Here is a 103,184-nt window from a genome sequence, read left to right as displayed (position 1 = left end):
ACCCTCCACCACACCCCCATCGGCGTCCTGCGCAGCACCCACCGCCCCGTCTACGACACCCTCATGGCCGACCAACTCGACACCGCCGTCGACCAGTACGGCAAGGGGGACCTGCGCACCCTCCTGGCCGGCCACGACACCTGGACCGCCACCGGCCGGTAGCGCCGGGACCGGACGGGGACCGCGACGGCACCGGCAGGGGGACGGCCGCGGGGCGGGCAGGGGGACGGCCGCGCGGCGGGCAGGGGGACGGGGAGGGGGACGGGCCGCGGGCGGGGAGTGGGCACCGTGGCCGGGCACCGGAACAGCCCGGAACAGGCTCCCGATCGGCACCGCAACAGGCTTCCGATCGGCACCGGAACAGGACCGCAACCACATCCGAACCGAACCCGAAGCGCGCCCCCGCACAGTGCACCCATGACGCCGACGACGACCTCCTCCCCGCCCTCTCCCCGAACCCCCCACCCCCTCCCGGCGAAGGCCGGTACCCGCCAGTGGCTCGGCCTCGCCGTACTCCTCCTTCCCGTCGCCCTGATGACCGCCGATCTGGGCGTCCTGTGGCTGGCCACCCCGTACCTCACCGCCGACCTGCACCCCTCCAGCAGCCAACTGCTCTGGACCACCGACATGTACGGGTTCATGACCGCCGGGTTCCTGGTCATCATGGGCACGCTGGGCGACCGCATCGGACGCCGCAGGCTGCTCCTCGCCGGCTCCGTCGGGGTCATCGCCGCCTCGCTGCTCGCCGCCCACGCTCCCGACCCGCAGACCCTCATCGCGGCGCGGGCCCTCCTGGGTGTGGCCGGAGCCGCGGTGCTCCCGTCCACGCTCGCCCTGATCACCCACATGTTCACCGACGCACGGCAGCGGGCCACCGCCATCGCCATGTGGGTCACCGCCCTCTCCGTCGGCATCGCGATCGGCCCCGTCGTCGGCGGTGTCCTGCTGGACTCCTTCTGGTGGGGCTCGGTGTTCCTCCTCGGAGTCCCGGTCATGGTCCCCGTCGTCCTCCTGGCACCCCTGCTGCTCCCTGAGTACCGCGACCAGTCCGCCGGCCGCATCGACCTGCCCAGCGCCGCACTGTTCCTCCTCGCGATCCTCCCCGTCGTGTACGGCATCAAGAAGTTCGCCGAGTTCGGACCGCAGGCGGCGCACCTGGCGGCCATCGCGGTCGGCGCGGTCTTCGCGCTCCTGTTCGTCCGCCGCCAGAACCGGCTGACCGCCCCGCTCCTCGACCTGCGCCTGTTCACCCACCGCGCTTTCACCGGCGCCCTGTTGACCCTGCTGCTCGGCATGATGGCCCTGAACGGCATCGAGTACCTGGTCCCCCAGCACCTCCTGGCCATCGGTGGTCTGACCCCGCTCGCGGCGGGTCTGTGGCTGCTGCCGGGCGCGGCCGGACTCGTCCTCGGCTCCCAGCTCACCCCGGTGCTCGCCCGCCGCGCCCGCCCCGCGCACGTGATCCTCGGGGGCCTGGCCGCCACGCTGCCCGGGTTCTGGCTGGCCACGCAGCCTGGCGTGGTGGCGGTCTCCCTGGGCCTCGCGCTCGTCATGTTCGGCATCGCCCCGATCAGTGTGCTCGGCACCGCGCTCGCCGTGGGCTCGGCCCCGGCGGAGAAGGCCGGTTCGGCCGCGGCGACCGGCCAGACCGCCTACGACCTCGGGCTGGCCCTCGGCATCGCCGGTACCGGCAGCGTCGCGGTGGCCGTCTACCGCGACGGGGTCACCGCCGCCGCCGCCCCGCCCGGCCTGCCCGCCGACGCCCTCGCCGCGGCCCGCGACACCATCGGCGGCGCGACGGACGCGGCCGGCCAACTCCCCACCGCCCTCGGCTCCGACCTACTGACCGTCGCCCGGGACTCCTTCACCACCGGCTTCCACACGGCGTCCCTGGTCAGCGCCGCCCTGGTCCTCCTGACGGCGGTCGCGGTGACCGCCCTCCTCCGGCACATCCCGCCGCTCGGCGGCAGCACGGAACCCTGACCGGCCCCACGAGGATCCGGGCACCCCCACCCGGCGACACCCCGGCATGACGGCCTCTCACCGAGCGCCGCCGAGCCGGGGCGCCGGCGCGTTCCTCGACCCTCTGCGCGAGCCGGTCCGGGTGCCGGGCTCCGCCCGGGTCCGGCGCCACATGGGGCGGGCGGGGGGAGGCCGCAGCGCGTGACGCACGTCGGGCCGCAGCGCCGACCCGCCGGCAGCCGTCCGGCGGGTCGGTGAACCGTCTCAGGCGGGGAGGTCGGCCCGCCGGGGTTCGCGCCACATCGTCCACAGGGTGGGGCCGCCGCCGGGCAGGTGGACCTCCTCGCGGACCGTGAAGCCGAAGTGTTCGTAGAAGGGGAGGTTCGACGGCTTCGAGGATTCCAGGTAGGCCGGCAGGCCCGACGCGTCGGCCCGGGCGAGGCCCGAGCGCAGGAGGGCGGCTCCGTGGCCCTTGCCCTGGGCGGCCGGGTCGGCGCCGATGAGCGACAGGGACCAGTGCGCCTCCCCGGGGGTGTGCCGGGCGGCCGTTTCGACGGCCGCCCCGAACAGCTCGGCCCGGTCGCCGAGGATGTCCCGGAGCTCCCGGATGGTGTCCGCGTCGGGTACGGCCTTGGCCTGGGCCTCCGGCGCCACCCAGAACGCGGCCGCCGAGTCGGTGCGCTCGCACACGCCGTGATGGACGTACTGCCGGGTGAAGAGGGTGGCGAAGTAGCGGCCCAGCGCGGTCTCCCGCGCGGCGTCGTCGGGGAAGAACCAGCGCATCATCGGGTCGTCGTCGAAGGCCCGGGTCAGGGTGCGGCTGATCAGGGCCGTGTCGTCGAGCGTTGCCGTTTTCGGCACGTTTGGTATCGGCATAAGGGTCATTCTGCACCCGATGATCTTGAAGGGTGGGACGGGGGCCCGATGCGGAACCCCGGCCGCGAACCCCCGCACCGGCCGTCGGACGAGGACAAGGACGAGGGCGAGCGACAGGCCCACGACGAGGCGGGCGGCTCCGGCGACCGTGGCGGCGCCGAGCCGGTTCCACCAGCCGCGCGGGACGGCGTACGTGGCGAGGGGTTCGACGGTGAACTCGGCGCCGAGGAAGATCGACGCGCCGCAGAACCCGGCCATGACGGCGGCGACCGGGGTGACCACGGTGGCGGGGTGGACATCGGGGGATCCTCGGCGGCGGGCTCGTCGTGCTGGACGCCCCCTATGAGCCGCCGCGAGGAACGGATGTGACAGCCGCCCGGAACTACTTCTCCCGCGAGAGTTCCGCGAGCAGCACCGCGGCGAACTCCCCGGGGTGTTCGGTGCAGCCGACGTGGCCGCCCGGGAACTCCGCGAAGGCCGCCCCGGTCAGCTCCACCAGCCGGCGGGCCGGCCCGTACAGGGCCGGCATCGCGCGGGAATCCCGTCCGGCCGCGAGCACCAGCCGGTCCGAGGAGGCGCGTAGCGCCGCCACGTCCGGCACGCTCGATGTGAACGGGCACAGGACGTGCTCCAGGAACACGGGCAGGTTCGCGTACATCCGCGGCGCCATCTCCTGCACCTCGGGCGGCAGTTCGGCGGCCTCCGCCCGGTCCGGGACCTCGCCGAGTCCCGCCCCGAGGTGGGCCATCGCCGCCGCCGCACCCCGGACCCGGAACACTTCGCGCACCTCGTGGAACAGGGCCCGGTGCGGCGCGGGATCCTCCAGTACCTCCACCAGCGGCGGCTCGTGCGCCACCACCCGGCGCACCCGCTCCGGATGACGGGCCAGCAGATCCAGCGCGGCGACGGCTCCCGCACTGCACCCGAGGACGTACGCCGGCTCGTGCGGGGAGTGCAGTTCGAGCAGCCGGTGCGCGTCGTCCGCCCAGTCCGCCACCCGATGGTCGGTGGCGGGCTCGTCGAGCGGGCTGCGGGACTGGCCGCGCGGATCGAATGACACCACCGTGTACCCACCGGCGGCGAGGTCCCCGGCCATCCCCGCGTACAGCCCGGCGTCCGCCCCGCCGCCGGGGATCAGCAGCAGCACCGGCCCGCTGCCCCGGCGTTCGTGGTACAGGGTGGCGCCGGGCACGGCGAGGGTGTCGGTCGTGGGGGGCGTGTTCATCGGTCGGTGCTCCCGTCGGGCCGCGGCGGCCAGTTGTTCAGCAGGACGTGCAGGGCGTCGAGCGAGCGGGCCCAGGAGTCCCGCACCTCGCGGGAGTGCCCGAAGCCACCGCTGAGTTCCAGGTGGACGTAGCCGTGGAAGGTGCTGCGCAGCAGGCGCCCCGCATCGGTCAGGTCCGGTTCGGTCAGTCCGTAGCCGCGCAGCATGCCGTAGGTCAGCTCGACGCTGCGGGCGAAGCCCTTCGAGCCCGCCACCTCGTCGGGGTCGAACCGCAACTGCGTCGCCGCGTAGCGGCCGGGGTGTTCCAGGGCGTACGTGCGGTAGGCGTTGGCGAAGCCGACCAGCGCGTCCTTGCCCGAACGGCCCGCGACGGCGGCGGCGATGAGGTCCGTCATCTCCTCGGAGGCCAGCAGGGCGACCCGGACCCGCAGGTCCCGCAGGCTGCGGACGTGCGCGTACAGGCTGGCGTCCTTGACGCCGAACCGCCGGGCGAGCGCGGACAGGGTGACCTTGTCGAGCCCTTCCTCGTCCGCCATGCCGGCGGCCGCCAGGGTCAGCACACCGGGGCTCAGTCCCGCTCGCACCATACGGCGCCTCCTCAGTTCAAACTTGTGCTCCTAGGGAGAAACCTAGGGGTATTAGGGAGCGTGGGCAACGTCATTTCCCGCCGGACGCCGCCGCCGTTGCCGTGACAGCCGTTGCCGTGACCGATGCCGCCGTGACCGATGCCGCCACCCCGTCGTACGCCGTCTCCCCGTCGTACGCCGTCACCGCCGCGTCGGCGGCGGCGAACACCTCCCGGGCGCGCTCCGGCCGGAGCGCCTGCGGAACCCCCGAGAACTCCGTGCCGTGCAGCAGGCGCACCTGCGCCCCCTCCACCCCGCAGAACTCCGACACCCCCACCCGGAGCTGGACTTCGAGGGCGGCGCCGAGCCCGGAGCTCTCGTACTCGGCGGCCGGGCCCCCGGCCAGCCCGAGCCACAGCATCCGCTTCCCCCGGAGCCTCGGTGTGCTCCGCCCGTACGCGAAGCCGTAGTTCCACACCCGGTCGATCCAGCCCTTCACCACGGCCGGCGGAGCGAACCACCACACCGGGAAGACCACCACCACCTCGTCGGCCTCCTCGACGCGCCGCATGTGGGCGTGCACCTCGGGCGAGTACCGCTTCTCCCGGTCCTGCCAGTCCGGTTCGTCGATCGGCGTCAGGCGCGGGTCGAAGCCCTCCGCGTACAGGTCCAGGAGGTCCACCGTGTTGCCCTCCGCCCGCCGCCGGAGCCGGATGCGCTCCGCCACCTGCGCCGTGAGGGAATCGCTGCGGGGATGGGCGAGGACGAGCAGGGTCCGGGTCACGGCGAACCTCCAGGGAGGGCAGAGGGGAGCGGGCGGGGGGCACGGGAGACGGAGCGGGGGAGGGGTACGGGACGCGGCGTCAGATGCCCAGCCCAGAGCCCCCGCTGACGTCGATGTTCTGGCCGGTCACCCAGCGGGCGTCGTCCGTGGCGAGGAAGGCGACCACATCGGCGACGTCGTCCGGCTGACCGACCCGGTCGAAGACGGAGAAGCCCGCCGCGTGCGCCTTCGCGGCCGGATCGGCCATCCACGGGTGGATGTCGGTCTCGATCGTCCCCGGCGACACCGCGTTGACCGTGATCCCCCGCGGGCCCAGCGTCCGGGCCAGCGTCAGCGTGAGCACCTCCACCGCGCCCTTGCTGGCGGCGTACGAGGTCATTCCGGGGAAGGCCACCTTCGTGACGCCCGACGACACGTTGATGACGCGCCCGCCGTCCCGCAGCCGCTCCAAGCCCTTCTGGATGATGAAGAACGGCGCCTTCGCGTTGACCGCGAAGACCCTGTCGTAGTCGGCCTCCGTCACCTCGTGGATCAGCCCCGGGCCGGCGATGCCCGCGTTGTTCACCAGGATGTCCACCCCGTCCGCGTGCTCGTCGAAGGCCGCCCACAGGGCGTCCGCGTCGCCGGGCAGCCCCAGCTCGGCCCGGATCGCGAACGCCTGCCCGCCCGCCGCCTCGATCGTGCGCACCGTCTCCTTCGCGGCGGCCTCGTTCCCCGCGTAGTGGACGGCGACCCGTGCGCCCCGCGCCGCCAGTGCCAGCGCGATGCTCCGGCCGATGCCCCGGCTCGAACCGGTGACCAGGGCCGTCCTGCCGTCGAGCTTGCCCATGACGCTCTCCTTCTCGTTCGTGTTCTCCTCGCCGGCGCCCTCGTGGCTCCGACAGGAAGAAGACTGCGAGCGGGCGGCTCGGATCCGGTTCGGAACCCGTTACGGCCCTGTTCGGGGCCGGGTTACGGTGATCACATGCGATTCGGGGTACTGGGACAGCTGGGTGTCTGGACGGCCGACGGAACGCCCGTGAGGGTGCCCGAGCTGAAGGTGCGGACCCTGCTCGTCTCCCTCCTCGTCGACGCCGGGCGGCCCGTCGCCGTCCACCGCCTGATCGACGACCTGTGGGGCGAGGAACTCCCCGGCAACCCGACCCGGGCGCTCCAGGCGAAGGTGTCGCAACTGCGCCGGGCCCTCGACGAAGCCGAACCGGGCGCGCGCTCCCTGATCGAGTCCCAGGCGCCCGGCTACGTCCTGCACACCGGGGACACCACCCTCGACACCGCCGCCTTCACCGCCCTCGCCGCCCGCGCCCGCGCCACCGCCGAACCCTCCGTCCGCGCCGCGCTGTTCGCCGACGCCCTCGCCGTCTGGCGCGGTCCCGCGTTCGCCGGTTTCGAGGCGGAGCCCTTCACCCGGGCCGCCGCCGACCGCCTGGAGGAGGAACGGCTCCTCGTGCGCGAGGAACGGGCCGAGACCCGCCTCGCCCTCGGCGAACACGCCGAGATCGTCGGGGAACTCGCCGAGCTCGTCGCCCGTCACCCCCTGCGCGAACGGCTGCGCGCCGCACACCTGCGGGCCCTGTACGGAGCGGGCCGGCAGAGCGAGGCACTCGCCGGGTACGAGGACCTGCGGGCCCGGCTCGCGGACGAACTCGGCCTCGACCCCGGCCCCGCGCTGACCGAGCTCCGCCAAGCCATCCTGACCCGGGACCCCGACCTCATGGCCCGCCCGCCGAGGGCCGCCGCCACGGCGCGAACCCCGGCCGGGCCCTTCGCGGTGCCCGCCCCGCGATCCGACGCCGCGTTTCCCACCCACCCCGGCCCCGATCACACCGCCGGCCACGACCCCGCCCGCACCAACCTGCCCGCCGCGCTCACCCCGCTCCTCGGCCGTGACCGGGCCGTGGCGGCCGTGCGCGAACTCGTCGCCACCCGCCGCCTGGTCACCCTCACCGGCCCCGGCGGAGTGGGCAAGACCCGCCTCGCCGTCGAGTCCGCCACCGGCCTGGAGACGGGCTTCCGCGACGGGGTCTGGCTGGTCGAACTCGCGGCCTCCGCCCGCACGCCCCGTGCCGGGGACCCGCCCACCACCGAGGTCGCCGAGGCCGTCGCCACCGCCCTCGGCATCCGCGACGACGCCGTCTGGGGCATACCCGGCCCCGACCAGCGGCGACTCACCCCCGACCGGCGCCTCGCGGCCACCCTGCGCGACCGCGAACTGCTCCTCGTCCTCGACAACTGCGAACACCTCGCCGACGAGGTCGCCGCCCTCACCGAACTGCTCCTGCGCACCGCCCCCGGCCTGCGCGTCCTGACGACCAGCCAGGAACCCCTCGCCCTCGCCGGCGAAACCCTGTGGACCGTACCCACCCTCGAACTCCCTTCGGCCGTCGAGCTGTTCACGACCCGCGCCACCGCCGGAGCGCCCGGCCTCGTCCTCGACACCGAAGACCGGGAAACCGTCGAAGCCATCTGCCGCCGCCTCGACGGCATCCCGCTCGCCCTGGAACTCGCCGCGACCAGGGTCCGCGCCCTGGGCACCCGGGGCGTCCTCGAACGCCTCGACGACCGGTTCCGTCTGCTCAGCTCCGGCCGGCGCGGCGCACCCGCCCGCCAACAGACCCTGCGCGCCGTCATCGACTGGAGCTGGGACCTGCTCGGCGACCCCGAACGGGCCGTACTGCGCCGCCTGTCCGTGCATGCCGAAGGCTGCACGCTCCGGGCCGCCGAGGAGGTGTGCGCGGGTGACGGGACCGGAGCCGCCGACAGCATCGAAGCCGCGGACGTCCTCGACCTGCTGGCCCGCCTCGTCGACCGCTCCCTGCTCACCCTCGCCCACACCCCGGCCGGCCCCCGCTACCGACTGCTCGAATCGGTCGCCGCCTACTGCGCCGAACGCCTCGACGAGGCCGCCGAGACCCGGGCCGCCCGCGCCCGCCATCTCACCCACCACCTCGCCCTGGCCGAAAGCGCCGCCCCCCGGCTGCGCACCGCCGACCAGCAGGCCTGGCTGGAGCGCCTCGACACCGAGGCCGCCAACCTGCGGGCCGCCCTCGCCCACGCCGTCACCACGGTCCCGTCCGCGACGACGGTCCCGTCCGCGACGACGGTCCCGTCCGCGACGACGACCGCGTCCGCGACCGCAAGCGCCCCCGCCGCCCTCGCCCCCGCCCCCACCGCCCCCACCGGGCCCACCGCACCCGCCGACGCCGCCCTGCGCCTGGTCGTCGCCCTGTCCTGGTACTGGGTCCTGCGCGGCCGACTCGGCGAAGGTCGCCGCGCCCTGGAAGCCGCCCTCGCCGCCACCCCGACCGGAGCCGCCCCCGCGCTGCGCGCCCACGTCGAGGTGCTGCGCACCGGATTCGCCGTCATGGCGGGGGAGGGGGCCGACCGGGCGGACCGCGTCCACGAAGCCCTCCGCGCCCACGAGGACCGTGCCACGGCCCACGACCTCGCCCGGAGCCGCTGGTTCCTCGCCCACGCCCTGTGCGTCACCGGCGACTTCACCCTGGGCCGGGAGCTCACCGCCCTGGCCTTGGAGGGGTTCACCGCCGCCCACGACGACTGGGGCACGGCCGCCGCGCTCGCCGACCGCTCCACCCAACGGCTGATGCGCGGCGACCTCGCCGGCGCCCGCCGCGACGGCACCCGCAGCGCCGCCCTGTTCACCGCGACCGGGGACGCGGCGGCCCTGCTCGGGACGGTCTACCCCCTCGCCACCCTCGCCGAGATCCACGGCGATTACCCCGAGGCAGCCCGCCTGCGCCGGGAGGCCCTGGAAACCGCCGAGCGCCTCGGCCTGACCACCCAGGCCGCCGACCTGCTCTCCGGCCTCGGCCGTGGCGCCCTGCTGACCGGCGACCTCGACGCCGCGCACGACCTGCACGAACGCTCCCGCCGGCTGGCCGCCGAACAGGGCTTCCAGGCCGGGGAGATCAACGCAGTCCTCGGCCTGGGCCTCGGCGCCCGCCGCGCCGGCGACCTCCCGGCCGCCGAGGCCCACATGCGGCGCGTCCTGGACTGGCACCGATCCGTCGGCCTCGACGGGGCCAACGCGCTGGTCCTGGCCGAGCTGGGCCACTGCGCCGCACTCCGCGGCGACACCGCCGGCGCCCTCGCCCTCCAGGAGGAGGGCCTCGCCACGGCCGGTACCACCGGCGACCCCCGCGCCGTGGCCCTGGCCCTCGAAGGCCTCGCCGCGGCCCTGGCCCCGGCGGGCCGGAACGCCGCCGCCGCCGCGCTCCTGGGTTCGGCCGACGCCGCCCGCCGCCGGGCCGGGGCCCCGCTCCCGCCGGCGGAACGCGTCGACGTGGACCGCGTCACGGCCGGGGCCCGCACCGCCCTCGGTCCGACCGCCTTCGACCGCGCGTTCCTCCACGGCGCCGGCCACCCCCCGGAATCGGCCTACGACGACCTCGCCGGGTACGGGGGAGCGGTCGATTCCTGACCGTCGGCCGAATGGGTGAGCGGTGCGTTCCCGCCACGCCGGCGAGCGGTCCCGGCCCGCCGCCAACCTGCCCGTTTTACCGGCCGACGGCTGGGGAGTAATGAGCGCGGGAGCCGGACGCGACGACAGCGCGAGGCCCCGACGAACGGAAGGCACGGCATGGCTCAGGGGACTGTGAAGTGGTTCAACGCGGAGAAGGGGTTCGGGTTCATCGCCCCGGACGACGGCACCGCCGATGTCTTCGTGCACTTCTCCGCGATCGATTCGACGGGCTACCGCTCGCTGGACGAGAACCAGCGGGTCGACTTCACCACCTCGCAGGGCCCCAAGGGTCCGCAGGCCGAACAGGTCCGCCCGATCTGACCGGAGCACGTCGGGTCCGCCGGGCGGCGGACCCGACGGCCGACGGGCGGGCGGGACCGGCGGCCCGAGGTGTCCGGAGCTCCCGGGGCGGACCTGACGGATCGGCCCGGAGGCCGGAATATCCCCGGCGGGCACGGAGGTTGGAGGCGTCGACCACCACCGATCGTCCGTACCGGAGCAGACATGACCACCGACGTCGCCCGCTCGTTCCTGTTCGTCCTGGGCAGTTCCCGCCCCGACGGCAACACCGAGATCCTCGCCCGTACGGCCGCCGCGCAACTCCCGGCCGATGTCCCGCAGCAGTGGGTGGACCTTTCCCGGCTCCCGCTCCCCGACTTCCAGGACGGCCGCCACGAGGGCGACACCTGGACGGTCGGTGAGAACGAGCAGACCCTGCGGCGGGCCACCCTGGAGGCCACGGACATAGTCCTCGCCTCACCCCTGTACTGGTACACCCTCTCCGCCCACACCAAGCGGTACCTCGACTACTGGTCCGGCTGGCTGGCCGTCCCGGAGCTGGACTTCAAGCGGCGCATGGCGGGCCGCACCCTGTGGGGCGTCACGGCCATGGCCGACCACGACGAGGCCGTCACCGACGGCCTGACCGCCACCCTCACCAACACGGCCGCCTACCTGCGGATGCGCTTCGGCGGCGTCCTCCTCGGCAACGGATCGCGGCCCGGTCAGGTCCGGGACGACGAGCGGGCGATGATCCGGGCCAAGACCTTCTTCGAGGGCGAGGCCCCCCTCGCGCACTTCCCCCACGAACAGCCGTAACAGCCGGCCGTGACAGCCGGCCGAGCGCGCCGCCGTCCGCGGGGTCGGGACGCCCCCGCGGCGGCGCACGTGCCGAGCACCGTCGGCGCCGAAGGCGTCGAACGCCCCCACCCGCGGCCGACCGGGCCCTCCCCCTCACGGAGCCGGCGCGGTTGGATGGATGCATGTCGATACCGACCGGCCCCCAGTGGGTGAAACTCGCACTCGACCTGAACACCTTCGACGCCCGCCGCTTCGGCGCCTACGTGGCGCGGGCCCGCACCCAGGGCATCCGGCTGACCACGCTCGACGAACTGGGGGACACCCCCGCCCACCGCAGGACGCTGTACGAACTGAACAGGACCTGCTCCGCCGACATCCCGGAACGGGGCGAGTTCCACACGTTCGACGAGTACCTCGGACGCCGCTTCGACACCCCCTCCTACGACCCGCGCGGCATCGTCATCGCCCTGGACGGAGACACCTGGGCGGGGATGGCCGCCACGTCCCACCACGACGGCCACCTCTTCAACGAGATGACCGGCGTCCTGGCCGCCTACCGGGGCCGCGGCCTGTCCATCGCCATGAAGACGATCGGCACACGGTTCGCCGATCTCCACGGGGTCCGCCGGATCCGCACCGTCCACCACCCGGCCAACACGAACGCCATCGCGATGAACCGGAAGATGGGCTTCGTCGACGCCGACTGGCCCCACCCCTGACCTTCCCCACCCACGCGGGCCCGGCAGGGGCGTCAGTACACCAGCCGGTACGTCGAGTCCTTCGGGACGGGGTGCGGTGCCTCGTCGGTGTAGAGGATGCGGAGCGTCGTGAACCGGTCCAGGTCGGGGTGGTCGGGCCAGCGCTCCGGGTTCGCGAGGGTCACCGTCACCGGGTACGGGCGGAACCGGCCCGCCGCGCAGTAGGGGCGGCAGTCGTTGACCATGTCCGTGCCGGTGGCCGTCGCGGTGTGCGATCCCCAGGTCTTCCAGTGCAGATCGACGAGCCGGTTGTTCCCGTCGCCGCAGGCCAGCAGGTACTCCTCGGGCCGCACCTGTGCCTGGTCGAAGCAGTCGACGACCACGACGGGGTCGGGGGCCGGGGCGATCTGCGCGGAGGCCGGTACGGCTCCCGCGACGAGAGCCGCCGCGGCGCACGCGACCATGGCCGTCCGCAACCCGTACCGTGCCCCGTGGCGCGCCCGGAACCCGACTGTGCGGGCGGGCCTGCGACCGTCCACCGAAGCGTCCACGACACCCTCCTCGCCCTGCGACCGATCACACCCAGCCTCTCCCAGATGTGTCGCACCCGCATCAGCTGACGCCGTCGTCACGTTCCGTCGATCACCCGTCGCTCGGGGGACCGGCGGAACCGCATGCGTGTCGCCCACCGGCCCCCCGCCCGCGCGACCCGGTGCGTACGGGAGCGGCCCCGCCGTCGGCCCGGGGCCGCCGTCAGGTCCGGCGGTAGGTCCGGCGGGCGGACAGGTGCGCGCGGACGGTGTCGCCCCGCCACAGCTTCGTCCCGCCCTCGTCCCACTGGTCGGGAGCGGGCCACCGGCCCCGACTGATGTCGGACCGGACGGTGTCGGGCTGCAGGTTGGCCGCGGCGGCGATCTCGACCACGGTGTAGAGGCGGTCGGGATCGAGCGGGGCGGTCTCCCGGATGTGGTGTTCGCTGAAGAAGGCGGCCACGGCGGCCGGGTCGAACTCCTTGTTCCGACCGCGCTTGCCGGTGCTCTCCGGCCAGCGCGCGTGTCTTCCCCACCGGGGGTTCTCCGAGATGTAGCGGGCGCTCATCCCGTAGTGCGCGGCTATCTCGGTGTAGGTGACGCCGATGCGGCCCCTCGGAGGGACGGGAGCGCTGTTCTCTGCCATGCGGCCGGCTTCCTTTGTTCGACTTCTGCTGGACGGCGGAGGTGGGCCGGCCGCAACGTCGTGGTCCGGTCCGCATGCGGGTCCCGTCACCCGCTTCCTGCCGCGAGGCGGCATTCAATCGTATGCAACCATGGCCGGACAAAAAGGAGTTGGACTCACAACATCCCCTTCGTGGGGAGGTGGGGGGCGTGGTGGGTCTGCTGTTGGAGCTCCTCCTCGGATCGCTGCTGACGCGGGGACACGTGCGCAGGCAGGTCGAGGAACGGAGTCGGCGGTTCGCGCAGGGGTCGGAGGTCGGCTTCGTCGCCTGCGTGCTCGGGGAGCGCCCCTACTGCCGGGACACGGCCTTGGTTTTCCTGTGGGTCGCACCCACCACGCTGCACCTCACACCGACGGAGTTCCCGGAGATCCGTCGCAGCCCCGTCCCGACCGACCGGATGGAACTGGTCGGGATCCGCGCCAGGGAGCGCGGCGACCCCCGGCTGGTGCAGTACGGCTGGAAGGTGGCCGAGGTCCGGGACGCCGGGGCCGCCGTCCTCATCGGATGCGATCTGGCCGCCATGGAACTGTTGGCCGCCGTGATCGGCGGGCCGGGCCCCACCTGAGGAAGGTCCCACCGCCGGCCAACCGGCCCACCCCGCGGCCGGACAACGGGCCACGGGGTTGCCCGTTCAGCTGCCCGGTGCCGGGTCCTGCGCGTTGCGACGGAGCGCGTCGCGCAGCCGGGCGGCCTGCGTCACCAGGCGCGACCTGCCGCCCCGGGCCGCGACCTCGGCCAACCCGGCCGGCTCCGGCGCGACCACACCGGCCTGCTCCGCACATTCGGCGGCCGTCGCCAGCAGGTCACCGGCACCGCGCGGATCGGCCGCCCCCGTGAGCAGCGCGGGCAGGGCGGCCTCCAGTACGGCCCAGGTCGTCGCGTGGGCGCCCGTCGCGGCGGCGATGCCCACCGAGTCGGCGAGCCGGTTCGGCTTGACCGTGCCCAGGCCGATCAGTTCGGCCAGGTCACCGCCGAGGCGGACGGGATCCAGCTCGCCCGAGGCCGCGAGGGTGAGGAGGGCGTCCACGGCCCTCAACCGGTCCTCGGGATGCCGGGCCCCGAGCCCCGTGGCCACCGCCAGGTGCAGGGCCGGTCCCGCCGGCCCACCCGCCCCGGCGAGCAGCGGCAGCGAGGCCCCGCCGTCACGCGCCTCGTGGACGGAACCGGCCGTGACGGCGGGCAGCCACCAGGCGGCCAGGACCTCCCGGTCCTGGGGCAGGACCGCGATCAGGACGGCGTCGTCGCCGCCGTCCCAGCAGCGGTCGTCCGACCGGCGGGCGCCCGCCAGTTCGTGGAACCGGGGCGGGAACTCGCGCAGAACGGTCGTCCGTTCCCCGGTGTCCATGACCAGCCGCTCGGGGGTCCCCCCGCCGTACGCGTACCGCAGGCCCGGCGCGGTGCGACGGGCGACGGCCACCGGCTCCCCGCCGGCGCCCAGCCAGGAGGCCAGCCGGTCCCCCGCGGGCGTGCCCAGGGCGGCGGCCTCGGGGATCACGGCCGCATCCCGACGCACCCGCAGCAGGGCCTGCGCGAAGTCCGCCGGCGCGGGCTCGGCGCCCAGCCGGCCGTACTCGGCCAGCCTCGCGATCAGCACGCGGGCGTCCAGCGAGCCCGTCTCCACGGTGGGCGTGGCCAGCAGGAACGGCAGCGTCGCGGAGGTGATGCCCCGCGCCGCCTCGACCACCCGCGCGTGCACGACGGCGCGCAACGCGGTGTGGTGACAGTCGCTGCGCCACGACGCGAGCACCTCCCCCGGCTTGCCCGTCGGCCGCGCCTCCAGCACGGCGGCGGCGACGTGTTCCAGGCCGGGCAGTTCGTGGGCGTAGTAGCGGGCCTGGTCCGGATCGAGCCACCAGCGGCCCGCCAGGGCCGACCGCAGCGCCCCCGCGAGGGCCGGCCGGTCCCGGTGCGCGTGCCGCACCAGCCCGTCCAGGGCGCGCTCGAACTCCTCCACGCCGGCGGTACGGGAGTTGATGACGGCAGCGACGAGTTCCACGGTCTCGGCAACCGTCTCCGGGGTCGGGGCGAGCGGCGCCGGCGCCGCCGGCGGCGGCAGGACCTCCTCGTACGGGCCGGTTTCCCCGGCGGGAGCGGCGCCGCTCCCGAACACCTCGACCGCCCGGGCCCGGTGGGCCGGACTCAGCGACCGGGCCCGGTCGGCGAGCTCGGAACGCAGGCCGGGATCGTCGGTCAGGTGGGCGGCGACCAGCTTCAACGCCCGCTCCTGGATGTCGGTGTCCGCGTGCCCGAAGGCCTCGGCGAGCTCCGGCAGCACCTCGGGCGCCGCCGCCGCGTCGCGGGCGAGTTCCTTGCCGACCAGCACGAGCTGCGCACGGACCAGCTTCTTCTCGGGGCGGAACAGGACGGCCGCCGACAGCTCGGCGAGCATGCGCGGGGTCAGCCCACCCGCCGCGGCGACCCGGCCGAGGACCTGAAGGGCGTATCCGGCGACGGCGGACGGGGCGTCGGAGGCCAGCGCGATCCAGTCGGCGGCCCGCTCCCGTTCCTCCTCGACGGTCGGGGCGAGGGCCTCCAGGATCGCCTGGTAGGGCCTCAGCTGGGCGGGCTTGCCGCCGCGCAACAGCCGGGCGGCGCAACCGTCCAGCAGGACGCCCCGCTCCAGGCACCCCTCGTCGGCCAGGGTGGCCAGCGCCGTCGGCCACCGGTCGGGGTCGTCCGCGATCCAGCCCGGGGTGAGGGCCCGGATCGGCTCGGCGGTCTCGAACAGCCGCGGAACGAGCACGGTGACGTGCGGGTCCCGGCGCAGGGCGGCCACGAGCGGGGAACGGGACGCCCCCACGGCCGCCGCCCAACCCTCCACGCAGCCGTCGCTGGTGGGCATCGGGCAACCGGAGAGCCGGACCAGCTCACTGATCAGCGGGTAGTCCTGCTCGGCGGTCGCGGCCCGGGCGGCCAGCCGGTGCGCGAGGTCACCGAGCCACTTCGGATCCCGGCCGGACAGTACGTCGAGCAACACGGCGGTCAGCGGCTCCGGCCGCCACCGGCGCAGATCGGCGGCGCCGATCCAGGCGGCCGCGGCCGCGGCCCCCGTCACACAGCCGGCGCCCGCGACGACCAGGGCCGGACTCATCAGGTCCCGGTCCTGCCAACGCTCCCATCGCGAGGCCCGCAGCTCGCGCCGCAATTCCTTCAGCGCGACGAGCAACACCTTGCGCTCCGCGGGTTCCAGCGGCTTGAGGAGTCCCGGCAGGGCGGCGGCACGGCCGGCCCGTACGGCTTCGAGGACGTCGTCGGTGGCGTTCATCGCGCGGCTCCGGAGGTGACGGGGGAGGGGGCGGTCGAGTCGTCGGAGGTGGTGGAGGTGGCGGCCCGCAGGGCCATCCGGGTGGCCAGGGCGTGCTTGCAGGGGCCCCGACGACCCCGGTGGTCCGCCCACCACTGGCAGGTGCAGCTGAGCGCGCCGCCCGACTCGCGCACCTGGTAGAGACGTTCACCCGAGGCCACCACGGCGGTACCGGCACGCTCCAGGGTGACCGCGCCCGCCTCCAGCAGGGCCCGGGCGGCCACCAACCGCGGGTTGTGCCGCTCGGCACGCCGGGCGTCGTAGGGCAGTTCACGGTGGAAGTACGCGGCTTCGGCGATGTCGTAGCCGACCCGGCCTGCCGTCCCCAGACGCGTCAGGGCGGCCCGTACGCGGCCCACGGGCAACCCCGACTGCTCGGCGAGGTCGGCCGGATCGATCCGGGGCTCCCAGGCGAGCAGGACCGAGATCAGCTCCGCGTCCTCGGCCGCCGCGTCGGTGGCGAGCGCCTCCAACACGCCGCCCTCACCGGAGAACCCGCGGTCGGCCCCCGGCGACAGGGTGAGCGTCAGACGCATCCCCGGCAGCCCCACCTCCCAGGCGGAGGCGGTGGGCTCGGCGCCGGCCGGCGCGGGACCGTACACGCGCAGGCCCGTGGCGTGCCGCAGTACGCGCTGGAGGGCGGCGAGACGTTCGGGGCCGGGCAGGCAGACCGCGCCGGGCACCGGCCGGGTCGTGGGGCGCAGCGTACGGCCCGCGGGAACCACCCACAGGGCGCCGCCCGCGGCCCCGCCGCCGACCGAGGTGCGCGGCAGGGACCGGAGGAAGCGCGTCGTCTCGGCGGCGTTCAGTTCGGCGCGGAGGTCGAAGCCGGTGGTGACGGCCTGGGACTCGGCGAAGCCGCGCAGCCAGCGTTCCGGCAGCGGAACCTTCTTCTCGACGACCGGCCCGTCGAGGGTGGTCACCGCCATCTCGTCGGGGCCGACCCGCAGGTGCAGCGGGTCATCACCGCTCAGCCGCGACAGCGCCTCGCGCAGCGGGTTGTTGACGTCGACGTTGGTCGTTCCGTGTCCGGTGTCGGCGCCACGCAGACCGTCCGGCAGCACGTCCAAGCGGGCGTACACGCCGCAGCACCCGGAGAACGACTCGAACCGCAGCCGGTCGCCGTTGCCGGTGACGACCGGGTCGAGCGAGGCGCGCACGGTACGCATGTGGTAGCGGGCCGCCGCCACGTCCGCGACGGCGAGCAACGCCCGGGCGGCCGCCTGGGGCGCACTCAGGAACCCGGCGAAGAACCGGGGGTGGGCATCCGCCCCGGCGGGGGTGAGACCCCCCGCCGTCTCCAGGTTGAGCGCCCGACCCGCCTCGGCGGCGGTCAGCGAGGAGGGACGTGCGTAGGCGAAGGTATGTGCGGTCCGCGTCATGTTCGAGACGCTAGGCGGCCCCACTGACAACGCCCTCCGACGGCGGTGCGGGGGGAACGGCGGCCACGACGCGCACACCGCGCGGGATCGGCACCCCCGCAGCCGGCCGCCCCGCCCCGGCCGGCCGGATCAGCGGCCGGCGCGCAGGGACTCGATGGTGCGGGACAGGCTGGAGGCGGCGTGACCGGAGTCGACCTGGTCGTCGAACAGGCGCTGGAGCGGCGCGAGGAGGTCGGTGGACAGGCCCTGTGCCTCGGTCGTGGCCAGGATGTTGCGCAGACCCACCGCGTTGATCTCCAGGTTGGAGGTCGTCGTGTCGTACTCGCCCCGGTCGATCTCCTCCGCGAAGGCCGGCAGGGCCTCGGCGGCGGCCGTCAACCACCGCACCAGTTGCGAGGTCACCGCGGTCGCCTCGATCCCCTCCGTACCGGCGAGGGCCACGGCCTGGAAGAAGCCCGAGAACATCCCGTACATGCCGCTGAGCAGAGCGGTGTCGTACACGGAGGACAGGTCCGGCGCGGCGCCGACGAAGACGCCCTCGCCGATCAGGTCGAGCGCCGGCCGGTGCTCCCGGTAGGCCGCCTCGTCGCCGCTGTAGAGGACGAAGGACTCGGCGGTCCCGATGGTCTGGGGCACCGCGTACACGGCGCCGTCCACGTACGCGGCCCGCTGGTCCGCGACCCACGCGCCGAGGTCGCGGGCTGCCCCGGGAGTGCCGGTGGTCAGGTTCACCAGGGTACGCCCGGTGAGGGCCCCGGCGGCCGGACGCAGCAGCTCACCGACGGTGTCGTAGTCGAGGACGGTCACCACGACGAGTTCGGACGCCGCGACCGCCTCGGCCACGGTGGCCGCGCGGGTGGCGCCCCGCGAGACCGGGCCGTCGGTCCTGGCCGCCGACCGGTTCCAGACGGTGGTGGGATGCCCCTGGGCGAGGAAGGCGTCGGCCAGGGCCCGGCCGAGGTTGCCCAGGCCGATCACGGTGACGGGGGTCCGGGGGGTGGCGGTCCGCGCGGTCATGACGGTGTCTCCTTCGAAGACGACGGGTGTGCGTGTCCTGCTGAACGGGGCTCAGCCTGCGTCGCCGCGCTGCCGGTTCGCCGTACGTCGGCTGCCGGTCGGCCGGCGGTCCCGGCGGCGGGCAGCGGGGCCTTCGTCGCGAGGCAGACGGGAGTTTGACGACAGGCCCTAGGGTGATCTTCATGCGTGTGGGGGTATTGGGGCCGCTGACGGTCCGGGCTGCGGACGGCGAGCCGGTGAACGTGACCGGAGCGAAGGCACGCACCCTGCTGGTCCGGCTGCTCGTGGCGCCCGGACGGCCCGTCCCCGAGGACCGGCTGGTCGACTCCCTGTGGGGGCTGGGGGACGCCGCGCCGCCGCTCCACCCGTACGGCAGCCTCCAAGGCCAGGTCTCCCGGCTGCGGGCGGCCCTGGACCGGGCCGAACCGGGCGGCGCCGGCAGGGCACGGCTCGTCCACGGAGAGGGCGGCTACCGGCTGCGCCTGGAGCCCGGGGAACTTGACGCGGAACGCTTCACCGGGCTGCTGGCACGCGCCCGGTCCGGGGCGTCGACCGTCGAAGGGAGGGTCGAACTCCTGCGTGAGGCACTGGAGTTGTGGACCGGAGCGGCGTACGCGGGCCACACCGGCGACCCGGCGGTGCGGGCTGCGGCCGGCCGGCTGGAGGAGGAGCGGCTGGCCGCGCTGGAGGAAATGCTGGACCTGCGGGTGCACCTCGGCGAACAGCACGCGGTCCTCGGCGAGCTGAACGAACTGGTCGCCGCGCATCCGCTGCGCGAGCGCCTGCGCGCCGTACAGCTGCGGGCCCTCCACCGGGCCGGCCGGCAGGCCGACGCCCTGGCCGCCTACGAGGAGCTGCGCGGCCGGCTGGCCGGCGACCTGGGCCTGGACCCCGACCCCGCCCTGACCGCCCTGCGCCAGGCGATCCTGCGTCAGGACCCCGACGTGGAGGCCACCTTCGGACCGTCGACGGGCCGTGTGCCGGAGCCGTCCCGGGCGCCCGCACCGCAAGCGGTCGGCACGACGGGCACGCCGGTGGCGGGCGGGCGGCTGCCCGCCGCCGTCACCCGGATCGTGGGACGGGACGCCGATCTCGCCTCCGTGGAGGTGCTGTTGCAGCACTCAAGGGTGGTCACGGTGACCGGTCCCGGTGGCGTCGGAAAGACCCGGCTGGCCTTCGAGTGCGCGGACCGGACGGCCGACCGTTACGCGGACGGGGTCCGGCTCGCCGAACTCGCCCCGCTGCCCACCGGCTCGTCCGCCGAGGCCGTGGCGGGGACCCTCCTCGGGATGCTGGGGGTCCGTCAGCCGGACGTCCAGCCCCCCGTCCGGCCCCACGGACAGCCCCCCGTCCGGCCCCGCGCACAGCCCGGCGGCGCACCGCCCACCGCGCAGGACGGCGCGGTGCCCCGGCCCCGCGCCCACCCGGGCTCCGACCCCGACCCAGACCCCGGGGCCGGGCGGCCCGTGCCGAGCGCAGTGGACCTGCTGGTGGCCGCGCTCCGCGAGCGGCGTGTCCTGATCCTCCTCGACAACTGCGAGCACCTCGCCGGCTCGGTCGCCGACCTGCTGGCCGCGGTGCTGCCCGGGGTCCCGGGACTGTCGGTCCTGGCGACGGGGCAGGAGCCCCTCGGGTTGGCCGGGGAGGCGGTGTACCAGTTGGCCCCGTTGGCGTCGGCCGATGCCGTGGCCCTGTTCACCGCCCGTTCCGGACTCCCGCCCGCCCCGGCACCCGCGGCCGGCGGGAACCACCCGGGCACCGCGGGCACCGCGGGCACCACGGGCACCGCGGACGGCGACGCCGTCGCGGCCCTGTGCGCCCGCCTGGACGGCCTCCCCCTCGCCCTGGAGCTCGCCGCCGCCCGGGTCCGCTCCCTGGGTGTGCACGGCCTGCTCGCCGGGCTCGACGACCGGTTCGCCCTGCTCTCACGGGGCCTGCGCGGGGTCCCCGCACGCCAGCGGACCCTGCGCGCGGTGATCGACTGGAGCTGGGGGCTGCTCGACCCGGCCGAGGAGGCGGTGCTGCGACGGCTCTCCGTGCACGCGGGCGACGCCTCGACGGCCGCCGCCCGCGCCGTGTGCGCAGGTACGGACGTACCGGCCGCCCACGTCCCGGAGGTGCTGGCCCGCCTGGCGGACCGCTCCCTCCTGGTCCTCGTCGACCGCCCCGACGAAACGCGGTACCGGCTGCTGGAATCCGTCAAGTACTACGCCCTGGAACGACTCCGGGAGGCGGGCGAGGAACCGGACACCCTGGCCCGGCACGGCGTCCACCATCGGGAACTGGCCCTGCGCGCCGAGCCGTTGCTGCGCGGGCCGCGGCAACGGCAGTGGCTGACCCGGTTGGACGCGGCCGAGGCCGACTTCCGTCCGGCTGTCGAGGAGGCGCTCGCGCGCGGGGCGGTCGTCGAGGCCCTGGACGCCGCCCGCGCCCTGACCTGGTACTGGCTGCTGCGGGGCCGACCCGCCGTCGCGGGAAGACTCCTCGACGCGTGCCTCACCACCGCGCTGGCCCTCCCGCCCCGCCCCGGAGCGGAGTCGGAACGGGAAGCGGCCGTCGCCTGCGCGGTCGCCTGGCGGACCGGCCTCGCCCTGAGTGAGGGCGCCTCGCCCACCACCGGCCCGGAGGCCGTACGGGAAGCCGTCGGCGCGCTGGACCTGCCGGGGGTGACGGCACGGGACCCGCAGGCACGGGCCACCGCCCTGTGGTTCCTGGCCTCCGCACAGATGGGCGCGGGCGAGGTCACCGCCGGGGAGGAACTCACCGAACGGGCCCTCGCCGCCTCCGAGGAACTCGGCCACACCTGGGTGACGGCGGCCGCCCTGAGCGTCCGCGCCCGCCACGCCCTCGCGCACGGCGACCTCGAAGGGGTGCGCCGCGACGCCGAGCGCAGCGCCCGGCTCTTCTCCGCGCTGGGCGACCGCTGGGGTCAGTCGCAGACGGTGTTCCCGCGGGCGGCCCTCCACGAGATCGCCGGCGACCACCCGAGGGCCGCCCGGCTGCACGAGGAGGGGCTCGCCCTCGCGGAGGATCTCGGGCTGTGGACGGAGGCCGCCAAACGCCTTTGCGCGCTCGGCAGACTGGCCCTGCTGACCGGCGACCTCACCGCGGCCCGGGAGCTGCACGACCGTGCCTGGAAACTGGCCCGGGAGCAGAGCCACGGCGCGGGTGAGGCCGACGCCCGGATCGGACTCGGCATGCTCGCGCGGCGCACCGGGGACCTCCGCGGGGCGGAGGCCCACATGGACGCCGTCCTGGCCTGGTTCCGCGCCACCGGGTACGGGCCCGGCACGGCCCTGGCGCTCGCCGAACTCGGTTTCACGGCCGAGCAGAGGGGCGAACCGTCCCGTGCCCGCGCCCTGCACGCCGAGGGGCTGGCGGTGGCGAGCGAGCTGGGCGACGTACGGGCGCAGGCCCTGGCCCGGGAGGGGCTGGCCGGTGCGGCGGCGGCCGACGGGGCCGTGGAACGTGCCGCGGAGCTGCTCGGCGCCGCACACGCGGCCCGCCTCTCCGCGGGAGCCCCCCTGCCCGAAGCGGAACGCCGCGATGTCGACCGGGTGTGGGCGGCATGCGTGGCCGCGGCCGGCGCGGCGGCCTCCGAGGCGGCCTTCGCCCGCGGCAGGTCCCGGTACCCGGAGGACATCACCCCCTGAGCCGGCCCACCGGCCCGCGGCCCCGCCCCGGTCGGCGCACGGTGGACGGTCCTCCCCTTCCCGTCCTCCCGCCTTGTCCACCGACCGGTGGACAACAGGTTCAGTCCGCAGGAAGTCATGCCGGCACCACCCCGCCGCGCACGCGGCCTCCTCACCCGCCGCTGACCCGCACCGACGCCGCCCCCGCCCGGTGTCCGGCGCCGGGCGACGACACCGGCAGAAGTTTTTTCTCCGGAGCTGTCACACTCCCGGCGGCCCGTCCGTCAATGCGGTGTAGCCGACGCAGCGAGCAACGGCCCCAGCCACCGGAGACCGCCATGACGCGCACCCACACCGACAACGACACCCACACCGACAACGACACCAACGCCGGGACCGACGTCGACGGCAAGGCCACCACCCGCCCCCTCTCGCGGATGGCGAACCCGGCCGAGTTCGTTCCGGAGCTGAACGACATCAGCGCCGCCCTGTTCCGCGCCACGGGCAACCGTTCCGTCCCGCGCGCCACGATGAGCCTGGTCCACCTCCGGGCCGGGCAGATCGTCGGCAACACCTACCTGACCGTCCTGAACACCGGTTTCCTCCGCAAGGCCGGCGAGTCCGAGGAGCGCATCACGGCCGTCTCGTCCTGGCAGGACGCCCCGTACTTCACCCCGGCCGAGCGGGCCGCGCTCGCCCTGGTCGAGGCCGTCCTCCAGCCCGCCCCGCGCGGCCAGGAGCGCGTCGGCGACGAGCTGTACGCCGAGGCCGCGAAGCACTACGACGAGAAGGCCCTCGCCACCCTCACCATCGCGATCGGCCAGATCAACTTCTTCATCGCCCTGGCCCTGATCGGCAAGCCCGCCCCGGTCGCCTCCCTCGCGGACGAGCAGTGGGACTGACCCGATCCGACCGCAGCCTACCCGATCCGACCGGTCCCCGACCGATCTGCCCCTGACCCGGCCCGACCCGCCCGACCGGCCCGCCCGGCGGCGGGCCCGGGCCTGCGGGGCGGGCGGGTCGGGGCCGGTCGGGTCAGGTACTGCCCGCGCACGCCGGTACCCGCTCCGTCACCCCGCCACAGCTCCGGCCCCGCCCGGAACGACCGGGGCGGAGCGGATCGGGTCCGCCGCCCGGTCATCACCCCGCCTACCCCGATCGGTCGACCCGCGGTCCCTCGATCCGGGTCAGGGTGGTGGGCTGTCGATGGAAGGAGACCCGTCATGTTCGCTGCCCGAGCCGTCGCGGCGGTCCTGCTCATGGCAGGAGCGTTCCTGCCCGTGATCGTGGCCCCCACGACGCAGGCGGCCACCGATTCCACCCCGTGGGACCGGGTCGCCGCGTGCGAATCCGGCGGGAACTGGGCGACCGGCACCGGAAACGGCTTCAGCGGCGGACTCCAGTTCACCGCGTCCACCTGGACCGCCTTCGGCGGAACGCACTTCGCCGCCCGCGCGAACGAAGCCGACCGGGCCCAACAGATCGACGTCGCCGAGCGCGTCATGCAGGTCCAGGGCCCCGGTGCCTGGCCCCGATGCGGCAAGGAAGCCGGTCTGTGACCCGGCCGCGGCCCCGCCCCGGCCCGGCTCGACCCGGTTCCACCCGGCCGGCGTGCCGGGACCGGCCCGTGGCCACCCGTCAGGCCGTGATGAGGCCCGCCTCGTAGGCGAGGACGACGGCCTGGGCGCGACTGGTGAGGGCGAGTTTGGTCATGCACCGGTGGACGTGCGTCTTGATGGTCGCGGGGCTGAGCACGAGGCGGCCCGCGATGTCGCTGTTGGACAGGCCGGTGCCGACCAGCGTCAGTATCTCGACCTCGCGCGGCGTCAGCGCACCGAGATCGGGGCGCGGACGACTGCGCTCCGGGCCGGGGCCGCACGCCTTCATGAGCCCGGCCAGGGCCGCGGGGCTCAGCAACGTCTCACCGGCGTGGACGGTGTGGATGGCCGACAGGAGCCGTTGCGGCGGGGTGTTCTTGAGGAGGTAGCCGGCGGCCCCGGCCCGGAGCGCGTCGTACACGTACACGTCCAGGTCGAAGGTCGTCAGCATGATGACCCTCGGATGCGGAGCCGGTGATCGTTCGACGATGGCGCGCGTCGCCGCGATCCCACCGATGCCGGGCATGCGGACGTCCATCAGGACCACGTCGGGCCGCAGTTCGGCGGCCAGCGCCACGGCCTCCTCGCCGCTGTCCGCCTCGGCGACGACCTCGATGTCCGGTGCGGCCCGCAGCAGTGCGGCGAGTCCGGAGCGGACGAGGATCTGGTCGTCGACCACAAGGACCTCGGGCATGTGCTGCGTTCCCCCAGACGACGGCTCTCCTCGTCGCCGACCGGTCGCCGACCCGTCGCCGACCGTGGTCACACGTCCGGTACGGGCATGACGAGATCGACCTCGAATCCCCCTTGGGGGCGGGCACCGGCCGTGACGGTCCCGCCGTAGATGATTGCCCGCTCACGCATGCCGATCAAACCGTGGCCCGTCCCGTCCCGTCCCTCGGTCACCGGACGGGAGGGCCCGTCATCGGTGACGCGGACCCGGACCGTGCCCCGGCCGCGCGAGAAGGTGACGGTGGCGGTGGCCGTCGGCGCGTGTTTGAGCACGTTGGTCAGCGCCTCCTGCACGACCCGGTACACGCACATGTCCAGGCCGGCGGGCAGCGGGTCGGCGAGGGTGTCCCCGGTGATCCGGACCGGCACGCCCGCCGCCCGGACCCGGCCGGCGAGTTCCGCGAGACGGGCCATGCCGGGAGCCGCGCCGTCCGCGTCGGGCAGGGCGTCGGTACGGTCGTGCGCGGTGTGTTGGACGCCGTGCCGCAGCACGGCGAGCATCCGGCGCATCTCGTCACCGGCGTCCCGGGCGCTGTCCGTGATGACGCCGACGGCCTTGTGCGCGGTCGGCGGGTCCGTGGTGAAGACGTAGTCGGCCAGTCCCGCCTGGATCGATATGACGGACACGTGGTGGGCGATCACGTCGTGGAGTTCGCGGGCGATGCGCATGCACTCGTCGGAGACGGCCCTGCGCGTCCGCTCCTCCTGCTCGCGCCGCAACTGCTCGGTCAACGCGGCCAGTCGGCGCCCGCGTTCCCCGAGTCGGCGCGACACGTCCCCGGTGACCCAGGTGACGGCCGCCGTCGCCGTGACGAAGGCGGCGCTGAGCGCGCCGATGCCGGGCTCGGCCAGCCGCGTCCCCCACAGCAGGACCAGCCAGGTGACGACGGTGCACGGCACGGATACCTCGCGCGGACGGTGCGCGGCGACGGTGTAGTTCGCGAGGGCCAGACCGCACACCACCACCGGGTGGTAGTACGCCAGTGTCAGATACGTGAGGACGACCGCGGCGTTCGCGGCGAAGACGAGCAGGGGTGCGAGACGCCGGACGGCCAACGGCAGGTACACGGCCGCGACGAGGACGTAGGCCAGGGCGTCGGAGTCGCGCCAGTGGTTCGTCGGGTCGGGCCAGTTGTGGAGCATGGACGCCGAAATCGCCAGCGACCCGACCGCGTAGACCGCGTCGGCCACTTGGGGGAGCACGGCGCGTACGGCTCCCCACCGCCCTCCCCGAAATGCCATGCCCCGAGCGTAAACGGCCCGGTCCGGACACTCGTACACCCAGGGTGGTACATCCGCTACCCCATGAGGAGCAGTGGACGATCACCTCCTGGTGGGCCGCGCCCGCACCCCCCGCGGACCTATCTTTCAGCCACGTCAACGAAGCACGTGACAGCACAAACCGGGGGTTCGACATGCGTGCAGCCCGCATGGGTTTGAAGTACTACGTTTTCGGGGCCGCGACCGTCGTCGCGCTCCTGTCATCCGTGGCCTGCGAGGCTGAGGGCGGCGCGAACCACGCGGGGGGTGGCGCGTCCCGTACGCCGGGTGCGTCGGGGTCCGCGTCCGCTTCAGGATCCGCGTCCGCTCCCGGCGCCCCGGGCGCGTCCGCCTCCGGTACGAGCGCCTCTTCCGAGGACTCAGCCGGCACCGCCGCACCCGGTGCGTCCGCCGGGTCGAGCACGTCCGCCGCGCCCGGTACGCCGGCGAAGCCGACCGCGCCGGTGAAGCCGACGGCGTCGGTCAAGCCCGGAGCGTCGGGGAGCACGCCCCCACCCTGCACGGCCGCGAACGTCGCGATCACCGGGTCGTTCGAGCGGCAGGACTCCGAGCGGAACCTGTTCATGACGGCCGTCAACACCGGCGACCGGACCTGCACGTTGTACTTCTACCCGATCGTCCGCTTCGCCTCGGACTCCGAGGTGCAGCCGCCCCCGATGGAGTCCCCGGCACGGACGGCCGCCACGATCGGCCCGGGGGAGAAGGCGTACTCGGCCGTGCGCCTCTACCGGGAAGGCGGCTCGCGGACCGAGAACAGGACGGCGGTGAAGGTGTTCTTCCACGACCGCACCCCGAACGACGAGGTGGGCGGGTCGGTTTCCGTCAAGCTGCCCCAGGGCGGCTTCGTGAACATCGACGACAACCCCATGGTCACGTTCTGGAACCTCGACGCCGCCGCGGTCAAGAGCTACATGTTCAAGGTCCACTGACCGGCCCCGCCTCGACGCGAAGTGGGCCACCGCGGACCGGCGCGGCGGTGGACCGGCGCGCCGGGACCGGAGGCCTTGTGGCCCGTGGACCGGGAGCGGGTCTCAGGTGTGGAGGCGGCTGTTGGGACCGTCGTGGTCGCCCGCGGCCTCGTCGTTGAACCAGTAGTCGCCGGCGGCCAGGTAGCGGAACGAGTGGCTGCTCTTGCTGGGCAGGTCCACGGAGACGGCGCGCTTCCCGTCCTTGCGGGGCTGGAGGGTGTGGACGCCGGGCTGCCAGTCGTTGAAGTCGCCGACCACGCTGACCGGGCCGGGCGGGATGTCCGCGGGGAGAACGAAGGTGATCTTGGTGCGGTCCTTGCGCAGGGTGCGTTCCAGCACGACGGGCTCCAGACGGGGGGAGGCGGGGATACGCGCCCATCCTGCGGGGCGGACGCACGAGGTGCCCGCCGACGCCACCGCCCGCGCCCCAGCATCACCCGCCCACCACACCCCGTGCACCCGCCCGGGGTTCCCGACCGGGCCGGTACGCCCGCCGGCGCCCGGCGGTGGGACCGAGCAGCGGCTACGGAGCGGACGGCGCCGTGCTCGGCCAAGTCCTCCGGTAGCCCTCGCGCAGGGGTCCGCCGACCAGGTCGAGGACCACCGACGCCGCGCCGGCCAGGACAGCCGGGTCGCCCGCCCGGCACATGCGCAGGTGCCCCTCCAACAGGGCGGCCCCCCGGGAGGGGTCGGCCTCCAGGAGGCGCCGCGGCAGCCACTTGCCGCCTCCCGTCCACGCCCGATGGTGATCGCAGAGCAGGTCGGCCGCCGTCGTGAGGACGTGCCCGGCCACGGCCAGACCTTCCACGGGGTCGGCCGCGTCGAGGAGGTCGTCGAGCGAGTCCGTCAACCCGTACCGCTTCGACTCGACGGTCGGCGCGTCCAGTACGGGCGGCCCCGCGCGCAGGTCGTCCTCGGCCAGGGCGCGGGCCCGCGGCGCCTCGCCGTCCACGTCGACCAGGACGAGACCGGTGGCGTACATGTGCTGCATGGCGGCCCGCCGGTTGGCGACGTCCGCGGCGAAGAGTTCGCCGAGACCGGCCCGGGTGTGGACGAAGAGCTCCACGAGCCGCCCCTCGAAGCGGACGGTCTCCCGGTGGGTCGCGCCGCCGTCCCCGACGAGCACCGCGATGTCCAGGTCGCTGCTCGCGGTGGCCCGCCCGGCAGCCGTGGACCCGGCGAGGACCACCGAGAGGGCGTCGGGGAACCGGTCATGGACGAGACGACGGGCCTGTCGGACATGAGGGGCGTCAGGGACCTGAGGAGCAACCATGCCGTTCAGCGTGCCAGGAGCCGCACCCGACGGCGAACGACTTCCCGCGCGGCCCGCCGCGTCCCGTCCGGCGGGTGCGCGACCCCGCGGAGGCGCCGCCGAGGCCGAACCGGCGGGGGAGGAGGTGGGATCGACGTGCTCCCGCAGGGCAGACTGCCGGAACCCCGGTGGTCGTTGCCGGTGCGGGGCCCGTACGAAAGGAACACCTGAGATGACCTTGGCAGGCGAAATGATCCTGCTCGCCTTCGACGAGGAGGCGGGCGAGCTTCCGGTCCGGCAGTACCTGGCCCCGGCCGTGCGCGGTGCGATGTTGGCCGAACTGCTCGACGGTGGCGCCCTGACGGACGAGGCGGGCACGGCGAAAGCGGCGGGCGACGCTCCGCAGGACGCCGTGCTGAGGCAGGTGTGGCAGCGGATCGCCGCGGAGCCCGGTCGAAAGTGGCTGTACTGGGTCCGGAGGGACGGTCGAGAATCGATCCACAACGTGCTGAGGGGCTTGGAGAAGGACGGCCTGCTGGAACAACGCATGACGCGGGTCTTCGGCGTCTTCCCCCTGAACCGGGCCGACCTCACCGCGGACGGCCGCACCGCGGCCGGGGAGGTACGGGCGGCGGTGGCCGCAGCCGCTGCCGACCGACCGGCCGCCGCCGCGGGCGAAACCGGTGGCGCCGCCGGGGCCGACGGCCGGGCCGCGCTGCTGGCCGGACTCGCGCACGCGGGCGGCCACCTGTCCACCACCCTGTCGTCCGACCGGCGCCGCGCGCTCGGGGACCGCCTGACGGCCCTGTCCGAGAACGCCGCCCCGGTTTCCGCGGCGGTGTGCCGGGCCGCCCAGGACTTCCGGGCCGCCGCGGCCGCGTAGCCCACCACGGCGTCGCCGGCCACGACACGCACGAACCCCGGCACCCCCGGCCCGCACCGACCACGAGCGGTCCGCGCCGGGTGGTCCGATCGCCCCGGGCGCCGGCGCTTGCGCCGCTCAGGAGAACAGTTCGCCGAGCAACTCGGGGCCGATGGGGATGCGGGCGGGGCGGTACGCGGGAGGCCGCGCGTCCATCAGCGTGCGCACCAGGAAGTCCCAGGCGCGCGTGCGGACGTGGGCCAGGCAGTCGATGAACGTGTGCTCCGCCCCGGGCACCACCACCAGCTCGACGTCCTGGTCGGCGGCCATCAGCCGGTTCGCCAACCGCAGGGAGTGGGCGGGATGGACCTGGTCGTCCAGTTCCCCGTGCACGAGCAACAACCTGCCCGCCGGCCGGTCCGCCGGCCGGTCCGCGAGGCAGACGTTGGAGGCACGGGACCAGGCCTCGGGATCGTCCGCGCCGTCGTAGGTCTCCACGAACCCCGGGTTGAAGACGCGGGCGTCGTGCGAGCCGGAGAGCGCGACCCCCGCCCTGAACACCTCGGGGAATTCCAGTACCGCCCGCGCCGCCGCGAAACCGCCCCCGGAGTGGCCGAACGCGCCGACCCGGTCCAGGTCCATCCACGGCCGGCTCGCGGCCAACTGCCGCAGCGCCGCGACGTGGTCGGCCAGGCTGCCCGCGTCGGCCAGGCGACCGTACGAGGCGTCGTGGAAGGACTTGTCGCGCCCCGGGGTCCCCCGCCCGTCCAGCGCCACCACGACGAAGCCCAGCGCTGCGAGGGGCTCCGCGTCGAGCCCCATCCCGCCGGGGTCGAAGCACGGGGCGACCCGGTTGACCTGCGGACCGGGGTACACGTGGTCCACCACCGGGTGGCGTCGGGACGGGTCGAACCCCCGCGGCCGGTACAGCACCCCGTAGATGTCCGTCACACCGTCGGCCGCCTTGACGCGGAACCGTTCCGGAGGCGTCCAGCCGGTCGCCGTGAGCTTGCCGATGTCGGCGCGCTCCAGCTCGACCAGCACCCGCCCGGTCCAGTCGCGCACGCGGGACACCGGCGGGGTGTCGACCGTCGACGCGGAGTCGATGAAGTACTCCTGGTGGTCGGGCACGGTGACGACGTGGTCGAGGGCGTCGTCGGTGACCGTGGCGAACCCGGATCCGTCGAGGCCGACCCGGCACACCGTCCGCCGGTACGGGTCCTCCTCGACCAACCCGGCGGCGGTGAAGTACACCACCCGTTCCGCCTCGTCGACGCGCAGGATCCGCCGCACCCCCCACGATCCGGAGGTGACCCGCCCGAGCAGTGCGCCGGTGCGCAGGTCGTACCGGTACAGGTGGCCCCAGCCGTCCCGCTGCGAGTACCACAGCACCTCGTCGGCGAGCACCCGCACGATCGGCGGCTCGTACAGCCACTGGTTGGGGTCCACCCGGGTGTCGCCGGTTTCACCGAGCACCGCGGTGACTGCGCCGGTGACCGGGTCCAACCGGTACAGGGTGAGGGTGCGCAGGTCGCGGGGCCGGTCGAGGTAGTACACCGCCGTACCGTCCGGAGCCCACCACGCCCACTCGGTCGCGATCGGTGACACGTTCGGCATCAGCAGCGGTTCGGCCTGCGCGCGGACCACCGTGCCCGAGGCGACGTCCAGCACGACCAGCTCGGCCCGTGGCAGGTTCTCGTCCCCGGGGTGGGCGTACCGCTGCGTGTGCAGGACGGGCGCGCCGCCGTCGGCGGGCGCGGCCTCCACGAGGTGGGTGCGTCGGACGTCGCGCTCGTCGGTGCGGTGCGTCAGCACCTTGGTCGAGTCGGGCGACCAGGCCACCGCGGGCGGCAGGTGCGGCAGGCCGATCTTGCGCAGCAGGGTGCCGTTGCTCGTGGAGTCGGGACCGGCGCCGTACCGGTGGTCGGGCGCGCCGTCGGTGGTCAGCGCCCACTCGCGGCCGTCGGACAGGGAGCGTGCCCACAGGTCGTATCCCCGTCGGGACACCGCGGTCCTGCCGTCGGGTGACAGTACCTCCAGGGGATTGCCCGACGGGGTGAACTCGGCCCGCTCGCAGACCCAGCCGTCCAGGTGGCAGCGCCAGTACTCGCCGAACGCGGCGAACTCCACCGTGTTCGGCGTGAGTTCGATGCTCAGGAACGGCAGGGATCCGGGGTCGACCCGCTGACCGGACGCGGCGGTCAGCGCGGCGGCGAGCAGGGCGTGGTCGAAGGCCGGCTCCCTGGTGCCCGCCGCGGGATCGACCCGTACGAACCGCCGGCCGACGCCGTCGCTCACCGCGTACCAGAATCGGGTGCCGCCGTCGATCCACTGCGGCGTGACCTTGTCACCGACGACGAGCTCGCCGGGGCGGGCGGGCCGGCGAAGGAGCTGTTCGGCGGCCCGGTAGTCCTGAGTGGTGCTCATCTTCTTCGTCGTCCTCGGGAGTCGGTACGGGATACGGGATACGGGGCGCGGGCGCGGGGCTCCGTCAGTGGCTGCGGGCCGTGATGTCGCCGTAGGAGGTGGTGGCGTGGATGGTGAGGCCGGCGGTGGGGCCGTCGACGTTGCGGAGGCTGTTGTGGACGCGGCCGTGGAGGGTGCCGGCGTCGAGGGTGGCGGAAGTGCCGCGGGCGGTCCCGATGGTGATGTCGCCTTGCTCGGTGCGCAGGGTGACGGTGCCGTGGGTGGCCTCGGTGATGTGGAGGTCGCCCTGCCGGGTGTTGATGTCGGCGGGTCCGCCGAGGCGGCCGATGGTGACGTCGCCGGCCTGGAGGGTGAGCCGGGCGGCGTTGGTCTCGTCGAGCTTGACGCCGGCCCGCGCGGCTTCGAGGGTGACGTCGCCGAGGCGTCCGACGCCGCGGAACTCCGCGTCGGCGACGGTGGCCTCGACGCGGGAGCCGGCCGGGAGTTGGACGGTGACCTCGACGGCTCCGGGATTGCCGAGGACGCGGTTCCGGGCGGGGGCGGCGGCGATCCGCAGGACGCCGTCGCGGTAGTCGACGGTGGTCTGCTCGGCGGCCTTCGTGTCGCGTGCCTTGGCGGGGTCGGCGGGCAGCACCTCGACGGTGGTGTCGGGGCGGTCGGCGGCGATGAGTCGGACGCGTCCGGCGGGGATGTCGAGGACGGCTGCGACGGGGGCGGGGGTCTCGAACTTCTGCACGGTGATCTCCTGGGATTCGTTGTTTCCGATGAGGGAAACACTAAGTTGCGTTCATGAAATGAGCAACAAACTCGTTGCATCGACCCACTGTTTTGCCTGTTCAGAAGGGTAATTTCGTTGCAACATCTCACCGACTAACGCAACGAATCGAATCCCGATCGTTGCAATGGATCGGAGGTGAATGCATTTCTGGTGACCTCGTCGTCCCCTCCGGGGCGCAGGCTCCTCCGCCCACCTCGCACCGGGCCCCACCGTCCCGGTCGGACCGCGTGCGACGGTTCCACCGCTTCCGGGCGCCCTGCGCGGGTAGCCGACGGACGACAGCACACGGCAGTCGGAGGAGGAGTAGCAGTGATCACTCAGGACCAGCTCGCGGGCATGGCCGGATGCGCGGCGCACACGGACCAGGGGCAGCGCCTGGGACAGGTGGAACACGTCCTGGTGGACGACACCACCGGCAGGCCCGAATGGGCGAGGGTCGTCGACCGGGCTTCCGGGCTGGGCGGTGTGTTCGTCCCGCTGCGGAAGGCGGAGTGGAAGGACGGGTGCCTGGTGGTGCCCTATCCGGTGACGTTGATCGAGCAGGCTCCCTGCGCGGCACTCGACTGCGGCAGCGTGCTGTCCGTGTCGGAGGAGGAGCGGCTGTACGGACACTACGGGCTGCGCGCCGCACGCGACGAGGTCAACGCCGAGGGCGCAGCCGGGTGGGCGGTGATGGACCGGGCGCAGGTCATGCGCGAGGGCACCACCGGCCAGGAGCACGCCGTGTCCCGCCTGCGGCCGGTACGGCCGGGGCGATGAGTCGGTCGTCCGCCGCCCGGACGGGCGGGGCCGACGGCAGTGCGGCGACGGACCCCGGGGGCGCGGCGGCGTACGACGGGAGGCGCGGGCGGGCTCCCCGCGGGGAGCCCCGTGTCCCGACCCGGCGCCGGGGACTCACGGCGCCGGGTCGCGGCGGCGTCACCCTTCGGTGGCGGCCGGTTGATCCAGGGCGCGCTTGAGGTTGCGCAGGGTGGTGCGGATGTTCCGCCGCTGGAAGTCGGCGAAGGTGTGCCCCCGCGTGGCGATCCGGTCGAAGGCGTGGGCCACGAAGTCGGGCCACGAGCGGCGGTCGTCGGTCCACGTCTCGGTGACCCGGGTACCCTCCGGGACGGGCTCGAACCGGTACTCCCAAGTGGCGATGGGGCCGCGTACCCGCGGCTGCCGGACACCGATCGCGTGCACCCGGAACCGGAACAGACGGCCCTCCTCGACCGCCGTCACGGTGCACCGGGTGGTCCACCGGAAGGCGCCGCGCTTGTTGCGACCGTCGAACACCATGCCCACGCGCGCCTGTGCGGCGCCCCCGTGAACGGTCGCACCGAGGTTCTCGGGGCTCCAGTCGCCCATGCGGGCGGGGTCGGAGACCCTCCGGTAGACATCGGCGGGCTGGGCAAGGACGACGATGCTGTCGGACACCGTGAACGTACGAGGCATGGGACTCCCCTCTCGGCTGCCGACGCTACCCCCGGACGCCCCACCTGGCTACCCCGCGGTAACTTCGCTGGGGCGGGTCGGGCCGGCGCGCACGGGTCAGAGGTCCGCGGCGGCCTTCTCGGACGCGCTGCGCAGCACGCAGAACTCGTTGCCCTCGGGATCCGCGAGGACCGCCCAGCCCGAACCGTCGGGATCGCGGTGATCGCCGACGAGGGTGGCCCCGAGGCCCATCAACCGTTCCACCTCCAGGTCGCGGGAGGTCTCGGGGCGCAGGCACAGGTGGATCCGGTTCTTGACCGTCTTGGCCTCCGGCACCCGGTTGAAGTACAGCACCGGGCCCTGCGCCGGAGTCAGCTGGGTCTCCCGGGCGCCCGGTTCGTCCGTCGGATCCGGCGGACAGCCCGTCACACCGCTCCAGAACCGCGCCAGCCCGTAGGGGTCCGCACAGTCGATCGCCACGTTCTGAATCACTGAAAACATGCGCGCGAGTCTTGCCGATCCGGCACCGGACGCCAACGCCGTCCGTCAGATCCCGGCGGCGCCCTCCACGATGAGGAGCACGCCGATCACGGCCATCACCACCGCCGTCACCGCGGCGTTGTGGGTCTCCAACCACGTCCTCGCCCGCCCCAACGGGGCGAGGACCCGCTCGCCGAGGACGACGTGCGACAGCAGGGGGAGCGCGACGGTCGCGACGGCGATCGCGGTGAACACCGCGACGGCGGTGGCGGCGCGGGCGGTGCCCAGCTCGGCCGCGCCGATGGTCAACCCGGCAGCGACGGCCAGCAGCAGGGACTTGGGGTTGGCGGTCGAGAGCAGCAGGCCCAACCGCAGTCCCTTGGCCGGAGTCGCGGCGGTGAGGGCCCGCATCCACGCCGGGGTGTCCTTGCCCGCGCCGGAGCGCCACTGCCGGACGGCCAACAGGACGAGCGCCGCGCCGAGAACGGCCTTGGTCCAGGACGCCCAGGTGGGCGTCTGCTCCTGGCGTTCCACGACCGAGGCGAGGGCCGTGCTCGCGACCGTCACCGCGAGGATCCCCGCCGTCCAGCCGGTGAGGAAGGCGCCGGCCGCCGCCCGCGGCCGTGGCGCGAAGAGCAGCAGGATCGCGGGCAGGACGGGGAAGGGGGAAAGGGCGATGCCCAGCGCGAGCGGTGTCACCTCGGCGAGTACGACGCCCATGGGGCGACCACCTTCCTACCGGAACCGGCTGCGCAATCTACCGCTCGGGCCCAGCACCCGCGGGCCTCCCGCGCCGATGGGAAGGCGACGGGAAACAGGAAAGGCTCGCATGCATGATCGGGGAGGGCGGGGGCATTCGAAGCCTCGGAGGTAATAACCATGATTCCCCTGCTTCTTGTTCTTCTGCTCGCCCTGATCCTCTTCGGTGCCGGTTTCGCGGTGAAGATCCTCTGGTGGGTCGCCATCGCCGTTCTCGTGCTGTGGCTGGTCGGCTTCGTCGCCCGTCCCAAGGGCGGTAGCGGTCGGTGGTACCGCTGGTAGACACGCCGCTGTTCTGCGGCGATGCGCTGTGGGGCCCGCCCCGGTCGAGGGGGCGGGCCCCACGTGCATGTGCGGCTGCTCCCGCCGGCTCCGGCCGTCTCCGCCGGCGCCCGGTCGGCCTGTGGCCCCGGAAACTTCCATCGGATTCCCGGGTGTGAAGTGAATTCGCCGGGGCAGGCGACTTTTCGTGAGGTTGCCCGCCCCTCCCGAATTTCGGGGGACGGGCGCTGTTTCTCAGCTTATTGGAGGGGATTTCGTATGACCGAGAACGTATGGGGTTACCGCGAAACGTCCGGCCGCCTGAACGATGTCGACCTGACGGGCTACAAGGTGGAGGCCGCCGACGGTTCCATCGGCAAGGTCGACAAGCACTCGGACGAGGTCGGCTCCGCCTACATCGTGGTCGACACCGGCCCGTGGATCTTCGGCAAGGAAGTCCTCCTCCCGGCCGGCACGGTGACCCGCATCGATCCGGGCGAGGAGAAGATCTACGTCGACCGCACGAAGGAGCAGATCAAGAACGCTCCCGAGTTCGAGAAGGACAAGCACCTCGGCGACGCGGACTACCACCGGCAGGTCGGTGGCTACTACGGCGGCCCCCGCGGCATCTGAGCGCGTTCGCGCCGGACGCGGAGGGCGGCAGCAGCAGTCCCCGCAGGGCGGGGCGGCAACCACACGGTTGCCGCCCCGCCCTCCGCGTTTCCCGCCCCGCCGTCCCCGCCGTCCGCGCCGTTCGACGCTTCGACGCTCCCACGTTTCTCGCCCCGTCCACCGCGCTTCCTCCCGGCATCGTCGGGTAGGCGCGCGGCGTGGAAGAAGAAGCGGTGGAACCGGGCGAGAACCTGCTGGCGGGGTTGAGCGTCGACGCGAGCAGGCCGGAGCAACCCGTCCTCCTGGACGCCGGAGGGGCGCCCATCCGGACGTGGCAGGAGAACTACCCGTACGGGCGGAAGGTGCGGCGCGCCGACTACGAGCGGGACAAGCGGATCCTGCAGATCGAACTGCTGAAGCTGCAACGCTGGGTGCGGGAGACGGGCGCCCGCGTGCTGGTGCTCTGCGAGGGAAGGGACGCCGCGGGCAAGGGCGGCACCATCCAACGCTTCACCGAACGCCTCAACCCCCGCGGGGCCCGCATCGTCGCCCTGGACAAGCCGACCGAACGGGAAGCCGGCCAGTGGTACTTCCAACGCTACGTGGCGCACCTGCCGGGCCCGGGGGAGATCGTCTTCTTCGACCGGTCCTGGTACAACCGCGCAGGCGTCGAGAAGGTGATGGGGTTCTGCACACAGGACGAGTACGACCTCTTCCTACGACAGTGCCCGACCTTCGAAACGATGCTGGTCGACGACGGGATCCTGCTCGTCAAGTTCTGGTTCTCGGTCTCCAGGGCCGAACAGCGCACCCGGTTCGCGATCCGGCAGGTGGACCCCGTCCGGCAGTGGAAACTCTCACCCACCGACCTGGCCTCCCTGGACCTGTGGGACGCCTACACGCGGGCCAAGGTCGAGATGTTCCGGGCCACCGACACCGAGGCCGCCCCCTGGGCCGTGGTCAAGAGCAACGACAAACGGCGCGGACGGCTGGAGGCGATGCGCAGCCTGCTGTGGCGCGTCGACTACGACAACAAGGACATGGATGCCATCGGCCGGCCCGACCCGCTGATCGTCGGGGCCGCCGACACGCTCCTCGAACAGGGTGAGGAACCCACCACGCTGTCCCCCACGCCGCTGACCGGCCTGCCCACCGGACCGGGCCAGCACCCGGATCCCGACCGGCCCGAGCGGTCTACGAGGCCTGCGTCGGGGTGAACCTCGTGAGGATCAGCAGGGCGTCCACGAGCTCCTCCGCGGGAGCCCCGGTGGCCAGGCGGCGCAGTTGCTGGCCGAAGACCAGGGCGACGGTCACGCCCGCCAGACGTTCGGGGTCCGGCACACCGAGGTGCGTCAGGATCCGGGTGGCCAACAGGTCGTAGGCGGCGAAGCACTCCGCCGCGGCGGCACGCAACCGCTCGTCGCGACCTGCCTGGACGTACAGCTCGAAGGGCGCGATGTGGCGGCTGTCGAAGACGTTGCCGCCCGCGACCCGGGCCACCACCTCGGCCGCCTGCCCGATGTCGAAACGCTCGTCGGAACACTCGTCGGCGAGCGCCGTGAAGTGCCGGGTCTCCTCGGCCACGAAGTGCAGCAGGCTCTCGCGCAACAGCTCGTGCTGGGTGGCGAAGTGGTAGGTGACCGAACCGAGCGAGACCCCGGCCTCCTTGGCGATCCGCCGGTTGCTGACGGCGGAGACGCCGTCCTGCCCGATGATCCGCAGTACGGCGTCGATGATGCTCTGGCGGGTCTCGGAAGCATGGGGCATGTCGACATACTGCCCCATCGGCCATCGCGATCACCCTTGTGAGGAAGCCGAGTTGGGGTGCCGGGCGGTGTGGACAGCCGGCGGGACGATCCCTACTGTTCGTTCGAACGAACAGTTGAGGGCGGCCGTACGGGAGTCATCATGGACATATCCGGATCGAACGTTCTGCTCACCGGGGCCACCGGTGGCCTCGGCGCCGACATGGCGGTGCGGCTCGCGGCGCGAGGAGCCCGCCTGACGCTCACCGGGCGTCGGGAGGAGGTCCTCAAGACCACCGCCGACGCCTGCGGCGCCCGTACCGTGGTCGCCGACCTGGCCGTCCGGTCCGACGTCGTCCGGCTCGCCGAAACCTGCGCCGCGACCGACGTCCTCGTCGCGAACGCCGCCCTGCCCGCCAGCGGCGACCTCCTCGACTACACCGAGGAACAACTCGACCGCGCCCTCGACGTCAACCTCCGTGCGCCCGTACTGCTCTCGCGACTGCTCGCGGAGCACATGGTGGCCCGCGGGCGGGGCCACATCGTCCTGGTCGGTTCCATCTCCGGCAAGGCGGCGACCCGGTCGACCTCCCTCTACAACGCCACGAAGTTCGGGCTGCGCGGCTTCGCCCTCGCCCTGCGCCAGGAACTCAGGGGCACCGGGGTCGGGGTGTCCATCGTCCAGCCCGGCTTCGTCCGCGAGGCCGGCATGTTCGCGGACACGGGCGCCACCCCGCCGAGCGGGATCAGGACGGTGACGCCCCGACAGGTCACCGACGGCGTCGTACGAGCCGTCCGCCGCGACCGCTGCGAGATCAACGTGGCCCCACTGGAACTGCGCCTGCTCAGCGCCATCGCCGGGCAGTTCCCCGGATTCGCCGAGCGCGTCCAGGCCCGAACGGACATCGACGGCTCCGTGCACCGCATGGTCGAGGCCCAACGCTCGTACCGCTGACCCGTCTCCACCCCGCGCGGGGCGTGCGAGGCCGTCCGGACCCTGCTGACGGCCACCGAGGGGTAGGGCATCCCCTTCCGGTCCCGCCACGAGCGGCGACGAGGAACCCGGGCGGCGTGCCCCTGCCGCCGCCCGGCCACCCACCAGCCGGCCGCCGGCCACGCCGCCGCCTACCGGCGCGTCAGGCCGTGCCGGGTGGCCCAGCCGTCGATCGCCGCGGCCAGCTCCTCCGGGCGGTCCTCCGGCGAGTGGTGGCCGGCCACGCCGTGCCGGGACACCTCCAACCCCGCGATGTTCTCCTCGCACCACGCCACCGTCCCCGCGTCCGTCATGGCGCCCGGACCCGGCTCGAACGCGGCCAGCAGCTTGGGCACGTGGGGGCTGTTCGCCAGCCACGCGTCGTAGCGCTCGACGCGGGCGACGACGTCGGCGGGCTCGCCGTCCAACGGCATCATGCGCGCCCACGCCAGTACCGGACGACGACTGCGCGGGGTCGGGAAGGGACGGCGGTACACATCGAGGTCGACGGGATCGAGCGCGGTGGCGAGCGTGTCCGGGAGCCCCTCGACGAACAGCGAGTTCTCCAGGACCATCTCCTCGCCGACCCCGGGCGTCCGCAACAGGGTGAACAACTCCCGGCCCGCGGGCGGGAACTCGTCACCCACCAACGGTTTGACGATCGTCTCGGTGAAGGCGAGGCCGCGCACCGTGCCCGGCAGTCGGGCGGCCCGGTCGAAGGCGAGCGCACCGCCCCAGTCGTGCCCGACGAGGACGGCCTCGGTGAGGCCGAGGGCGTCGAACCAGGCATCGAGGTGGCGGGCGTGGTCGTCGAACGAGTGGGCGAGGTCGGGCTTGCCCGAGTCACCCATGCCGATGAGGTCGGGAGCCAACAGCCGACGGCCCGGCCGCGCCACTCCCGGCAGGACGTTGCGCCACAGGTGGGAGGAGGTGGGGTTGCCGTGGAGGAAGACGAACGGCAGCCCGTCGGGATCGCCGGACTCGCGGTGGTGGATGGTGGAACCGAGGACGCTGACGGTGGGCATCGCGGTGTCACTTCGCTCTCTGTACGGACGGTCGGGGGGCGGGGTTCAGGACGCGGTCCACGGCGATCTCGATGACGACCAGGTCCGGCGGTTCGGGCGGGGCCGCCCCGTAGCGGGCGGTGTAGCGGCGCACCGCCTCGGCCACGCGCACGGGGTCGTCGGTGACGGTGGCCCGGCCTTCGAGGGTGACCCAACGGAAGCCGTCCTCCCGACACAGCGACGCACGGGCCCCCGGACCACCCGCCGGCCCGCCCGCCGCCACGTTCCGGGCCTTGCGGGCACCCGCCCGGGTGGTCACCCGGACCAGACCTGCGGCCTCGTCGAAGGTGAAACGGACCGGGGTGAGGTGCGGGGTGCCGTCCGGGCGGAGGGTGGCGAGGCCGGCCGTACCGGGGTTGGCGAGGAACGCCCTTGTCGAGAAGGGGAGTTCGACGGTCGTGCGGCTCACTTCTTCCTCAGCCCTTCGTCCCGGACCAGCTTCGCGATGTTCGGCTTCACGGCCGTGGTGACGACACCCATCGCCATGCGGACGTACCGCCGCTCACCCAGCTCGCGCAGCATGGCGGCGGCAAGGTCGGAGCGAGCGGTGAAGACGCCGTCCGCGCTGCCCTCGGCCGTGCGGTAGTCCGTGACCACGGGGTGCTCGAAGAGGCCCGACGGCCGGACGAGGGTCCAGTCGAGTTCCGTCCCCCGGATCACGTCCTCCATGCGGCGCATGTCCGCGTGCAGCGTGCGGCCCAGGCGCCGGTTCACCAGCGGATCGAGCACGTGGTTGAAGAAGTGCGCGCCCGTGGGCCGCCAGTGCGGATCGGCGACGCTGGAACTGACGACGAGGAGCCGTTCGACGCGGTGGCGGACCATGGCCCCGGTGATCGCGGCGGCGCTCGCCGAATACGTGGTGATGGCCTGAGAGCTGAAGCGTGCGCCCAGCGCGGAGAGGACGGCGTCCGTCCCGCCGATCGCGGCGTCGACGGCCACCGGATCGGTGGCGTCGGCGACGGCCACGGAGAGCCCCGGGCGTTCGGTCAGGGAGCCCGGGCGGCGGGTCACGGCGACGACCTCGTGGCCGGCGGCGAGCGCCTGATCGGTGAGCCGGCGGCCGGTGGGCCCGTTGGCTCCGAAAACGGTGATGCGCATGGTGTCGGTTCGTCCTTCGTGAGGTGGTCGGAACGCCCTTGACTGTGCCCCTCACGAAACGCAGGCTCAACGCCGATGAATAATGCCGCGCCCGCCCCCGCCACCCCCGCCCGCCCCCGCACCCGGGGCCGCCCCCGCGGCAATCCGCCGACCCGCGAGTCCATCGTCCCGGTGGCCCGCGCGCTGTTCCTGGAGCACGGCTACCGAAGCACCACCCTGCGCGCCGTGGCCACGGCCGCCGGTGTGGATCCCGCCCTGATCGCCTACCACTTCGGCTCGAAGAAGGGCCTCTTCGCCGACGTGATGCAGTTTCAGTGCGCGACCGCGCTGACGGTGGACGACGTCCTCGACGGTGACCCGGCCACCCTCCCCGACCGACTGATCGACGCGGTCACGGACCTCTGGGAGGACGCCGACTTCCGGCGACTCACCGGGCAGGGGGACGAGGCCGCCGAAGCGATCCGCGAATACCTGGAACGCGAGCTACTGGCCCGCCTCGTTGAATTTCTCGGCGGCCGGGACGCGACCGCCCGCGCCACGGCCGTCGTCACGATCCTCGGCGGCCTCATCTACACCCGCTACGTCAACCCCCTCCCGACCCCCGCCGCCCTCACCCCCGCCGAGGCCCGCCGCGCCCTCACCCCGGCGCTGCGCGCGGCCCTGGCCCCCGGGCGGCGTACGACGGCATCCGGCGGAACGGCCCGGCGGGGCCCGGCGCCCGCCGGCGGGATCGCCGTCCGGCACCGATCCGGCCCCCGACCGGGCCGGCCGACCTAGCGCAAAGAGTCGAACACGGTCCGCAGGTGGTCCACGTACGCGCCGGCGTCGGCGTACGGCCGGTCCTGCGCACCGGACCGGTGTGCTTCCATGCGCCCGTCGGGGTGCAGGCGGATCGTGGTCGTCGCCGCGCGCGGCGGGGCGTCCGCGGCGTCCGGGGTCGCGCCGGGCAGGGCGGCCGCGTCGAGGACGGGAACGTCGCCCGGGAACACGGCCCGGGCCCGGGCCGCGGTGGCCGCCGGGGGGTGGCCCGTCCGGTTGGCGCTGCTGACGTACAGGACGGGGTGCGCGTCCAGAACGGACCGGAGGGGGCCCCAACGCGCCCCGAAGAGCAGCGTCCAGCCCTCGTGGCAGGCCGGGGCCAGCCAGGTCGGCGGCGCGTGGTCCGGGAGCAGCGGGACCAGCAACGTCACGCGTTCGTCGGTCAGTAGCGGACGGGCGGTACCGGCGGCCCGAGGGGACAGGTCCAGTGCGCGCAGGACGAGTTCGGTGGTCCGCGGGTGATGGGTCCACAGTGCGACCGGTTGCCCGTCGGGGCGCCCCTTGGCCCGGTTGACCGCGTACGGGGTGGTGGCGGCGACGACGTACGTCAGGGGCGCGGCGTTGGGCAGCACGACGGCCCCGCCCCGCGCGAGGTGGGCGCGCGCGGTGTCCGCGCCGTCGGCCGGGGGAGCGGTCACCGCGGGCTACGGGCCGGGGGGACGGCCAGAGCGGCGAGGTAGTCGGCGAAGGCGTCGTCGTCGACCACGGCGTGCCCCCTGTCGAAGGCCCGCGACTTCACCCACGTCGCCGCCGTACGCGCCTGGTCGGCGTCGAGGTGGTGTCCGAGCCGCTCCGCGACGGCACGGACCACACGGGCACTGGCCAGGTGCGTGAGGACCACCCGCGGCTCGATGCCGAGCAGTTCGCTCGGATCGTACGGCTCGAACAGGCGGGGATGGACGAACGGGGTGCCCGTGGAAATGGTGCCGACCCCGTCCCCGACGATCGGGGTGGTCACGCCGAGCGGCGCACCGGTCTCCGCGGCCACCATGCGGGCGATGTCCGGCAGCAGCGTCAGGTCGGGGGCGGTCCACCACGCGGCACGGTCGTCGCCGAGGAGGGCGCGGGTGCGGTCGGGCCGGTAGGCGAGCAGGAACAGCAGCTGCTCGGTGGCGACCATGCCGCTGCGTTCGGCGATGCCCAGCCAGGACGACGCGTGCACGCGGATCCCCGCGCGCAGCGCCTGGAGGGTGTTGGCCAGGGCGAGACCGAGGTCGTTGTGGAGGTGCGAGGCCAGGACCACGTCGTCACCCGCGCCGCGGCGCACGGCGGCGAACATGGCCGCTGCGTCCTCGGGCAACTGGTCGCCGACGGTGTCCGCCAGCACCACCACCCCGGCACCGGCCTCCGTCAGCCGCGCCGCGTGCTCGCCGGTCAGCCCGTGGTCGGCGCGGGACGCGTCGGCCAGGCACACGTCGACGGCCACGGTGTCGTCGGCGCCCAGGGCCTGCGCGACCAGCGCGGCGCCGCCGATCAAGGCCTGTTCGGCGCTGCCGTGGGTCATCACCCCCGCCATGGCCTCCGAGGCGGGCACGACCACCATGATCCGGGCGTGGGCGGTGCCCCGGACCGAGGCCAGGGCCTGCCGCACGTCGGCGGCGGTGCCCCGACACACCGCGGACACGCTCACGGCACCCTCGGCCTCCACCGCCACCCGACGGACCGCTTCGTACTCCTGCGGACACACGGCGGGGAAACCGGCGGCGAACACCACGTGCCGGGGTCCGTCCCCGCCGAAGATCCGGCCCTGGGCGCGGGCCAGACGCACCCGGAACTCCGGAGTCATCAGCGTCTTGGCCTGGGCCCCGTCGCGCGGGGATTCCTCCCACAGCACGACCCTCCCCGCCCGCGCGGACGCGCGCACCACATCGACCCCCACCGCCATACCCTCCGCTCACCCGCCCGGGACGGCCGAAGCCGGCCCGCCCCGAGAACGATCAACCGGGACGGGGCCCCTCCGCAGGCGGGGGGTAACGATTCACCCGTACGGGTTGCATCCCGCGACGGGCGCACGCGCGGGCGCGTGGGCGGGGCGTGCTGTGGGGTCGGTGCGGGGCGGCCCCGCATGCGTGGGCGGTGCCGCCGGAGCGAACGGTTCCCGAGGCGCGTCGGTCCCGGCGCGCATCGGTCCCGAGGCGCTACATCGGGTCCATGGTGCCGCTGCCCCTGCCGTTCACCTCTTCGCTCAACTGGCGGATGTGCAGGGCCTTCTCCGTCAGTCGTCGCTTCTCCGCCGGGTCTCCGGCGTGCTGGGCCGCCTGTTCGAGCTCCTCGGCCTTCTCGCGCATCTCCCGCGTCCGCTTGCTCGGCTGACTGTCGTTGTTCATGGCCAGTTCCTTCCCTCGGGGAGTGGGTGCGGACGCTTCCATCCAACCAGCGGAGCGGCATGCCGCCACCGCACGGACGCGGCGACCCACCGCGACTTCACCGTGCCGTACGCTGCCGGCCCGGCCCGGCCCGGACCGATGGGTGCGGTGCGGTGCGTTCCGCTCCGGTCACCGCCGCGCCTACCCCGCCGCGCCTACCCCACGAGGGGACCACCATGTGCGGAGGGCGGCCTGCCCGGGGACGCGGGCGGCCCGGCCCGCGTCGCCGGGCCAAGGGCCCTGACGAGGCGAGCCGTTGACGTCGGAGACCGGCCTCCTCGCCGCTCCGTTCGATGCCATGGGCTGCCCGAACGGCGATGCGATCCGCGCGGTGAGCAGCAGGGCCGATGGCAAGGCCGCCACGAGCTGCGGGGCATCGTCCTCGCCCGGTGCCCGGTGCCCGGTGCCCGGTGGGCCTGGACGGGGGATCGACGCCCTGACCAGGTCATCGGCCGAAAACGGCGCCGCGAACGCCCGCTCCCGGGAGCCCGTCGAACGCTCCCTGGAACTTCCGGTGCGTGTTGCGATGAGTTCGGGATCCGCCGCCGGTCTACCCTTCGGACCCATCGTGTGGGAGGAGCGGCAGATGACGGACATGACGACCCTCGACCTCGGCCCGCAGGCCCGGATCGTGGCGCGGCTCGTGGCGGGCGTACCCGAAGCCCGCCTCACCGCCCCGACGCCCTGTCCCGCGTACGCGGTCGGTGACCTGCTGGGTCATCTCGCGGGGCTCTGCGTCGCCTTCCGCGACGCCGCCCGCAAGGACTTCGGCCCCACCACGGACACCGACCCCGGGTCGGGCGTCCCCTCCCTGCCCGCAGGGTGGCGCGAGGAACTGCCCGAGGTCCTCGACGAGCTCGCCGAGGCCTGGCGGGAACCGGCCGCGCGGACCGGAATGACCCGCGCGGGCGGCGTGGACCTGCCGGGCGACATCGCGGCAGCGGTGGCCGCGGACGAACTCGTCCTGCACGGCTGGGACCTGGCCCGGGCCACCGGCCAGGAGTACGCGCCGGACGGGGCCGCGCTGTACGCCTCGTACGTGTTCCTGTCGGCCGCCGCGGAGGAGGGGGACCGCGGTGACGGGATCTTCGGCCCCGTCGTTCCCGTATCCGACGACGCCCCGCTGCTGGACCGGGCCCTCGGGCTGAGCGGGCGTGATCCGGGCTGGACACCGCCGACGTCCCCGTGACGCGGCCGACCGGCCGAGGACCTCAGAGGTGACGGACGACGAACGGCGGACGGGCCGGCGCCTGGAGCGAGCCATCCTGGAACTGCTGGAGCGCCGTGGCCCGACCTCCAGCATCTGCCCCTCCGACGCCGCGCGGGCGGCGTACGAGGGTGACGACGACGGCTGGCGCGCCCTCATGGAACCGGCCCGCCGCGCGGCCCGGCGCCTGGTCACCGCCGGCGAGGTGGAAATCACCCAGGGCGGCCACCCGGTCGACCCGGCGAAGGCCCGCGGCCCGATCCGCATCCGCATCCGCCGTCCCCACTGACCGTTGGGCGCCGGACCGATCGGTGACGCCACGGGTCGGGGCCGTCCCCTTCCCGGTCCCCTTCCGTTCGGCCTCAGGCCCCGCCGAGCCAGCTGGTGGCGTCGAGGCGGAACGCGGTTTCGGCCGGGACGACGGTCCGCAGGGCGGCCTCGATGTCCCGCACGCGCTCCGCGCCCAGCGCCCCGGCCCACTCGGCGCGGAGTTCGTCGAACACGGCGGCCGAGCGGCCGAGGGCGGCGCGACCGTGGGGGGTGAGGCGGACGAGTTTGCGGCGTGCGTCCCCGGGGTCGTCGGTGCGTTCCGCGTAGCCGAGGGCGAGCAACCGGTCGACGGTCTTCCCGGCGGCCTGTTTGGACACCCCGAGGCGCCGCCCGATGTCGCTCGCGGTCGCGCCGCGGTCGCCGATCGCCTGTAGGGCGAAACCGTACGCGGGGCGCAGACCGGGGTGCCCCTCCTCGGCGAGGCGGGCGTGCAGGCGGTCTATGAGGGTGCGGAAGCCACCGAGGAGGAGCAGGGGCAGCTCGAAGCCGGGGGTGTCGTCGAACTCCTCGAACGACGTGACCCCCTTGCCCGAATCGACAACCTGGTTTACGTTTCCTTCATCGACATCGTCAACCATGTTGTCGATCCTACCCGTCCGCACCCCTGCCCCGGAGCCGTCATGACCGCCGACCTGTCCACCCGTACCGACCCGTCCGCCCCTGCCGACCTGTCCACCCGTACCGCCGCCGCCGTCGCCCTGCTCCGCGAGTCCCCGCAGACCCTGGACGGATTCCTCAAGCTCAACGAGATCTTCGGGTCCACGACCCTCGACGCCCACTCACGCGAGACCGTGATCCTCACCGTCGCCTCGCGCAACCAGTGCCACATGTGCGTCGACATGCACGAGGCCCAACTCGCCGCCCTGGGCCCTGCTCCCGACCCCGAACGTCTCGAAGCGCTGCGCCGGTTCACCCTCCAGGTCCTCGCCTCCTCCGGCGCGGTGAGCGAGGAGGAGATGGCGGCCTTCCGGGCCCACGGCTACGACCGCCGCAACGCGCTGGAGGTCGTCCTCGGCATCGGGACGTACACCGTCTCGACCCTCGCCAACCGGCTCACCGGCGCCGCGTAGGAGGATCCGCGCCGGGCGTCACCGCGATGCCGCGGTCCTCCTGCTCCTGAGCCGGTGACCGCCGACGTCGACCGCCGCACCCGCCTCCGCGTCCCGCGCCGCGGCGGCCGGCGATCGGGTCGATGCCCGTCGCCCGTGAGAACCTGCCGTGCGCGGGAGCCGGTGGCCGGTGCCGCCTCAGGGGCAGGACTCGTCGGCCTTGACCACGGTGAAGGCGACCGGTTGTCCGGTCAGCGCGGTACCCGCGGCCGGGTTCTGGGTGCACACCTCCCAGTTGGACTCCTGGAGGACCATGCGGCCCTGGGACGAAGCGTCCTTGACGGTGATCGACGCGTTCGTCGGCAGCGCGGTGCGGGCGGCCTTCATGCCCTTGCCGACGAAGTCGGGCATGGTGTCGCCGGCCGGTTTCGGGGCGGGTGCGTCGGCGGCCGGACAGGTCTCCTCAAGCTTGACCGTGCCGAAGTCGATGGTGGTCGACGTGTCGACGTTCGCACCGGCGGCCGGGGTCTGGCTGCACACCTTCCAGTTGCGGTCGAGGGCCTGGAGCCGCTGTCGGCCGAGGCTGTCATGGGACTTCAGGAGGACGAAGCCGGCGGCCTGGGCCTCGTCCTGGGCCGTTTGGAGGCCCTTGCCGACGAAGTCGGGGAGCGTGGCGGTCCTGGCACCGCCGGTCGATGCCTCGGAAGGTGAGGTCCCGGCCGGTGAGGAGGCGGCGGGTGAGGAGGCGGGTGTGCCGGGCTTGCCGTCAGCGACCTGCGGGTTGCAGGCGGTGAGCGCGAGGAGACCGGTGGCCGCGAGCAGGGTGACGTGGTGTGTGCGCATCGCGCCATGATTGCGGCGGATGCCACGGTTCGTGGGGCGTGTCACCGTTCTGTGACGCAGGGACACAGCCGCGCGGTGAGCCGTCCGACGCGCCGGCCCACCGCCCCCACACCCTCGCCCCCCGCGCCCTCTACCCCCGCCCCGTACCCCCGCCCCCGCACTCGTGCCCCGGTGCGGCGCGCCCGTGCGCTCAGGTGTCGGCGCGCAGGGCGGCCAGCACGCGGTCCGGGGTCAGGGGCAGTTCGCGCAGCCGGCGCCCCGTCGCGTGGGCGAAGGCGTTGCCGATGGCGGCGGCCGTTCCGACGATGCCGATCTCGCCGATCCCCTTGCTGCCCATCGGGTTGAGGTGCTTGTCGTGTTCGTCGATCCAGTGCGCCTCGATGTCCGGCACGTCGGCGTGGGCGGGCACGTGGTAGGCGGCCAGGTCGCTCTCGACGAAGTCGCCGAACGCCGCGTCCACGGTGCTGTGTTCCGTGAGCGCCATCCCGATCCCCATGACCATCGCCCCCTTGAACTGTGAGCGCGCGGTCCGCGGGTTGAGGATGTGTCCGGCGGCGTAGACACCGAGCAGCCGTCGGACGCGTACCTCCCCGGTCACCGTGTCCACCCGCACCTCGGCGAAGTGCGCGCCGAAGGCGTGTCGGGCGTACGGGGACTTCTGCTTGGCCGATTGAGTGGTGTCGGCCGACGCGCACAGGCCCCCGGCCGGCAGCGGCCCCCGGTGGCGCTCCAGGCGTGCGGCCAGTGCGGTGCAGGCGTCGTGGACGGCCCATCCCCAGGAGCCCGTACCGGAGGAGCCGCCGGCGAGCGACGCGGCGGGCAGGCCCGTGTGTCCGATGGCGACGGAGACGCTGTCGACGGGAACCCGCAGGGCGTCGGCCGCCACCTGCGCGAGGACGGTACGGGCCCCGGTACCGATGTCCGTCGCGTTGATCTCGACGAGGTGGCCGCCGTCGGGCAGGGCGTGCGCGCGGGCGGTCGAAGGGGCGATCAGCACGGGGTAGGTGGCGGCGGCCACCCCGGTGCCGACGCGGTACGGTCCCTCGCGGAGCGGGGTGCGGCGGCCCGCCCAGCCGAACCGGTCGGCACCCTCGCGCAGGCACTCCACCAGGTGGCGGCTGCTGAACGGACGGCCGCTGTCGGGCTCGGTCCCGGGTTCGTTGCGCACCCGCAGCGCGATGGGGTCCATGCCGAGGGCGTCCGCCAGTTCGTCCATCGCCGATTCCAACGCGTACATGCCGGGGGCCTCCCCGGGCGCCCGCATCCACGACGGTGTCGGCACGTCCAGCGCGACGGCGCGGTGCGTGGTCCGCACGTCCGGCACGGCGTACATGACGCGGGCGGGCACGGCGGCCTGCTCGACGAACTCCCGGACGCGGGAGGTGTGCGTGGTGATCTCGTGGGTGAGGGCCGTGAGGGTCCCGTCGGCGTCGGCGCCCAACCGGATCCGGTGCAGCGTGGGCGCGCGGTGTCCCACCGTCGCGGGCAGGTGGGCGCGGGGGAGGGACAGTTTGACGGGCCGCTCGTAGTGGCGTGCGGCCATCGCGGCCAGGACCACGTGGGGGCGCGGGGTCCCCTTGGAGCCGAAGCCTCCGCCCACGTGCTCGGAGACGACGGTGACATCGTCCTCGGCGAGCCCGAACAGGGAGACCAGCGCGGCGCGGACGGCGCCCGCGCCCTGGCTGGAGTCGTGCACGGTCAGGTGGTGGCCTTCCGCGTCCCACACGGCGGTGGCGGCGTGCGGCTCCATGGGGTGGTTGTGCAGCGGCGCCACCGCGTAGGCGCAGTCGACCCGTACGGCCGCGGTGGACAGCGCCGAGTCCGGGTCGCCCTGTTCCCGGTGGGCGGGATGGCCGCCGTTGGCCTCCTGCGGGGTGTAGGCGTCGGGGTGGTCGGCGCTGAGGACGACGTCGTGCGGCTCGCTCGCGTAGTCGACCCGTACCTGCGAGGCGGCGGCCCGCGCGGCCTCGGGGCCGTCCGCGACGACGAGGGCCACGTACCAGCCGCGATGGGGGACCCGGGTGTCCTGCAGCAGTTGCAGCGTGGGGTCGTCGGAGGGGCCCAGGCGCGGTGCGTCGAACGGCGTCAGCACACCGATGACGCCGGGCAGCGCGGCGGCGGCCGCGGCGTCGACGGCGGTGACGCGCCCGCGGGCGACCGTCGCCGCGACCGGCCAGGCGTAGGCGCAGTCGGGCGGGGTGTGCTCGGCGGCGTAGCGGGCGGCGCCGGTGACCTTCTCCCGTCCCTCCCGCCGGGGCGTAGGGCTGCCGAGGGCGTTGGTGGAGCGCATGACGGCTCCCTCTCTGATCGGTGCGGACCCGGCCGCCGCGTCGGCCGGGCGGGGACGCGGCGGGCGATCGGTGGGTTGCACGGTTCCGTACGGTGGGCTGCGGCCGGTGTGTTCTGCGACGAGGTCCACCCCGCGCCGCACGTGGTTCTCGCCGTACTCGCGTACCGGCCGTGGCTACGCGGCGGGCCGGTCCGGGGGCGGCGGTCCGCCGGCCGCGCCGGCCAGGCGGGCGAGCACGTCGTGGGCGAGGCCGCGCGCCAACTCGACCTTGAACGCGTTGTCGCGCAGCGGCCGGGCCTGCGACAACTCCGCGTCCACGGCCCGGCGTACGCCCTCCTCGGTGGGCCGGGATCCCGTCAGCAGCTCCTCGGCGCGAGCGGCGCGCCAGGGCCGGTGGGCGAGCCCGCCGAACGCGAGGGCGAGGCGCCGCACGCTGCCGTCGTCGGCGAGTTCCAGCACGGCGGCGACCGAGGCGAGGGCGAAGGCGTACGAGGCCCTGTCGCGGGCCTTGCGGTAGAGCGATACCGCGCCGGGGCCCGCCGGGGGCAGCACCACGGCGGTGACGATCTCCCCGGGGCGGATGACGGTGTCCTGCTCGGGGCGGTCCCCGGGCAGCCGGTGGAACGCGGTCGCGGCGACGCTCCGGGCCCCCGCCTCGCCCCCGTACAACTCGACGGCCGCGTCCAGCGCGGCGAGGGCCACGGCCATGTCGGAGGGGTGCGTGGCGACGCAGTGCTCGGAGTGGCCGAGTACGGCGAGGTCGCGGTGGACGCCGTCGCGGGCGCCGCAACCGGTGCCGGGCTCGCGCTTGTTGCACGGCTTGGACACGTCCTGGAAGTACGGGCAGCGGGTGCGCTGGAGCAGGTTCCCGCCGGTGGTGGCCACGTTGCGCAGCTGGCCCGACGCACCCGCGAGCAGGGCCTGGGACAGTACCGGGTACCGGGACCGTACGAGGGGGTGCGCGGCCAGGTCGCTGTTGGGCACGCCCGCTCCGACGCGCAGGCCGCCCTCGGGTGTCTCCTCGATCCCGCGCAGGGGCAGCCGGGTGATGTCGATGAGCGCGGTCGGTGTTTCGACACCGTGTTTCATGAGGTCGACGAGATTGGTGCCGCCCCCGAGGTAGCGGGCGCCCGGATGCGCGGCGTGCGCGTCGACGGCTTCCCGCAGACCGGTGGCCCGTACGTAGGTGAACGGCTTCACGCGATCACGTCCGGGCCGTCGGTGGCCGCCGGAGCGGGCCGGACGCCGGCGCCGGCGACCGCGGCCACCGCCTCGACGATCCCGTTGTAGGCGCCGCAGCGGCAGAGGTTCCCGCTGAGCCGCTCGCGGATCTCCGCGGCGGACAGCGTGACGGGGCCCGGCGGCGGGGCCGCGCCCGTGACGTGCGAGGGGTGTCCGGCGGCGGCCTCCGCGAGGACGCCGACCGCGGAGCACAGCTGGCCGGGGGTGCAGTAGCCGCACTGGTAGGCGTCGTGCGCGAGGAACGCCTCCTGGAGCGGGTGCAGCGTCCCGTCGGCGTCGGCGAGCCCTTCGACGGTGGTTACCTCGGCCCCGTCCTGCGCGACGGCCAACAGCAGGCAGCTGTTCGCGCGCCGGCCGTCGACGAGGACGGTGCAGGCGCCGCACTGGCCGTGGTCGCAGCCCTTCTTGGTGCCGGTCAGATCAAGCGATTCGCGCAGGGCGTCGAGGAGGGTGACGCGGTGGTCCAGGTCGAGCGCGTGCCGCGTGCCGTTGACCCGCAGCGCGACGCGCGAGCGGTGACCGCCGCCCTCCTGCGGGGAGCCGGACGGGCGGGCACCCGGATCGGCGCCGGTGCCCGGTCCGGTTCCGCTTTCGGCGTCGGACCGGTGATGCCGGGGTGGTGTTCCGCTCGCAGCCACGACTGTCCCTCATGTCCGGTATGTATGGATATGACCTTGGACTGTCCAGCCTCGGGCATCCCACGCGCTCCGGCGTCCTGGGCGCGCCGTCACGAGTCCGTCGGCTCGGTCCCACGGGCGGCCCGAGCCGCGGTCACTGCCGCCGGAGCGCCACGAGCCGCCTTGCGCAGGCGGTACAGGGAGACGACGGTCACCGCCAGCAAGCCGCCGAACAGGGCGAGGAGCAGCAGGAGCATCCACATGTGGCGACCGCCGGGACGTTGCCATCCCTCCCAGGCGGCGCCACCCGCCCACAGGACGAACCCGCAGGCGTAGGCGGCACGGATGCGGCGCAACTGTCGGACGGCGCGCGGGGCGAAGACGGCGGGCGTCAGCAGGTCCATGGCGACCGGCTACCCAGGCCCGGCCGATGGAACCGGTCGGACACCCCGTCACCGCGACTTTCCCCGCACGCGCCGCCCGTTCCCCCGAGGGCCGGGGCCGTCCGCGCCGGATCGTGACGCACCGGAAGGGGCCTACGATCCGTGGTGCCGCCGGTCCGGCAGGTGCCAGCGGTACGGCGCGACGAGCGCGTCGATGTCGGCGGGACCCCAGCTCCCGGGCGCGTACGGCTCCACCGGCGGCGGTGCGTCGAGCAGCGGGGTCGCCACCTCCCAGAGCCGTTCGACGCCGTCGGAGCGGGTGAAGAGGGCCTGGTTGCCGCGCATCGCCTCCAGGAGGAGGTGCTCGTACCCCTCCAGGGAGTTCTCGGTGGCGAAGGAGGTGCGGTACGCGAACACCATGTCGGCCTCGGCCAGCTGCATCGACGGACCCGGCTCCTTGACCAGGATCCGGGCGGTGAGGGAGCCGGGGTCGGCGAAGTCGATGACGATCTCGTCGGCCCGGCCGTCCGCCGCCTCGCGCGCGTCCATCGGGAACATCCGCAGCACCGGCTCGCGCAGCCCGAGGGTCACCACGTGCCGCCCCTCCGCCAGGGCCTTCCCCGAACGCAGGTGGAACGGCACCCCGGCCCACCGCCAGTTGTCGATCTCTACCCGCAGCGCCACGAACGTCTCGGTGTCCGATTCCGGGGCGACCCCGGGCTCGTCGCGGTAGCCGGTGTACTGGCCGCGGACGACGTGGGCGGGGTCCACCGCCCGCATGCTCTGGAAGACCTTGACCTGCTCGTCCCGCAGCGCGTCCGCCTCCAGGGTCACCGGAGGCTCCATGGCGACGAACCCCAGCAGCTGGAACAGGTGCGTGACGACCATGTCGCGGAAGGTTCCGGTGCCCTCGAAGAAGTGGGCCCGCCCCTGGATGTCGATGTGCTCGGGCACGTCGATCTGTACGTGACTGATGTGCTCGCGGTTCCACAGCGGCTCGAAGAGGCCGTTCGCGAACCGCAGCGCCAGGATGTTGTCGACGGCCTCCTTCCCGAGGAAGTGGTCGATGCGGAAGACACGGGACTCGTCGAAGACGGCGTGGATGGTCGCGTTGAGCGCGCGGGCGGACGCCAGGTCCGTACCGAACGGCTTCTCGACGATGACCCGGGCGTCCCGGGCGAGACCCGTTGCCCCGATCAGGTCGATGACCGAGGCGAAGGCGACGGGCGGCACGGCCAGGTGGAAGAGCCGGTGGGGACTGCCCCCGACGGCGGCCTCGGCCTCGCGCACCGCCGCGACCAGCGGCTCCGCGGCTCCCGTGTCCGCCGCGCCGAACGACAGGCAGCCCTCGAACGTCTCCCAGGCCGGGCCCTCGGGCCGCGAGCGGCCGAATTCCGCCACGGCCTGCCGGGCGTGCTCCCGGAACTCCTGGTCGCTGAGGGCCTCGGCCGCCGGCGCGCTGCCGACGATCCGGTAGCGGCCCGGCATCAGCCCCGCCCGGGCCAGGTGGAACAGCCCGGGCAGCAGCTTGCGCCGGGCCAGGTCGCCCGTCGCGCCGAACAGGACGATGACGTGGTCCGCCGGAATCGGCTCGGGCCCCGCGGCGGCGCCGGCGGGGGAGGGGGCGGGCGGGGCGGGCTGGACCATGGGGCATCCTCACTCGTCCGACGGCACGGGCCGACGCCGTGCCTGTGCACCGCTCCGGCGCGGCCGTACGTCCTCAAGGCCCCACTCTGCGCGCCCCCGGCCGATCCGGCACCCCGGGGCCGTCGACTCGGGTGGTGCCCGCCGGTGATCACGGGAACGCCGACGGTCCGAGCAGGGGACGGGCCGGGGAACCGGGGATTACGGGACAGCCCTCAGCAGGAGCGATCAGCCGGGTGGGCGGCTCACCGGCCGTCCGGCCGGCGCCGCAGGTCCAGCATGGCGAGCAGCGAGGCCAGGTCGTCGGGGCTCGTGGTGCGCGCCTCGACCGCCTGGTGGGCCCGCTCGCGACGATCGCCGGACGCGGGGGATTCGTGGCACCGTGCCCGGCCGCCGGCATCCGGTCCCGGAGCCTCGTCCCCGTCGGGGCCGCGGCGGTGCTCGGCCGCCGTCGCGCAGACGGCGGCCGTCCCCGAGGCGCGGCGCCGCCGGGCGTTGCGGGCGGCGGCGGTCAGCGTCTCCGTCAGCCGTCCCGGTCCGAGCGGGGCCGGTCGCAGCAGCGCGGCGACGGACATGCTGCGGGCGGGGTGACGTGCGTCAGCCATGGAGTGCTCCTCCTCGGTCCGGCCGGTTCCCTACCGGCGGCGGGCTCGGGACCCGGATGTGGTGCGGTGTACACGGTCGACGGCCGGAAGCCGGCCGGCCCGTCCCGGCTCAGCGGCCGGGCAGGGCGGCCACGACCGCCTTGGCACGGTTGACCGTACTCGCCGCGGCGGCCTCGGCGGGACGCCGTACCGCCCTCACCGGGTGCCGGCGGTCGAGCGCGTGCAGCGAGCGGTAGGCGAGCGAGGGCTTGCCGTGGGTGTCCGCGGCGGCGATCAGGAGCCCACCCATGGTCGCGAGGTCGGTCAGGAAGTGGGCGCGCCGGCGCGCCCGCTCGTGCGGGTCCCGCTCCTTCCAGAACGCGTGCGTGGCGAGGGAGGTCGGCACCAGCGAGGCGGCGAGCGTGAGCGCTGCCACACGCGGGGCGCGCCCCGTCGCGAACAGCAGACCCGCTGCCGTCTGGACCGCACTGGTCACACGCACGAATCGGACGGGATCCCCGGCGAAGGACGGGAGGTGCTTCCCGACCTCCCGGGCGACGGGTTGGGCGACTTCCGCGACGGCCTCGGGATGGCGCAGGGTGCGCAGTCCACCGGCGATGAAGGGAGCGGCGAGCAGCGGGCGGGCGAGCTTTCGAAGGACGGCCATGTCCCGCTGCTGCCCAGCCGCGGCCCGTCCATCCGACCCGACCCGGCCCCACCCGGGCGGCGGGCCGGGGCCGGGGGCACGACGGCCCCGGCCCGCGCGCGGTGTCAGCCGGTCGGAAGACCCAGGCCGTAGTACGTGACGTGGTAGCCGTCGACGTACTCGGCCTCCCCGCCGACGATCAGATCGGTCGGCTCCTCCACCCCCACCGCCCTGGCCGTCGCCACCATCATCTCCGCGAGCGCATGCCCCTTCGGCTCGCCGGGGCCGCCCGCGTCCACGCGCCACACCTCGGCGTCGTCGCCCCAGATCGCAGCCGTGTTCGGGTACTGGGCCGCGGTGCCCCAGCCGAGCGCGGCCGGATCGATGCCGTCCGGGGCGAAGCAGCCGATGGCCAGCCGGTCCCCGTCGCACGCCACGTCGAACAGCAGGGGCGAACCGGCGCCGGTGCGCCCGTAGAACGGCATCCCGACGCTTATCCCGAGGGCGTCGACCTCGGCGGGCAGCGCCCCCAGGAAGTCGCCCAGCGAGGTGCTGACGGTCTTCCAACTCCGGGCCGTCCAACCGCCCGGAAGGCCGAGTCCGGCATTGGCGGGGTCACGATTGCTGCCGAAGAAGCCGCTGATGGAGTGCTCCTCGCCGACGCCCTGGCGCCAGAACCAGTTCTCCGCCGGGCCGGTGGGCAGCAGGACGAGCTCCGGGCCCGACTTCCCGGCGCGCAGCTCCAGGGTGTTCGGCCTGCCGCGCCAGCGCGTGAAGGGGGCGCCCCAGAGCGGCCCGCTGTCGTAGAAGGGGCCCATCCCGCCGTGCGAACCCAGGACGGACGGCCTGCCCAGCGCCGCCACCAGTTCCTCCCTGGCGACGCGGAACGCGGCGGCCTGCGCCGCCGCGTCGTCCGCGACGGTCGCGAGCGGGACCGCGAGCTCCACGTACGACTCGCCGTCGACGTACCGTTCCTCGTACGTGCCGACCGGCCGCGGACGGGCATCGCCGGACGCCAGTCCGGTGACCAGGACGGGCCGGTCCGACGTACCGCCCCAGGCCCATCCGAGCTGCTCCGCCAGGGACTTCACCCCCTCCGGCGTCCAGCCGCCGGCGTCCGCCGCGACCAGTGCCCGGGCGAGATCCGCGATCGATCGTTCTACTGTGCTTCCCCGTTGTGCGTTCACCCGATCATCCTGCCGCATCCCCGGACCGATCGATTCCGTGGGCAGCGGGCTCCCGGCCCGACCTACCATCGTCCGCGTGACCTCCGCACTGCTCCTCATCGATCTGATGCCCCGCATCATCGCGTTGCCCCTCGCCCCGCACTCCGGTGACGAGGTGTTGGCACGCTGCCGCCGGTTGGCGGAGGCGTTCAGGGCCGACGGCCGCCCGGTCGTGCTGGTCCGGGTGGAGAGGCCGAACGTGAGCGAGCAACCGCCGGGCAGCGGCTTCGCCGACGACCTGGTCCGGCCCGGCGACGCCCTGGTCGTCAAGCGAACCGTCGGGGCGTTCCACGGCACCGACCTGCACGCACGGCTGCGCGACCTGGGCGTGGACACCCTGGTGCTCGCCGGACTGGTCACCACGATGGGGGTCGAGTCCACCGCGCGCGCCGCGAGCGACCACGGCTACGAGCTGGAGTTCGTCGCCGACGCGATGTCCGGCTTCGCCGCGGACGAACACCACCTCACGGTGGAACGGACCTTCCCCCGGTTCGGCGCGGTCCGCGACACGGCCGCCTACACCTGAGCCGGTCCGCGCGCCGCCTTCCCCGGCCCGCGTGCGGGAGCCGCCGCGCGGCGGGGGAGGAGCAGCGGCGTCGCCAGCACGAGTACGCCGGCCAGGGCGATGGCCGTGCGCGGGCCGAGCAGCACACCCAGCAGGCCCCAGACGGCCGTCAGGAGCGCGGTCGAGGCCTTGGTCGTCACCGCCCAGGCGGTCAGCGTCCGGGCCACCCGGTCGCTCGCGGTGCGCTCCAGGCGGTAGGTCGCCTGGACGGGGTTGAAGACCCCGCAGCACAGGATCAGCCCGAACTCGATGCCCATCACCAGCAGCAACCCCGCCGTCCCCGGCCCCAGGAAGGCCAGGCCGACGGGCCAGAGCGCGCGCAGCGTCCCGGCCACGAGCAGGACCCGGTGCTGCCCGAACCGGCCGACGAGCGTCGGGGCCAGCCGTGAACCCAGCAACCCGCCGATCGAGGGCACGGCGAAGGCGAGGCCGTACTGCCACGCCGTGAACCCGAGCGGGCCGAGCATCAGGAGGGCCAGCAGCGGCGAGGCGGCCATCACCAGGCCGTTGAACAGGACGGTGTTGAAGAACAGGGGGCGCAGCGACGGGTCGGCGAGGACGTGCCGCCAGCCGTCGAGCAGACCACCGGCCCGCCCGCCCGCCGCCCGCCCGTCCGCGGCGTCACGGCGTGCGGCGCGGCCGGTACCTCCGGGGCGGCCGGTGTGCTCGCGCCGCTCGCGATGCGGCTCGCGCCCGCCCATCGCGCGCAGACCCGCGGCCGACAGCAGGTGGCTGACCGCGTCGGCCACCACCGTCACCACCGGACCGAGGAGCCCGATCGCCGCGCCGCCCAGCGGCGGTCCGACGATCGTGATCGCCCAGGCGGTCGACTCCAGGCGGGCGTTGGCGACGAGCAGGTCCTCGGCCGGCAGGAGCGTCTTCAGATAGGCGCCCGAGGCGGCGCGGAAGGTGATCTCGGCCGCCGCGACGACGATCGAGACCAGCAACAGCTGAACGAAGCCGAGCCCACCGAACGCGAACGCGACGGGGACCGTCAGCAGCGCCGCACACCGCACCAGGTCCGTCACGATCATCACGGGCCGCTTGCGACGGAACTCGACCCACGGGCCGAGCGGAACCGCCACCGCCGCGCCCACCGCGGCCCCCGCGGACGCGAGCAGCGCGACCTCGGCCGGCCCGGCGCGCAGCACCTCGATGGCGATCAGCGGGAACGCGCCGAAGGCGAGCCACGTGCCGAGCGCACTCGACCCGTACGCCGCCCACAGCCACCCGAACCGCCGCCCGAGCCGGTGCCCGCTCTTCACGTACGAAGCTCCTCGCCCACAACCGATCCGCGATCGGAACCATCAAACCGAGCGCGACGACCAGGGATCAAACAACCGGGACGGCTTCTCCCACAACCTGTGGTTGTGGGCCTAGGGCCGACAGGTCCTAGGGTGGCCGGATGGACCTCGACACCGTCCGCACCTTCGTCACCGCCGCCGACGCCGGGCAGTTCCAGGAGGCCGCCGCCGAGCTCGGCGTGACCCAGCAGGCCGTCTCCAAACGCATCGCCGCCCTGGAGCGCGACCTCGGTGTGCGACTGTTCACCCGCACACCGCGCGGCGCCGACCTCACCATCGACGGCCAGGCCTTCCTCCCCCACGCGCGCGAGCTGCTGCGCGCGGCCGACCGCGCCGCCGCGTCCGTGCGCACCGGCCGCAGGCCGCTGCGCGTCGACGTCATCGCCTCACGGGTCGCGGCGTCGGGCCTGATGCGCGGATTCCACCGGGCGCACCCCGGGATCGACCTCGACGTGGTGATGCTCTTCGACATCGGGACGGCCGTCGCCGCCCTCCGCTCCGGCACCATCGACGCCTCCTTCCGAGCCGTCGCCGCGCCCGGCCGGCCCCTGCCCGAGGACATCGGGTCCGTCCGGGTGCTCGACGAGCCGCTGCAACTCCTCACCGGCCCCGGCCACGCACTGGCCGCGGCCCGGTCGGTGACCATGGCGCGGCTCGTCGGACACCGGATCTGGATGCCGGGCATCGTCCCCGGCACCGAGTGGGCCGCCTACTACGACGACCTCGTCGCCGGGTTCGGCCTGACCATCGAGGCGACCGGCCCCAACTTCGGCTCCGACGCCCTCCTCGACACCGTCGCCGACACCCCGGCCCTGGCCACCTTCATGGGCGAGCACACCCGCCTCGTCTGGCCCACCGGCCACGGGCTGCGCCGCATCCCGGTGACCGATCCGACGCCCGTCTACCCGCACTCCCTCCTGTGGCACAAGGACAACCCCCACCCGGCGCTCACCACCCTCAGGGCGCACCTCGCCGCCACCCCGACCGGCCACGACGCCCCGGGAACCTGGTCACCGAACTGGGTGCTCCCCGACTGAACGGGGAAGGGCGCACAGGCCATCCCGGACTCCGGTGTTGCCATCCCGGCAACTACGCTCGCCACACCCGCACCACGGGCTGCATGATCGGGTACCGGTAGCGGTACCCGGCAGGTCGAACATCCTGGAGGATCCATGTCGCAGCAGGCCACGGAAGTCACCCATCGGCTCGTCGCGTCGCCCGCGGGACGGATCCACGTGGTGGAGCAGGGCGTCGGGCCGCTGGTGCTGCTCGTGCACGGTTTCCCCGAATCCTGGTACTCCTGGCGCCACCAGATGCCGGTCCTGGCCGCGGCCGGCTACCGCGTGGCCGCGATCGACGTCCGCGGATACGGACGTTCCTCCAAGCCCGGCGACATCGAGGCGTACCGGATGCTGGAACTGGTCGAGGACAACGTCGCGGTGGTGCACGCCCTGGGCGAACGGTCCGCCGTGGTCATCGGCCACGACTGGGGGTCGGCCATCGCCGCCAACTCCGCCCTGACCAGGCCGGACGTCTTCCGCGCGGTGGGGATGCTCAGCGTCCCCTACGCCCCGCGCAGCGGACCGCTGCCCAGCGAGGTCTTCGCGCTCATGGGCGGTGACGAGGAGTTCTACATCTCCTACTTCCAGGAGCCGGGCCGGGCCGAGGCGGAGATCGAGCCCGACGTGCGCGGCTGGATCACGGGCTTCTACGCCGCCATGTCCGCCGACACCCAGCCCGCGCCCGACGCCCCCGCCCCGCACTTCGTCAGCCGGGCGCAGGGCGCGAAGCTCAGCGACCGCTTCCCCTCCGGCCGGGTACCCGCCTGGCTCGGCGAGGACGAACTGGACTTCTACAGCGGGGAGTTCGAACGAACCGGCCTGAGCGGGCCGCTCAACCGCTACCGGAACATGGACCGGGACTGGAAGGACCTCGCCGACTTCGAGGGTGCCCCCATCACCCAGCCGTCCCTGTTCATCGGCGGCGACCTGGACGCCTCCACCACGTGGTTGACAGAGGCGATCCGCGCGTTCCCCACGACCCTGCCGGGCCTGCACACCGCCCGGATCCTCGACGACTGCGGCCACTGGATCCAGCAGGAGCACCCCACCGAGGTCAACCGGCTCCTGACCGACTGGCTCGACTCGCTGCCCTCCTCCTGAGGCATCGCGCTCCCGACGCCCGCGCTCGTGGGGAGGCGCGACCGGTCGTACGGTGGACGTACGACGAGGGCGCGCCTCCGCGGCACCCCGCGGCGGCCGAGGACCGCGTGGACGGGCCGCGCGGCGGCCCGCCGCGGCCCGGAAAGCAGGTGCGTCCCATGCGTACGACGACCCGCATCGCCGCCGGTGTCCTCACCGGCCTCACCCTCACCCTCGGTGGCGCGGTCCTCGCCGCCCCCACCGCCGTGGCGGACGTACCCGCCTGCACCCGTACGGCCGCCCGGACGGGAGTCGCCGTCACCGACGCCGTCACCACGGCGTGCCAACGGGGCGTCAGCAGCGACCTTTCGGGTTGCGTGAACGGTCTGACCGAAGCCGGTGTACCGGGCGGCGCCGCGAACGCCGCCTGCCGCGAGGCGGCCCACGAACCCCGCTAGAACCCTTCCGGTTGGCGGGTGTTCACCGTGCCCGCGCATCCGCCGTACCGTCAGCACCCGTGCCGCTCGTACGATCTGCGCACCAAACACCCTCGCCACATTCATGTGATCCGCCAGTACGACGTCCCGGCCGACGAGGGCAAGACTTCCGGTCATGGACACCGGTCCGAAAGCGGGCCGGAGCCAGGACAACGGGGGGACCACCATCATGAGCGGTCAGCTGTACGACGGGATCGGCGAGGCGTTCGAGGGGTTCAAGACGCTGCCTCTCGCACGCTACGGGGAGGTCCCCGGCTTCCTCGCCCTCGTCGGGGACGTGACCGGCAGGTCGATCCTCGACCTCGCCTCGGGAACCGGCTTCTACAGCCGGGAGTTCAAGCGCCGCGGCGCCTCCCACGTCCTGGGCGTGGACATCTCCTCCGCGATGATCGACGCGGCCCGCGCACTGGAGGACCGCGACCCGCTCGGCGTGGACTACGAGGTCGGCGACGTCGCCGAACTCCGATCCTTCGAGAAGCCCTTCGACATCGCCGTCGCGGTCCAGCTGTTCAACTACACCGAGGACGTCGCCACCATCGAGCGGATGTGTCGCACCATCCACCGCAGCGTCGCGGAGGGCGCCGAGTTCTTCGTCTTCGGGCAGAACCCGGACTACCGGTTCGACGGTCCGTCCCTGGCCAAGTACGGATTCCTGTGCGAGTCCCTCGGTGAGGAGACCGAGATCGGGCCGCGCGTGAGGATCACCGCCCTCCTCGACCCGCCGATCTCGTTCGTCGCGAACCCGCCCAGCCGCGAGGTCTACGAGAAGAGCCTGGAGGCGGCCGGCTTCAAGGACATCACCTGGGTGCCCCTGGAGATCTCCGCCGCCGGCGTGCGGGAGTACGGCGAGGAGTTCTGGGCCGACCTCGACGGCAACCTCCCGCTGACCATGCTGCGCTGCCGCGCCTGACCTGACCCGCCCCCGACCGGCCCGGGCCGGTCGGGGGCGACGGGACCCTACGGGAGCGAGGCGGCCGGGGGATTCCAACGGTGTGACCGGGGCACCGCGCCGGAGACCCCGTAGTCCTTCTTGAGCTGCTCCGGGATGGCGTAGTGCATGACGCGCCCACGGGTGAGCGAGGACAGCTCCAGGACCGTCGTGAGATGGCCCAGCCGGTCCAGGGCCCAGGCACCGAGCGGTGAACGGTCCTCGATGGTCTCCAGGATGCCGAGCAGATGGGGCGCGGCCTTCACGACGCCGTCCCACGGGGTGCGCGACACCTGGAGCCAATCGGCGCAGGTGTCGCCGATGAGGTGGCGGATGAGTGCCGAGACGATCGGGTCGAAGAAGGTCCCGGGCACGATCTCCTCGTACAGGTCGATGAGCTGCCGGGTCAGCAGCGAGCCCTCCTCGGACGGCCCCATGTGCCGAATCATGTACAGGTCGAGGAAACGGCGTGCGTCCTCGACGGACCGGGGGACGGCGTCCTGGTCGACGCCGAGCATGGCCCCGACCACGCGCCAGGCGTAGTAGTAGGCCTCCGCGCCCTCCGTGGACATGTGGATGTTCAGCCGGTGCAGGCTGTCCAGCACGAGCAGCGAGAAGAACATCTGCCCGCCGATCATGTCCTCCTGACAGATCGGCGTCCCGAGCGCGGCCGTGTCCCACCGGTCCTCGCGCACGAGGTGGTGGCGGATGGCCGCGTGCAGGAGCCGGACCTTCTGCACGGCGGGCACGAACCGGCTGCCGGCCTCGAAGGCGTCGGGCTGCATCAGGAGGACGGTGAACTGGCCCGTCTCCGCCATCCGCTTCGAGGGGTACTTCAACCCGTGGGTGGCCGACAGCAGCTTCGCCACGTGCGGAACGAGGTAGCAGGCCGGCATGGAGGCGAAGGAGAGGGCCGTGGAGATGTGCACGTTGTTGTCGATGAAGAAGAGCCGCGCCTTCTCCATCTCGCCCCAGTCCACCCAGGCCGGCGGGAAGCTCGTGGCTTCGAGGTACTCGCGGGCCACGTCGGGCAGACCGTCCGGCAGCGGAGCCCCGGCGGTGGAGACGTAGCGCATCAGGGTGTTGAACTTCCCCACCTCCCCGCGTTCGAAGAGCGTGGCGACGGTCGCGTCGGCGAGTCGGTCACCGGTCTGCCGCAGGGCGTCCATCGACGCCTCGGTCCAGGTCATGGCGGTGCTCCTTGAAGGCGGGGAAGGTGCTCGGGTCACGGGCCGTGCCCGGCCGCGTCGGTCAGGACAGCCGGACCGACGCCGAATGGGCCAGGGCCGTCAGGGCGGTGGCCGCCTCCTGCGGCACGGCCAGCTCGTGGAGGGCCCCGAGGGCTTCCTCGACCCGCGCGGCGATCATCTCCTCGACCCGGTCGGGAGCCTTGAGCCGGCGCATCGTCCCGCGGACCGCGTCCAGACCCTCCCCGTTCAGGTCGGCCCGGCCAAGCAGGGCCCGCAGAGATTCCCGCGCCTCCTCGTCGGCCAGGCGCCAGGTCTCGGCCAGCAGGGTCGTGGGCCGGTTTCCGTGGACGTCGTCGGCGTTGGCCTTGCCGGTGTGCTCCGGGTCCCCGAACAGGCCGAGCAGGTCGTCCCGCAGCTGGAACGCCTCGCCCAACGGAAGCCCGTACGCGGAGTAGCCCTCGCGCAACCGCGCCCCGGCACCCGCCAGCGCACCGCCGATGAGCAGGGGATGTTCGACGGTGTACTTGGCGGTCTTGTAGCGGACCACCTTCAACGCGGTCGCCGTGTCCGGACCGGTTCCGGTACGCAGGATCTCCAGGCACTCGCCGGCGATCAGCTCCCGCGCCATCACCGACCACAGCGGGCGCGCCCGGGCCAGGTACGCGGCCGGCAGGCCGCAGGTGGCGAACAGCTGACCGGCCAGCGACATCAGCAGATCCCCGACCAGCATCGCCAGCGACCTGGCGGCGCCGGAGGCGGTCGCGGAGTTCCGGGCGCCCGGAGCCTCCGAACGACCGCTCACCGCGCGACGCAGGGCGATGTGCGCGGTGGGCCGCCCGTGCCGCAGCGGGCTGTCGTCGATGAGGTCGTCGTGCACGACGGCCGCGGCGTGCACCAACTCCATGGAGGCCGCCGCCCGCACCAGGGCGTCGCTGTCCGGCTGTCCCACCGACCGCCAGCCCCAGTAACAGAACGCCGCCCGCAACCGCTTGCCGTCCGCGACGGAAGCCTCCAACTGCTCGGCCACCGCGCCCAGGCTCGCGTCGATCGCCGCGAACCGATCGGCCTCCTCGGAGACGACCCGGTGCAGCACCTCGTCGACACGGGTCTTGAAGGCGGCCTGCGCCCACCGGTCGTCCGCCACCGGTCACCCGCCGTCGTTCGCGCGGGCCACCACGTGTCGGGCGAGGAGCTCCAGGTGGGCCGGCGGCACGGCCGCGTACCGGTCCACGACCAGGCGTCCGCGCGCCACCAGGTCGTGCTCGGCCTCCGCCGCCAACTCCGCGGCGTCCGAACGGCGCAGCAGCCCGCCGACCGTGTCCATCACCGTGCCCAACGCCGAACCCACCGTCGTCACCGCCAGATCGGCCAGCCCCGCCACCAGCAGCACCGCCCGGGCCTCCGGCCCCGCGTCCTGCGCCATCGCGTTCCCCCCGCTCGCCCCGCGCCACGGCGACGCCGGTCACGCGCCACCCTCGCCAGCATCTCGTCACGGCCGCCCGGGCGCCGAAGAACTCGCGATCGAGTGACCGGATCGCTCGACCGTACGGATCCCGGCGGACGGCGCCTCCGGAGCGGCCGGGGCGGCCGGGGCGGCCCGCCCCACCGGCCCGGGGGGTCGACCCGTTCCGCCACCCGGCTCCGCGGGCGGTTGCCGTCCGCCGGATCCGGACCGGACATCACCGCGGACCGGCCATCACCGCGGACCGGCCATCACCCGTGCGGGGGAAGAATCCGGCTGCCACCAAGCCGGGCACGTGAGGACCACGAATCGCAGCTGCCGGCCCCGACGGGACCGGTGCGGCGCGTGCCCCCCCCGGGGTGCGCCTCGCTCCCCGTTCGTGAAGGAGAACCCCCCATGTCGCGTGTTCTGAAGAGCGCCGGTCTCGTCCTCGCCGCCGGAGCGGTCCTGTTCGGCGGTGCCTCCATGGCCTCCGCGGACGCCGGTGCCCAGGGTGCCGCCATCGGTTCGCCCGGCGTGCTGTCCGGGAACCTGATCCAGGTCCCCATCCACATCCCGATCAACGCCTGCGGCAACTCGGTCAGCGTCATCGGCCTGCTGAACCCGGCCTTCGGCAACACCTGCGTCAACGCCTGATCACCCTCGCCCGATCACGCACGCCGGTACCCCTTTCCGGCCCCCCTACGGATGGCGGGCCGGAAGGCCGGACCCGGGCGTGCCGACCGGGGCGGGCGTGGCGGCTCCCCGCGCCCGCCCGGACGGCCGGAGCAGCCGGCCCCCGGGGCGCGTACGGCCCCACCCGCCACGACCGCCCCACGGGAGACGGCCCCACCCGCCACGCCCGCCGTATCCGTTCCACCGGGGACGGCCCCGTTCGGCGGGCCTTCCGGGGCGGGACGTCACGTCCGCGGTGCCGGGGGCGGGTGGGACACGCGATACTGGCCCCATGGCGCAGCAGCTCTCCTCTCCCGTCCCCCCGACCAAGGCCGGCGAGGTCCTGCGCACCCGGTACGCCGACCGGCTGCCCGCCTCCCTCGGCGAGCTGACCGGCCCCACCTGCGGACCGGTCGCGTTGCCCCCGCACATCGCCTGGTCGGGGCTGCGCACGTACGACCTGGACCGGCCGCGCCAGCGCATGAGCCTCTACCGCACCGTCCTCGCGGAAGGCCTGCGCGAGGACCTGACCGGCCTCCTCGACCAGCACCTGCTGATCGAGCAGTGGCCCGTCCTGCGCACCCTCATCAGCCGCCACGTCCGGCAGGTCTGGGAGGACGCCTTCCCGCGGCTCGCCCCCCGGGCGGCCTTCCCGGCCGCGTGAGCCCCGCCGGGTGAACCTCAGCGCGCTCCACCGCCGGCTCCTCGCCGACGTCATCGCCATCGGCAGCCCGTACCCCCTGGTGATCACCGGCGGCTATGCCGTCCAGGCCCACGGCCTCGTCGACCGCCTCAGCCAGGACCTCGACGTCGCCACCGAAAACCCGGCCCCGATGGACGACATCGCCGCCGACCTGGTCCACGAGCTCACCAAGCGCGGCTGGGGCGTGGACGTCATCGGCGTGGACCCGCTGTCCGCCCGCATGATGGTCACCGACCTCCGCGGCGGCGGGCGCTGCGAGGTCGACGTCCTGAAGGAGAACCTCTGGTCCGCGCCGCAGGACACCGAGTACGGGCCGGTCCTCGCGCTCGACGACGTCATCGGTACCAAGGTCCGGGCCCTGGCCGACCGCGGAGCGGTGCGCGACCTCATCGACGTCCACGCCGCCCACCGGCACCACCCCTTCTCGGGCTTGGAACGGCTCGGCGCCCGGCACGGCCGCGACGAGTTCCGGCTCGACGACCTCCACGCCCGCCTCACGGGCGCCGACTGGTACGACGACGAGGAATTCGCCGCCTACGGCCTCGACGACGACGCCATCACCACCCTCCGCGCATGGGCCCGTTGCTGGGCCGCGGACATCGAGCCCCGCCTGTCCACCGCCCAGGACGAATCGCCCCACACGTAGCCGGGCGGCCGCGTACGGGGCCTTTCTGCTTCCCGCCTGCACCGATAAGAAACAAGTAAATTTCCCGCGCATGCTCGGACGGTCGGCGGACAGAAGGAGCCTCGGAGGTAATAACCATGATTCCCCTGCTTCTTGTTCTTCTGCTCGCCCTGATCCTCTTCGGCGCCGGATTCGCGGTGAAGATCCTCTGGTGGGTCGCCATCGCCGTACTGGTGCTGTGGCTGGTCGGGTTCGTCGCCCGCCCGAAGGGCGGCAGCGGCCGCTGGTACCGCTGGTAGCGCGGATCGGTAATACGGCCGAGGTTCTTGGGTAGCCGCTCCCGTGAGGGACGGTTGCCGTGACGCATTCGGGAACCGGTTGCCTCCAAAGGATCGGCAACCGTCCCCGCCGCACATTCGGAAAACGCCGTCCCGGAGGGTGTCGGACGACATTTCCGGGGCAGGCGAATTCCTGACGGTACTGCGCCCCCGCCTTCGAAAGGGCCGGGAAAGCAGCCGTCGAAATCAAATGAAGGGGTTGTTCGTATGACTGAGAACGTATGGGGTTACCGCGACACGTCCGGTCACCTGGCCGGTACGGACCTGACCGGCTACAAGGTCGAGGCCACGGACGGCTCCATCGGCAAGGTCGACAAGCACTCCGACGACGTCGGGTCGGCGTACCTCGTCGTCGACACCGGGCCGTGGATCTTCGGCAAGGAAGTCCTGCTTCCCGCCGGCACGGTCAGCCGTGTCGACCCGGACGAGCAGAAGATCTACGTCGACCGGACCAAGGAGCAGATCAAGGACGCTCCCGAGTTCGACAAGGACAAGCACCTCGGCAACGACGACTACCACCGCCAGGTGGGCGGCTACTACGGCGGCCCCCACCGCATCTGACGGAGCACCACCCGCGCGTCGAAGGGCCGGGCCGGCAACCACACGGTTGCCGGCCCGGCCCTTCGCCGTTCCCCGACCCGTCGCCGTCCCCCGCCCCGGCGCTTCGCCGTCGTCCGGACCCGGCCCCTCGCCACTCCCCGCCCCCCCCCGGAGCCGGTCCCCGCGCCCTACCGGGCCCACCGCACGCCGAGTTCGGCGAGCGCCGCGAGCCGGCCCGCGTCCAGCCGGTCCCGCCGCGCCTTCTGGTTCATGAGCCACACCCCGGTGCGGTGTTCGCCGCCGTCGGGGAGGCGCTCGACGTGCGCGCGCCCGGGCACGCCGCCCCCTTCCCTGCGCACGTACTGCGCGAGGGCTTCGAGCCCCCTCCCGAAGGCCGCCCCGCCGGCGACGGCCACCGGCTCCGCGGGGTTCCGACGGGCCCGTACGGTCGCCTTCACCCCCAGCTCCCCGAGCCGGCGCCGCTGCTCCCCGGTCAGCCGGTTCCAGTCACGGCGCTGCGTGGCGAGCCACCGTCCGATGTCGTCACCGTGCCGGGTGACCCCCGGCACGATGTCGTCGAGCCGCGCTCCCGCCGTCAGGGCCTGCCGCAGGTAGGCGTGGTGGCGTTGCCAGTCGACGGTCCATCCCAGCCCGCCGGGGTTCCAGTCCGGATCGACGGCGACCAGCTCGGCCTCCCGCCGACGGGCCCGCTCCGGATCCTTGCCGAGCCCGCCGGGCCGACGGACGTTGGTGAGCCACTGCCCGACCTGCCTGTCGAGGGAGGTGGCGTGCCGCGGGGCGGCCAGGGTGCCGTGGACCTCGTAGTAGGCGCGGGCGGCGGCGAGGTTCTCCGCGAAGCCCGCGTCCGCGGTGTCCCAGACGATGCCCAGGTCCTCCAACTCGGCCGCCCGCCCACCGCTCATCGCCCCGGCCCGGTACGCCCGCCGCTGATCGGAAACCCACCTCCCGAGCGGGTAGGCGCCCTCCACGTGCTCGTACGGAACCTCCAGGTGCCGCTCCCGCTCGCGGTACCGGTGCGCGGCCTCGGCACCCCGCCGCCAGTCGACGCGCTCGGTGTTGATGACCTGATAGGTGATCCACTTCGCGATCAGCGCCGGATCCCTGGGGACGGCGAAACGCAGCAGGAGCCGGTCCTCGTCCTCGCCCTCGGCGGGGGCCGACCCGATCGGCAGCGACGGCTGTACGACGCGCCTGCGGGGTTCCTGCGGAACCGCGAGCATCTCCACGGCGCGTTCGTCGTGGGCCCGAAGGCCTTGCAGAACCCGGATCAGCGGGCGGTAGGACCGGGAGGACAGCATGTCCTCCGGCCGTTCCCCCGCGGCCAGGAAGACCGGCACGATCAACGTTGCGGTCTTCCCCTCACCGGGCTGCTGCCGCAACGCCCGACCGATCGCCTGCACGATCTCGACGGCGGACCCCTTGGGGTCGATCAGCGCGACGGAGTCGGTCGCCCGGATGTCGACACCTTCCCCGAGGACCCGACAGTTCGCCAGCACGGCCCGACCGGCCCGCCGACCGAAGTCACCGAGAACGGCCTGCCGGTGCTCGCTCCCGTGCTCCCCGCACAGCCACCCCGACCACACCCGCTCCCCGTGCCGGACGGGGTCCACCTCGTGCAGCCGGGCCGCGACCCGACCCAAACCCTCCGCGAAGGCCTGTGCCTCGACCGTCCGGTGATGGAAGGAGATCGTCGTCCTCAGCCCGTGCGTCGCCATCGTCTCCAGCAGCGCGGTCTGCAGGGCGGCGATCCGCGCACCCCGCAGCCGCTCCTCGTGGCGACCCTCACCCACCAACCGGTCAGGCGTGACCTCGGGATCGGTCAGCTCGACCACGACGACCTGGTACTTCGCCAGCAGCTTCCGCGAGATCGCCGATGCCAGCGACAGCTCGTGGACGACCGGCCCGAACACGCTCTCGTCGTCCATCGAGCACGCCAACTCCCTCGGCAGCCGGTCCCACACCCTGCGGGTCCGCCCGGCCGTCTCCCCGTCCACCACCTCCTGCTGCGCCTCGTACCACTCCCGCTCCGGCCCGCTCCGGGGCGGGCGCTCGGCCCAGACCCGAGGCGTCGCGGTCATGTACAGCCGTCGCATGGCCGGGACGACCTCCTGCCGGTGCACGTCCGCCCACGCCTTCCCCGCCGACCCCGACGTGCGGTGCGCCTCGTCCACCACCACCAGGTCGAACACGTCCATCGGCAACCCGTAGCCGCCCCGGTGCGCCTCGGCGACGACGCCGAGGGACGCGTACGTCGCGTAGACGGTGACCTGCCCCCGCCCGTGCCACAGCCCGAGTTGCGGAGCCGACGTCGTCGAGCGGACCCGGAGGGCGGACAGGGCCGGGTCGTTCTCCAGGGAGCACACCGCGACGGCGGGTCCGTCGTGTCCGGCGAGCCGCCACTCCCGCACCGTCTGGGTCAGCAGGTCCAAGGTCGGCAGCAACACCAGCACCCGCCCGTGCCGTGCCAGCCGCATCGCGGCGGCCGCGGCGATGAACGTCTTCCCCGTCCCGCACGCGGCCACCACCGTCGCCCGCAGCCCCGCCTCCGGAATCCGCTTCCCCGGCGGAATGTCCAGACCCCGGACGATCGCCTCGACGGCTTCTTCCTGGTGGGGACGCAAGGTGATCGTGCGGGTCTGCGGCATGGAGGCTCCGTCGCTACGGTGCGGCCCGAAGCCGTGTCGGACGGCTGCGGGCTTCGTGGTCGAGGTCGACTGTCCCATCCGTGGCCGGTGCCTGGCCACGAGCCCCTCCGCGGCCAGGGTCCCGGGCGGGCGTGGGCGCGTGGTCGCGGCAGCCTGGGTGCGCCGTACCCGGGCGGACGGCGGCCTGGTTGTCGCCCCGGGACGGGCCGAGGCTGGGGGCTTCCCCCACCCTGCAGGAACACGTCGGCGCGCAGGCCGGCTGCCCCGGCACGAACGACAGGACATCCCCTTGACCGCCCCCGACACCACCAGCCCCGCCGTACTCGAACAGCTCCGCCGCCGGTCCGCCGACCGCGAGCGGCGCCTCCTCCTCACCGGCGCGACCATCGTCACCATGGACCCCGACCTCGGTGTCCTGCACGACGCGGACCTGCTCGTCGAGGGCGAGACCATCACCGCGATCGGCCCGGACCTGAGCCCGGACGGCGCCGTGGTCGTCGACGCCACCGGCACCGTCCTCGCCCCCGGCTTCGTCGACACGCACCGGCACGCCTGGCAGACCCAGCTGCGCCGGATCATGCCGGACGTCGACGACCTCGGTGCCTACGTCATGTCCACCCTCGCCGGATACGCCACCGTCTACCGGCCCCACGACATGTACGTCGGCACCAGGCTGGCCGCACTGACGGCCATCGACAGCGGCATCACCTGCATGCTCGACTTCTCCCACAACGCGCGCACCCCCGAGCACTCCGACGCCGCCGTCCAGGCCCTCGCCGACACCGGTATCCGAGGCGTGCACGCCTCCATGGGACCGCACTTCGGGGACTGGGACGAGCAGTGGCCCGGCGACCTGGCCCGCCTCAAGGAACGGTACTTCGCCTGCGACGACCAACTCCTGACCCTGCGCCTGGCAGCCCTGGCCACCGACGCGATAGCCGGTCCCACCCTCGCCTACGGGCCCGAACTCGCCCGCAAGGCAAAGGAATTGGGGATCGGAGTGAGCGTGGACGCCGTCTTCGGGACCGCCTCCTCCGAGGCCGTCCTGAAGTGGGCGAAGGCCGGCCTCCTCGGCCCGGACCTCACCCTCATCCACGCCACCGGCCTGACCCCGTCCGCGTGGCGGGCCATCGGGGACAGCGGCACGACCATCGCGCTGGCCCCGACCTCCGACGCCCAGATCGGTCTGGAGACCGCGATCCCCGCGATCGACGAGGCCCTGTCGGTCGGGGTCCGCCCGGGGCTGAGCATCGACGTCGAGGTGGCGTTGGCCGGCGACATGTTCACGCAGATGCGCGCGCTGCACACCATCCAGCGGATGCGCGCGGTCAACGCCGTCCACGGCACCGACCGCCGGCCGACCCGCATCACCACCCACGACGTCCTGGACTTCGCCACTCTCCAGGGCGCCCGTACCAACGGCCTGGCGGACGTCACCGGCTCCCTCACGCCGGGCAAGAAGGCCGACCTGCTGGTCATCCGGGTCGAGGACCTCAACAACATGCCGCTCAACGACCCGATCGGCACGGTCGTCCTGGGCTCCGACGCCCGCAACATCAGCGCCGTCCTCATCAACGGTGTCGTACGCAAGTGGAACGGCCAGGTCCTCGACGTCGACCTGCCGGCCCTGCGCGACGAGGTCCGGGCCTCGCGGGAGTACGTGCTCCGCACCCCCGCAGCCTGACCGGACACCGTCCCCCTCCGTTACGGCGCGCTCCGGGACACCGCCCCGCAGCCCGCCGAATCCCGGGGGTGCGTGGCGTGCCGGCTCCCGAGCAGAGCGAGCGCCCGGGCGTCGGGGCTGCCCGGTGCGGCCTGGTATACCACCAGTTGCTGACCCGGCGCCCCGCGCACGTCGAAGGCCTGGAAGGTGAGCGACAGCGGCCCGACGTCGGGATGCAGGAGCTCCTTGCGGTCACGGGTCTTGCTGTACACGGTGTGCGAGGACCACAGCGCGGCGAACTCCCCGCTCTCCTCGATCAGGGAGCCCACGAGGTCGCGGAGGCGCCGGTAGCGCGGGTCGAGGCCCGTGGCGTGGCGCAACGAGGCGACGACCGACTCGGCAGCCCGTTCCCACCGGGTGAAGAAGGTCCGGGCGGCCGGGTCGAGGAACGTCATCCGTGCGAGGTTGTCGACGCTTGCGAACGGCGAGAACAGCGCGTCGGCCACCGCGTTCGACGCCAGGAAGTCGGTGGCCGGGTTCAGGACGAACGCCGGGGCGTTCGCGTGCCCGTCCAGCAACTGCCGCAGCGCGGAGCCGACCGCCTCCCGGGGTCGCGGCCGTGCGCCGTCCGGTACGGTGCCCGCCAGCCGGAACAGGTGCTCCCGCGCCTCGTCGTCCATCCGCAGGGCGCTGCCGATGGAGTCGAGGATCTGCGGGGAGGGGCTGCGTTCGCGGCCCTGTTCGAGACGGGCGTAGTAGTCGCTGTTCATCCCGGCGAGGACGGCGACCTCCTCCCTCCGCAGTCCCGCCACCCGGCGGGCACCGTGGGAGGCCAGCCCGACCTCACCGGGCCGCAGTCGGGCGCGCCGGGCGCGCAGGAAGTCTCCGAGATCGTTGCTGGTCACCCCCCGAGGCTAAGGGCTGTCCCGCAACCCCCGGCGGGCGCACGACGCCGGCCACGGCACCTCGCCGCGTTGCCGGAACACTTCCGCCCGGCACGCCGGGAGCACGCACCGGACACCGCGAGGCCGCCCTCCGGGCGACGACGGGACTTTGACGACAGGTCCTAGTCGCCGGTCGTACCGTCCAGCAGCTCGCGCAGGATGTCCAGGTGGCCGTTGTGGCGGGCCGTCTCCTCGGTGAGGTGCAGCAGGATCCAGCGCAGATCGACGTGGAGGCCGCTGCGGACGGGCCGCCGGGCCTTGTCGTCCAGGCCGCTGCCGGCGACCAACTCGCGGTACCGGGCGCTCTGCGCGGCGTACTCGTCGAGCAGTTGCGGGAGCGGGAAGTCGACGGCGATGCGCATCTCGCGGTCGGGATCCTCCTCCGTCCAGGGGCCCTCGTCCTCCTCGCCGAGGAACACCACCTGGAACCAGTAGTACTCGACCCAGCGGAGGTGGTTGATCAAACCGCTCATGGTCATCAGCGGTGAGCCCGGCAGGAGCGCCTTGCGCGCGTTCTCCGCGGACAGGCCGGCGCACTTGGCGCGGGCGGTGTCACGTGCGTAGTCGAGGAACGTGGTGAGCTGTGTGCGCTCGTCCCACGCGGACGGTGTGTCGTGGATTCTGGTCATCGCCCGAAGCGTCGCCGATCGGTGCGGACGAGTCGAGGGATTTATCGCGCGCGGGCCCCGCGCCTCGACGGGGTCCCCAGGGGGTATTCCCTCGGGGATCGCGGGACGCCGTCCGATCGGCGGCCCGACGTACGGACCAGGTGGTGCCGGTAGCGGCCACACGAGGAGGACCCTGTGCCATCGCCCTGCGACCCCGAGCACGCTCCCCCCGGCGATGTGGGTGCGGCGCTCATGATGATCGACTCGCGGCTCAGAGCCGTCCACGACGGCAGGACCGCGACCGACCCCGAACAGCGCGCGCTGATCGACCAACTCGCCGCATCCATGGACGCCGAGGGGGTCCGCGACCTCCTGGACGGCGCGTGCACGCTCATCCACATGTTCATGACGTGGCTGCGCCGGGCCCACGAGGCCCAGGACAAGGACGTCATCGCGTACGTGGTGCCGAACCTGGTCGCCTCGCTGCGCGCGATGCCCAGGAGCGTCCGCCCGGAGACCATTCCGACCATGGCCGGCCTGGTCATCGCCGCGGGTACCGACCTGAGCCCCAACCTGTGGCGCCGGCAGCACGGGGAGTGGACCCAGGACGAGATGAACCCGCTGGAGGCCACTGCCTTCCTCCTCGCGGAGCACATCAACCGGATCACCGACGACCCGGACTTCGCCACTCGCATGATCGCCGGGGCGCTGTCCACCACGGACCGGGACTGACGTCCCGCCGCGCCGAAAGGGGACGGGGCACAACAAAGGCAGGAAGATCCAGCTCTCCCCGCCCCTCCAACATATAGCGCACCGGGGGGCTTGCGGCAAGGCCCCGGTGGTGGCGGAGAATCGTCGGCCGAAGCCACCACCTGCGGAAATGAGGGTACGAGTGCGTGTGTTGCTGTCGACGTACGAGGGATGCGGCGCGGTTGTCGCCCCGGAGGGACCGCGATGAGCGAGCAGTACGTGTGGGACCTCCACGAAGTCGACGAGTCGTGGGTCGCGGTCGTCGGCGGCAAGGGCGCGCACCTGGGCGCCCTGTCGCGGATCGAAGGCATCCGCGTGCCGGACGGCTTCTGCGTGTCGACGCACGCCTTCCGGCGGATCATGGCGCAGGCGCCGTCGATCGACGACCGGTTCGATCGGCTGTCCCGCCTGGACCCGGACGACCGGGAGGGGATCCGCACGCTCGCTGCGGAGATCCGCCGCACCATCGAGGACGTCGCCGTTCCTTCCGACCTCGCGGCGCGGATCACCGGTGCGCTCGCCCGGTTCGGCGAGGACGCCGCCTACGCCGTCCGGTCCAGCGCGACGGCCGAGGACCTGCCGACGGCCTCGTTCGCGGGCCAGCAGGACACCTACCTCAACGTCGTGGGGCCGGCCGAGATCCTGCGGCACGTCAGCCGGTGCTGGGCCTCGCTCTTCACCGAGCGGGCCGTCACCTACCGCCGCCGCAACGGCATCGACGACCGTACGGTCGACATGGCCGTGGTCGTGCAGCGGATGGTCCTCCCGCACGCGGCCGGCGTCCTGTTCACGGCCGACCCCGTCACGGGCGACCGGAAGTCCGCCACCGTGGACGCCGGCCCGGGTCTGGGCGAGACCCTGGTCTCGGGCCTGGTGAACCCGGACGTCTTCACGGTCCGGGACGGCGAGGTCGTCGCCAGGGCGATCGCCGCCAAACGGCGTGCCGTCCACGCCCTGCCGGGCGGCGGCACGAGGGAAGTGACGATCGACCCGCGGCGGCAGGAGGAGCCGGCGCTGACGGACGAACAGGTCGTACGGCTCGTGCGGCTCGGGCGCCGGATCGAAGCCCACTTCGGCCGCCCGCAGGACATCGAATGGTGCCTGGTCGACGCCCCCGGCGACGACGCCTTCCGGATCGTTCAGAGCCGCCCGATCACGACGCTGTTCCCCGTCCCCGGGACCACCGCCGACGGCCCCCGCCACGACGACGACAACCGCGTCTACGTCTCCGTCGGCCACGGGCAGATGATGACCGACCCCATGAAGCCCCTGGGCCTGTCCATGTGGCAGCTCACGGCCATGGTTCCGATGCACGCGGCCGGCGGCCGGCTGTTCGTCGACGTCACCCGGGGCCTGTCCTCGCCCACGAGCCGCGCCGGCCTCCTGGACCTCATGGGCAAGGGCGATCCGCTCATCAGGGACGCCCTGGAAACCGTGCTCGACCGCGACGACTTCGTCCCGTCGCTCCCGGACGCGAGTCCCGGCGGGCCACCGGCCGGCCGGGCGCCCGCCCCGATCGAGACCGATCCGGCCATCGTCACCGGGCTGATCGAACGCAGCCGGGTGTCCATCGCCGCCCTGGAACGCGACATCCGGACGCAGACCGGACCGGCGCTGTTCGACTTCCTGATCGAGGCGTTCGAGGAGCACAAACGCGTCCTCGGCGATCCGCTGAACCTCCAGGCGGTCATGGCCGGGATGGACGCCACGTGGTGGCTCAACGACAAGCTGCGGGAGTGGCTGGGCGAGAAGAACGCGGCGGACACCCTCACCCTGTCCGCCCCCGACAACATCACGTCGGAGATGGGACTGGCGCTGCTCGACGTCGCCGACGCGATCCGCCCGCACCCGGCCGTCGTGACGTTCCTGGAAGGCGTCGAGGACGACGAGTTCCTGGACGGGCTCGCGAAACTCGCGGGCGGAGCCGAGGCGCGCGACGCCATCGAGGCGTACCTCGACCGGTACGGCATGCGCTGCGTCGGAGAGATCGACATCACCCGGCCGCGATGGCGCGAGCGGCCCTCCACGATCGTCCCCGCGATCCTCGACAACGTCAGGAACTTCGAGCCGGGCGCCGCCGGACGTCGCTTCGAGGAAGGACGACACAAGGCGCGGCAGAAGGCACAGGACGTGCTGGAACGCCTGCGAGCCCTCCCCGACGGGGACCGCAAGGCCGACGAGACCGAGCGGATGATCGACCGGGTCAGAACCTTCATCGGATACCGGGAGTACCCGAAGTACGGGATCGTCAGCCGCTACTTCCTCTACAAGCAGGCCCTGCTGGGGGAGGCCGAGCGCCTCGTACGGGCCGGCGTGCTCCAGGAGCCGGAGGACGCCTTCTACCTCACCTTCCAGGAACTCCACGACGTCGCGCGCTCGCACCGGGTCGACGACCTGCTGATCCGGGAGCGCAAGGAGGCGTTCCGGTCGTACCACGCGCTCACACCGCCCCGGGTGCTCACCTCGGACGGCGAGGCCCTCTCCGGTGCCTACCGGCGCGACGACGCACCGGCCGGCGCCCTGATCGGCGTACCGGTGTCCGCCGGGACCGTCGAGGGACGGGCCCGCGTCATCCTCGACATGGCGGAGGCCGATCTCGAAGCGGGCGACATCCTGGTGACCACGTTCACGGACCCGAGTTGGTCGCCGCTGTTCGTCGGGATCGCCGGCCTGGTGACGGAGGTGGGCGGCCTGATGACCCACGGCGCGGTGATCGCCCGGGAGTACGGCCTGCCGGCGGTCGTGGGGGTGGCAGGAGCCACGCGCCTGATCCGGGACGGGCAGCGGATCCGGGTGCACGGAACGGACGGGTACGTCGAAATCCTGACGTGACCACCCAGGCCCCCGGCCCGACCGGCCGGGCCGTCGTCTTCGCCCCGCTGTTCGCCATCCCGCCCCTGATGACGGCGGTGACCTGGTCGTACACGAAGCGGCATCGACAGCGAGGGTGACCGCGCCCCGTCCTCACCGACCGCGCAGGACGTTGAGCCGGGCGGCCCGGCGCGTCAGGTGGTCGCGCTCCGCGAGGTCGGCTGCCTTGTGGGCCGCCTCGGCGTACAGCCGGGCCGCCGTCGCGAGGTCGCCGTCGCGCTCGTGGAGGTACGCCGCCACCGCCACGTACCGGGGCAGCGAGGAGTCGAGCGCCGCGAGCGCGGCCAGGCCCGCGCGCGGTCCGTCGGCCTCCCCGACGGCGACCGCGCGGTTCAGCCGTACGACCGGGCTGTCGGTGAGACGCGCGAGCTCGTCGTACCACTCGACGATCTGCACCCAGTCGGTCTCCTCGGCGGTGGGCGCGTCCGCGTGGAGCGCCGCGATGGCGGCCTGCGCCTGGAACTCGCCCAGCCGGTCGCGGGCGAGGGCCGCCCGGAGGATCCCGATGCCCTCCGTGATCAACACGGTGTCCCACCGGCCGCGATCCTGCTCGGCGAGCGGCACGAGGCTGCCGTCGGGCGCGGTCCGGGCGGCCCGCCGGGCGTGGTGGAGCAGCATGAGGGCGAGCAGCCCCGACGCCTCGGGGTGGTCGACGGCCGCCGCGAGCTGTCGGGTCAGCCGGATGGCCTCGGCGGCGAGGTCGACGTCGCCCGAATAACCCTCGTTGAACACCAGGTAGAGGACGCGCAGCACGGTGGCGACATCGCCGGGCCGGTCCAGCCGCACGCCGGAGACGGTCCGCTTCGCCCGACTGATGCGCTGCGCCATCGTCGCCTCGGGCACCAGGTAGGCCCGGGCGATCTGACGGGTGGTGAGCCCGCCGACGGCGCGCAGGGTGAGCGCGACCGCGGACGCCGGCGTCAGCGACGGGTGCGCGCACAGGAAGTAGAGCCGGAGCGTGTCGTCCGCCGCGGTCGCCGGCCCCGGCGTGGGCTCCTCCTCGACGCGATCCTCGCGCCTGCGACGGGAGACGTCGGCGCGCGTCGCGTCGAGGAACTTGCGCCAGGCGACGGTGACCAGCCAGCCCTTCGCGTCCCGCGGCGGGTCGACCGGCCACACCCGGACCGCCTCGACCAACGCGTCCTGCACGGCGTCCTCGGCCGCCGCGAAGTCGGCCCCGCGGCCGACGAGGACGGTGAGCACGCTCGGTGTGAGGCGCCTGAGCAGGACCTCGTCCATCGGCCGCGTCACTCCGTGATGGTGGGCGGCGCGGTGAGGAACGGGCGCACCTCCAGCCACTCGTGGATCGGCTTGCCGCCGGCTCCCGGCGCGGCCGACAGCTCCCCGGCCAGCTCGACGGCCCGCTCGTAGCTGTCGACGTCGATGATCATCCAGCCGGCGATGAGGTCCTTGGTCTCGGCGAACGGTCCGTCGGTGACGGGCGGGCGCCCCTCGCCGTCGTAGCGGACCCACGCCCCCTCGGGGGCGAGCGCCTGGCCGTCGACGAACTCGCCGGTCTTCTCCAGGCGGCCCGCGAAGTCGTTCATGTACTGCACGTGGGCGGAGATCTCCTCCGGCGTCCACCGGTCCATCGGGACGTCGTTGGCCGGAGCCGGTGCGCCGCGGTAGTGCTTGAGCAGCAAGTACTTGGCCATCGTATTTCTCCTCACTGGTGCGACCCATTGTGGTCGCGTTCACCACGGGGACGGAGCGGGCCACGGGTTCTCGACATCACCGCCGCATCTTTTTTTCGGCGGTTTTCGGCGGTCGTCCCCGTCAGCTGTCGAAGCGGTGGCGGGAGGCGTCGATGTGGCCCAGGTACCGGTGGGTCCAGTCGCACAAACCGTCGATCGTCACGCGCAGGGCCTGTCCCGGCTCGGTGAGGGTGTATTCGACCCGCGGCGGCACGACGGGGTGCACGGTCCGTTCGACCAGGCCGTACCGCTCCAGCATGCGCAGGTTCTGGGTGAGCATCTTGTGGCTGATGCCCTCGACCCCGTCCCGCAGTTCACCGAAGCGCAGGGTTCCCCCGCCCAGGGCCTCGATGATCAGGAGGGCCCACTTGTTGGCCACGTCCGAGAAGATCTCGCGCGCCAGGGAGTCCGCGCGCCGCAGATCCGCTTCGTCGGGCGAGCCCGTGTACTGCTTGGTCACCATGAGGTACCCCAGTCACTGAAAAGTGCGTTCTTCCACGTCAGCCGTCACTCTCCTACGGTTCCCCAGTAACCGCAAGAGACCGCTGGACGCCCCGTCCGGCGGCTGCGGGGAGCCCGTGGGCTCACGTGAGAAGGAGGCGGGCCGGATGGCCGTCACACTGCTGAACCCCGAGGGACTGCCGGAGATCGACGTCTACCGGCAGGTGTCGATCGCGACGGGAACGCAGCTGGTCTTCATCGCCGGACCGACGTGGCGAAACTGAACGTCCACGTCGTCGACTGGACCCCCGACAAAATGCCCCAACTCCTGGAGGGGATCGCGCGGGCGTCCGCGAAGTCGGGTGTCACCCCGGCCGCGCCGGCCACCCTGCTGGGCGTCGCGGCCCTGGACGTACCCGAGCACCTGGTGGAGGTCGAAGCCGTCGCGGTGCTCGGCTGACCCGTGGAGCCGCGGCCGGCCACCGACCCGACGGGTGAGGGCCGGCCGCGGCCCGGCCACCGGCCCGCCGGAGCCGAGCCGAGCCGAGCTGAACTGAGCCGAGCTGAGCCTTCACTCCATATCAATGCAACGAACGCCATCGCCTTGTTGCGTTGCTTCGATCGACCATTGCAACAATTAACTATCTTTGAGCTGCATGAATGGCAATCACGTGCAACGAACTAGTTGCTGAGTTCATAAAGGCAACGTAGCTTTTCGTTCATCGGAAACAACAAGGCGAAGGAAGCCATCATGCAGAAGTTCCCCACCCCCACCACCGTCTCCGCCGTCCTCGACATCCCCGCCGGACGCATCCGGCTCGTCGCCGCCGACCGCGCCGACACCACGGTCGAGGTCCTGCCCGCGGACGACTCCAGGAGCCGCGACGTCGACGCCGCGAAGCAGATCACCGTCGAGTACGGGGACGGCGTCCTGCGGATCGCGGCCCCGGCCCCGAAGAGCCGGATCCGGGGCAACTCCGGCTCCGTCGACGTGGTCGTCCACCTGCCGGCCGGCTCCCGCGTCGAGGCCAGGACGGCCGCCGCCGAGTTCCGGGGCATCGGGCGGCTCGGCGACGTCACCTTCGAGGGCGCCCAGGGCTCCATCCAGCTCGACGAGACCGCGAGCGCCCGCCTCACCCTGCTCGCCGGGGACATCACGGTCGGCCGACTGGGCGGCCCCGCCGACATCCGCACGCAGAAGGGCGACGTCCGGGTCGCCGAAGCAGCGAGCGGCACGGTCGCGCTGCGCACCGAGGCCGGAGACCTGTCGATCGCCGCCGCCCCCGGAGTCTCCGCCTCCATGGACGCCGGCACCGCCCACGGCCGGGTCCGCAACACCCTGAGGAACACGGACGGCACCGCCGAGCTGACCATCCACGCGACGACCTCGTACGGCGACATCACCGCCCGCAGCCTCTGACGAGCCTCCCGCGACTCCCGACCCTCCGCAGCCCCGATCCTCCGAACCCATCCAAGGAGCAGCACCCTCATGACGAACCTGGCCATCGCTGCGCGCGGGTTGCGCAAGTCCTACGGCGACAGGACGGTGCTCGACGGCATCGACCTGGCGGTCCCCGCCGGCACGGTCTTCTCCCTCCTCGGTCCGAACGGCGCCGGCAAGACCACCGTCGTCAAGATCCTCTCCACCCTCATCACCGCCGACGCCGGCGTCCTGCACGTCGCCGGCCACGACTTGGCCACCGACCCCCGGGCGGTACGCGCCGCGATCGGCGTCACCGGCCAGTTCTCAGCCGTCGACGGCCTGATCACCGGAGAGGAGAACATGCTCCTCATGGCCGACCTGCACCACCTCCCCAAGAAGGAGGGGCGCGGCACCGTCACCGAACTGCTGGAACGCTTCGACCTCACCGACGCCGCCGGGAAACCCGCCTCCACCTACTCCGGCGGCATGAAGCGCCGCCTCGACATCGCCATGACCCTGGTCGGCAGCCCGCGGATCATCTTCCTCGACGAGCCCACCACCGGACTCGACCCCCGCTCCCGCCACACCATGTGGCAGATCATCCGCGAACTGGTCACGGGCGGCGTCACCGTCTTCCTCACCACCCAGTACCTGGAGGAGGCCGACCAACTCGCCGACCGCATCGCGGTCCTGAACGACGGCCGGATCGTCGCCGAGGGCACCGCCGCCGAACTCAAGCGCCTCGTCCCCGGCGGACACGTCCGCCTCCGCTTCACCGACCCGGCCGCCCACCGGTCCGCCGCCGCCACCCTTCACACCAGCGCCCGCGACGACGAGTCCCTCTCCCTCCAGGTCCCCAGCGACGGCAGCCAGCGCGACCTGCGCACCATCCTCGCCCGGCTCGACGACGCCGGCATCGAGGCCGACGAACTCACCGTCCACACCCCCGACCTCGACGACGTCTTCTTCGCCCTCACCGGCAACACCACCGTCCCCGCCCAGACCGCCCAGACCGCCCAGACCTGCCGGCCGGCCCAGCCGGCCGAGTCCGAGGAGAACGTCCGATGAGCACCCTCTCCCTCGCCGTGCGCGACTCCACCACCATGCTGCGCCGCAACCTCCTGCACGCGCGCCGCTACCCGTCCCTCACCCTGAACCTGCTGCTCACCCCGGTGATGCTGCTCCTGCTGTTCGTCTACGTCTTCGGCGGCGTGATGAGCGCCGGCCTCGGCGGCGGCGCCGACCGCTCCGCCTACATCGCCTACGTCGTCCCGGGCATCCTGCTCATGACCATCGGATCCACCGTCATCGGCGCCGCGGTGTCCGTCTCCACCGACATGTCCGAGGGGATCGTCGCCCGGTTCCGGACCATGAACATCCACCGGGGCTCCGTCCTCATCGGACACGTCATCGGAAGCGTCCTGCAATCGGTCGCCAGTGTCGTCCTCGTCGGCATCGTCGCCGTGGCCATCGGATTCCGCTCCACGGACGCCACGGTCCTGGAATGGTTCGCCGCCCTCGGACTGATCGTGCTGTTCGCCCTGGCCCTGACCTGGATCGCCGTCGGCATGGGCACGGTCAGCCCGAACGCCGAGGCGGCGAGCAACAGCGCGATGCCCCTGATCCTCCTGCCGCTCATCTCCAGCGCCTTCACCCCGATCGACGCGATGCCGGGCTGGTTCCAACCGATCGCCCAGTACCAGCCGTTCACCCCCGCCATCGAAACCCTGCGCGGCCTCCTCCTCGGCACCGGGATCGGCCACAACGGATGGCTCGCCCTCGCCTGGTCCGTCGCCCTGGTCGCCCTCGGTCACCGCTGGTCCACCTCCTCCTTCAAGCGCGACCCAAAGTAACCGCAGTGACAGCACGGGCCACCGGCCCCCGCCCACTCCGCCCCCGGGGCGGCGTACCCCGACCAAGTCGGAGTACGCCGCCCCTCTCGCGTTCGGCCCGGCCGGCGCCCGCAACCCCACGGGGCCCCGCTCCCGAAGGCGCGGAGGCAGCCGCTCCGCACCTGCCGTCCCGTTCCCACCCCGGGGGCGGATGGGACGGGTCCGGGTGATTGGGTGGGGTCTCCAAGCCAGTCGGAAGCGAATGGAGTTCAAAGTGAAGAGCCTTGTGCGGGGCACCGTGTGTGCGGTGGCGTTGACGACGCTGCTGACCGCCTGTGGTGGTGACACGGAGGACGCGGCCAAGGTCGGACTCGACGGCGTGGGCAAGACGGAAGAGGCCGCGAAGGGCGAGGGCAAGAAGGACGAGTCGACCGGCGCCCAGAAGCTGCGGTCGGTGATGCCGACCAACAAGAGCGTCAGCAGCGGCTTCGTCACCTTCGGTGGCGAGGACGCGGTGGTGCTGGAGGGTGATCAGGCACTCCGACCGTGCGAGGAGGGAACGAACTCCCCGTGCAGCGGGCTGGTGGGTGCCGGCCGCAAGCTGGTCGTGGCCAAGGACGCGACGGACCGGCAGATCGAGTTCACCGTCTACTCGTTCGAGGCCCAGGAGGCCGCGAAGGCGGCGTCGACCGGCATGGTGAACCGGACCTTCGCGCGCAAGGACTCCGTCGGGGACCTGCCGCTGGAGGTCGGCGCGGACGAGACGGAGGTGTTCAACATCCAAGGAGGCCGGGCCGACGTCATCCTGCGTGTCGGCAACGTCGTCGCCTACGTGAGCGCGGCCAGGAAGGAGGACCTGTCGAATGCGGCCAAGGTCCAGGTCGACCTGATCAAGAAGGCCGCCTGACGATCTCTGAGAAGCCGTCCCCGCTCCGTCGAGCGCCGGAGCGGGGACGACCCGATGCGCACCGGGTCGGCGAACGGGTGAGCGTGGTGCGTCAGTCCAACGACTCGGTGCTGCCGTCCGGGTTGATCAGCAGCCGGATCGAACCGCCGTAGCGGTCGTCGGCGATGGTGGCCGTCGCCGGACCGCCCATGTCCTGGGCGCGCTGCTGGAGGATCGATATGACGACGTCCTCGATGTCCACGAACGGCGGAGCCGTCACGGGTACGCCGTCGATCAGGCCCGCGTTCTGCGAGAAGACGCGGACCTCGGTGGCCGGGTGGGTCGGTTGCATGGCACGGCCCTCAGGAGCTTGCGGCGATGGCGCCGGTGGACGGGGAGACGACGGCGTACGTGCCGCGGGACAAACGGAGCAGACGGCCGGACTTGGCCAGTGCGGACAGGGCGTTGCTGACGGACTTCGCCGGATCCTGGTAGGTCCCCTGGGGCAGCGCCGCGAGGACGTCCCGACCGGAGAACGGCCCCGGGAAGGAGGCGACCGCCTGTTCCACGGCCTGCCGCAGACTCGGTGCGCTCCACGAGGTGGGCGCGAGCGCGCCGGCCGGCGGGGCCTCGGGCACGGACCGCAGCGCGGAACCACGCCGAACGGCGTCACCCGACGCGGCGGGAGGTTGCGCCCTCGGCGGCGCGACGGCGGTGTATTCCTCTATGCGGACATCGAGTTCGCACACCGCAACATGCAGGGCGGCCAGTTCCGGGCCGTTCGGGAGCGAACCATCCGAAACGCCGCCCTCCGTGGCGTCGCTCAACATCGCGGTGAGCACCTTGATGCGGCGAATCGATTCTGCGAGCCGGTGCAGCAGTGGCTCGAATATGTCCTGCCGCAGCGCGGCGAGAGGATCGCTGGTCGCGAGCTCCACCCCGACCGATCCGGTGAGTCCACGAACCGGCGGGCGGTCCCGGAACGTGTCTCCCGCAGCCGTTCGCCAGGCCTCAAGGCACCCGTGCGTCAGCCTCAGGCCGTCGACGAGCCGCGGAGTGATCCCGCCTCCGGGTGCCCGGAACAGCATCGCTGCTATCTGCCCGGTGGTGGCGAGCGTGGGAAGCGTCGCATGGACCAGCGGGCCGAGCACGGCCTCCTGGATCGCGCGGACCGGATCGTCGAGCGAGAAGGTGATCCGTTGGTTCGTCGGGGACACCATCGATACCTCGCGTGGGTCGACTTCGTGGGGACCGGCCTGCGCCCGGGCACCCGACGCGACACGGTGCTCCCCTTGCGCGCCAGGGCCTTGCGCCGTACCCGCTCCGGTGCCGGCGGCAGTCGGAGCCACGGTCCGGCCGGCCCGGCTCGCCCGGTGTTCCTGGAGCGCGTCGAACGCGTCGAGCACGACGGGAACGTCCGACGCGGGGTCCTCGTTCTCCTGAGCACCCGTCAATCGCCCCTGTGCGTCACCCACTCCGATGCGACGACGGATCCACCGCCGGTCCTGTCGGGTGGTGGCCGCCGCGTAGCCGCCGGGATCGGACTGGGTGACGGAGTCCCAGAGGCACTGCGCCCAGAGGGGGCAGGACGAGCAGAGCTGCCGGGCGGCGTGCGTGAGGGCCTGGCGCCGGCGTGTCTGGAGCGGAATTCCCGTCTTGTCCGCAGGTGGGTCCGTCAGTAGGGGCTGGCCGAAAATGTCCGGTCGCCGCTGGCAGGGTAGAGGTGTGGAGGCAGTGGCTGCCTGAACGGATGCCGACGGCATTCCGCGTATGGTCATGACCATGAAAATATCCCCCGAAGCGATCAAGCACACGGGGACTCTAGAACAGGCGTGTTGGCAACGGCAAAGTTGTCTCAGTCGCAGGTGGGTGCCGGTTGCCCGCCGAACATGACGGTTCATCAGTCAACTAACGCCGTGTGTCGACGGTCGACACAGCGCGTCGCGAGAAACGTCTCCTCAACCCCGCGCCGTGACGTCGCAGCGAGGCCGCGCCGCCCCCACGGAACGCCAGGACCAGAACCACGCCGATGAACCCGATCGGCACTGCGATCGCCGGAAGCACGGTCCCCACACCGGACGTCACGAGGAGGACCGCATCGGCGATCACCACGGTGACACCGCGACGACCCGGGTGCTCCTTCACCATCCAGGCACCGAGCAGGGCCATGGCCGCGAGCGACCAGTACCCGAACACCGCCTGCCCACCGAGCATTCCGCTGCTCGATCGGGTGGCGATCTCGACGGTGGCCGCGAAGAACCCTGCCACCGCGGCGGTCACGACCGTCGAGGCGAGCGCCAGCAGCAACTGGCCCCGGCGGCGCAACAACCACAACAGCCCGGCGAGGACCAGCAGGGCGCAGACCACGATGAAAGAGGCCATGCTGGTCGAGGCGATCGTCACGACGGTGTAGACGGCCGCCACCGCGAAGACGATCCGGCGCAGGAGCCGCACGGCCCACGCGTCGTCCCGCTCCTGTCGGACGAGGCGACGGACGGCGCCGCGTGCGGTCGCGGCCATGGTGGCGAAGTCGGTGCGCGAGGGGCGGGGGGTCATGACGGACCGTCCATTCCGGTTCCAATGGGGCGCGGTACGAGCACGGGTTCGACGGCGGGACCGGTCCCTACGGCCGGACCGGGTGCCGAGGGCTGGGCAGCTGTCGGCGTGTGATCGAACCCCACCTGCCAGAGCGGCTTGCGGACGCTCCTCCGCGGGGCGTCGACCACGGGCTCCTTGACGGCCACGGCCGCTTCGACCGGGGGCGCTTCCACCGTCGGGGCTTCGGCCGCAGGGGATTCGACGACAGGCGCGTCGACCTCGGGCGTCTCGACCCGGGGTGCTTCGACCGAGGGTGCTTCGACTATTGGCCCCGTGACCGCAGATGCTTCCACCCCGGACGCCGCTACGGACGCGACCTCCTGGGCCGGCGCCGCGAGAGCCAGCAGGCCGTCGATCTTCGCCTTGCGGACCGCCGGCTCATCGGCCGGGTAGGAGTACGGGTCGAGGTACCGGGGCAGGGCCGGATTGTCGAACTGGGCAACGGTCCGGACCGCGTTCGTACCGGCCTCACTCCGTGTGATCTCCGGCCACGTCACGGGCGCCTCGTACACGAAGTGGATGTTGTCCAGACCGACCTTGTCGTTCGCGCAGAGGGCGCTCAGTTCCCTCTGCTGGAGGACCGACCGGGTGTTCGCGGTATCCGCGAAGACGAAGACCTCGCCTTCGGCGACCTCGGCGTAGGTGGCGGAGATGGTCTGCCAACAGGTCGTGGCGAATTCAGGTCCGAACCCGGCCTGCTGACCACCGAGTGCTTTGATGACGTTCGGTTCCCAGAGGAACATCGCGTCGAGTTCAAGGCCCCCCGGGGTCGTTTCCAGGGTCCGTGCGGAACCGGGCTCCTTACGGTTCTGCTGGTGCGCCCACTCCTCCGCGATGAAGCGCTGGTCCAGGAAGGGAACGTTGTCCCTGTTCGGGGGTGCCGCAGGATGTTCCAGTCCGTACGACCAGAAGGCGCTGACGGGGTGTGTACCCGGGGGCGGCTTCAGCTTCGATCGGTCCTCGATCAGCTGGTCGATGTAGAGCCGTTCCTTGGACTTCTCGCGTCCGTCCTCCAGTCCGGCTGCCGCAGCGGCCTCACTGATCCGCCGGACGACGGACTTCGGGTCCCTGCTCGCCTGCTTCGCCGCCTCGTGCCGGGCATTCGCCCGGCGCAGGGCGCCCTGCACGATGTCCTGAGGTATGGGTTCCGGGCTCACGGGCGCCCGGCTTCCATGGGACGGGGACAGACGCTCAGGTCCATGTTGACCACCCCACGGCGGGATCCGTCAGCAGTGCCCATGGCCGGGGTGATGCAAAGGCGGGCGAGCGGACCCCCCGGAGCGGCGAGCTCCCAGTAGGCGATGCGGTAGGGGTTCTTGTCCTCGATCCGATCCTGCGGCAGGGGAATCTCGTCAGGGCCGAGTTCCGTGGGAAAGTCGGTGGAGTCCCACGCGCCTTCCCAGGCCGGTTCGCCGAGTGCCGAGCACACGGCGGTGACGTAGAGCGGCCAGGCCCGTGCGGCTTCGGCCAGCACCTGGGGGTTGCCCTCAGGAGTCTCCGCCGAAGCACCCCACACCCAGTGCGAGAGGCTCTGCACCGGCGCCCAGCTGCCGCCCAGAGCGTTAAGCGTCAGCACACCGCCCGTATCCGTGACGACGTTCAGGACGTACTCGAACTGCGTCGGCGTCCAGCCGAACTGCGCGCACCACATGTCCAGGCCCTGGCCCGGGAGGGGCGGGCCGTTCCACACGGTCTCCCAGTCCACGTCGGCCAGACCGCGCAGCTCGGTGATGAGCTCCTGCGGGGTGCGGTCCACCGGCGGTTCGAACGCAGTCGTGCCCATGTCGCTGTCTCTTCCTCGCGTCTCGTACGTCACAGCAGCCAACCCGGCCCGGCAGTCGCTTCGGGGTCGGCCGGGCCGTGGCAGGTCAGGGAGATCGTCCCACTTCCCGCCCCCCAACCCCGCGCGGTGCCCGGCCCGCAATGCAGGTCAAGCACGAACACGGGCGCGAGCGGGTTGGCGTAGCTCCACCGGGCGAGCCGGTACGGAGCCTGCTGCTCCCGGCGCTCCTCGGCGTCGCCCCACCGCCCGGGAGCGGGCGGCGCCGGGAAGTCGGGGCTGTCCCAGGCCCCCCGCCAGCCGGGCGGCCCCAACAGGGAACCCATGTGGGCGAGGTACGCCTCCCAGCGGTCCAGGGCGGCGGCCGTGACCCCCGCCTGGTCGGACGGTTCGTCCGACCTGACACGCCAGACCGTGTACGAGGCACGGGTCACCGGCCGGCCCGGCGCGGGGGAGGAGGCCAGGTGCAGCCGGCCGCCCCCGGGCGTACGGACCCACAGGCCGGCCTCCGCCCAGAGCGGCTGCCACCCGAAGGCCGCGCACCACTCGGCACGCCCGGTGTCGTCCCCCGGGTACCCGGGCCATACCGCCCGCCAGTCCACGCGCAGCAGCGCGGCCAGTTCGACGCCGAGCTCCTGCGGGGAGCGGTCCGTGATGACGCTTGCCATGATCAGGGCTTCCTAGCGGGGCATCCGGTCGCCGTTGCGCGGCGGCGGAGGCTGGTGGGGCGGGGTGGGCGGCTGCGGAGTGCGCGGCTCGGGGCTTCGCGGCGGGGCCCCGTCGTCCCCGCTGACGCGCCCGGTCGTACGGGGTGCCGGCTGGGGTGCGGGCGCCGCGGGCGCCGGAGCCGGCGCCGGGTGCGGCGCGGGCGAGGGCGCTGCCTGCGGTGCGGGCCGGGGCGTCTGCGTTGCCGGTGCGGGAGGTGTGCCCTGCTGAGGCACCGGGGCGCCGCCGGCGCTGACCCGGCCGCTTCGGCGCGGGGACGTCGTGGCCGCGGGAGCCTCCTGCGGTGGGGTCTGACCCTCCTGCCCTTCCTGCCCGGCCGGCTGCTGCGCCGGCGTCGCCGCTCCGCTGCGCCCCTCCTTCATGTCCTTGTACTGCTGCTGCTGGAGCTCGCCGCTCATCCGTTCGCTCTGACGCCGCTTCCGCTTCGTATTGCTCGGGGCGATCCAGCCGCCCTCCTGCAACTTGCCTCCGGTGAAGACCTTGTCGGCGCCGCGGCCGACGTTCCCCCCGATGCGACCGGCGGCGCGGCCCGCGACCCGGACCGTGCCGGCGGCGGCATTGCCCGCGAGGCGCTGGCTCTGCGCCCCCAACTTGCCGCTGACCGTGTTCGCCATGTCGCCCACGCCGAGACCGTCCTCCGCACCCGCGATCTTCGGGCTGTAGGCCCCCGACAGGAGCTTCTTCAGCATCATCACGACGGCGATCGTGACCAGCAGGAGCATCAACAACTGCATGCCGAGCGAGACCTTGGAAGGCAGGATCATCTGGTACAGCACGAGCAGCACCGTGAGGATGACACCGAAGCCGGCGCGCAGTACGAAACTGTGGATGAACGTCTCCAGCCAGCCCTTGAGCAATTTCTGCTGGGACGGATGGATTCCCAGCGTCGCGATCAGCGGCAGCATGATGATCATGATCAGCGTTACGGCGTGCCACAACAACGTCAGGGCGCTGAGGGCGATCACCATGACGGCGACGATCAACGCGGCGATCAGCGAGTAGAAGGCGATTCCGATGCGGTCACCGGCGTTCCTGCCGGCCCACTCGTCGAAAGCGACCGGGTAGATCGCCTGGTCCGGCTTTCCGTTGTTGGTGTCGAAGCCGCCGGCGACGTCATATCGGATGGGAATCCAGTTGTTCTTGTACTTGTCCAGGTCCTTGCCGAGTTCCATGTTGGTTCGGGCCTGGGAAACCAGCTGGCGTATTCGGAGATCCTCGCAGCGCGCGCTGCCCTGCTTACCCCAGTCACATTTTTCGTCCTTGCCGGTCGGCTTGCATCGGCCGTCCTCCAGGATGCTGCCCTGGCCCTTTCGGAAGATGCAATTCGTGCCGACACTGCCGAACTGTCCCAAGGCCCACGGTCGGAACACCAGCGTGTCGTAAATGGCGCAGCTGTTGACCCGAACACCAAAGTTTTCTGCGCTCGCGGGCAGGTCGCAGGGGGGTGTCATCTCGCCGGCAACCTGTGTGAGGACCGCGCCGCTGAGTGCGCTGTTCGCCTGGGCGATACCAGAATCCGCCGTGTCGATGAAGTTGTTGTAGTTCTTGCCGGTCAGCATGACGATAACGGCAACGGTGGAGAGTGCGGCCCAGCCGACGCCCGCCCACGCCTCGCGCATCTCGTTTTTTCGCCACTTGCCGAACACCCATATGCCCGTCAATGTGATCATGAGGGGGACCGCCGGCTTGAACAGCTCGTCCCTGAGTTTGTCCACGGCGGTGTCGCGTCCCGTGTACAGACCTGAGAACGGGCTCGGATTGGAGGCGTACTCCTTGATGGAGATGGCCACGCGCGTCAGCATCTTGGTGCCGTCGAGCACCAAATCCGCGATTCCGTTGTTGACGAAGTCAATGATGGAGCATTGGTCGGCGCCGGTACCGTTGCTGATTCCCCAGCTGTTCTTGTCGGGCTGGGAGGCGTCCCCCCGGCCGCGCATGGTGATGGACCAGTTCATGCCGCGCATGCCGGTGAGTTCGTACATCGTGTACGCCTCGGGGGCGCCGCCCAGTTTGGTGGGGTGGTCGACGAAGCCCGTCGTGTCGTTGACCTTCCCGCGGTCGGACTTCTCCCACTGTTTGACAGCGGGCCAGACCGACTCGATGAAGCCCGGGTTGTCCATCTGGTAGTCGTCATCGCCGGTGAAGCCGCAAGCGAAGTCGATCGCGTTGGCCGACTTGGGTACGGCCATCGTCAGGGAAACGAGTGCGAACAGCACGAACGCGCAGACCCGCACCGCACGCCCGACCGCCTTCACCCGTTGACGGGGTGAGGGACGGGCGGAGAGATCTCCAGGTGACGTGGCACCACGGCGCACGGACATCAGGTTCCTTCCGGAGTACCGCAACGGACGAATGGTGGGACAGGACGGGTCACGCGGGGAGGGAGTCCGTCAGGGGACAGCCCTCGCCGACGCCTCTGCGCTGTCTGCATCCACTCGGGATCTTGCTGTCGAACTCGGGCTCGCCGGATGCGAGGAGCACCCCCGCCGTGGTCAGTGCGCGCACGGCACGGCGTTGCGATGGGTTCGGGTTTCGCGCGCTCACACCGCTTCCCTCTCCCCGGTCTCCGCCGCTGCGTCCGCCACCCGGCCTGCCTCCTGCATGAAGGTCCAGTCCCACACGCTGAGCGGCGGGTCGATGCCCTGACGGGCCGGACGCGTCGTGCCGTTGGTGTCGGTGGCCGCGAGGATCTCCTTGAAGACCAGGTCCACCGCGACCGTGCCCACCCGCTTGTCGACGTCGCGCTGCAGGCAGACACCGGTACGGAGTTCCTGCAGGGCCCCGATCACCTTCGCGTCGTTCTCGGGCCGGCCGAGCAGCGGCGCGACCAGCGCGGCCTCCTGCGCCGACTTCTGCTTGAACGCGAAGACCGTGTGGATCTGGTTGGCACCACCGCTGCGCGCCTCCGAGTCCTCGATCTGCACGAGGTCGATGGCCTGCTGGGTGATCAGAACCGTGACGGCCAGGTACGAACGGCCCTGCTTGAGGGCACGCCGCATCAGGTCGCGACCGCTCTCGGTCGCGGTGACCACGTACGCCTCGTCGACGAACAGCGCCTTCGGACGCAGACCGATCTCGCCCGTCACCGGGTTCTTCTCGTAGCCGACGTCCAGCATCTGGCTGCCGAGTTCCACGACGGCCATCAGCGCGGTCGCGGCGAGCCGCTCCGCCGGGTTCCAGTTCCGCGGGTCCGAGGAGGACGGTGACTGGAAGCCGCGCAGGGTGATGACGGTGCGGCGCTTGCGCATCGCGGACAGGGGCTGCGGACGCTCGGCGAAGGCGAGGCGCGCGTACGGCAGGGTGCGCAGCTCGGTCAGCAGCATCTGGGCGAGCTTGAGTTCCTTGACGGCCTCGCGGTCCCCCGTCGCCACCGCGTCGTCGTACGCCTTGACGACCTCGTCGACGACCTGCCACAGCGTCGGCCGCGGCACCTTCTCCTCGGCCTCCCGCGCGGTCAGACCCTGTTCGGTGGCCTGCCGGATCGCCGAGTTGTACCAACCGACGACCGTGGCCATGCCCTCGATCACGGGCAGTCGGACCCGCTGGTAGTCCTCGTCGCCGAGGAACCCGCGGAGCATCGACTCGGCGAGCAGCCGGCCCGAGGGCACGTCCCGCGCCACCACCCACGGGTCCAGCACACCGGCCTGGCCCTTCAACAGGTCGACGACCTCGGTCTCCGCCCAGAACTCCGGGTTGACCGGCCGGAATCGGCTCTGCCCCGTACCGAGGAGACCGGAGTCCGCGTCGTGCGCGAAGTCCGGGTCGTTCACCTGTGACCCGAACGCCAGGTAGTAGCAGAGCTGGGCGAAGTCCGTCTTCGGGTCGATGACCAGGCAGCGCACGCCCGACTCGGACTCCTCGTAGAACTTCTGCAGCGCGAGCGAGGACTTGCCACCGCCGGACGCGCCGACGATGGCCAGGCCACCGCCGTCGTTGCGGGCCGGCCCGACGTGCAGGGAGTAGTGGACCGGCATCTTCCCCGCCCAGCCCACCAGGTTGCCCACCCAACCGAGCTGCTTGCCCGACCGGTGCTCGGGGTTGTCACCGAGCTCCGTCCCGGCCGTGGGCAGTCCGGCACCGAGCTGCTCGACCTCCTGGAGGCGCAGGTACGGCGCCACGGGCAGCTTGGGCGCGTCGCCCGGCAGCTGCGACTGCAGGAGCCTCCACTGCTGACGGGTCGGCCGCAGCAGCGTGACCTTCAGGTCCTGCTTGAACTGCATCTCCAGGATGCGGCGGCGCCGCTCCAGCTCGGACAGGTCGGACGCGGAGATGGTGAAGCGGATCTGCGCCTCCATGCCCGGCATCTTGTGCTCGTCGATGTCGTCGAGGAGGTGCTGGGCACGGGTGACCTGGTTGGCGAGCTGGGTGCCCGGCGACCTGCCCGAGTTGGCCATGTCGTTCATCTCGTCGACGAGGTTGCCGCTGATCTTCTTCGCCCGGTCCTTGAACTTCAGGTACGGGATCAGGGTGAACCGCATGTCGATCTCCACCGGGAAGTCGACGTGCTGCGACGCGTAGCGCGCCCAGGCGGTGGACTGACGGAAACGGGTTTCCGTCGGCCAGCTGGCCGCCACCAGGGTCGTCGTGTAGCTGGTGTGCTGCTCGCCGGTGACCTCGTCGTACTGGTGCAGCACGATGTGCGTCTTGTGGTTCTCGCCGGAGAAGTCGACGACCAGGTCGAACTGGTCCGGCCCCCACGAACGGGAACCGAGCACCGGCTCCGGCGGTACCGCGAGGTCGCCGTGGAGCGGCTTGCGGATCAGCCAGACCAGTTCCTCACGGCTCAGCGGTACACCGCTCAGACCCTCCAGGCTCTCGTGGACCTCCCGCGCGACCTGCGACCACTGGGCCAGCAGCGCGGGCGACAGGTATTCGTCGTGGACACCGGTCGCGACCGCGGCCGCCTTGTCGGCGGTCCCGCGCATGGCCGCCGTCAGGCTCGGGTCCTCGACCGGGTCGTCCCCGCCGGGCAGTACCCCGGTGCCGTTCGAACCGCGCTTCAGCGAACCCAGTTTCACCAGCAGGATGTTGCGCTCGCGGGTGGCGCCGATGCGCTCCTGGTAGTCCGCCTTGCGGAGGTTGTACGCCTTGTAGTTCTCGGTGGGGTCCCACGCCAGGGTGTTGAGCTGGTCCGCCCATTCGACGGCGGTGATCGGCCGGTACACCTTGCGGTAGTGGCATTCGACGTTGCGGTCACCACGGGCCAGGTTGAGCAGCCCACGGGCGGGGCCCTCGGCCATCGCCTGCAGCTCGGTGGCGTTGAGGTACTCGTCGATGGCGGTGGGCAGCACGAGACCGGTCCACACCGATTCACCGTGCACGAAGATCATGTCGTCGGCGTAGCGGTAGGGCAGCCGCATGTCCTCGCGGCGCGGGGAGCGGCCCGCCGGATCGCGGGAGGAACCGCCCTGTTGCTGTCGCTGAGTACCGCCGGAACCCTGTCCGGCCTTGGCCTTCTTGGAGCCGGCGGAGGCGATGATCATGGCGATCACGAAGAAGGCGACCGCCCCGCCCAGAAGGATCATCAAGATCATGAAGGAGTCATCCTGCGGTCTCGGAGTGTGCGTGCGCGGAGTGCGTGGTCTGAGGATGGAGGGCGGCCCGGCCCGCCCGAAGGGCGTTCTCGTCCGTCGTTGCCGCGAAGGAGGAGCCGTGCCCGGCGGCCGTCGCGAGGGCCTCCGCGTACTGCCGTTGCCAGCGCTGCGAACCCGGCTGCCACAGGACGACCTGCCAGTGCAGTACCTCCGGCTCCCGGTCGGCGGACAGCCCCTGCAGACGCTTCGGCTGGAACCAGTAGTCGGCCCAGACCACCAACTGCTGGCTGAGGGTCAGGGCGGACGGCAATGGCCGGCCCCAGATGAAGTAGATGCCGACCGGAGGCCCGATGTAGAGCACCGACGTCACGATCGAGAGGCCGAGGAACGGCAGGAAAGCGGACAGCGAGAGCAGTGCCACCAGCCAGATGACACCGAACCCGAGAGCCGCGCCCAGCGCCGGCAGCAGTAGGCCGGGCAGCGGAATGTTGCCCCAGTTCCAGATGCGCTTGGGCCTGTTGAGCAGGTCCGTGTGGTCGTAGGCGACCATCGGCTCGGGTGCGCTCGGTGTGTCCTGTGCCATCAGCCAGTCCCCCTTCGTGACGTGATCGCGGGCCGCGAGGTGCGGGTGCGGACCGGACGGAAGATCCGACCGGTCCCCGGATCAGCCCTTGCCGCCGGCGTTGCCGATCTGGCCGCCGAGCTGGATCAGCAGACCGGCGATACCGGTCGCACCACCGATGATCAGCGCGGCCAGCGCGATCATGCCGAAGCCCTGGAAGGCCTCGCGCATGCCGTCACCACGCTTCATCGAGAGCAGCATCCGAATGCCGAGGATGAGCAGGGCGCAGATCGCCACGGTGGTGCCGATGCCCACCAGGATCGACTGGACCTCTTTGAACATGCCGTCGAGGGTTGCAGCCAGGATCATGACCTGGTCCTTCCGTTGTGGTGTGAGAAATGCATGGGTGATCGAGGTCAGGGAGTCCTGGGGGCACCGGAGGCGCCACCAGGGGCCGGGCTGCTCTGCCCGGAAGCGGGCGTGCTCTGCCCGGGGGCCGGAGCGTTCGGCGCGGGAGCGGGACCGCTCTCCTCGGGCGCCGGGCTCGCGGACGGGGTCGCCCCGGCGTCCGCGGCGCCGCCCGTCGGGTCGAGCGCCCCGCCCCGGATGTCCTTGATGAACCAACCCTGGGCGGTGTTCACCACCGTCACCCGGTAGGACCGCTTCACCGTGGGAGCGGGGGTCCCCTTGGCAGCGGCGGCACCGGCGCCCCAGGTGACGGTCACCCGAGCCGACACCGTCTGTCCCGTCCCGTAGGTGATGGTCGCGCCGGGCTCGCTGTCGGCCGGAGCGAGTGCCACGACCTCCGCGATCTCCGGCGTCGCCAACGCGCCTGCCAGGCCCGTCGTCGCAGCCGGCGTCGCGTCCGTGGTGGTGAAGCGGGTCAGGCCGGTCGCGTCCGAAGAGGCCCACGCCTTGAAGTATCCGGGCAGGACCTGCGTCTTCAGCTGGTTCGAGAGCGCCTGGTCGACGACCTCTTCGTCCCTCTTGACCGGCGGTACCTCGCCGCGCGTGGGCAGCGGCATCTCTCCGATGTCGCCCGCGATGCGCAGCCCCGACGCGGTGGCCAGGTCCTTCACGTACACCGGCACCGACACGGTGGTGGTGCGGCCGGTCGACAGCTTCACCTGAACACCCAGGTAGCGGCCGTTCTGTCCGTACTCGGGAAGCTCCTCCAGGGTTCCGTCCCACTGGGCTTCCCGCACCTCCTGGCTGCCCGCGCCGCTGAGGCCGCAGTCCCGGTCCACACCCGCGGAGGCGTAGCGGGTCAGAGCGACGCGGCGCTTGTCGGAGTCCTGCGGGGAGTACGTCATGCAGAGCGTCACGTACTCCTCCGCGAACGTCGCCGCGGCCTGGGCCGGGAACTCGGTCAGTCGGTACTTCCGCAGGTCGCTGTCGTCCAGCGAACCGTTCTGCACCGCGACGGACGACTTGCCGATGACCAGCCCCGCGACCCCGCACGAACCGAGGGCGAAGAGACACGTGGTGATCAGGAGCGTCGCGCGGACCGCCACGTGGGTACGCCGACCCTGCGTGGGCAACCGCCCGCCAGGACGCGGCACGTCGAACGAGGCGCCGGCGACAGCCACCGCCTTGGGCTGTACGGCCGCGGTGGGCGCGGCGACGACGGGCGCATCCGGTGAGGGGACGGCGGCCGGTGGTGCGGTCGCGCCGGCCACCGGCGCGGAAGCCTTGCCGGTCCTACCCTGCTTGCGCGCCTCGCGTTCGGCCTTCTTGTTCTCGTACGCCGCCTTGCGTTCGGCCCGCTTCGCTTCCTGGGCGGCCTTCGCCTTCTCCCGCTTGTCCTTCTTCGGATCACCGGACGACTGCGTCGCGCGCGGCGGCAGGATGGGCACGGAGGCCTCGCCCGGCGGCACGTTGGCCGGCCGTGCGGTGCGTACCCACGCTGCGGCCACCTGGGCGCGCGCCGCGTCCGAGAACGGTTGCGACGCAACGGCTGTTGCGTCGGGCTCGCCGTGGGGCCCGGTCGCCGGCTGCCGGGGCGGCGCTGACGGCGTCTGCCGGGCGTCGGCGTGACCTGCCTGACCGAACTGCGGCTGCTGCCCGGAAGTCTGGCCTCCGTCGACCCCGCCAGCAGAGCTGTTGTGGTCCGTCATCGAGTCCGTTTCTCCCACACGTGTGATCCCCCTCCACCGGCGACTGCCCGGCGGCCCCCTGGTGAGGCCAGGTGCGGAACGGCAGTGTGGCAAATGAACACGACAACGCAGCCCCCCTTTTCCCCGGTCGGGAAACCATGGGGAAAGAAGGGGAAAGCCGAGGAATCCTCAGTCGGGTGTCCCGCGTCCCCAGGACGGACCGGTCCGTTCCGCGCTCCGACACAATGAGCGGCCGTGCCCGGCGGCGGACGCCGAGGCGTCCCCACTACCCGCGAAGGACGAGAGTTGAGCGACGAGTACGCCCTCCCCCAGGCCCCCGCCGACGCGGGGACCGGCCCCGTGACGGAGGCTCAACACGCCTGGATCGAGGGCTATGAGCCGGGAAACCCCTGGGTGTCGAAGCTCTGCCTGCGCACCCCGCAGGGCACCGTCTCGTACCCCCTCACCCCGCACACGTTGCCGGACCTGCTGGAGGGGCTGGTCGTCGTGGCCCAGGCCCAGCAGGGAGTGACAGGACCACCGGCGGAGGAGCATGACGAGGCCGAGGAGCAGCACCTCCACCAGGACACCGGCCGGGGGCGCAGCATCCACGACGGGGGCGCGGCCCGCGTGACGGGTTGGGCCCTGGTCCACGACCTGTGGGAGAAGGGGGACACGAAGGTCCGCTTCATCATGGGCGCGATCGTGGTGGCACTGCTGGTCCTCGGAGTCTTCCTGTCCTGACCGCGGGGCGTCGTGCCCACACGGAGCCCGAGCGTGAGGAGTTGCAAGGAATGCTGACGGAGACTTCGGGGCGCAACGCCCAGGACCTGGCCGCCGACCTGGAGGGCCTTCGCGGGGTCGACTGGGCGTCGGTATGGGAGGGACCACCGCAGGGCGGTTCGCCCGCGTGCCGCCAATGGTGCGAACGCCACGGCTGGGAACCGCAGACGGCGGACCGCAACCTCGTCGTGTCGAGCAAGGCCGGGGGCAGGTGGACCTTCGAGGCGAACGGCAACCGGGACCCGGTCTTCCGCCTGACCCACTGGGCATGGCGGGTCAAGGCTGCCGATGAGGCCGAGAATCCTGCCCTGTTGACCCGCGCGGCCGAGGAATGGCCGGGCTTCCTGAAGTCTGCCGAGAGCGTGATGGGGCCGGCGGCCTGGAAGGGCAGCTGGGACGCACAGGACTTCCCGGAGCCGCCGGAGCAGGATTTCTGGCCGCACCGGGCCTACCGCACGGAGACCCGTACGCCCTTCCGGATGGCCCACTGGAAGCCGGTGGGAGAACACCCCGGGCAGGCATTCGTCATCCTGAGGCAGTCCGTTTCCTTCACGGCCCGGGCCGCCGACGCACCGGGCGTCTCGCAGATCCGGTTGACCGTGCACGCCCCTGAGGGCTCGCGGAGGCACCCGTGAGACCTGCCGCTCCGGCCCCCCTCACCCTGTTGCGGGGCCGTACCCCCGCCGTCCGTCGATCGACGGGTCACCCGAGGAAGGCTCCCGCATGAGCACGAACGCCGAGAAGCAGCAGACGTCCGACGAGAAGGTGGAGTTCTACTTCGCCGATGTGTTCGTCTTCGTCTCCACGTACCTGTCGCAGATGGTGCGGCGTCGCGTGAACGGCTCCACCGCCACCTGGTGTCCCCGCTGGTGGGAGCACCCCGAGGCGGGCGCCAGGCTGTCCGCGCTCTGGCTGGCGTGGGAGCACCTGCGACACGATCCCGCCCTCGGCATGTCCACCTGGTGGCTCCACCACGCCGATCCCCACCTGAGGGTGCTGATGGACGCGGACATGGGCCCGTTCGCGGCTTGTTCGCCCAAGGACGGCCACACCGCGTACCCCTTCGATCCGCTGCCCGTCGACCCCTACGACCCCGACGACGAATCGGGCACGTCCGCCAGGTGAGCGGGTTCGGTGCGGCTTGCGGGAAGAATCGTCACCGCACCTCCGCACTGAATCCCCATCCGTGAACCGGACCGCACCTCCTGAACTTTCCTCACCCCTTCCCCGACTTTCCTCGCGGGGAAAGGCCCTGCGTCATCCGCCTTCCCTCCCCCTACCGTGTCCGGGCGACCTGACTGATGGAGGCCCGGGACGGTGGAATCACCTGCCGAGAACAAGCGAAGCGCGGCACTTGCCCTGGCGGTACTGGGCGTATTGCTGGTCGGCTCCCTGCTGACGTTCACCTTCCTCAGTGGTGACGACGACCCCGGCGGCTCATCCGACGCCAAAGCCCCCGCGACACCTTCCCAGGGCAAGGACGCCGGTACCGCCACCGCCGGAGGCGGCTCCGGCAGCGCGGGGCAACAGGCCGGCTCGGGCGGCTCGGCCGACGGCGTACCCCCCATGGTTCCCCCGGCCGAACTGGCCGAGGCCCACCGGGCCATGGCCGCGTACATGGCCGGCCTGAGCACCTACACGTACGCCGATCAGACCGCGGCCTGGGCCAAGCCCCTTCTGGAGCTGACGGTCGGCGACAACCAGATGAAGTCGCACACGGTCCTTCCCACCGGGAAGGACTGGGCGACCTGCCAGGCCAACCGCTGTTCGTCCGTGGGGAAGGCGACCGTCCTCCGCGACGGGATGATCGCCGAGGACCTCGTCAACGGCAGCGGCACCCTCGTGTCCAGTGTGGTCTCGCTGACCACGGCCCGCTCCGAGAACGGCAAGCAGACACAGACGGAGACCAACGCCTGGCTCGTCAGTTCCCGCAAGGAAGCCGGTGCCTGGAAGGTGTCGGCGTTCAACCTCCAGGGCCTGGGGAACGTGGGCGCGTCCGAGCAAGCGGGGGAGTGAGACTCGATGGTGGCTCCTGCCGTACTGGCAGCCGCGTCGAAGGCCGTCAAAGTGGCCAAGACGGCAAAAATGGCAGCCCAGTTGGCCGGCGGACAGGGCGGTGGCGGCGCCGGAGGCCCCGGTGGTGAGAAGAAGGGCAAGGGGAAGCTCTTCCTGCTCGCCGGCGCGGGCGGCCTCCTGCCGATCGGCGGCGTCGGTTTCATCGTCATCATGCTGGCCATGGCCATGGTCGGAGGTCTCGGCGGCGGTTCCGCCAAAGCGGCCTGCGCCAACTACAACGAGAACGCGCGCAACGGCAACACCAGCGACCAGGCGGCCACCAACCCGATCATGCCCGCGGGCAAGATCTACCTGCCCAGCGACACCGCCCGCAACGAGATACCCCCGCGCATGATGCTCGCGGCCATGCGCGCCGCCGCACGCTACGAGGGCCTCGACTGGACGATCATCGCCGGGCAGATGTACCAGGAGACCAAGTACGGCCAGGATCCCTCCGCCGCGCCCGGCGGCAAGAACAGCGCCGGCTACATGGGCCTCCTCCAGTTCGGCGATCCCGCGTGGAAGGACTACGGGGACGACGGCAACGGCGACGGCAAGAAGGACCTGTACAACATCGACGACGCGGCCTTCGCCGCCGCCAACTTCATCCACGCCCTGAAGGCCGAGACGAAGCCGTGGAACGCCCTGCTGCGCTACTCCGGCTCCTCGGACAACAACACCGTCTACCCCCGCGTGGTCCTGACCCAGGCGGCCCGCTACCGCGGCAACCTCACCGGCGAGAAGAGCCTGATCGAGGGCTGGTACGCGCACCTGAAATCGACCGTCGAGAAGAACCCGGGCTTCCCGACCCTCGGTCAGCAGACGGACATTCCCGCCCCGGTCGGCAACGACGCCCAGCCCAACGAGGCACTGAGCATCAGGTCGGCCTCGCCGCGCTCCTGGTCAACCCCGCCCTACGGCGGCGACACCGGCGGCAGCACCGACCAGGCCGCTGCACCGCGGAGCACCGGAAACGGCGTGGGCAACCTTGCGAGCGCGGACCTCGGCGACCGGATGCAGCCAGTGGCCCTCTCCCGCCCCCTGATCAAGCCCGCCGCCCCGCCCGCCGGGGACGGCAAGGACTGGCAGTGGCCCCTGAAGGAGGGCACCTACACCGTCGGCACCCCGTACCACCAGAACGGTTCCAGCTGGAGCCTCGGCTACCACACCGGCCTGGACCTGCGGGCATCCGCCGGTACGCCGATCTACGCGCCCGCGGACGGCAAGGTCATCAAGGTGGGCAGCGGCGGCTCCTACGGCAACGAGACGCACATCGAGCACGCGAACGGCGTTGTTACCCTGTACGCCCACCAGACCGCCGTCATGGTGTCCCAGGGTGCCACCGTCAAGCGGGGCGACCAGATCGGCACGGTCGGCAACACGGGCAACTCCTTCGGCGCGCACCTGCACTGGGAGGTCCGCCTCCCCGGCGTCGACAACCCCTTCGTCCAGGGCCAGGACAAGGGCCCGGGCATGGTCGACCCGAAGGGCTGGATGGAGGGCAAGGTCTCGGCCAACCCCGACTACGGCACCGTGCCCGGCGGTGACGCCGGCCAGGGCAAGGACGCCGAGTACGCCGGCTGTGCCAAGGGCGGCAAGGGCACCGCGGTCCCCCCGGACGGCGCGGGCTCCACCGGGGTCCTGCCGGGCGCCGACGACCCCGTGGTGCGTTCCGCGCTCCGCTGGGCGCAGCGTGGCATCGGCAAACCGTACGTTTGGGGCGCCGCACGCCTCCAGGGCGACAACCCCGTCTCCTTCGACTGCTCCAGCTACACGCAGTGGATCTACTACCAGGCCAGCGGCGGCAAGATCGACATCGGTACGGTCACCTACACGCAGGAGAAGAACCTCAGCGCGTCCAAGGTCGACCTGAGCAAGGCCCAGCCCGGTGACCTCATCTTCTTCCGACCCGGGCCGAACGGCTCCGAGCACGTCGCCGTCGTATGGGACCCCGCCGGCAAGAAGATCCTGCACGCCCCCCGCAAGGACAAGAACGTCGAGTTCAGCACCTGGGACGTACAGGGCCAGATCACCGGCGTCTACCGCGTACCGATCCCGGCGGGCACCCACGCCGACGGCGGCGGCGCCGGCGAACACGCGTAGAAGAAGGAACGGAACATGACGAAGGACAAGCACACCGGGCCGTCCGCCTGCGGCACGCTCCGACATCGGACGCAACGGTCATGACCACCGTTGACCTGGCCACCGGACGACGAGTGGCCGACGGGCCTTCGGCCGACCTCGGCCCCACGCCCACGTTCACGAGGACGGATGACAGGACCGTCGTGTCACCGGACGGACGGACCGCGGTCGGCCGGTTCAGCGGGAAGGTCGTCCCCCGGGAGACGGAGACCCGCCGTGAACCGTGGCGCCCGAAAGGGGGCCGGGACCTGCGGCCGATGGCGCAGTCGCCCGGCGGAGTGCTCCACGCGGAGCTGAGCCCTGACAACAAGTGGGTCGACGCCCTGACCGGCACTCCCCTCTCCCCGTACGAGCAGATCCCGGAGTTCACCGGCACCGGCTACGGCACGCTCACGAACGGCGGCGCCCTGTTCGTCCTCCGCACCGCTCCCGCCCCGCCTGAAGGAAAGTCCTGACCATGGCCTCACCCCAACAGAAGAAGCCCCGATCCGACGGCGACTGGACGATCGAGATCGCCTGCCTCGTCGGGGCGATCCTGGTGCTCCTCGGCGGCGCCTGGCTCGCCGCCCGCCTCAGCGCGTCCTTCTCGGACGCACCCGCACCCCCGTCCAACCCGCTCTCCTTCGCCGTGTCCCTGGCTACGGGCGACTACGCGTGGCCGCACGGCGCGGCGAACGCCGTCGCCGCCGCCGAGGTGGTGCTGCTCGTCGGAGCCGCCACCGCCGTGTACCGGATCCGCCAGCGGATGCGCAACAAGCCGGACGTCGACGGCGCCGCCCGCCACCTCGCCCAGGGCGAGAAGCTCGGCAAGCTCACGATGAAGGGCGCCTCCGCCACCGCCGAGCGCCTGGGCGTGGACAGCACCTCACCCGGCGTCTTCATCGGCCGTTCGCTGCGCGGCCGCCAGCCCCTCTTCGGGTCCTTCGAGGACATGCACGTCGACATCTGGGGCCCCCGCACCGGCAAGACGACCCGCCGCGCGATCCCCGCGATCCTCGACGCCCCGGGCGCCGTCCTCGTCACCTCCAACAAGCGCGACATCGTCGACGCCACCCGCGGCCCGCGCCAAGCCCGCGGCCAGGTCTGGGTGTTCGACCCGCAGCAGGTGGCCCAGGAACCGCCCGCCTGGTGGTGGAACCCCCTGTCGTACGTCACCGATGTCGCCAAGGCCCGCAAGATGGCCGACCACTTCGCGTCGGGCTCCCGGGACGCCGACTCCTCCACGGACGCCTTCTTCGACCCCGCCGGACAGGACCTGCTCGCCAACCTCCTGCTCGCGGCGGCGACCTCCAAGGCCTCGATCACCCAGATCTACACCTGGCTGGCCAACCCCAAGGACGACACCCCGGAACGCATCCTGCGCGGCGCCGGACACCTCATGGCGGCCGACTCCCTGTCCGGCGTGCTCACCGCACCCGAGAAGCAGCGCAGCGGCATCTACGGCGTCGCCCAGCAGATGGCGTCCTGCCTGATCAACCCCGCGGTCAACCGGTGGGTGACACCCGCCTCCGCCACCGACGACCGCCCCGAGTTCGACCCCCACGAGTTCGTCCGCAGCGACTCCACCCTCTTCTCGCTCTCCCGCGAAGGCAGCGACTCGGCGGGCCCGCTGGTCACCGCCCTGACCGTGGCCGTCGTCGAGGCCGCAGAAGAGTACGCCACCACCCAGCGCGGCGGCCGACTGTCCCGCCCGCTCGTCGGCGTCCTGGACGAGGCGGCGAACGTCTGCCGCTGGCGCGCCCTGCCCGACCTGTACTCGCACTACGGCTCGCGCGGCATCATCCTGATGACCATCCTCCAGTCCTGGGCCCAGGGCATCGAGGTATGGGGCGAGCGCGGCATGGAGAAGCTCTGGTCCGCCGCCAACGTCCGGGTCTACGGCGGCGGTGTCTCCGACACCCGCTTCCTCGGCGACCTGTCCGAGCTGGCCGGCGAGTACGAGACGCGCGAGTACAGCACGACCCGTGAGACGGAGACCGGTGGCTGGACCGGCAACCGCACCATGAACGAGTCCGTCCGCCGCGACCGCGTCCTGAAGGTCTCCGACCTCGGCGCGATGCCCCCCGGCCGGGCCCTCGTCCTGGCCTCCGGCATCCCGCCGGTCCTGGTCGAGACGATCCCGTGGTGGGAGGGCCCCTACGCCCGCGAGGTCAAGGCCTCCCTGTCCCAGCACGACCCGGGCGCCCGAGCCTGATCCCCGGCTTCGACGCACGGGCGGCGCGATGAGGCCCGGCCCTGAGGGGACACGGCCCGGGTGTTCGGCCCGATGCTCGGGCCAACGCGAGAACGCCCGGCAGGGTATCCCTGCCGGGCGTTCTCGTGTGTGTCTGTTGGGTTCCGCTGGTGGGTCAGTACCAGTGGTGGGTCTGCCAGAAGTTCCAGGCGCCGACGGGGCTGCCGTAGCGGGAGTTC

General features: G+C 72.7%; 103 protein-coding genes and 2 pseudogenes. 47 read left to right on the top strand and 58 right to left on the bottom strand.

Annotation, left to right across the window (positions count from 1 at the left end; translation table 11 throughout):
* Both ACZ58N_RS34220 and ACZ58N_RS34215 read left to right on the top strand, forming a co-directional pair.
* Positions 1 to 162, top strand: a pseudogene (locus ACZ58N_RS34220) (2-oxoacid:ferredoxin oxidoreductase subunit beta); the annotation flags it as partial.
* Positions 163 to 417: 255 nt separating this feature from the next.
* A complete protein-coding gene (locus ACZ58N_RS34215; protein ID WP_471168059.1) occupies positions 418 to 1,983 on the top strand; it encodes an MFS transporter in 1,566 nt (521 codons plus the stop codon).
* A 243-nt stretch (positions 1,984 to 2,226) separates the two neighbouring features.
* Here the strand turns inward: ACZ58N_RS34215 and ACZ58N_RS34210 are convergent, their stop codons facing one another.
* The 5 genes from ACZ58N_RS34210 to ACZ58N_RS34190 all read right to left on the bottom strand — a co-directional run bounded on the left by ACZ58N_RS34210 (position 2,227) and on the right by ACZ58N_RS34190 (position 6,242).
* A complete protein-coding gene (locus ACZ58N_RS34210) occupies positions 2,227 to 2,838 on the bottom strand; it encodes a GNAT family N-acetyltransferase (RefSeq protein ID WP_471168074.1) in 612 nt (203 codons plus the stop codon).
* Between the two features lie 382 nt (positions 2,839 to 3,220).
* Entirely contained in the window at positions 3,221 to 4,063 is an 843-nt protein-coding gene (locus ACZ58N_RS34205) for an alpha/beta fold hydrolase (protein WP_471168057.1), read from the bottom strand.
* Positions 4,060 to 4,650, bottom strand: a complete 591-nt coding sequence (locus ACZ58N_RS34200) for a TetR/AcrR family transcriptional regulator (protein WP_471168054.1) — start codon at positions 4,648 to 4,650, stop codon at positions 4,060 to 4,062. The genes ACZ58N_RS34205 and ACZ58N_RS34200 overlap by 4 nt, the downstream gene beginning before the upstream one ends.
* A gap of 70 nt (positions 4,651 to 4,720) precedes the next feature.
* Positions 4,721 to 5,413: an NAD(P)H oxidoreductase gene (locus tag ACZ58N_RS34195; RefSeq protein WP_471168051.1), complete on the bottom strand. Its 693-nt coding sequence runs from the start codon at positions 5,411 to 5,413 to the stop codon at positions 4,721 to 4,723.
* 79 nt (positions 5,414 to 5,492) lie between these two features.
* Entirely contained in the window at positions 5,493 to 6,242 is a 750-nt protein-coding gene (locus ACZ58N_RS34190; protein WP_471168048.1) for an SDR family oxidoreductase, read from the bottom strand.
* 135 nt (positions 6,243 to 6,377) lie between these two features.
* On the opposite strand from ACZ58N_RS34190, the gene ACZ58N_RS34185 reads away from it, so the two are divergent.
* The 4 genes from ACZ58N_RS34185 (at position 6,378) to ACZ58N_RS34170 (ending at position 11,692) form a co-directional block, all read left to right on the top strand.
* Positions 6,378 to 9,851 (top strand): AfsR/SARP family transcriptional regulator, encoded by a 3,474-nt coding sequence (locus ACZ58N_RS34185; RefSeq protein WP_471168045.1) that lies wholly within the window; start codon positions 6,378 to 6,380, stop codon positions 9,849 to 9,851.
* 159 nt (positions 9,852 to 10,010) lie between these two features.
* On the top strand, positions 10,011 to 10,214 hold the full coding sequence (locus ACZ58N_RS34180) for a cold-shock protein (protein ID WP_389705579.1): 204 nt from the start codon (positions 10,011 to 10,013) through the stop codon (positions 10,212 to 10,214).
* A gap of 183 nt (positions 10,215 to 10,397) precedes the next feature.
* The gene (locus ACZ58N_RS34175) at positions 10,398 to 10,991 is read left to right on the top strand and encodes a flavodoxin family protein (protein WP_471168043.1); all 594 of its coding nucleotides are present in this window, start codon (positions 10,398 to 10,400) and stop codon (positions 10,989 to 10,991) included.
* A 164-nt stretch (positions 10,992 to 11,155) separates the two neighbouring features.
* A complete protein-coding gene (locus ACZ58N_RS34170) occupies positions 11,156 to 11,692 on the top strand; it encodes a GNAT family N-acetyltransferase (protein ID WP_471168041.1) in 537 nt (178 codons plus the stop codon).
* A 32-nt stretch (positions 11,693 to 11,724) separates the two neighbouring features.
* Here ACZ58N_RS34170 and ACZ58N_RS34165 read toward each other — a convergent pair whose 3' ends face one another.
* Positions 11,725 to 12,222, bottom strand: a complete 498-nt coding sequence (locus ACZ58N_RS34165) for a hypothetical protein (protein WP_471168039.1) — start codon at positions 12,220 to 12,222, stop codon at positions 11,725 to 11,727.
* A gap of 202 nt (positions 12,223 to 12,424) precedes the next feature.
* On the bottom strand, positions 12,425 to 12,847 hold the full coding sequence (locus ACZ58N_RS34160; protein WP_471168037.1) for a hypothetical protein: 423 nt from the start codon (positions 12,845 to 12,847) through the stop codon (positions 12,425 to 12,427).
* A 188-nt stretch (positions 12,848 to 13,035) separates the two neighbouring features.
* On the opposite strand from ACZ58N_RS34160, the gene ACZ58N_RS34155 reads away from it, so the two are divergent.
* Positions 13,036 to 13,452, top strand: a complete 417-nt coding sequence (locus ACZ58N_RS34155) for a hypothetical protein (protein ID WP_471168035.1) — start codon at positions 13,036 to 13,038, stop codon at positions 13,450 to 13,452.
* Positions 13,453 to 13,518: 66 nt separating this feature from the next.
* Here ACZ58N_RS34155 and ACZ58N_RS34150 read toward each other — a convergent pair whose 3' ends face one another.
* The 3 genes from ACZ58N_RS34150 to ACZ58N_RS34140 all read right to left on the bottom strand — a co-directional run bounded on the left by ACZ58N_RS34150 (position 13,519) and on the right by ACZ58N_RS34140 (position 18,590).
* On the bottom strand, positions 13,519 to 16,152 hold the full coding sequence (locus ACZ58N_RS34150) for a DUF7824 domain-containing protein (protein ID WP_471168032.1): 2,634 nt from the start codon (positions 16,150 to 16,152) through the stop codon (positions 13,519 to 13,521).
* Positions 16,149 to 17,573: an SWIM zinc finger family protein gene (locus tag ACZ58N_RS34145; protein ID WP_471168029.1), complete on the bottom strand. Its 1,425-nt coding sequence runs from the start codon at positions 17,571 to 17,573 to the stop codon at positions 16,149 to 16,151. The genes ACZ58N_RS34150 and ACZ58N_RS34145 overlap by 4 nt, the downstream gene beginning before the upstream one ends.
* Before the next feature lie 129 nt (positions 17,574 to 17,702).
* Complete coding sequence (locus ACZ58N_RS34140; protein WP_471168026.1) at positions 17,703 to 18,590, bottom strand: NAD(P)-dependent oxidoreductase; 888 nt, start codon at positions 18,588 to 18,590, stop codon at positions 17,703 to 17,705.
* Positions 18,591 to 18,772: 182 nt separating this feature from the next.
* On the opposite strand from ACZ58N_RS34140, the gene ACZ58N_RS34135 reads away from it, so the two are divergent.
* The 3 genes from ACZ58N_RS34135 to ACZ58N_RS34125 all read left to right on the top strand — a co-directional run bounded on the left by ACZ58N_RS34135 (position 18,773) and on the right by ACZ58N_RS34125 (position 23,781).
* Positions 18,773 to 22,243, top strand: a complete 3,471-nt coding sequence (locus ACZ58N_RS34135) for an AfsR/SARP family transcriptional regulator (RefSeq protein ID WP_471168023.1) — start codon at positions 18,773 to 18,775, stop codon at positions 22,241 to 22,243.
* 416 nt (positions 22,244 to 22,659) lie between these two features.
* Positions 22,660 to 23,124, top strand: a complete 465-nt coding sequence (locus ACZ58N_RS34130; protein ID WP_471168071.1) for a carboxymuconolactone decarboxylase family protein — start codon at positions 22,660 to 22,662, stop codon at positions 23,122 to 23,124.
* A gap of 321 nt (positions 23,125 to 23,445) precedes the next feature.
* A complete protein-coding gene (locus tag ACZ58N_RS34125; protein ID WP_471168020.1) occupies positions 23,446 to 23,781 on the top strand; it encodes a transglycosylase family protein in 336 nt (111 codons plus the stop codon).
* Positions 23,782 to 23,860: 79 nt separating this feature from the next.
* On the opposite strand, the gene ACZ58N_RS34120 is transcribed toward ACZ58N_RS34125, so the two are convergent.
* The 3 genes from ACZ58N_RS34120 to ACZ58N_RS34110 form a co-directional block, all read right to left on the bottom strand.
* Complete coding sequence (locus tag ACZ58N_RS34120; RefSeq protein ID WP_471168017.1) at positions 23,861 to 24,514, bottom strand: response regulator; 654 nt, start codon at positions 24,512 to 24,514, stop codon at positions 23,861 to 23,863.
* Positions 24,515 to 24,582: 68 nt separating this feature from the next.
* Entirely contained in the window at positions 24,583 to 25,794 is a 1,212-nt protein-coding gene (locus tag ACZ58N_RS34115; protein WP_471168015.1) for a sensor histidine kinase, read from the bottom strand.
* Between the two features lie 202 nt (positions 25,795 to 25,996).
* Complete coding sequence (locus ACZ58N_RS34110; RefSeq protein ID WP_471168077.1) at positions 25,997 to 26,398, bottom strand: hypothetical protein; 402 nt, start codon at positions 26,396 to 26,398, stop codon at positions 25,997 to 25,999.
* Here ACZ58N_RS34110 and ACZ58N_RS34105 point away from each other — a divergent pair.
* Positions 26,352 to 26,762, top strand: coding sequence for a DUF4232 domain-containing protein (locus ACZ58N_RS34105; protein ID WP_471168068.1), 411 nt, complete (start codon positions 26,352 to 26,354; stop codon positions 26,760 to 26,762). The genes ACZ58N_RS34110 and ACZ58N_RS34105 overlap by 47 nt on opposite strands.
* Before the next feature lie 102 nt (positions 26,763 to 26,864).
* On the opposite strand, the gene ACZ58N_RS34100 is transcribed toward ACZ58N_RS34105, so the two are convergent.
* Positions 26,865 to 27,140, bottom strand: a complete 276-nt coding sequence (locus ACZ58N_RS34100; RefSeq protein ID WP_389705542.1) for an isoamylase early set domain-containing protein — start codon at positions 27,138 to 27,140, stop codon at positions 26,865 to 26,867.
* 184 nt (positions 27,141 to 27,324) lie between these two features.
* Complete coding sequence (locus ACZ58N_RS34095; protein ID WP_471168012.1) at positions 27,325 to 28,074, bottom strand: nucleotidyltransferase domain-containing protein; 750 nt, start codon at positions 28,072 to 28,074, stop codon at positions 27,325 to 27,327.
* A 211-nt stretch (positions 28,075 to 28,285) separates the two neighbouring features.
* On the opposite strand from ACZ58N_RS34095, the gene ACZ58N_RS34090 reads away from it, so the two are divergent.
* Complete coding sequence (locus ACZ58N_RS34090; protein WP_471168009.1) at positions 28,286 to 28,936, top strand: GOLPH3/VPS74 family protein; 651 nt, start codon at positions 28,286 to 28,288, stop codon at positions 28,934 to 28,936.
* Positions 28,937 to 29,053: 117 nt separating this feature from the next.
* On the opposite strand, the gene ACZ58N_RS34085 is transcribed toward ACZ58N_RS34090, so the two are convergent.
* Together ACZ58N_RS34085 and ACZ58N_RS34080 are read right to left on the bottom strand one after the other, a co-directional pair.
* Positions 29,054 to 31,342, bottom strand: a complete 2,289-nt coding sequence (locus ACZ58N_RS34085; RefSeq protein ID WP_471168007.1) for a S9 family peptidase — start codon at positions 31,340 to 31,342, stop codon at positions 29,054 to 29,056.
* Positions 31,343 to 31,406: 64 nt separating this feature from the next.
* Positions 31,407 to 32,078: a DUF4097 family beta strand repeat-containing protein gene (locus ACZ58N_RS34080; protein WP_471168004.1), complete on the bottom strand. Its 672-nt coding sequence runs from the start codon at positions 32,076 to 32,078 to the stop codon at positions 31,407 to 31,409.
* Between the two features lie 351 nt (positions 32,079 to 32,429).
* Between ACZ58N_RS34080 and ACZ58N_RS34075 the strand changes: the two genes are divergently transcribed.
* Entirely contained in the window at positions 32,430 to 32,879 is a 450-nt protein-coding gene (locus ACZ58N_RS34075; RefSeq protein ID WP_471168002.1) for a PRC-barrel domain-containing protein, read from the top strand.
* A gap of 159 nt (positions 32,880 to 33,038) precedes the next feature.
* Here the strand turns inward: ACZ58N_RS34075 and ACZ58N_RS34070 are convergent, their stop codons facing one another.
* The 3 genes from ACZ58N_RS34070 to ACZ58N_RS34060 all read right to left on the bottom strand — a co-directional run bounded on the left by ACZ58N_RS34070 (position 33,039) and on the right by ACZ58N_RS34060 (position 34,733).
* On the bottom strand, positions 33,039 to 33,554 hold the full coding sequence (locus tag ACZ58N_RS34070; RefSeq protein WP_471167999.1) for an SRPBCC family protein: 516 nt from the start codon (positions 33,552 to 33,554) through the stop codon (positions 33,039 to 33,041).
* Between the two features lie 96 nt (positions 33,555 to 33,650).
* On the bottom strand, positions 33,651 to 34,034 hold the full coding sequence (locus ACZ58N_RS34065) for a VOC family protein (protein WP_471167996.1): 384 nt from the start codon (positions 34,032 to 34,034) through the stop codon (positions 33,651 to 33,653).
* A 45-nt stretch (positions 34,035 to 34,079) separates the two neighbouring features.
* Positions 34,080 to 34,733, bottom strand: a complete 654-nt coding sequence (locus ACZ58N_RS34060) for a GAP family protein (RefSeq protein WP_471167994.1) — start codon at positions 34,731 to 34,733, stop codon at positions 34,080 to 34,082.
* A 159-nt stretch (positions 34,734 to 34,892) separates the two neighbouring features.
* On the opposite strand from ACZ58N_RS34060, the gene ACZ58N_RS34055 reads away from it, so the two are divergent.
* The 3 genes from ACZ58N_RS34055 to ppk2 all read left to right on the top strand — a co-directional run bounded on the left by ACZ58N_RS34055 (position 34,893) and on the right by ppk2 (position 36,862).
* Positions 34,893 to 35,054, top strand: coding sequence for a hydrophobic protein (locus tag ACZ58N_RS34055; RefSeq protein ID WP_389705459.1), 162 nt, complete (start codon positions 34,893 to 34,895; stop codon positions 35,052 to 35,054).
* A 258-nt stretch (positions 35,055 to 35,312) separates the two neighbouring features.
* Positions 35,313 to 35,666 (top strand): PRC-barrel domain-containing protein, encoded by a 354-nt coding sequence (locus tag ACZ58N_RS34050; protein ID WP_471167991.1) that lies wholly within the window; start codon positions 35,313 to 35,315, stop codon positions 35,664 to 35,666.
* A gap of 197 nt (positions 35,667 to 35,863) precedes the next feature.
* Entirely contained in the window at positions 35,864 to 36,862 is a 999-nt protein-coding gene (gene ppk2 / locus ACZ58N_RS34045; RefSeq protein WP_471167988.1) for a polyphosphate kinase 2, read from the top strand.
* On the opposite strand, the gene ACZ58N_RS34040 is transcribed toward ppk2, so the two are convergent.
* Positions 36,840 to 37,412, bottom strand: coding sequence for a TetR/AcrR family transcriptional regulator (locus tag ACZ58N_RS34040; RefSeq protein WP_471167985.1), 573 nt, complete (start codon positions 37,410 to 37,412; stop codon positions 36,840 to 36,842). The two genes, ppk2 and ACZ58N_RS34040, sit on opposite strands and share 23 nt — an antisense overlap.
* A 141-nt stretch (positions 37,413 to 37,553) precedes the next feature.
* Between ACZ58N_RS34040 and ACZ58N_RS34035 the strand changes: the two genes are divergently transcribed.
* The gene (locus ACZ58N_RS34035) at positions 37,554 to 38,345 is read left to right on the top strand and encodes an SDR family NAD(P)-dependent oxidoreductase (protein ID WP_471167982.1); all 792 of its coding nucleotides are present in this window, start codon (positions 37,554 to 37,556) and stop codon (positions 38,343 to 38,345) included.
* Between the two features lie 170 nt (positions 38,346 to 38,515).
* Here ACZ58N_RS34035 and ACZ58N_RS34030 read toward each other — a convergent pair whose 3' ends face one another.
* The 3 genes from ACZ58N_RS34030 to ACZ58N_RS34020 are packed head-to-tail and all read right to left on the bottom strand — an operon-like array spanning position 38,516 to position 40,525.
* The gene (locus ACZ58N_RS34030; protein WP_471167980.1) at positions 38,516 to 39,388 is read right to left on the bottom strand and encodes a haloalkane dehalogenase; all 873 of its coding nucleotides are present in this window, start codon (positions 39,386 to 39,388) and stop codon (positions 38,516 to 38,518) included.
* A 7-nt stretch (positions 39,389 to 39,395) separates the two neighbouring features.
* Positions 39,396 to 39,836: a pyridoxamine 5'-phosphate oxidase family protein gene (locus ACZ58N_RS34025; RefSeq protein ID WP_471167977.1), complete on the bottom strand. Its 441-nt coding sequence runs from the start codon at positions 39,834 to 39,836 to the stop codon at positions 39,396 to 39,398.
* Positions 39,833 to 40,525, bottom strand: a complete 693-nt coding sequence (locus tag ACZ58N_RS34020; protein WP_471167974.1) for an NAD(P)-dependent oxidoreductase — start codon at positions 40,523 to 40,525, stop codon at positions 39,833 to 39,835. The genes ACZ58N_RS34025 and ACZ58N_RS34020 overlap by 4 nt, the downstream gene beginning before the upstream one ends.
* 75 nt (positions 40,526 to 40,600) lie before the next feature.
* On the opposite strand from ACZ58N_RS34020, the gene ACZ58N_RS34015 reads away from it, so the two are divergent.
* Positions 40,601 to 41,302, top strand: coding sequence for a TetR/AcrR family transcriptional regulator (locus ACZ58N_RS34015; RefSeq protein WP_471167972.1), 702 nt, complete (start codon positions 40,601 to 40,603; stop codon positions 41,300 to 41,302).
* Here the strand turns inward: ACZ58N_RS34015 and ACZ58N_RS34010 are convergent.
* From ACZ58N_RS34010 to ACZ58N_RS34000, 3 genes are all read right to left on the bottom strand, one after another.
* Entirely contained in the window at positions 41,299 to 41,982 is a 684-nt protein-coding gene (locus ACZ58N_RS34010) for a hypothetical protein (protein WP_471167970.1), read from the bottom strand. The genes ACZ58N_RS34015 and ACZ58N_RS34010 overlap by 4 nt on opposite strands.
* Positions 41,979 to 43,223 carry a 2-isopropylmalate synthase gene (locus ACZ58N_RS34005; protein WP_471167967.1) on the bottom strand — a complete coding sequence of 415 codons (1,245 nt, stop codon included), beginning with the start codon at positions 43,221 to 43,223 and terminating at the stop codon, positions 41,979 to 41,981. The genes ACZ58N_RS34010 and ACZ58N_RS34005 overlap by 4 nt, the downstream gene beginning before the upstream one ends.
* A gap of 259 nt (positions 43,224 to 43,482) precedes the next feature.
* The gene (locus ACZ58N_RS34000; RefSeq protein ID WP_471167964.1) at positions 43,483 to 43,671 is read right to left on the bottom strand and encodes a DUF6381 family protein; all 189 of its coding nucleotides are present in this window, start codon (positions 43,669 to 43,671) and stop codon (positions 43,483 to 43,485) included.
* Positions 43,672 to 44,296: 625 nt separating this feature from the next.
* Here ACZ58N_RS34000 and ACZ58N_RS33995 point away from each other — a divergent pair.
* Positions 44,297 to 44,899, top strand: coding sequence for a TIGR03086 family metal-binding protein (locus tag ACZ58N_RS33995; protein ID WP_471167961.1), 603 nt, complete (start codon positions 44,297 to 44,299; stop codon positions 44,897 to 44,899).
* Between the two features lie 28 nt (positions 44,900 to 44,927).
* Entirely contained in the window at positions 44,928 to 45,206 is a 279-nt protein-coding gene (locus ACZ58N_RS33990; RefSeq protein WP_471167958.1) for a DUF3253 domain-containing protein, read from the top strand.
* A gap of 73 nt (positions 45,207 to 45,279) precedes the next feature.
* Here the strand turns inward: ACZ58N_RS33990 and ACZ58N_RS33985 are convergent, their stop codons facing one another.
* The gene (locus ACZ58N_RS33985; RefSeq protein WP_471167955.1) at positions 45,280 to 45,825 is read right to left on the bottom strand and encodes a MarR family winged helix-turn-helix transcriptional regulator; all 546 of its coding nucleotides are present in this window, start codon (positions 45,823 to 45,825) and stop codon (positions 45,280 to 45,282) included.
* 42 nt (positions 45,826 to 45,867) lie between these two features.
* On the opposite strand from ACZ58N_RS33985, the gene ACZ58N_RS33980 reads away from it, so the two are divergent.
* Positions 45,868 to 46,317 carry a carboxymuconolactone decarboxylase family protein gene (locus ACZ58N_RS33980; RefSeq protein ID WP_471167953.1) on the top strand — a complete coding sequence of 150 codons (450 nt, stop codon included), beginning with the start codon at positions 45,868 to 45,870 and terminating at the stop codon, positions 46,315 to 46,317.
* Between the two features lie 177 nt (positions 46,318 to 46,494).
* Here ACZ58N_RS33980 and ACZ58N_RS33975 read toward each other — a convergent pair whose 3' ends face one another.
* The 9 genes from ACZ58N_RS33975 to ACZ58N_RS33935 all read right to left on the bottom strand — a co-directional run bounded on the left by ACZ58N_RS33975 (position 46,495) and on the right by ACZ58N_RS33935 (position 55,732).
* Complete coding sequence (locus ACZ58N_RS33975) at positions 46,495 to 47,139, bottom strand: PASTA domain-containing protein (RefSeq protein WP_471167950.1); 645 nt, start codon at positions 47,137 to 47,139, stop codon at positions 46,495 to 46,497.
* A gap of 190 nt (positions 47,140 to 47,329) precedes the next feature.
* Complete coding sequence (locus tag ACZ58N_RS33970; protein WP_471167947.1) at positions 47,330 to 49,429, bottom strand: xanthine dehydrogenase family protein molybdopterin-binding subunit; 2,100 nt, start codon at positions 49,427 to 49,429, stop codon at positions 47,330 to 47,332.
* 174 nt (positions 49,430 to 49,603) lie between these two features.
* Positions 49,604 to 50,629, bottom strand: a complete 1,026-nt coding sequence (locus tag ACZ58N_RS33965) for an FAD binding domain-containing protein (RefSeq protein ID WP_471167944.1) — start codon at positions 50,627 to 50,629, stop codon at positions 49,604 to 49,606.
* On the bottom strand, positions 50,626 to 51,171 hold the full coding sequence (locus ACZ58N_RS33960) for a 2Fe-2S iron-sulfur cluster-binding protein (RefSeq protein WP_471168066.1): 546 nt from the start codon (positions 51,169 to 51,171) through the stop codon (positions 50,626 to 50,628). Before ACZ58N_RS33960 ends, ACZ58N_RS33965 begins: the two co-directional genes overlap by 4 nt.
* Positions 51,172 to 51,398: 227 nt before the next feature.
* A complete protein-coding gene (locus tag ACZ58N_RS33955; protein WP_471167941.1) occupies positions 51,399 to 51,692 on the bottom strand; it encodes a hypothetical protein in 294 nt (97 codons plus the stop codon).
* A gap of 132 nt (positions 51,693 to 51,824) precedes the next feature.
* A complete protein-coding gene (zwf, locus tag ACZ58N_RS33950) occupies positions 51,825 to 53,318 on the bottom strand; it encodes a glucose-6-phosphate dehydrogenase (RefSeq protein ID WP_471167938.1) in 1,494 nt (497 codons plus the stop codon).
* Between the two features lie 242 nt (positions 53,319 to 53,560).
* Positions 53,561 to 53,920 (bottom strand): hypothetical protein, encoded by a 360-nt coding sequence (locus tag ACZ58N_RS33945; protein WP_471167935.1) that lies wholly within the window; start codon positions 53,918 to 53,920, stop codon positions 53,561 to 53,563.
* A gap of 109 nt (positions 53,921 to 54,029) precedes the next feature.
* Positions 54,030 to 54,566 carry a DoxX family protein gene (locus ACZ58N_RS33940; protein ID WP_471167933.1) on the bottom strand — a complete coding sequence of 179 codons (537 nt, stop codon included), beginning with the start codon at positions 54,564 to 54,566 and terminating at the stop codon, positions 54,030 to 54,032.
* 104 nt (positions 54,567 to 54,670) lie between these two features.
* Positions 54,671 to 55,732, bottom strand: a complete 1,062-nt coding sequence (locus ACZ58N_RS33935; RefSeq protein WP_471167931.1) for a hypothetical protein — start codon at positions 55,730 to 55,732, stop codon at positions 54,671 to 54,673.
* Positions 55,733 to 55,808: 76 nt separating this feature from the next.
* Here ACZ58N_RS33935 and ACZ58N_RS33930 point away from each other — a divergent pair, with 76 nt between their 5' ends.
* Positions 55,809 to 56,297 carry an isochorismatase family protein gene (locus ACZ58N_RS33930; protein ID WP_471167928.1) on the top strand — a complete coding sequence of 163 codons (489 nt, stop codon included), beginning with the start codon at positions 55,809 to 55,811 and terminating at the stop codon, positions 56,295 to 56,297.
* Here the strand turns inward: ACZ58N_RS33930 and ACZ58N_RS33925 are convergent.
* The gene (locus ACZ58N_RS33925; RefSeq protein ID WP_471167925.1) at positions 56,288 to 57,601 is read right to left on the bottom strand and encodes an MFS transporter; all 1,314 of its coding nucleotides are present in this window, start codon (positions 57,599 to 57,601) and stop codon (positions 56,288 to 56,290) included. The two genes, ACZ58N_RS33930 and ACZ58N_RS33925, sit on opposite strands and share 10 nt — an antisense overlap.
* Positions 57,602 to 57,741: 140 nt before the next feature.
* On the opposite strand from ACZ58N_RS33925, the gene ACZ58N_RS33920 reads away from it, so the two are divergent.
* From ACZ58N_RS33920 to ACZ58N_RS33905, 4 genes are all read left to right on the top strand, one after another.
* Entirely contained in the window at positions 57,742 to 58,677 is a 936-nt protein-coding gene (locus ACZ58N_RS33920) for a LysR family transcriptional regulator (protein WP_471167922.1), read from the top strand.
* 135 nt (positions 58,678 to 58,812) lie between these two features.
* On the top strand, positions 58,813 to 59,802 hold the full coding sequence (locus ACZ58N_RS33915; protein WP_471167919.1) for an alpha/beta fold hydrolase: 990 nt from the start codon (positions 58,813 to 58,815) through the stop codon (positions 59,800 to 59,802).
* Between the two features lie 158 nt (positions 59,803 to 59,960).
* Positions 59,961 to 60,239, top strand: coding sequence for a hypothetical protein (locus ACZ58N_RS33910; RefSeq protein WP_471167916.1), 279 nt, complete (start codon positions 59,961 to 59,963; stop codon positions 60,237 to 60,239).
* Between the two features lie 208 nt (positions 60,240 to 60,447).
* Positions 60,448 to 61,188: a class I SAM-dependent methyltransferase gene (locus ACZ58N_RS33905; RefSeq protein WP_471168064.1), complete on the top strand. Its 741-nt coding sequence runs from the start codon at positions 60,448 to 60,450 to the stop codon at positions 61,186 to 61,188.
* A gap of 47 nt (positions 61,189 to 61,235) precedes the next feature.
* Here ACZ58N_RS33905 and ACZ58N_RS33900 read toward each other — a convergent pair whose 3' ends face one another.
* From ACZ58N_RS33900 to ACZ58N_RS33890, 3 genes are all read right to left on the bottom strand, one after another.
* The gene (locus ACZ58N_RS33900) at positions 61,236 to 62,396 is read right to left on the bottom strand and encodes an oxygenase MpaB family protein (protein ID WP_471167913.1); all 1,161 of its coding nucleotides are present in this window, start codon (positions 62,394 to 62,396) and stop codon (positions 61,236 to 61,238) included.
* A 61-nt stretch (positions 62,397 to 62,457) separates the two neighbouring features.
* A complete protein-coding gene (locus ACZ58N_RS33895; protein WP_471167910.1) occupies positions 62,458 to 63,540 on the bottom strand; it encodes a polyprenyl synthetase family protein in 1,083 nt (360 codons plus the stop codon).
* Between the two features lie 3 nt (positions 63,541 to 63,543).
* The gene (locus ACZ58N_RS33890; protein WP_471167908.1) at positions 63,544 to 63,819 is read right to left on the bottom strand and encodes a polyprenyl synthetase; all 276 of its coding nucleotides are present in this window, start codon (positions 63,817 to 63,819) and stop codon (positions 63,544 to 63,546) included.
* A gap of 435 nt (positions 63,820 to 64,254) precedes the next feature.
* Here ACZ58N_RS33890 and ACZ58N_RS33885 point away from each other — a divergent pair, with 435 nt between their 5' ends.
* From ACZ58N_RS33885 to ACZ58N_RS33865, 5 genes are all read left to right on the top strand, one after another.
* Positions 64,255 to 64,494: a chaplin gene (locus ACZ58N_RS33885; protein ID WP_471167905.1), complete on the top strand. Its 240-nt coding sequence runs from the start codon at positions 64,255 to 64,257 to the stop codon at positions 64,492 to 64,494.
* A 310-nt stretch (positions 64,495 to 64,804) separates the two neighbouring features.
* Positions 64,805 to 65,176: a hypothetical protein gene (locus ACZ58N_RS33880; protein ID WP_471167903.1), complete on the top strand. Its 372-nt coding sequence runs from the start codon at positions 64,805 to 64,807 to the stop codon at positions 65,174 to 65,176.
* Positions 65,177 to 65,186: 10 nt separating this feature from the next.
* The gene (locus ACZ58N_RS33875; RefSeq protein WP_471167901.1) at positions 65,187 to 65,861 is read left to right on the top strand and encodes a nucleotidyl transferase AbiEii/AbiGii toxin family protein; all 675 of its coding nucleotides are present in this window, start codon (positions 65,187 to 65,189) and stop codon (positions 65,859 to 65,861) included.
* 116 nt (positions 65,862 to 65,977) lie between these two features.
* On the top strand, positions 65,978 to 66,139 hold the full coding sequence (locus ACZ58N_RS33870; RefSeq protein ID WP_389705459.1) for a hydrophobic protein: 162 nt from the start codon (positions 65,978 to 65,980) through the stop codon (positions 66,137 to 66,139).
* A gap of 246 nt (positions 66,140 to 66,385) precedes the next feature.
* Positions 66,386 to 66,739, top strand: coding sequence for a PRC-barrel domain-containing protein (locus tag ACZ58N_RS33865; RefSeq protein WP_471167898.1), 354 nt, complete (start codon positions 66,386 to 66,388; stop codon positions 66,737 to 66,739).
* A gap of 167 nt (positions 66,740 to 66,906) precedes the next feature.
* Here the strand turns inward: ACZ58N_RS33865 and ACZ58N_RS33860 are convergent, their stop codons facing one another.
* Positions 66,907 to 69,384: a helicase associated domain-containing protein gene (locus tag ACZ58N_RS33860; RefSeq protein WP_471167895.1), complete on the bottom strand. Its 2,478-nt coding sequence runs from the start codon at positions 69,382 to 69,384 to the stop codon at positions 66,907 to 66,909.
* A gap of 289 nt (positions 69,385 to 69,673) precedes the next feature.
* Between ACZ58N_RS33860 and ACZ58N_RS33855 the strand changes: the two genes are divergently transcribed.
* Entirely contained in the window at positions 69,674 to 71,068 is a 1,395-nt protein-coding gene (locus ACZ58N_RS33855; protein ID WP_471167892.1) for an amidohydrolase family protein, read from the top strand.
* 20 nt (positions 71,069 to 71,088) lie between these two features.
* Here ACZ58N_RS33855 and ACZ58N_RS33850 read toward each other — a convergent pair whose 3' ends face one another.
* Together ACZ58N_RS33850 and ACZ58N_RS33845 are read right to left on the bottom strand one after the other, a co-directional pair.
* A complete protein-coding gene (locus ACZ58N_RS33850; RefSeq protein ID WP_471167889.1) occupies positions 71,089 to 71,952 on the bottom strand; it encodes a helix-turn-helix transcriptional regulator in 864 nt (287 codons plus the stop codon).
* A gap of 161 nt (positions 71,953 to 72,113) precedes the next feature.
* A complete protein-coding gene (locus ACZ58N_RS33845; RefSeq protein ID WP_471167886.1) occupies positions 72,114 to 72,620 on the bottom strand; it encodes a DinB family protein in 507 nt (168 codons plus the stop codon).
* Positions 72,621 to 72,794: 174 nt separating this feature from the next.
* On the opposite strand from ACZ58N_RS33845, the gene ACZ58N_RS33840 reads away from it, so the two are divergent.
* From ACZ58N_RS33840 to ACZ58N_RS33830, 3 genes are all read left to right on the top strand, one after another.
* Positions 72,795 to 73,331 (top strand): hypothetical protein, encoded by a 537-nt coding sequence (locus tag ACZ58N_RS33840; RefSeq protein WP_471167884.1) that lies wholly within the window; start codon positions 72,795 to 72,797, stop codon positions 73,329 to 73,331.
* Positions 73,332 to 73,553: 222 nt separating this feature from the next.
* Positions 73,554 to 76,181 (top strand): rifamycin-inactivating phosphotransferase, encoded by a 2,628-nt coding sequence (rph, locus tag ACZ58N_RS33835; protein WP_471167881.1) that lies wholly within the window; start codon positions 73,554 to 73,556, stop codon positions 76,179 to 76,181.
* Positions 76,178 to 76,300 carry a hypothetical protein gene (locus ACZ58N_RS33830; protein WP_471167878.1) on the top strand — a complete coding sequence of 41 codons (123 nt, stop codon included), beginning with the start codon at positions 76,178 to 76,180 and terminating at the stop codon, positions 76,298 to 76,300. Before rph ends, ACZ58N_RS33830 begins: the two co-directional genes overlap by 4 nt.
* A 13-nt stretch (positions 76,301 to 76,313) precedes the next feature.
* Here ACZ58N_RS33830 and ACZ58N_RS33825 read toward each other — a convergent pair whose 3' ends face one another.
* The 3 genes from ACZ58N_RS33825 to ACZ58N_RS33815 form a co-directional block, all read right to left on the bottom strand.
* Positions 76,314 to 77,459 carry an RNA polymerase sigma factor gene (locus ACZ58N_RS33825; protein WP_471168062.1) on the bottom strand — a complete coding sequence of 382 codons (1,146 nt, stop codon included), beginning with the start codon at positions 77,457 to 77,459 and terminating at the stop codon, positions 76,314 to 76,316.
* Between the two features lie 8 nt (positions 77,460 to 77,467).
* On the bottom strand, positions 77,468 to 77,875 hold the full coding sequence (locus ACZ58N_RS33820) for a YciI family protein (RefSeq protein ID WP_471167876.1): 408 nt from the start codon (positions 77,873 to 77,875) through the stop codon (positions 77,468 to 77,470).
* 121 nt (positions 77,876 to 77,996) lie between these two features.
* Complete coding sequence (locus ACZ58N_RS33815) at positions 77,997 to 78,377, bottom strand: winged helix-turn-helix transcriptional regulator (protein WP_471167874.1); 381 nt, start codon at positions 78,375 to 78,377, stop codon at positions 77,997 to 77,999.
* A 145-nt stretch (positions 78,378 to 78,522) separates the two neighbouring features.
* Between ACZ58N_RS33815 and ACZ58N_RS33810 the strand changes: the two are divergent.
* From ACZ58N_RS33810 to ACZ58N_RS33790, 5 genes and pseudogenes are all read left to right on the top strand, one after another.
* Positions 78,523 to 78,815 (top strand): annotated as a pseudogene (locus ACZ58N_RS33810) (RidA family protein).
* 291 nt (positions 78,816 to 79,106) lie between these two features.
* Complete coding sequence (locus tag ACZ58N_RS33805) at positions 79,107 to 79,775, top strand: DUF4097 family beta strand repeat-containing protein (protein ID WP_471167871.1); 669 nt, start codon at positions 79,107 to 79,109, stop codon at positions 79,773 to 79,775.
* A 69-nt stretch (positions 79,776 to 79,844) separates the two neighbouring features.
* Complete coding sequence (locus tag ACZ58N_RS33800; RefSeq protein WP_471167868.1) at positions 79,845 to 80,846, top strand: ATP-binding cassette domain-containing protein; 1,002 nt, start codon at positions 79,845 to 79,847, stop codon at positions 80,844 to 80,846.
* Positions 80,843 to 81,631 carry an ABC transporter permease gene (locus ACZ58N_RS33795; protein WP_471167866.1) on the top strand — a complete coding sequence of 263 codons (789 nt, stop codon included), beginning with the start codon at positions 80,843 to 80,845 and terminating at the stop codon, positions 81,629 to 81,631. The genes ACZ58N_RS33800 and ACZ58N_RS33795 overlap by 4 nt, the downstream gene beginning before the upstream one ends.
* Before the next feature lie 253 nt (positions 81,632 to 81,884).
* Positions 81,885 to 82,517, top strand: a complete 633-nt coding sequence (locus ACZ58N_RS33790) for a hypothetical protein (protein ID WP_471167863.1) — start codon at positions 81,885 to 81,887, stop codon at positions 82,515 to 82,517.
* Positions 82,518 to 82,608: 91 nt separating this feature from the next.
* Here the strand turns inward: ACZ58N_RS33790 and ACZ58N_RS33785 are convergent, their stop codons facing one another.
* The 11 genes from ACZ58N_RS33785 to ACZ58N_RS33735 form a co-directional block, all read right to left on the bottom strand.
* Positions 82,609 to 82,848, bottom strand: coding sequence for a hypothetical protein (locus ACZ58N_RS33785; RefSeq protein WP_471167860.1), 240 nt, complete (start codon positions 82,846 to 82,848; stop codon positions 82,609 to 82,611).
* A 10-nt stretch (positions 82,849 to 82,858) separates the two neighbouring features.
* Positions 82,859 to 84,274 (bottom strand): hypothetical protein, encoded by a 1,416-nt coding sequence (locus ACZ58N_RS33780; protein ID WP_471167858.1) that lies wholly within the window; start codon positions 84,272 to 84,274, stop codon positions 82,859 to 82,861.
* A gap of 130 nt (positions 84,275 to 84,404) precedes the next feature.
* Positions 84,405 to 85,052 (bottom strand): hypothetical protein, encoded by a 648-nt coding sequence (locus ACZ58N_RS33775; RefSeq protein WP_471167855.1) that lies wholly within the window; start codon positions 85,050 to 85,052, stop codon positions 84,405 to 84,407.
* Positions 85,049 to 86,251, bottom strand: coding sequence for a hypothetical protein (locus ACZ58N_RS33770; protein WP_471167853.1), 1,203 nt, complete (start codon positions 86,249 to 86,251; stop codon positions 85,049 to 85,051). The genes ACZ58N_RS33775 and ACZ58N_RS33770 overlap by 4 nt, the downstream gene beginning before the upstream one ends.
* Complete coding sequence (locus tag ACZ58N_RS33765) at positions 86,248 to 86,877, bottom strand: hypothetical protein (protein WP_471167850.1); 630 nt, start codon at positions 86,875 to 86,877, stop codon at positions 86,248 to 86,250. Before ACZ58N_RS33765 ends, ACZ58N_RS33770 begins: the two co-directional genes overlap by 4 nt.
* 29 nt (positions 86,878 to 86,906) lie before the next feature.
* A complete protein-coding gene (locus ACZ58N_RS33760) occupies positions 86,907 to 87,542 on the bottom strand; it encodes a hypothetical protein (RefSeq protein ID WP_471167848.1) in 636 nt (211 codons plus the stop codon).
* 12 nt (positions 87,543 to 87,554) lie between these two features.
* Positions 87,555 to 89,921: a hypothetical protein gene (locus ACZ58N_RS33755; protein ID WP_471167846.1), complete on the bottom strand. Its 2,367-nt coding sequence runs from the start codon at positions 89,919 to 89,921 to the stop codon at positions 87,555 to 87,557.
* Between the two features lie 219 nt (positions 89,922 to 90,140).
* Complete coding sequence (locus ACZ58N_RS33750) at positions 90,141 to 93,134, bottom strand: ATP-binding protein (protein WP_471167844.1); 2,994 nt, start codon at positions 93,132 to 93,134, stop codon at positions 90,141 to 90,143.
* 7 nt (positions 93,135 to 93,141) lie between these two features.
* Positions 93,142 to 93,717, bottom strand: coding sequence for a hypothetical protein (locus tag ACZ58N_RS33745; RefSeq protein ID WP_471167841.1), 576 nt, complete (start codon positions 93,715 to 93,717; stop codon positions 93,142 to 93,144).
* Between the two features lie 81 nt (positions 93,718 to 93,798).
* Positions 93,799 to 94,065, bottom strand: a complete 267-nt coding sequence (locus tag ACZ58N_RS33740) for a hypothetical protein (protein WP_319194863.1) — start codon at positions 94,063 to 94,065, stop codon at positions 93,799 to 93,801.
* Positions 94,066 to 94,112: 47 nt separating this feature from the next.
* The gene (locus ACZ58N_RS33735; protein ID WP_471167837.1) at positions 94,113 to 95,612 is read right to left on the bottom strand and encodes a conjugal transfer protein; all 1,500 of its coding nucleotides are present in this window, start codon (positions 95,610 to 95,612) and stop codon (positions 94,113 to 94,115) included.
* A gap of 486 nt (positions 95,613 to 96,098) precedes the next feature.
* Between ACZ58N_RS33735 and ACZ58N_RS33730 the strand changes: the two genes are divergently transcribed.
* From ACZ58N_RS33730 to ACZ58N_RS33700, 7 genes are all read left to right on the top strand, one after another.
* Positions 96,099 to 96,536 (top strand): hypothetical protein, encoded by a 438-nt coding sequence (locus ACZ58N_RS33730; protein WP_471167834.1) that lies wholly within the window; start codon positions 96,099 to 96,101, stop codon positions 96,534 to 96,536.
* A 50-nt stretch (positions 96,537 to 96,586) separates the two neighbouring features.
* On the top strand, positions 96,587 to 97,210 hold the full coding sequence (locus ACZ58N_RS33725) for a hypothetical protein (protein WP_471167830.1): 624 nt from the start codon (positions 96,587 to 96,589) through the stop codon (positions 97,208 to 97,210).
* A gap of 88 nt (positions 97,211 to 97,298) precedes the next feature.
* Complete coding sequence (locus ACZ58N_RS33720) at positions 97,299 to 97,700, top strand: DUF4913 domain-containing protein (protein ID WP_471167823.1); 402 nt, start codon at positions 97,299 to 97,301, stop codon at positions 97,698 to 97,700.
* Positions 97,701 to 97,892: 192 nt separating this feature from the next.
* Positions 97,893 to 98,591, top strand: coding sequence for a hypothetical protein (locus tag ACZ58N_RS33715; protein ID WP_471167821.1), 699 nt, complete (start codon positions 97,893 to 97,895; stop codon positions 98,589 to 98,591).
* Positions 98,592 to 98,597: 6 nt separating this feature from the next.
* Positions 98,598 to 100,733 (top strand): peptidoglycan DD-metalloendopeptidase family protein, encoded by a 2,136-nt coding sequence (locus tag ACZ58N_RS33710; RefSeq protein ID WP_471167818.1) that lies wholly within the window; start codon positions 98,598 to 98,600, stop codon positions 100,731 to 100,733.
* Positions 100,734 to 100,813: 80 nt separating this feature from the next.
* Positions 100,814 to 101,227: a hypothetical protein gene (locus tag ACZ58N_RS33705; protein WP_471167816.1), complete on the top strand. Its 414-nt coding sequence runs from the start codon at positions 100,814 to 100,816 to the stop codon at positions 101,225 to 101,227.
* 2 nt (positions 101,228 to 101,229) lie between these two features.
* Positions 101,230 to 102,966: a type IV secretory system conjugative DNA transfer family protein gene (locus tag ACZ58N_RS33700; protein ID WP_471167813.1), complete on the top strand. Its 1,737-nt coding sequence runs from the start codon at positions 101,230 to 101,232 to the stop codon at positions 102,964 to 102,966.
* The last annotated feature ends 218 nt before the right edge of the window (positions 102,967 to 103,184 follow it).

The sequence above is a fragment of the Streptomyces sp. NPDC040432 genome (assembly GCF_055595445.1).
Note: the sequence above shows the minus strand (reverse complement) of the source record. Positions and strands in the feature narration are given on the sequence as shown.

Excerpts from the sequence above, each read along its gene's own strand:
- ACZ58N_RS33865 (WP_471167898.1), top strand. The coding sequence starts at position 66,386 with ATGACTGAGAACGTATGGGGTTACCGCGACACGTCCGGTCACCTGGCC.
- ACZ58N_RS33900 (WP_471167913.1), bottom strand. The coding sequence starts at position 62,396 with ATGACCTGGACCGAGGCGTCGATGGACGCCCTGCGGCAGACCGGTGAC.
- ACZ58N_RS33720 (WP_471167823.1), top strand. The coding sequence starts at position 97,299 with ATGAGCACGAACGCCGAGAAGCAGCAGACGTCCGACGAGAAGGTGGAG.
- ACZ58N_RS34110 (WP_471168077.1), bottom strand. The coding sequence starts at position 26,398 with ATGAACAGGTTCCGCTCGGAGTCCTGCCGCTCGAACGACCCGGTGATC.
- ACZ58N_RS33955 (WP_471167941.1), bottom strand. The coding sequence starts at position 51,692 with ATGGACCTGCTGACGCCCGCCGTCTTCGCCCCGCGCGCCGTCCGACAG.
- ACZ58N_RS34060 (WP_471167994.1), bottom strand. The coding sequence starts at position 34,733 with ATGGGCGTCGTACTCGCCGAGGTGACACCGCTCGCGCTGGGCATCGCC.
- ACZ58N_RS34070 (WP_471167999.1), bottom strand. The coding sequence starts at position 33,554 with ATGCCTCGTACGTTCACGGTGTCCGACAGCATCGTCGTCCTTGCCCAG.
- ACZ58N_RS34200 (WP_471168054.1), bottom strand. The coding sequence starts at position 4,650 with ATGGTGCGAGCGGGACTGAGCCCCGGTGTGCTGACCCTGGCGGCCGCC.
- ACZ58N_RS34210 (WP_471168074.1), bottom strand. The coding sequence starts at position 2,838 with ATGCCGATACCAAACGTGCCGAAAACGGCAACGCTCGACGACACGGCC.
- ACZ58N_RS33885 (WP_471167905.1), top strand. The coding sequence starts at position 64,255 with ATGTCGCGTGTTCTGAAGAGCGCCGGTCTCGTCCTCGCCGCCGGAGCG.
- ACZ58N_RS33985 (WP_471167955.1), bottom strand. The coding sequence starts at position 45,825 with ATGGTTGACGATGTCGATGAAGGAAACGTAAACCAGGTTGTCGATTCG.
- ACZ58N_RS34180 (WP_389705579.1), top strand. The coding sequence starts at position 10,011 with ATGGCTCAGGGGACTGTGAAGTGGTTCAACGCGGAGAAGGGGTTCGGG.
- ACZ58N_RS33845 (WP_471167886.1), bottom strand. The coding sequence starts at position 72,620 with ATGACCAGAATCCACGACACACCGTCCGCGTGGGACGAGCGCACACAG.
- ACZ58N_RS34190 (WP_471168048.1), bottom strand. The coding sequence starts at position 6,242 with ATGGGCAAGCTCGACGGCAGGACGGCCCTGGTCACCGGTTCGAGCCGG.
- ACZ58N_RS33915 (WP_471167919.1), top strand. The coding sequence starts at position 58,813 with ATGTCGCAGCAGGCCACGGAAGTCACCCATCGGCTCGTCGCGTCGCCC.
- ACZ58N_RS34020 (WP_471167974.1), bottom strand. The coding sequence starts at position 40,525 with ATGCGCATCACCGTTTTCGGAGCCAACGGGCCCACCGGCCGCCGGCTC.
- ACZ58N_RS34150 (WP_471168032.1), bottom strand. The coding sequence starts at position 16,152 with ATGAACGCCACCGACGACGTCCTCGAAGCCGTACGGGCCGGCCGTGCC.
- ACZ58N_RS33780 (WP_471167858.1), bottom strand. The coding sequence starts at position 84,274 with ATGACCATACGCGGAATGCCGTCGGCATCCGTTCAGGCAGCCACTGCC.
- ACZ58N_RS33820 (WP_471167876.1), bottom strand. The coding sequence starts at position 77,875 with ATGGCCAAGTACTTGCTGCTCAAGCACTACCGCGGCGCACCGGCTCCG.
- ACZ58N_RS34135 (WP_471168023.1), top strand. The coding sequence starts at position 18,773 with ATGCGTGTGGGGGTATTGGGGCCGCTGACGGTCCGGGCTGCGGACGGC.
- zwf (WP_471167938.1), bottom strand. The coding sequence starts at position 53,318 with ATGGTCCAGCCCGCCCCGCCCGCCCCCTCCCCCGCCGGCGCCGCCGCG.
- ACZ58N_RS34175 (WP_471168043.1), top strand. The coding sequence starts at position 10,398 with ATGACCACCGACGTCGCCCGCTCGTTCCTGTTCGTCCTGGGCAGTTCC.
- rph (WP_471167881.1), top strand. The coding sequence starts at position 73,554 with ATGAGCGAGCAGTACGTGTGGGACCTCCACGAAGTCGACGAGTCGTGG.
- ACZ58N_RS34145 (WP_471168029.1), bottom strand. The coding sequence starts at position 17,573 with ATGACGCGGACCGCACATACCTTCGCCTACGCACGTCCCTCCTCGCTG.
- ACZ58N_RS34130 (WP_471168071.1), top strand. The coding sequence starts at position 22,660 with ATGGCGAACCCGGCCGAGTTCGTTCCGGAGCTGAACGACATCAGCGCC.
- ACZ58N_RS33975 (WP_471167950.1), bottom strand. The coding sequence starts at position 47,139 with ATGCGCACACACCACGTCACCCTGCTCGCGGCCACCGGTCTCCTCGCG.
- ACZ58N_RS34095 (WP_471168012.1), bottom strand. The coding sequence starts at position 28,074 with ATGGTTGCTCCTCAGGTCCCTGACGCCCCTCATGTCCGACAGGCCCGT.
- ACZ58N_RS34050 (WP_471167991.1), top strand. The coding sequence starts at position 35,313 with ATGACCGAGAACGTATGGGGTTACCGCGAAACGTCCGGCCGCCTGAAC.
- ACZ58N_RS33890 (WP_471167908.1), bottom strand. The coding sequence starts at position 63,819 with ATGGCGCAGGACGCGGGGCCGGAGGCCCGGGCGGTGCTGCTGGTGGCG.
- ACZ58N_RS33725 (WP_471167830.1), top strand. The coding sequence starts at position 96,587 with ATGCTGACGGAGACTTCGGGGCGCAACGCCCAGGACCTGGCCGCCGAC.
- ACZ58N_RS34090 (WP_471168009.1), top strand. The coding sequence starts at position 28,286 with ATGACCTTGGCAGGCGAAATGATCCTGCTCGCCTTCGACGAGGAGGCG.
- ACZ58N_RS33980 (WP_471167953.1), top strand. The coding sequence starts at position 45,868 with ATGACCGCCGACCTGTCCACCCGTACCGACCCGTCCGCCCCTGCCGAC.
- ACZ58N_RS33910 (WP_471167916.1), top strand. The coding sequence starts at position 59,961 with ATGCGTACGACGACCCGCATCGCCGCCGGTGTCCTCACCGGCCTCACC.
- ACZ58N_RS34040 (WP_471167985.1), bottom strand. The coding sequence starts at position 37,412 with ATGCCCCATGCTTCCGAGACCCGCCAGAGCATCATCGACGCCGTACTG.
- ACZ58N_RS33825 (WP_471168062.1), bottom strand. The coding sequence starts at position 77,459 with ATGGACGAGGTCCTGCTCAGGCGCCTCACACCGAGCGTGCTCACCGTC.
- ACZ58N_RS34120 (WP_471168017.1), bottom strand. The coding sequence starts at position 24,514 with ATGCCCGAGGTCCTTGTGGTCGACGACCAGATCCTCGTCCGCTCCGGA.
- ACZ58N_RS34065 (WP_471167996.1), bottom strand. The coding sequence starts at position 34,034 with ATGTTTTCAGTGATTCAGAACGTGGCGATCGACTGTGCGGACCCCTAC.
- ACZ58N_RS33945 (WP_471167935.1), bottom strand. The coding sequence starts at position 53,920 with ATGGCTGACGCACGTCACCCCGCCCGCAGCATGTCCGTCGCCGCGCTG.
- ACZ58N_RS33995 (WP_471167961.1), top strand. The coding sequence starts at position 44,297 with ATGACGGACATGACGACCCTCGACCTCGGCCCGCAGGCCCGGATCGTG.
- ACZ58N_RS33880 (WP_471167903.1), top strand. The coding sequence starts at position 64,805 with ATGGCGCAGCAGCTCTCCTCTCCCGTCCCCCCGACCAAGGCCGGCGAG.
- ACZ58N_RS33940 (WP_471167933.1), bottom strand. The coding sequence starts at position 54,566 with ATGGCCGTCCTTCGAAAGCTCGCCCGCCCGCTGCTCGCCGCTCCCTTC.
- ACZ58N_RS34140 (WP_471168026.1), bottom strand. The coding sequence starts at position 18,590 with ATGACCGCGCGGACCGCCACCCCCCGGACCCCCGTCACCGTGATCGGC.
- ACZ58N_RS33805 (WP_471167871.1), top strand. The coding sequence starts at position 79,107 with ATGCAGAAGTTCCCCACCCCCACCACCGTCTCCGCCGTCCTCGACATC.
- ACZ58N_RS34085 (WP_471168007.1), bottom strand. The coding sequence starts at position 31,342 with ATGAGCACCACTCAGGACTACCGGGCCGCCGAACAGCTCCTTCGCCGG.
- ACZ58N_RS34125 (WP_471168020.1), top strand. The coding sequence starts at position 23,446 with ATGTTCGCTGCCCGAGCCGTCGCGGCGGTCCTGCTCATGGCAGGAGCG.
- ACZ58N_RS34055 (WP_389705459.1), top strand. The coding sequence starts at position 34,893 with ATGATTCCCCTGCTTCTTGTTCTTCTGCTCGCCCTGATCCTCTTCGGT.
- ACZ58N_RS33905 (WP_471168064.1), top strand. The coding sequence starts at position 60,448 with ATGAGCGGTCAGCTGTACGACGGGATCGGCGAGGCGTTCGAGGGGTTC.
- ACZ58N_RS33860 (WP_471167895.1), bottom strand. The coding sequence starts at position 69,384 with ATGCCGCAGACCCGCACGATCACCTTGCGTCCCCACCAGGAAGAAGCC.
- ACZ58N_RS34000 (WP_471167964.1), bottom strand. The coding sequence starts at position 43,671 with ATGAACAACGACAGTCAGCCGAGCAAGCGGACGCGGGAGATGCGCGAG.
- ACZ58N_RS33705 (WP_471167816.1), top strand. The coding sequence starts at position 100,814 with ATGACCACCGTTGACCTGGCCACCGGACGACGAGTGGCCGACGGGCCT.
- ACZ58N_RS33815 (WP_471167874.1), bottom strand. The coding sequence starts at position 78,377 with ATGGTGACCAAGCAGTACACGGGCTCGCCCGACGAAGCGGATCTGCGG.
- ACZ58N_RS33785 (WP_471167860.1), bottom strand. The coding sequence starts at position 82,848 with ATGCAACCGACCCACCCGGCCACCGAGGTCCGCGTCTTCTCGCAGAAC.
- ACZ58N_RS33755 (WP_471167846.1), bottom strand. The coding sequence starts at position 89,921 with ATGTCCGTGCGCCGTGGTGCCACGTCACCTGGAGATCTCTCCGCCCGT.
- ACZ58N_RS33750 (WP_471167844.1), bottom strand. The coding sequence starts at position 93,134 with ATGATCTTGATGATCCTTCTGGGCGGGGCGGTCGCCTTCTTCGTGATC.
- ACZ58N_RS33775 (WP_471167855.1), bottom strand. The coding sequence starts at position 85,052 with ATGACCCCCCGCCCCTCGCGCACCGACTTCGCCACCATGGCCGCGACC.
- ACZ58N_RS34115 (WP_471168015.1), bottom strand. The coding sequence starts at position 25,794 with ATGGCATTTCGGGGAGGGCGGTGGGGAGCCGTACGCGCCGTGCTCCCC.
- ACZ58N_RS33760 (WP_471167848.1), bottom strand. The coding sequence starts at position 87,542 with ATGGCAAGCGTCATCACGGACCGCTCCCCGCAGGAGCTCGGCGTCGAA.
- ACZ58N_RS34185 (WP_471168045.1), top strand. The coding sequence starts at position 6,378 with ATGCGATTCGGGGTACTGGGACAGCTGGGTGTCTGGACGGCCGACGGA.
- ACZ58N_RS33765 (WP_471167850.1), bottom strand. The coding sequence starts at position 86,877 with ATGGGCACGACTGCGTTCGAACCGCCGGTGGACCGCACCCCGCAGGAG.
- ACZ58N_RS34160 (WP_471168037.1), bottom strand. The coding sequence starts at position 12,847 with ATGGCAGAGAACAGCGCTCCCGTCCCTCCGAGGGGCCGCATCGGCGTC.
- ACZ58N_RS33745 (WP_471167841.1), bottom strand. The coding sequence starts at position 93,717 with ATGGCACAGGACACACCGAGCGCACCCGAGCCGATGGTCGCCTACGAC.
- ACZ58N_RS34035 (WP_471167982.1), top strand. The coding sequence starts at position 37,554 with ATGGACATATCCGGATCGAACGTTCTGCTCACCGGGGCCACCGGTGGC.
- ACZ58N_RS33870 (WP_389705459.1), top strand. The coding sequence starts at position 65,978 with ATGATTCCCCTGCTTCTTGTTCTTCTGCTCGCCCTGATCCTCTTCGGC.
- ACZ58N_RS33970 (WP_471167947.1), bottom strand. The coding sequence starts at position 49,429 with ATGCGCTCCACCAACGCCCTCGGCAGCCCTACGCCCCGGCGGGAGGGA.
- ACZ58N_RS34205 (WP_471168057.1), bottom strand. The coding sequence starts at position 4,063 with ATGAACACGCCCCCCACGACCGACACCCTCGCCGTGCCCGGCGCCACC.
- ACZ58N_RS33795 (WP_471167866.1), top strand. The coding sequence starts at position 80,843 with ATGAGCACCCTCTCCCTCGCCGTGCGCGACTCCACCACCATGCTGCGC.
- ACZ58N_RS33710 (WP_471167818.1), top strand. The coding sequence starts at position 98,598 with ATGGTGGCTCCTGCCGTACTGGCAGCCGCGTCGAAGGCCGTCAAAGTG.
- ACZ58N_RS33700 (WP_471167813.1), top strand. The coding sequence starts at position 101,230 with ATGGCCTCACCCCAACAGAAGAAGCCCCGATCCGACGGCGACTGGACG.
- ACZ58N_RS34015 (WP_471167972.1), top strand. The coding sequence starts at position 40,601 with ATGAATAATGCCGCGCCCGCCCCCGCCACCCCCGCCCGCCCCCGCACC.
- ACZ58N_RS34030 (WP_471167980.1), bottom strand. The coding sequence starts at position 39,388 with ATGCCCACCGTCAGCGTCCTCGGTTCCACCATCCACCACCGCGAGTCC.
- ACZ58N_RS33800 (WP_471167868.1), top strand. The coding sequence starts at position 79,845 with ATGACGAACCTGGCCATCGCTGCGCGCGGGTTGCGCAAGTCCTACGGC.
- ACZ58N_RS34215 (WP_471168059.1), top strand. The coding sequence starts at position 418 with ATGACGCCGACGACGACCTCCTCCCCGCCCTCTCCCCGAACCCCCCAC.
- ACZ58N_RS34170 (WP_471168041.1), top strand. The coding sequence starts at position 11,156 with ATGTCGATACCGACCGGCCCCCAGTGGGTGAAACTCGCACTCGACCTG.
- ACZ58N_RS33740 (WP_319194863.1), bottom strand. The coding sequence starts at position 94,065 with ATGATCCTGGCTGCAACCCTCGACGGCATGTTCAAAGAGGTCCAGTCG.
- ACZ58N_RS33920 (WP_471167922.1), top strand. The coding sequence starts at position 57,742 with ATGGACCTCGACACCGTCCGCACCTTCGTCACCGCCGCCGACGCCGGG.